The 115,343-nt window shown below is 42.3% G+C and carries 74 protein-coding genes, 1 tRNA gene, 1 rRNA gene and 2 pseudogenes (1 of these 78 running past the window's edge); 43 read left to right on the plus strand and 35 right to left on the minus strand.

All coding sequences use genetic code 11. From position 1 onward, the window contains the following. Together NBH14_RS01205 and NBH14_RS01210 are read right to left on the minus strand one after the other, a co-directional pair. A 16S ribosomal RNA gene (locus NBH14_RS01205) occupies positions 1–403 on the minus strand; the annotation flags it as partial. A gap of 751 nt (positions 404–1,154) precedes the next feature. Then, entirely contained in the window at positions 1,155–2,522 is a 1,368-nt protein-coding gene (locus NBH14_RS01210) for a Gfo/Idh/MocA family protein (protein WP_233567473.1), read from the minus strand. Between the two features lie 287 nt (positions 2,523–2,809). Between NBH14_RS01210 and NBH14_RS01215 the strand changes: the two genes are divergently transcribed. The 5 genes from NBH14_RS01215 to NBH14_RS01235 all read left to right on the plus strand — a co-directional run bounded on the left by NBH14_RS01215 (position 2,810) and on the right by NBH14_RS01235 (position 11,610). Next, the gene (locus NBH14_RS01215; RefSeq protein WP_186962046.1) at positions 2,810–4,864 is read left to right on the plus strand and encodes an alpha-L-fucosidase; all 2,055 of its coding nucleotides are present in this window, start codon (positions 2,810–2,812) and stop codon (positions 4,862–4,864) included. Between the two features lie 762 nt (positions 4,865–5,626). Continuing rightward, complete coding sequence (locus NBH14_RS01220) at positions 5,627–8,839, plus strand: SusC/RagA family TonB-linked outer membrane protein (RefSeq protein WP_186962045.1); 3,213 nt, start codon at positions 5,627–5,629, stop codon at positions 8,837–8,839. A 19-nt stretch (positions 8,840–8,858) separates the two neighbouring features. Beyond that, the gene (locus NBH14_RS01225; protein ID WP_186962044.1) at positions 8,859–10,370 is read left to right on the plus strand and encodes a SusD/RagB family nutrient-binding outer membrane lipoprotein; all 1,512 of its coding nucleotides are present in this window, start codon (positions 8,859–8,861) and stop codon (positions 10,368–10,370) included. 21 nt (positions 10,371–10,391) lie between these two features. Further along, positions 10,392–11,096, plus strand: a complete 705-nt coding sequence (locus tag NBH14_RS01230; protein WP_186962043.1) for a BT_2262 family domain-containing protein — start codon at positions 10,392–10,394, stop codon at positions 11,094–11,096. A 13-nt stretch (positions 11,097–11,109) separates the two neighbouring features. After that, positions 11,110–11,610 carry a lipid-binding protein gene (locus NBH14_RS01235; protein ID WP_186962042.1) on the plus strand — a complete coding sequence of 167 codons (501 nt, stop codon included), beginning with the start codon at positions 11,110–11,112 and terminating at the stop codon, positions 11,608–11,610. A gap of 163 nt (positions 11,611–11,773) precedes the next feature. On the opposite strand, the gene NBH14_RS01240 is transcribed toward NBH14_RS01235, so the two are convergent. Then, complete coding sequence (locus NBH14_RS01240) at positions 11,774–12,616, minus strand: LytR/AlgR family response regulator transcription factor (protein ID WP_128135199.1); 843 nt, start codon at positions 12,614–12,616, stop codon at positions 11,774–11,776. A gap of 160 nt (positions 12,617–12,776) precedes the next feature. Here NBH14_RS01240 and NBH14_RS01245 point away from each other — a divergent pair, with 160 nt between their 5' ends. Both NBH14_RS01245 and NBH14_RS01250 read left to right on the plus strand, forming a co-directional pair. Further along, positions 12,777–13,043, plus strand: coding sequence for a hypothetical protein (locus NBH14_RS01245; RefSeq protein ID WP_186962041.1), 267 nt, complete (start codon positions 12,777–12,779; stop codon positions 13,041–13,043). A 65-nt stretch (positions 13,044–13,108) separates the two neighbouring features. Then, positions 13,109–13,438: a hypothetical protein gene (locus tag NBH14_RS01250; RefSeq protein ID WP_250817065.1), complete on the plus strand. Its 330-nt coding sequence runs from the start codon at positions 13,109–13,111 to the stop codon at positions 13,436–13,438. Positions 13,439–13,512: 74 nt separating this feature from the next. Here NBH14_RS01250 and NBH14_RS01255 read toward each other — a convergent pair whose 3' ends face one another. The 6 genes from NBH14_RS01255 to NBH14_RS01280 form a co-directional block, all read right to left on the minus strand. Next, the gene (locus NBH14_RS01255) at positions 13,513–14,724 is read right to left on the minus strand and encodes a glycoside hydrolase family 88 protein (RefSeq protein WP_186962040.1); all 1,212 of its coding nucleotides are present in this window, start codon (positions 14,722–14,724) and stop codon (positions 13,513–13,515) included. Positions 14,725–14,757: 33 nt separating this feature from the next. Continuing rightward, on the minus strand, positions 14,758–16,578 hold the full coding sequence (locus NBH14_RS01260; protein ID WP_250817067.1) for a DUF4962 domain-containing protein: 1,821 nt from the start codon (positions 16,576–16,578) through the stop codon (positions 14,758–14,760). A gap of 34 nt (positions 16,579–16,612) precedes the next feature. Next, on the minus strand, positions 16,613–18,346 hold the full coding sequence (locus tag NBH14_RS01265; RefSeq protein WP_186962038.1) for a RagB/SusD family nutrient uptake outer membrane protein: 1,734 nt from the start codon (positions 18,344–18,346) through the stop codon (positions 16,613–16,615). A 12-nt stretch (positions 18,347–18,358) separates the two neighbouring features. After that, complete coding sequence (locus tag NBH14_RS01270) at positions 18,359–21,502, minus strand: SusC/RagA family TonB-linked outer membrane protein (RefSeq protein WP_186962037.1); 3,144 nt, start codon at positions 21,500–21,502, stop codon at positions 18,359–18,361. A gap of 151 nt (positions 21,503–21,653) precedes the next feature. Next, entirely contained in the window at positions 21,654–25,577 is a 3,924-nt protein-coding gene (locus NBH14_RS01275) for a hybrid sensor histidine kinase/response regulator transcription factor (RefSeq protein WP_250817071.1), read from the minus strand. 530 nt (positions 25,578–26,107) lie between these two features. Further along, positions 26,108–26,950 carry a LytR/AlgR family response regulator transcription factor gene (locus tag NBH14_RS01280; protein ID WP_128135199.1) on the minus strand — a complete coding sequence of 281 codons (843 nt, stop codon included), beginning with the start codon at positions 26,948–26,950 and terminating at the stop codon, positions 26,108–26,110. Between the two features lie 180 nt (positions 26,951–27,130). On the opposite strand from NBH14_RS01280, the gene NBH14_RS01285 reads away from it, so the two are divergent. After that, a complete protein-coding gene (locus tag NBH14_RS01285) occupies positions 27,131–28,276 on the plus strand; it encodes a DUF6051 family protein (RefSeq protein ID WP_186961284.1) in 1,146 nt (381 codons plus the stop codon). 9 nt (positions 28,277–28,285) lie between these two features. Here NBH14_RS01285 and NBH14_RS01290 read toward each other — a convergent pair whose 3' ends face one another. Further along, positions 28,286–29,725 (minus strand): MFS transporter, encoded by a 1,440-nt coding sequence (locus NBH14_RS01290; protein WP_186961283.1) that lies wholly within the window; start codon positions 29,723–29,725, stop codon positions 28,286–28,288. Positions 29,726–29,941: 216 nt separating this feature from the next. Here NBH14_RS01290 and NBH14_RS01295 point away from each other — a divergent pair, with 216 nt between their 5' ends. Further along, entirely contained in the window at positions 29,942–33,934 is a 3,993-nt protein-coding gene (locus NBH14_RS01295; RefSeq protein WP_186961282.1) for a two-component regulator propeller domain-containing protein, read from the plus strand. Here the strand turns inward: NBH14_RS01295 and NBH14_RS01300 are convergent. Beyond that, positions 33,900–34,940 carry a LacI family DNA-binding transcriptional regulator gene (locus tag NBH14_RS01300; protein ID WP_046145674.1) on the minus strand — a complete coding sequence of 347 codons (1,041 nt, stop codon included), beginning with the start codon at positions 34,938–34,940 and terminating at the stop codon, positions 33,900–33,902. The two genes, NBH14_RS01295 and NBH14_RS01300, sit on opposite strands and share 35 nt — an antisense overlap. A 212-nt stretch (positions 34,941–35,152) precedes the next feature. Here NBH14_RS01300 and NBH14_RS01305 point away from each other — a divergent pair, with 212 nt between their 5' ends. From NBH14_RS01305 to NBH14_RS01350, 10 genes are all read left to right on the plus strand, one after another. Continuing rightward, entirely contained in the window at positions 35,153–36,085 is a 933-nt protein-coding gene (locus NBH14_RS01305) for an aldo/keto reductase (RefSeq protein WP_186961281.1), read from the plus strand. 33 nt (positions 36,086–36,118) lie between these two features. Beyond that, positions 36,119–37,042, plus strand: coding sequence for an amidohydrolase family protein (locus NBH14_RS01310; RefSeq protein ID WP_186961280.1), 924 nt, complete (start codon positions 36,119–36,121; stop codon positions 37,040–37,042). 22 nt (positions 37,043–37,064) lie between these two features. Next, the gene (fucP, locus tag NBH14_RS01315) at positions 37,065–38,318 is read left to right on the plus strand and encodes an L-fucose:H+ symporter permease (protein ID WP_186961279.1); all 1,254 of its coding nucleotides are present in this window, start codon (positions 37,065–37,067) and stop codon (positions 38,316–38,318) included. Between the two features lie 21 nt (positions 38,319–38,339). Continuing rightward, positions 38,340–39,356, plus strand: a complete 1,017-nt coding sequence (locus NBH14_RS01320; protein ID WP_186961278.1) for a zinc-binding alcohol dehydrogenase family protein — start codon at positions 38,340–38,342, stop codon at positions 39,354–39,356. Between the two features lie 67 nt (positions 39,357–39,423). Then, positions 39,424–41,943 carry an alpha/beta fold hydrolase gene (locus tag NBH14_RS01325; protein WP_186961277.1) on the plus strand — a complete coding sequence of 840 codons (2,520 nt, stop codon included), beginning with the start codon at positions 39,424–39,426 and terminating at the stop codon, positions 41,941–41,943. 7 nt (positions 41,944–41,950) lie between these two features. Continuing rightward, the gene (locus NBH14_RS01330; protein WP_186961276.1) at positions 41,951–43,390 is read left to right on the plus strand and encodes a tagaturonate reductase; all 1,440 of its coding nucleotides are present in this window, start codon (positions 41,951–41,953) and stop codon (positions 43,388–43,390) included. Continuing rightward, a complete protein-coding gene (locus tag NBH14_RS01335) occupies positions 43,390–44,877 on the plus strand; it encodes a UxaA family hydrolase (protein ID WP_436277990.1) in 1,488 nt (495 codons plus the stop codon). Before NBH14_RS01330 ends, NBH14_RS01335 begins: the two co-directional genes overlap by 1 nt. A 233-nt stretch (positions 44,878–45,110) precedes the next feature. Next, complete coding sequence (locus tag NBH14_RS01340; RefSeq protein WP_128132787.1) at positions 45,111–45,605, plus strand: RNA polymerase sigma factor; 495 nt, start codon at positions 45,111–45,113, stop codon at positions 45,603–45,605. Positions 45,606–45,610: 5 nt separating this feature from the next. Next, entirely contained in the window at positions 45,611–46,210 is a 600-nt protein-coding gene (locus tag NBH14_RS01345; protein ID WP_186961275.1) for a hypothetical protein, read from the plus strand. A gap of 9 nt (positions 46,211–46,219) precedes the next feature. Beyond that, positions 46,220–47,329: an alpha/beta hydrolase family protein gene (locus NBH14_RS01350; RefSeq protein ID WP_186961274.1), complete on the plus strand. Its 1,110-nt coding sequence runs from the start codon at positions 46,220–46,222 to the stop codon at positions 47,327–47,329. Here NBH14_RS01350 and NBH14_RS01355 read toward each other — a convergent pair. From NBH14_RS01355 to NBH14_RS01390, 10 genes and pseudogenes are all read right to left on the minus strand, one after another. Further along, positions 47,326–48,039, minus strand: a complete 714-nt coding sequence (locus NBH14_RS01355; RefSeq protein WP_186961273.1) for a dihydrofolate reductase family protein — start codon at positions 48,037–48,039, stop codon at positions 47,326–47,328. The two genes, NBH14_RS01350 and NBH14_RS01355, sit on opposite strands and share 4 nt — an antisense overlap. Positions 48,040–48,149: 110 nt before the next feature. Continuing rightward, on the minus strand, positions 48,150–48,281 hold the full coding sequence (locus NBH14_RS28640; protein ID WP_255502363.1) for a hypothetical protein: 132 nt from the start codon (positions 48,279–48,281) through the stop codon (positions 48,150–48,152). 56 nt (positions 48,282–48,337) lie between these two features. Beyond that, entirely contained in the window at positions 48,338–49,507 is a 1,170-nt protein-coding gene (locus tag NBH14_RS01360; RefSeq protein WP_186961285.1) for a MalY/PatB family protein, read from the minus strand. Further along, positions 49,504–50,370: a DUF3737 family protein gene (locus tag NBH14_RS01365; RefSeq protein WP_128132784.1), complete on the minus strand. Its 867-nt coding sequence runs from the start codon at positions 50,368–50,370 to the stop codon at positions 49,504–49,506. The genes NBH14_RS01360 and NBH14_RS01365 overlap by 4 nt, the downstream gene beginning before the upstream one ends. A gap of 26 nt (positions 50,371–50,396) precedes the next feature. Beyond that, the gene (locus tag NBH14_RS01370; protein ID WP_186961272.1) at positions 50,397–51,095 is read right to left on the minus strand and encodes a flavodoxin family protein; all 699 of its coding nucleotides are present in this window, start codon (positions 51,093–51,095) and stop codon (positions 50,397–50,399) included. A 43-nt stretch (positions 51,096–51,138) separates the two neighbouring features. Next, the gene (locus NBH14_RS01375; protein ID WP_250817110.1) at positions 51,139–52,104 is read right to left on the minus strand and encodes an alpha/beta hydrolase; all 966 of its coding nucleotides are present in this window, start codon (positions 52,102–52,104) and stop codon (positions 51,139–51,141) included. Between the two features lie 158 nt (positions 52,105–52,262). Continuing rightward, positions 52,263–52,772 (minus strand): cyclophilin-like fold protein, encoded by a 510-nt coding sequence (locus tag NBH14_RS01380; protein WP_186961270.1) that lies wholly within the window; start codon positions 52,770–52,772, stop codon positions 52,263–52,265. 13 nt (positions 52,773–52,785) lie between these two features. Further along, a complete protein-coding gene (locus tag NBH14_RS01385) occupies positions 52,786–53,250 on the minus strand; it encodes a cyclophilin-like fold protein (RefSeq protein ID WP_186961269.1) in 465 nt (154 codons plus the stop codon). Between the two features lie 166 nt (positions 53,251–53,416). Next, positions 53,417–53,542, minus strand: a pseudogene (locus NBH14_RS28900) (DUF418 domain-containing protein); the annotation flags it as partial. A 10-nt stretch (positions 53,543–53,552) separates the two neighbouring features. Next, positions 53,553–54,743 carry an MFS transporter gene (locus tag NBH14_RS01390; RefSeq protein WP_186961268.1) on the minus strand — a complete coding sequence of 397 codons (1,191 nt, stop codon included), beginning with the start codon at positions 54,741–54,743 and terminating at the stop codon, positions 53,553–53,555. Between the two features lie 186 nt (positions 54,744–54,929). Between NBH14_RS01390 and NBH14_RS01395 the strand changes: the two genes are divergently transcribed. From NBH14_RS01395 to NBH14_RS01485, 19 genes and pseudogenes are all read left to right on the plus strand, one after another. Next, the gene (locus NBH14_RS01395) at positions 54,930–55,844 is read left to right on the plus strand and encodes a helix-turn-helix domain-containing protein (RefSeq protein ID WP_186961267.1); all 915 of its coding nucleotides are present in this window, start codon (positions 54,930–54,932) and stop codon (positions 55,842–55,844) included. A 259-nt stretch (positions 55,845–56,103) separates the two neighbouring features. Next, positions 56,104–56,463, plus strand: a pseudogene (locus NBH14_RS01400) (AraC family transcriptional regulator); the annotation flags it as partial. Positions 56,464–56,627: 164 nt separating this feature from the next. Further along, positions 56,628–57,719, plus strand: a complete 1,092-nt coding sequence (gene dinB / locus NBH14_RS01405; protein WP_297597985.1) for a DNA polymerase IV — start codon at positions 56,628–56,630, stop codon at positions 57,717–57,719. A gap of 39 nt (positions 57,720–57,758) precedes the next feature. Beyond that, positions 57,759–58,352 (plus strand): RNA polymerase sigma factor, encoded by a 594-nt coding sequence (locus NBH14_RS01410; RefSeq protein ID WP_009860761.1) that lies wholly within the window; start codon positions 57,759–57,761, stop codon positions 58,350–58,352. A gap of 70 nt (positions 58,353–58,422) precedes the next feature. Next, positions 58,423–59,412 carry a FecR family protein gene (locus tag NBH14_RS01415; RefSeq protein WP_186961265.1) on the plus strand — a complete coding sequence of 330 codons (990 nt, stop codon included), beginning with the start codon at positions 58,423–58,425 and terminating at the stop codon, positions 59,410–59,412. Positions 59,413–59,730: 318 nt separating this feature from the next. Next, positions 59,731–63,099 carry a TonB-dependent receptor gene (locus NBH14_RS01420; protein ID WP_186961264.1) on the plus strand — a complete coding sequence of 1,123 codons (3,369 nt, stop codon included), beginning with the start codon at positions 59,731–59,733 and terminating at the stop codon, positions 63,097–63,099. Positions 63,100–63,118: 19 nt separating this feature from the next. After that, entirely contained in the window at positions 63,119–64,831 is a 1,713-nt protein-coding gene (locus NBH14_RS01425; RefSeq protein WP_186961263.1) for a RagB/SusD family nutrient uptake outer membrane protein, read from the plus strand. A 106-nt stretch (positions 64,832–64,937) separates the two neighbouring features. Then, a complete protein-coding gene (locus NBH14_RS01430; RefSeq protein WP_186961262.1) occupies positions 64,938–66,287 on the plus strand; it encodes an alpha-L-fucosidase in 1,350 nt (449 codons plus the stop codon). Positions 66,288–66,304: 17 nt separating this feature from the next. After that, positions 66,305–69,370, plus strand: coding sequence for a beta-galactosidase, LacZ type (lacZ, locus tag NBH14_RS01435; protein ID WP_186961261.1), 3,066 nt, complete (start codon positions 66,305–66,307; stop codon positions 69,368–69,370). Positions 69,371–69,518: 148 nt separating this feature from the next. After that, positions 69,519–70,112: an RNA polymerase sigma-70 factor gene (locus NBH14_RS01440; RefSeq protein ID WP_186961260.1), complete on the plus strand. Its 594-nt coding sequence runs from the start codon at positions 69,519–69,521 to the stop codon at positions 70,110–70,112. Between the two features lie 70 nt (positions 70,113–70,182). Further along, complete coding sequence (locus NBH14_RS01445) at positions 70,183–71,205, plus strand: FecR family protein (RefSeq protein ID WP_186961259.1); 1,023 nt, start codon at positions 70,183–70,185, stop codon at positions 71,203–71,205. 237 nt (positions 71,206–71,442) lie between these two features. Beyond that, on the plus strand, positions 71,443–74,661 hold the full coding sequence (locus tag NBH14_RS01450) for a TonB-dependent receptor (protein WP_186961258.1): 3,219 nt from the start codon (positions 71,443–71,445) through the stop codon (positions 74,659–74,661). 29 nt (positions 74,662–74,690) lie between these two features. Then, on the plus strand, positions 74,691–76,220 hold the full coding sequence (locus NBH14_RS01455) for a RagB/SusD family nutrient uptake outer membrane protein (protein ID WP_186961257.1): 1,530 nt from the start codon (positions 74,691–74,693) through the stop codon (positions 76,218–76,220). Positions 76,221–76,330: 110 nt separating this feature from the next. After that, positions 76,331–78,703 carry a glycoside hydrolase family 31 protein gene (locus NBH14_RS01460; RefSeq protein ID WP_186961256.1) on the plus strand — a complete coding sequence of 791 codons (2,373 nt, stop codon included), beginning with the start codon at positions 76,331–76,333 and terminating at the stop codon, positions 78,701–78,703. A 758-nt stretch (positions 78,704–79,461) separates the two neighbouring features. Beyond that, positions 79,462–80,022, plus strand: a complete 561-nt coding sequence (locus NBH14_RS01465) for an RNA polymerase sigma-70 factor (protein WP_186961255.1) — start codon at positions 79,462–79,464, stop codon at positions 80,020–80,022. A 77-nt stretch (positions 80,023–80,099) separates the two neighbouring features. Beyond that, positions 80,100–81,038: a FecR family protein gene (locus NBH14_RS01470; RefSeq protein WP_186961254.1), complete on the plus strand. Its 939-nt coding sequence runs from the start codon at positions 80,100–80,102 to the stop codon at positions 81,036–81,038. Positions 81,039–81,239: 201 nt separating this feature from the next. Next, entirely contained in the window at positions 81,240–84,539 is a 3,300-nt protein-coding gene (locus NBH14_RS01475) for a TonB-dependent receptor (RefSeq protein ID WP_186961253.1), read from the plus strand. Positions 84,540–84,560: 21 nt separating this feature from the next. Next, complete coding sequence (locus NBH14_RS01480) at positions 84,561–86,399, plus strand: RagB/SusD family nutrient uptake outer membrane protein (protein WP_186961252.1); 1,839 nt, start codon at positions 84,561–84,563, stop codon at positions 86,397–86,399. 186 nt (positions 86,400–86,585) lie between these two features. Continuing rightward, positions 86,586–88,982: a hypothetical protein gene (locus NBH14_RS01485; RefSeq protein WP_186961251.1), complete on the plus strand. Its 2,397-nt coding sequence runs from the start codon at positions 86,586–86,588 to the stop codon at positions 88,980–88,982. Between the two features lie 47 nt (positions 88,983–89,029). Here the strand turns inward: NBH14_RS01485 and NBH14_RS01490 are convergent, their stop codons facing one another. The 10 genes from NBH14_RS01490 to NBH14_RS01535 form a co-directional block, all read right to left on the minus strand. Then, entirely contained in the window at positions 89,030–89,791 is a 762-nt protein-coding gene (locus NBH14_RS01490) for a Fic family protein (protein WP_186961250.1), read from the minus strand. Positions 89,792–89,877: 86 nt separating this feature from the next. After that, positions 89,878–89,951 (minus strand) — tRNA-Ile (locus NBH14_RS01495). 80 nt (positions 89,952–90,031) lie between these two features. After that, positions 90,032–91,157, minus strand: a protein-coding gene (gene prfB / locus NBH14_RS01500; protein ID WP_122326787.1) for a peptide chain release factor 2 whose coding sequence is annotated in 2 segments (ribosomal slippage) — positions 90,032–91,093 and positions 91,095–91,157 — 1,125 coding nt in all. Because the reading frame shifts where the segments join, the coding sequence is not laid out codon by codon here. Positions 91,158–91,209: 52 nt separating this feature from the next. Next, positions 91,210–93,018: an AMP-dependent synthetase/ligase gene (locus tag NBH14_RS01505; protein WP_186961249.1), complete on the minus strand. Its 1,809-nt coding sequence runs from the start codon at positions 93,016–93,018 to the stop codon at positions 91,210–91,212. Between the two features lie 207 nt (positions 93,019–93,225). Further along, complete coding sequence (locus tag NBH14_RS01510; RefSeq protein ID WP_186961248.1) at positions 93,226–96,036, minus strand: DUF8487 domain-containing protein; 2,811 nt, start codon at positions 96,034–96,036, stop codon at positions 93,226–93,228. A 37-nt stretch (positions 96,037–96,073) separates the two neighbouring features. After that, a complete protein-coding gene (locus NBH14_RS01515) occupies positions 96,074–97,423 on the minus strand; it encodes a DUF3863 domain-containing protein (RefSeq protein WP_250817073.1) in 1,350 nt (449 codons plus the stop codon). A gap of 93 nt (positions 97,424–97,516) precedes the next feature. After that, a complete protein-coding gene (locus NBH14_RS01520) occupies positions 97,517–99,178 on the minus strand; it encodes a RagB/SusD family nutrient uptake outer membrane protein (protein WP_186958135.1) in 1,662 nt (553 codons plus the stop codon). Positions 99,179–99,189: 11 nt separating this feature from the next. Beyond that, a complete protein-coding gene (locus tag NBH14_RS01525) occupies positions 99,190–102,459 on the minus strand; it encodes a TonB-dependent receptor (protein WP_250817075.1) in 3,270 nt (1,089 codons plus the stop codon). A 315-nt stretch (positions 102,460–102,774) separates the two neighbouring features. After that, entirely contained in the window at positions 102,775–103,728 is a 954-nt protein-coding gene (locus tag NBH14_RS01530; RefSeq protein ID WP_186958134.1) for a FecR family protein, read from the minus strand. Between the two features lie 66 nt (positions 103,729–103,794). After that, complete coding sequence (locus NBH14_RS01535; RefSeq protein ID WP_186958133.1) at positions 103,795–104,361, minus strand: RNA polymerase sigma-70 factor; 567 nt, start codon at positions 104,359–104,361, stop codon at positions 103,795–103,797. 316 nt (positions 104,362–104,677) lie between these two features. Here NBH14_RS01535 and NBH14_RS01540 point away from each other — a divergent pair, with 316 nt between their 5' ends. Together NBH14_RS01540 and NBH14_RS01545 are read left to right on the plus strand one after the other, a co-directional pair. Then, a complete protein-coding gene (locus tag NBH14_RS01540) occupies positions 104,678–105,004 on the plus strand; it encodes a PadR family transcriptional regulator (RefSeq protein ID WP_009860753.1) in 327 nt (108 codons plus the stop codon). Positions 105,005–105,016: 12 nt separating this feature from the next. Then, the gene (locus NBH14_RS01545) at positions 105,017–106,114 is read left to right on the plus strand and encodes a PspC domain-containing protein (protein ID WP_186958132.1); all 1,098 of its coding nucleotides are present in this window, start codon (positions 105,017–105,019) and stop codon (positions 106,112–106,114) included. A 210-nt stretch (positions 106,115–106,324) separates the two neighbouring features. Here NBH14_RS01545 and NBH14_RS01550 read toward each other — a convergent pair whose 3' ends face one another. The 3 genes from NBH14_RS01550 to NBH14_RS01560 form a co-directional block, all read right to left on the minus strand. Further along, positions 106,325–106,720 carry an HIT family protein gene (locus NBH14_RS01550; protein ID WP_186958131.1) on the minus strand — a complete coding sequence of 132 codons (396 nt, stop codon included), beginning with the start codon at positions 106,718–106,720 and terminating at the stop codon, positions 106,325–106,327. Positions 106,721–106,731: 11 nt separating this feature from the next. Beyond that, positions 106,732–107,202: a transcription elongation factor GreA gene (gene greA / locus NBH14_RS01555; RefSeq protein WP_009860750.1), complete on the minus strand. Its 471-nt coding sequence runs from the start codon at positions 107,200–107,202 to the stop codon at positions 106,732–106,734. A gap of 195 nt (positions 107,203–107,397) precedes the next feature. After that, positions 107,398–108,555, minus strand: a complete 1,158-nt coding sequence (locus NBH14_RS01560; RefSeq protein ID WP_044214987.1) for a TlpA disulfide reductase family protein — start codon at positions 108,553–108,555, stop codon at positions 107,398–107,400. 203 nt (positions 108,556–108,758) lie between these two features. Here NBH14_RS01560 and pnp point away from each other — a divergent pair, with 203 nt between their 5' ends. Together pnp and NBH14_RS01570 are read left to right on the plus strand one after the other, a co-directional pair. Then, positions 108,759–110,990 carry a polyribonucleotide nucleotidyltransferase gene (gene pnp / locus NBH14_RS01565; RefSeq protein ID WP_186958130.1) on the plus strand — a complete coding sequence of 744 codons (2,232 nt, stop codon included), beginning with the start codon at positions 108,759–108,761 and terminating at the stop codon, positions 110,988–110,990. A gap of 239 nt (positions 110,991–111,229) precedes the next feature. After that, the gene (locus tag NBH14_RS01570) at positions 111,230–113,170 is read left to right on the plus strand and encodes a sensor histidine kinase (protein WP_250817077.1); all 1,941 of its coding nucleotides are present in this window, start codon (positions 111,230–111,232) and stop codon (positions 113,168–113,170) included. A 316-nt stretch (positions 113,171–113,486) separates the two neighbouring features. On the opposite strand, the gene NBH14_RS01575 is transcribed toward NBH14_RS01570, so the two are convergent. Continuing rightward, on the minus strand, positions 113,487–115,127 hold the full coding sequence (locus tag NBH14_RS01575) for a fumarate hydratase (RefSeq protein WP_186958128.1): 1,641 nt from the start codon (positions 115,125–115,127) through the stop codon (positions 113,487–113,489). Positions 115,128–115,283: 156 nt separating this feature from the next. On the opposite strand from NBH14_RS01575, the gene NBH14_RS01580 reads away from it, so the two are divergent. After that, positions 115,284–115,343 carry the 5' portion of a trypsin-like peptidase domain-containing protein gene (locus NBH14_RS01580; RefSeq protein WP_186958127.1) on the plus strand. Its footprint extends 2,181 nt past the window's final position, so 60 of the gene's 2,241 nt are visible here — the first part of the coding sequence; it begins with the start codon at positions 115,284–115,286; its stop codon lies off the right edge, out of view.

Here is a 115,343-nt window from a genome sequence, read left to right on the forward strand (position 1 = left end):
GACTTGGCTGGTTCAGGCTCTCGCCCATTGACCAATATTCCTCACTGCTGCCTCCCGTAGGAGTCTGGTCCGTGTCTCAGTACCAGTGTGGGGGACCTTCCTCTCAGAACCCCTATCCATCGTAGACTTGGTGAGCCGTTACCTCACCAACTATCTAATGGAACGCATGCCCATCTATCAGCGATAAATCTTTAACAAATATTTCCATGTGGAACCCCTGTTTTATGCGGTATTAGTCCGACTTTCGCCGGGTTATTCCCCTCTGATAGGTAGGTTGCATACGCGTTACTCACCCGTGCGCCGGTCGCCACCAATGTATTGCTACACCGTGCTGCCCCTCGACTTGCATGTGTTAAGCCTGTCGCTAGCGTTCATCCTGAGCCAGGATCAAACTCTTCGTTGTTTAAATTGTTTTTATATCTCTATGCTCAGAATCCGTTATTTTATTTTCAAGTTTTTGACGGTATTAATTATAATACTTGTACTACTTGTTGATATGTAAATCTTTCAAAGAACTTTCGCTTTCTTTTCGATTGCGGCTGCAAAGGTAAGGACTTTTTTTTAACTGCCAAATTTTTCAGAAGAAAAATTGAAAAGTTTTTTTTGAGTCGCTGTGGCGGTTGGAATTTTGCTTAGAACTTCTAACCTCATCCCCTTTCCTCAGGTTACCTCTTTCATCATGTTGGTGCGCCGTTCTCTCTCGAATGCGGGTGCAAAAGTAGTCGATTACTATATACACTCCAAACTTTTTACAAACTATTTTTCATTTATTTTTTCACGGCAGGCACTGTAATATAATGTACGCACAAAGAAGGAGAAAATTATGCATCTGGCTTTTCGCTTATCTTAAATGAATGAAACCTCGCTTTGGAAAAGTTAGTTTCTCGCTTGGAATAATTAATCGTTTGATATTTATCCTCTATTCGTTCGACAGTTGTCGAATAAATAGAGAACGTCTGTTTAATGAATAGAGAATGATTGTTGAACGATTAATTATTCCATCAGAAAGAATAGTTATAACATTGGGAGATTTGCAGGGAGACCCGGGGAAAAAAGAGCCCTATGATATAAGAAGCGCATCTGTCCAAAACTGACAAACGCCCTGAATATCTTAAAAAAATATTCAGAGCGTTTTCACTAACATAAATTACTAATTACATTACAGGCGCATCCGGAGCTTTTCCCGGCTTCGGTGCTTCTCCTTCTTTATAGAAAGGTAACGGTCCCATTTTATATTCATCCGGACCATAACGAAGAGTGGAAGCCATAATCTCATCCCAGGAAATAGGTTTTCCGGTGTAAGCGGCCTCACGTCCCAGAATAGCAACCTGAGTAGAATAGGCCAATGCTTCTGCCTGATTTATTTTCTTATCCAGACGGATTGATTCAACAAAATGCACATGTTCCTGATCATATGGATTCTTTACAGGTTTATTCTGATAATCATATTCCCAAAGAGTGTTTCCATTATAATCCACAATTTTAATTTCACCCCGGTCATTCAGAGAGGCCATCCCCTTGGTTCCATATACCTGCTCGGATACATTTCCGTCACAACCGTCAATCTGGCGGGCAGTCGCCAACATGCGTTTGTTATTGTTATAATAATAATCTACACTGAAAAAGTCATAGATATCACCCGTCAGGCGCTGCGCACGACCACCGAAACCAACAGCACGGATAGGACGGTCTTCCATAAACCACGTTACCACATCAATATTATGAATAGCCTGATCCAACAGGTGATCTCCACTTAACCATTTAATGTTAAACCAGTTACGAATACAGTATTCCATATCGCTCCATTCCGGACGTTTGCGCTTATTCCACCATGCCCCCTGGTCCCAATGAGCGGAAGAAGATACGACATCACCGATCAATCCGTTTTTTACCTGCACATAAGCCTCCCAATAATCTCTACGATGACGGCGTTGATTACCTGTTACAACAGTCAACCCTTTAGATGTTGCAACTTTGGCTGCTGCAATTACTGTACGTATTCCGGTCGGATCGACAGCACAAGGCTTTTCCATAAAAATATGTTTACCTGCCTCAACCGCCGCTTTGAATTGCTCCGGTCGGAAATGTGTAGGGGTACATAACAGGACTACATCGATATCATTCATTGCCAACACCTTCTGATAAGCATCGAAGCCTAAGAAACAATTGGCATCAGGCACTTCATTTTTAAATTGTTCAGACAATACTTTCCGGCAGGTCGCCATTCTATCCGGGAACAAATCAGCCAAAGCAATAATAGACACATTCGGTCCTGATTTGAGGAATTGTGTAGCCGCCCCGGTTCCACGATCGCCACAACCCACCAAAGCTGCTTTTAAGGGTTTCCCATCAGGTGCCACCTCTACGAAAGAGAACATTCCCAATTCTTCCGGAGAATAACTCTTCGCAGCCGTTCCTGCACTTTGTTGTTGTGTACATGAAGTCATTACAGCCGACGACATACCCAGTGGTATTCCGGCACCCAGCAATGCTGTGTTTGTTAAGAAATCTCTTCTTTTCATGGTATTAATAATAAAAATATAGTTATTAGACGCTCAAATATATAAATTCATCTGGAATAAAACAAACATAAAAGATTTTTTATAGACCACATTATTAGAGACATATATGGATTTTAGATGTATTTTAGACAATAAGAAAAATGATATTGTATAAAATACGGCAAGTATTCTATAGAACCAGCACGGTTCTGTAATACAATAACTAAAAATAGCAAAACAGACAGAATATCCTTATACAAATCATATTTTTTGTACCTTTGAAGCATCAACAATAACATAATCAAACGATGAAAAGCGCAAATTATCTTTTCCTCCTCGGATTAGGACTTACTACTTTAATCTCCTGTAAAGAAGTAAACGCCCCTGATCCTGTTTATCCTGTTCCAACGCCTGAGCAGGTGGAATGGCACAAAATGGAGACATATGCCTTCGTTCATTTCGGTCTAAACACATTCAATGATCTGGAATGGGGATACGGGAACACGCCTGCTTCCACCTTCAATCCTACAGATTTAGATTGCGAACAATGGGTTCGTACGATCCAGGCTGCCGGATTAAAAGGGGTGATTCTCACCGCCAAACATCATGACGGTTTTTGCCTGTGGCAAACAACAACCACAGAATACAGCGTTAAAAATTCTCCCTGGGAAGACGGAAAAGGTGATATGGTAAAAGAGCTTTCCGACGCCTGCCACAAACACGGATTGAAATTCGGTATTTATCTCTCCCCTTGGGATCGTAACAGTGAGAATTACGGACAACCGGGATATGTAGAAAAGTTCCATGCCCAATTACATGAATTAGTCTGCAATTACGGTCCGTTGTTCGAATACTGGTTTGACGGAGCTAACGGCGGCAACGGTTGGTACGGTGGCGCAAATGAAACGCGTTCTATCGACCCGAATACCTATTATAAATATGAACAGGCTGTCGACACGATTAAAAAGTATAATCCTTCCGTCATGATTTTTGGAGGAACCGAACCGACCATCCGCTGGATCGGCAATGAAGAAGGCTGGGCGGGTGATACTCAATGGAGTATGTTCACTAAAAAAGATGGCATACATTATCGTCAGAGCCAGTGGGGACTGGAAGACGGTGAAGAATGGCTGGGTGGCGAATGCGACGTTTCCATTCGTCCGGGTTGGTTCTATCACGCACGTGAAGACCATCAGGTAAAATCATTATCACATTTAGTCGATCTGTATTACCGGAGTGTCGGACATAATGCAAACTTCCTGCTAAACTTTCCGGTTGCATTAAACGGAAAGATCAGTCCGACGGATTCTATCCGTGCAGTCGAATGGTATCAAACTATACAGAACGATTTAAAAACCAACTTATTAAAGGGAGCATCCGTAAAAGCCAGCAATTCCCGCGGCGGCCAGTTTAAGGCTGACAAAACGAATGACGGCAATTGGGATTCTTACTGGGCTACAGAAGACGGAGTTACAAACGCTACGCTTACTTTCACCTTCAGCAAACCGACGGATGTAAACCGCCTGATGATACAGGAATATATCCCATTGGGACAGCGTGTCAAAGCATTCACCATCGAAACAGAAAAAGACGGGCAATGGACACCGGTTGAAGCAGCCGATTCCACGACGACTGTCGGCTACAAACGTATCGTCCGTTTCCAGACTGTCAATGCAGACAAGATACGCATCAACTTCCTGGATGCACGCGGCCCGCTATGTATCAATAATGTAGAGGCTTTCTTGGCACCGGCCTTATTAACCGAACCGGAAATCAGACGTGACCGCAAAGATGTTGTTTCTATCCGGGTAGAAGATAAAAACTCAGAACTCCATTATACGACTGACGGCTCGGAACCGACAAAAGATTCCCCCCGTTATACCGAACCTTTTGCTTTTGCTCAAAAAGGAACAATCAAGGCTATCTCGTACGACCGTACCTTCGACAAGAGCAGTCCGGTTTCCGTAAAAGAGCTGGATATTCCGGTATCCAACTACACTGTCATTTATCCAAAAGACGAGAAAACAATAGCAATGTTCGACGGCAACGGATATACGACATTCTATTTACCGAAAGGAAAACAGGAAATCGAAATACAGTTGGCAAATGATATGCCGATTGCCGGCTTCCGCTATGTACCCAACCAGGGACGTGATGCCGGAGGACATATTTCAAATTACCAGCTGTTTGTAAATAACAAGAAAGTTGCAGAAGGCGAATTCTCGAATATCAAACATAATCCGATAGAACAGGAAATCCGTTTCCCGGCTGTAAAAGGAAACAAGATACGGTTTGTAGCAACCCGCATCGTCGATAATCAGCCCCAGGCAGGGATCGGTGAGTTTTCGGTAATTACAGAATAAAACCGGTATTACAAAATCAATACGATTCAAATAAAAAGGAGTGTTGGACATATACGTTTCGACACTCTTTTCTTATATACACCACAATGACATTTTATTCAGACTTGATCTTCCCCGACGGTTCAACCGGGAAGAATCATCAAAGTTTCATTTTAATGCCCTGTATGCGTTTTCTATATCAAAAGGAAACCTCGCTAATGCTTTTCTATGTTTCGTTGTTCAAAGTTTCCGCTGATAGCTTTTCTTTGACAAATACAATCTTATTTACTTAGTTCTAGGGGAACTCTGTCCATTTGGACTATCTTTATAGTTATAACAGAAACTGTTTTATAAAAATATTTTAGACTCAGGACGATAAACTTATTGGTGCTTGCTGTCGTTTTTTTAGTTATTGAAAAAAACGTTGGCAAGTTATACAAAAATATTACAACTGCAACTTTTTTTATCATAAAAAATTCGGCTCCATTAAACATTAAGCAGCAAGAACCACCGAAATCAAACTAATGAAAGCTATTTTTCACGCCTTTTAAACGATAATTAACATCGAATCCTCATGTTATAGCAAATTTCACTTTTCCCTACCCACAAAGCACCTGATACTCAACAGGCTAAAATTCAAGAAAAGAGCATGACGCCGAGATTCAGAACAAGCTCATTAAACCCTCCTTATGACTAATGGACAGAGTTCCCCTAGGACTCAGATATAGCTTATTTAACCTTAGTGAAAATTGTAGTTATATTATATAATTTAATGTGTGTGAAATGAAAAAGTTAACTTTTACTTTACTGTGCCTTGTGATCTGCATGTGTACAGTAGTAGCTCAAAATGTGAAGGTGACAGGTACTGTTACCGCCGCAGATGACGGTCTACCGATTATTGGAGCATCAGTTCTTGTTAAAGGAACAACGATTGGTACAGTAACGGATATCGAAGGTCGTTTCTCTTTGGATGTACCACCCGAGGGCAAAATTTTGCAAATCTCGTATGTCGGCATGAACATGCAGGAAGTGGCTGTAAAGCCTGTTATTAAAGTACTCCTGCAATCAGACACCCAGAATTTGGATGAAGTTGTCGTTACGGCAATGGGTATTACCCGCTCTGAAAAGACCCTGGGGTATTCAGCAACGACCGTTAAGGCCGATGAAATTATCAGCTCACGTACGACCAATGTTGCCGATGCCCTCTCCGGTAAGGTTGCCGGATTATCGGTTAGTTCCACCTCTTCTGACCCGGGTTCGGTTAGTAACATTGTAATCCGCGGTTTCAGTTCTATCAACGGAAGTAATCAACCACTTTATGTAGTTGACGGTGTACCTTTACAGAATAATATGGTTTCCGGTGATGGCAAAAACGTATCAACCGGAGGTATTTCAAGTGTGGCTTCTGAAGATATCGCTTCGATGACTGTATTAAAAGGAGCAGCCGCAACCGCCCTTTATGGTAGCCGTGCCGCTAACGGTGTGATCGTGATTACCACGAAATCAGGAAAGAAAGGCGACGGACGAAATTTCTCAATCAGCTACAGCGGTAATGTACAGGCTCGTATGGTCTCTTTTCTGCCAGAAATGCAGAACTCGTTCGGACAGGGATGGAACGGTGCACAGACATATATTGAGAATGGCTCCTGGGGCCCTCGCCTCGATGGATCAATGCAGGTGTATGGCCCGATCTGGAATAATCAGCAATTGATTCATGAATACAGTGCAAAAAAAGATAATGTAAAGGATTTCTTTGATCCGGGTTGGTCGCAGAACCATACGGTTTCCTTGAGTGGTGTTTCTGCCGACACAAAGATGGATTATTATCTGTCTTATTCTTTTACGAAAGATGACGGTATCATGCCGAAGGATTATGATACGTACGAACGTAATACGGTAGCTTTCCGTGGCGGCTATGAGGCGACAAACTGGCTGAAAGTGTCTTCTTCCCTTAATTTTGCACGCAGCCAGACGGATGCAGTCGGCAGTTTCCAAGGTACATCCGTGATCGACGGCGTGTTTGAGTTACCTCGCGACATCTCTATCGTAGACATGAAAGATACCAGTTCACCGTTCAATACACCGGAGGCGTACTTTACTCCTTACGGTATCACAAACCCCTACTGGGCATTGGAAAACAATTACAACCATACGGCTTCGAAGCAGATTTACGGTAAAGTACAGGTAGATGTCACCCCGATCAAAGAGTTGAAACTTTCCTATCGTATGGGCTTCGACTATACGGACTATGACCGTAAGGTAGGTACTCCACAAATTAACCTGGACGACGCGCTGATTGACGAAGACTATGGATATGCTCCTTCCAACATGAACCAAAGCGGACATGTATATACCCGATATGGCCGTCATTACGAATTGAATCACGATTTCTTGGCTAATTATTCTAAACGTTTCCTGGATAACAAGCTGGATGTCAACGTAAATGCCGGTGTAAACATGAACGAACGCGGATATACGCGCATGACCGGTCAAACCGACGACTTGTCTTTCTATTCCGGATTCTGGGATCTGAGCAACGGTTCTACAAAAACAACATTGTCGGAAAGTCAGAATAAACGCCGTTTGGTAGGTCTCTTCGGAGATGTAACCGTTGGTTGGGATGATATGATTTATCTGAACTTAACCGCTCGTAACGACTGGTCGTCTACATTACCTATCGACAACAACAGTTTCTTCTATCCGGGTGCCACATTGAGTTGGATCTTTACCCGTCTAATCCCGGAAAATGAAGTTCTTACTTTCGGAAAGGCTCGTTTAGCATATGGTAAGACCGGTAACGATGCAGATCCTTATCAGACAGGCCTGACTTATATACAAGGTACGGCAAATGGCTATTATGGCAGCGACATATCCAAGTTCCCGATGAACGGAGTGAATGCCTTTATAGCTTCTAATACTAAAGGTAGCAACACATTGCGTCCGGAAATGACATCTGAATTTGAAGTCGGCATGAACTTACAATTCTTCAACGGACGTTTTGGAATCGATGCAGCCTATTACAACCGCAAAACGAAAGACCAGATCTTCACTCTTCCGACCGATCCGTCAACAGGTTTCAGCTATATGGTAACCAACTTCGGTGAAGTCAGTAACAAAGGTATCGAATTAGTTATCAATACCACTCCGGTACAGATTAAAGATTTTCGTTGGGACTTGAGTTTCAACTTCTCAAAAAACAACAACAAAGTTCTTTCATTACCTGAAAGCCTGGAAGGCGGAAAAGTTTCCATCTATAACTTCTCTGCCGGTAACGATGCGATTTATATGTATGCCGAAGAAGGTAAGCCGATGGGGCAGTTCTATACTTACTTACCTAAGAAAACTGCAGATGGAAAGCCGATCGTAGACGCAAACGGTTATCCTGTTTTAGGTACATCGGTCGAAGATACCGGCAAAAACATGAATCATGACTGGACAGGCGGAATCAATACTGCTTTTACCTATAAAGACTTCACATTGAGCGCAGCTCTGGATATTCGTAGCGGTGGTTATATGTTCTCACGTACGAAAAACCTGATGCAATTTACAGGTAACGGTGTAGTTACAACTTACAATGACCGCCGTCCGTTCATTATCCCCAATTCAGTTGTTGATAATGGCGATGGCAATTATACCGAAAACACCACCCCGATTTATCTGGGCAACGGCAGCTATCAAACCTATTTCAATGATTACGGATATGGAGATGGTGGAGAAGCTTATTTGCTTGATCGTTCATTCGTTAAATTGCGTAACATCAGCCTGACCTGGAATGTCCCGAGACAGTGGGTGCGTAAGATGTCATTGAGTAATTTGGCCATTACGGCATTTTGTAATAATGTATTTACCTGGACCGCATCAGATAACCGCTACGTAGATCCGGAATCAACAACCGTATCACAGTCTTCTTATGGTGACCTGGCAACACAATTCGGTGAACTGTATACCAACCCGTCTTGCCGTATATTCGGATGCAACCTGAGTGTTAAATTCTAAAATGAGGAGAAAATAAAATATGAAAAAAATATTATTGGCATCTGCACTGCTTTTGGGTGTAAGCTTCACTTCTTGCAACAGCTATTTGGATATCAACACTGATCCCAATTCGCCAGCCGAGGAGAACGTTGAGACTTCCATGTTAATGCCTGCCATCGAAATGAACACGGCTTCAAGCTATGGTAATTTTTTGCGCATCGCCGGAGGTTTCCATGCCCAGCAATACGCGCACTTATTCGGAACAAGCAACTATTTGGACTATTCAAAGTTCAATATGTCGGCTACTCGCAGTAGCGGAACCTATACACAATTCAATCAAAAAGCATTACAGAACCTGAAGACATTACTAACCAAGGCCGCAGAACAGGAAGATTGGGGAACCTATTTGGCAGGAACGGTTTTGCGCGCGTTTGTTTACGAGGCTTTGGTTGATTGTTATGGCGAAGTGCCTTATACAGAAGCACTGGATTTAGAAAACTTCCCGACTCCTAAATATGATGAAGGACAGGTGGTTTATGAAGGAGTGATTGCAGAAATCAATGAGGCATTGGAAAAGGTTTCGGCATCGAATATTGTATGCACCAACTTCCTTTTCCCGTCTTCAACGGCCGACAAATGGATCCAGTTCGCCAATGCATTGAAGTTGAAGATGCTGATGCGTATGTCCGGTGTGAAAGACGTACAATCAGAAGTGGCTGCTTTATTAGCAGAAAACAACTTCCCTACCGCCGACGTTTCTTATAAAGGATGTTGGAAGAACGAACCTGGGCAGATGAACCCGTTCTATTCGGAAGAATTTGCTACGACCTGGGGATCTACGCAAACCAATATCGCTGCCAACCTGGCGATCATCGGTACGATGCAAGTAAAGAACAGCGAAGGCGCTGTCGAATATGAAGATCCTCGTTTGGCTGCTTTCTTTCAAAAAAACAAAAGCAGTGAATATATCGGTGGTATTTCAGGAACCAACTATCCGAAGTCTACCAGCAAATTGCAGGATTGGTGTCGTCCGGTGGCCACATTCGATATGCCGGTTTACCTGATCACCGTATCAGAAGTTGAATTCTTCAAAGCTGAATATTATGCACGATACGGATCTGCGGCCGATGCCGCCACTCATTATGCGGCCGCCATCGAGGCTTCTTTTGCTTCTGCTAACGTAAGTGGAGCTGCCGACTATGTAGCCCGTTATCCGTTCGATGCTTCCAATTATAAGAAGAGTATCGGTATCGCAAAATGGGTAGCCCTTTCCGGTGTCAACCCGTTCGAAGCCTGGTGTGAGATGCGTCGTTTGGATTACCCCACATTCGGTACAGCCAAAGGTAGCGACTTTTATACCGAAGGCGATCAGGAATCATACAATACATCCAAATATGTTCCCGGTACGCTGTACACGCCGATTCAGGTATTTGGCGAAGTGGGTACAAATAAATTGCTGGAACGTTATCCGTATGCAGAAAGTTCTTCTTCCCGTAATGAGAACACACCGGCATTCCCGGGATATACGTCACCGGTGTTTTGGGGTAAATAATTTAATTTAAAAGAGAGATTTATGAAAAAAGTAATTTATAGTTTATTGCTTTTTTGCGGTCTTTTCGGTTTATGGGGCTGCGAGAAAACAACAGAAGGTCTGACTAAAGTGACCCATTATGTGAACTTCGAACTGAATGGTGATGATCCCATGCTAGTACCGGTGGGCAGTACATTTTCTGATCCCGGTGTAATTGCCATGGAGGGAGAAGAAGACGTGACCGCTTCGGTAACTGTCAATAGTGATGTGAATGCAGATCAGATAGGTCTATATTCCGTGTCTTATTCTGCTGCGAATGCGGATGGATTCTCCAGTTCGGCAAAACGCTCGGTGATTGTCTATGATCCGGAGGTCACAACAGATGCTGCCGGTGATTATACGGTGGATTCAAGCGTCAGTTATCGAAAGGTGAATGGTGAACAAGTTCTATTCAAAGGAGATTTCAGTGTATCTGTCACTTTGGTAGCACCTGGCATATTTGCCGTATCCGATTTTCTGGGAGGTTGGTATGACCAAGGAGCCGCTTACGGTGCAGCTTATGCCATGAAAGGCTATTTCAAACTGAATGCAGACAATACGATCGAACCGCTCAGCAGTTTACTTGCTGGTTGGGGTGACTCTATAGACAACATGAAAGATGGGAAATATGACCCGGAAACAGGACAGATTTCCTGGTATATCGACTATGCAGGACAAATGACATTCTATGTAATAATGAACAAATAAACGGATAGAAATTATGAATAAACATATTATTTGGCTATTTACCCTGCTGGTATTCGTATTGGCAGGTTGCGAAAAAGACGAAATAGGCAACACAGCAACCGAAGCACTTGCCGGTGAATGGAAAGTGACGGTAGATGCGGTAGATGAAGGAGGTAATGTCATTGCCGAAGATTGCTATGGATTAGGGCATATCCTTATGAATACCTATAACACGGCAGCAAACACACCTACCGAAATGTATGTAGACGATATAGGCAACTTTTGGAAATATAAAATACGGGTTAAATCGGATGTCAATGCGTTGACATTTGCGACCAATGGTGCTGCTCCCAATGAAGCCGATGAATGTGATGTGACGATTGACGGCGGTAAAATCTTATTGGGAGCTGCTACGACACCTCATGGAACACCGGCGGACAGTATTGTCTATTATATCTCATTCAGCGACGATGAACCTGGCATGAGGTATAAAGTTTCCGGATATCGCTATACAGGACTTGCTGTTGATGATTAATAGATAAGAACTATTTATAAAACATATAAGTTAACCAAAAAATCTTACTAGACACACTTGACCGGAGTTAGTAGTGATACCAGCTCCGGTTTTTATTATACATAATACCAAATTAGTCCAATGCAATCACTTATACTTCGAGACCATACTTTATCCCTATAATTTACGACGAATATGTCATAAACCAATGTGTCACTTTTTCACTATATGTTTTTGATATTGGAATATCCGGGACTTTCTCGACTCCCAGTTCCAGATAAATGCCGTCTTTTTCACGGCGTATCACCTTTACCTGGTCGAAATTAACCATATATGAACGATGGCAACGTAGCACATTCGTTTCGGCCAGACTCTCTTCTATGGATTTCAAAGAGTTACGCAACATGAACTTTGTCAGTACTCCCTTATTGAGATACCAGATACACACATAATTATCCGCCGATTCTATATACAAAAGATTCGTCCGTTTCACCGACAGCCGCAATTCATGCTTTTCGTCATAAAAAGAGAAAACCGTAAGTTTGTTTGCCGCCTCTGCCCGATCCTCTTCCAGTAACCTCAACTGCCGTTCTTTCTCCTGATAGGAAAAATAGAAATGTAAGACCGAATAGGGCAACAACAGAACCAGGCTTGTGTTGATAGCCGACTCTTTGAAAACGCTTAAATACTCCCGCTCCGGATTCAGTACCAAAGTGTAGATCGTATAAAACAAAGACATGAAAAATATCTCCAGAATAATCCACACCGAATATGCACCTACGGAAATGGCATGTTTCCTGCCCCAATAATACATCACAATCCGGCTGATCACCACCACCAGCACACCGGTAAGAATAATCAGACTGGAAAAAACAAAAAACTTAAACTCTGAAACCCGATACCAGTTCGACGAACTGAACGGCTTATATATATTGATAAATACCAAAGCGAAAAACGCTGTCAGCAGGATCAGGCGAACGATGTTCGACTTTTCATAAATATAACCGGGTATTTTATGACCGAGCATTCCCATATCTTTTGCCTCCTATTTGGAGAACAAATGTACTAGTAAATCCCGAAACATTCACCCCGCCATTCCGGTTTATGTCCCAGTTGGAGTTCATTGGAACCATTTATTTGCAAGGATTGTTTTAATAATGTTTGTTTGCATCAAAAAATCGATTGTTATGGATATCTCACTTCGCACACAACAACTGAACAGCCTTTTCTCGTACGATAAAAAGGCGCATCTGAAAGAGAGCCGTCTGGAAATAATTCCCTTTCGCTTTACACAAACGATAGGTGCCAGCGAAATTAACGAATTCCAGAAAGAACTCGAAACCGATAAAAGATTCCCCCCCGTTATACCGAACCTTTTGTTTTTGCTCAAAAAGGAACAATCAAGGCTATCTCATACGACCGTACTTTCGACAAGAGCAGCCCGGTTTCCGTAAAAGAGCTGGATATTCCGGCATCCAACTACACTGTCATTTATCCAAAAGACGAAAAAACAATAGCGATGTTGGACGGCAACGGATATACGACATTCTATTTACCGAAAGGAAAACAGGAAATCGAAATACAGTTGGCAAATGATATGCCGATCGCCGGCTTCCGCTATGTACCCAACCAGGGACGTGATGCCGGAGGACATATTTCAAATTACCAGCTGTTTGTAAATAACAAGAAAGTTGCAGAAGGCGAATTCTCGAATATCAAACATAATCCGATAGAACAGGAAATCCGTTTCCCGGCTGTAAAAGGAAACAAGATACGGTTTGTAGCAACCCGCATCGTCGATAATCAGCCCCAGGCAGGGATCGGTGAGTTTTCGGTAATTACAGAATGAATTGTACAGGCACATAATCCTTTGAGCTAATTCAAAGATTATGTGCCATACAATACAAAAAGAGTCTTGTGCTGTTACGAATTATACAACTTCTCTATATCCCTTTTCCGTTTTAATGCCTCCAAGAAATAATAATCAGCATAATTGAGTGGAACATCTATTTCACCATTATGAGGTATACTTCCTACACAATGCATTAATAGAAAATTCCCATTCTTTCCCAATTCCGCACGATATGCCGAAGAAGCCAAGCTCTCCATAATACGGTCAGCATATGCCTTATATGTCTGCGGTTCAGAGACTCCCATCGTTGTTATCTCATATAAGGCAGAAGCGATACAAGCCGCAGCCGAAGCATCCCGATAGTCATTTGGTATGTTTGGAGCATCCATATCCCAGTAAAAAATAAAATCATCAGGAGTATTTTTATGAGTAAACATAAAATGGATTGATTTTAACGCCTGGTCCAGATATTTTCGGTCTCCCGTTTCACGATAACAAAGCGTTAAACCATAGATACCCCAGGCTTGCCCACGGCTCCATGCCGATTCATGTGCATATCCCTGTGCAGTATGACGGAAACGAACGGAACCATTCTCCATACTGTAATCTACCACATGATAACAGCTGCCATCCGGACGATACTGTTCCTTTATGGTACGATCCACATGGGAAACAGCAATTTTATAGAATGTCGAATCGCCGGACAATTTTGTTGCAGCAAATAATAACTCAAGGTTCATCATATTATCAATAATGACAGGACATTCCCAACCACGTTCGGAAATCCATCCTCTGTCAACATTCCAGGACTGAATGATACCCGCCACAGGCCGGAAACGAGTCGATAAAGACCGGGCTGCCTCAACAATCACATTTTTATACTCCTCATCTCCTGTTAAACGTAATCCATTGCCGAAACTGCAATAGATCATAAAACCGACGTCATGATTCCATGTAATGTTTTTGGCATCCTTAACTTCCTCTGTATACTTTCGGGCTATAGGTAACAACGTCTTATCTCCCGTCAATTCATACAAATACCATATAGAACCTGGAAAAAAACCGCTTCGCCAGTCGGTCAGATTACAGTAATAAACGGAGCCGTCTGAATTCAAGGTAGTTGGATTCATAAACTTACCGCTTGCTTCAATAAGTTTTATCTCATTACCTATCTGTTTATGGGCAAACTCAACATTTTCTTCAATAAACTCCTTCTTCACTTCACTACATGAAATCAACGCAGCACAGAAAGCCATACCCATTAAATACTTCATTTTTACCATATTTATATATTTATTTTTGATGTAATTACATGTCTAATCTCCTGATAATAAAACTTTGATTACCTGTATGGTGCTATCTGAGACCGAAGCCGATAAAACCGTATAACCTTCTATAGGTTTTTCATTTTCCGTCTCTCTTTTTGCCCTTTTTGTTGTAAACGAAGCGTTAACCGGCGATTCAATCTTCAAAAAGAATGATTTACCATCTTTTCGTAAAATTGCCGTATTTCCATTACACTCAACATCGGCAGAAGTAATCACAGACCATTGAACCGATTGCTCCGCATTTTTTAACCCTACGCTGTCCGTAATCATTATCCGGGTATCATCCAATAAACAGAAAGTCCGATAAACAAAGCGGCTCTGTTCCTGATAAACCGTACTCATATCCATTGTTACAAAAGGGTGGACAGCTTTATCGTCACAATCTTTGACCTCTCCTATCCCTGCTGAATTTTGCAATTGATTATCGATCGACAGAGTATTATGACTAAAATTGGAATTTCTGAAATAAGTCCACCTCCGGCCGTCCGGCTTATAATCCCAGAATCCGGGCAAACTGTAATTATCCGTTCCCAGATCGTCAGTCCACCTTATCCCGTTTGTTTCTACAATGAAAGTTCCGATATCCAACTGTTGATGTGCCATATCCGGATCGCCGGTTTTAGCGATCAGATAAATACTGTTGGATACATTCCTGTCTCCATTAAATACAACAATATCATTTATTCCTCTGTAGACGTTTAACTTCGGCAAGGTTTTTGAAGCAGAAAAAGCTGTATCATACCAGGGAATAGACAAAAAATAAAATCTGAAATAATTCTCGCTTTGTACTGTTTCCGAAAGGATCTTCCTATAAAACGCTGCAGCTTCCGGCTGATTGAATGCTTTACTGAAATAGAAATAAATAGGTTCTGCTGCCGGCGCCGTACTTCCGGAATTAGCAAAATTAAATATCTTGCCGGAAGGACTTGTGCTATGCATATAATACAAAACACTTTTATCCACACCCTGCATTTCAGAAAGTCCGAAATCCTGTCCGAGATTATCATTCAAAGCCTTTAATAAGAGCGAAAGATACATATTGGTATATCCCCAATAGGCAGGTCCTTCATAACAAACTCCATCCGGTGCCAGATGTTTCAGACAATTAGGAACATACTTTACAGCTTCACCGATAATATGTTGAGTAAGTTCAGGATAATACTCCTCAATGGCTAAAGCCCCTAATACCATCCCTGCATTACAAACCACATTCCAGTTCGTCTCTCGTTTGGCCCAAGAATCACTGTTACCGGTTTTATACTCTTCGACAACAAGATCCAGAGCCTTCGTTTTAATGGAACTGACAATCAATTGTTTTGTCACAGGAGACAGCACATCATATAACCAGTCGTATCCGATAGCAACCGCAGTCGTCATTTCTGCAACATCTAGATAATGAGCAGGATCCCAATCCTGATAATTACAAACATGAACCAATTCCTTTTCCGCCTTCTCAGCAAACCGTTTATCTCCACTGAGCCGGTAAGCCAGAGACAAGTTGACCATTCGGTATACCTGTTCACGACTGACCGGCAATATATCTTTCGTCTGTTTAACCTTCGTGCGCGGATCCTCCTGTAATGGAACACTCAATAACCGTTCCGCTTCCTTCATCAAACCGAAACGTAAGCTATCCAATAAAGGTTCTCTACCTGCTAAAGCCTGAACTCTTTGTTCTTCCTGCTTACTAAACAGTAACCTGGGATGCTGCTGCAACACCCTTTCAGGAAAAAGGGCCGATGCATCTTTGCTATTTACCACCGAAGAAAACAAAAAGAATGATAAGCTCACTAAACTAATAAATCTCATAAATTGATACATTGAAATTACATTTTGGACGGATTTACCATCCCGGATTCTGCTTCAACGCTTCGTTGCGCTCTATCTCTACACCAGGTATAGGCCAAAGCATATCCCGTTCGGAAAATTTATGAGTATAGATAAATTCACCATAAATATTGATTGCATCTACCTCACTCATAGCCTTGCTTGCTATTTCCCATCCCCAACGGCGCAAATCACTGAAACGTAATCCTTCTCCCGCAAACTCAACAGCACGTTCTTTTCGTATACGTTCAGCCATCTGCTCTTTGGATGTAACAAGCATCCATGCAGGACCGGAATTTAATCCGGGCATATCTACTCTGGCTCTTACCTTGTTGAATTCGGCAACAGCTTTATCCAGTTGGTTATTTTCATTATAGGCTTCCGCCAACATCAGCAATACATCCGCATAACGAATCAGAGGAAATTCAAAAGGAGTGTGCAAACGGTCACTGATAGCTCCGCCAAGATCATATTCAACTACAAATTTACGATACAAATAAGAGATCCAGCCTTTATTGTTCCGTATGGTTCCCTGATTTTCATTCCCTTGCACATTGTGGTCCATTGCAAACAACATATCCCGTGGGGTCGTCTTTCCGATACAACCTTTATAAATAGAATAAGGGACAATCAAAGTAGCCATCATGCGAGGGTCCCTGCTTTTATATACATTCAATATTTGTGCTGTATCTACATCTCGCAATCCAATAACAGCACCGGACGCATCCATCTCTACACTAAGCAATTCTTTACGCTGATCCGGAGTAGCTTCATTGTATCCGGGAAAAACATCATTCCAACTGAAAGGACGGCCATCTTTGAGCTCATACATATCAGCCAATTGAGTGGAAGGAACAGTATTGTTCCAACAACTACCAAACGCACTGCGTGTCCCCATCAATGCTTGCATAGCCATACCATACTCTGTTCCGACACCACTTTTATTCTGCACGGAAAAGATCATCTCTGAACTCTTATCTCCATTATAGAGTTTAAATATATGAGCATAATCAGCGTCAAGGCCATATCCATAGTTGTTAGACTTGTTATTGACAATCTCTTCAAAATCCGCAATAGCATTCTGCCATTCTTTATTGTAAAGATAGACTTTTCCACGCAAAGCATAGGCTGCCCCTTTCGTCGCACGACCATAATCAGAATCATTATGTCTGACCGGAAGATAAACGACAGCCTCATTCAAGTCACTGATGATATGTGCACGGATCTCTTCCGCGGAGCTTCTGGGTTTCTTCAAGCCAACGTATTCCACATTCAGATTCGTCGTTTCATCATAATAAGGAACACCGCCGTATAAGTCCAACAGAGTAAAATAAAACATTCCCCGCAAAAATCTGGCTTCAGCCATATACTCATTTTTTTGTTCCTCGGTAAGAACATCCATAGTCGGTATGACCCGAAGGTAGCTGTTAGCTCTCTGAATCCCATCATACATCGTTTGCCATTTGGATTGAATTTCTGCTGAACGATCAGAATAAGTACCCAAATACATCATATAATAGTCATATCCATAAGCAATATCAGCCAGGTGATCGAATAAAAACTGGTAACCGTAGGCGTGATTATCCCGCAACATACCATAAATCCCCATTAATCCTTGTTTCGCATGTTCTTCCGTTTTGTAGAAAAGGTTCTCATTTACTTTATCACCGGGATAAGTATTAAGATCATAACATCCGTTGAATGTGGCAGATGTCAATAAAATAGAAATATATATCAGTATTTTTTTCATGTTTCAAAATATTTAAAAGGTAAGATTCAGTCCAAATGTTGTTAATCTCATTGTAGGATACTTAGTACCAGATATTTCCGGGTCAAGCCCTTTATATCCCGTAAATGTCAATGCGTTATCTATACTGACATAGAAGCGAAGGTTATCCAGCAATAGTTTCTGGGAAAGCTGCTTCGGGATAGTATATCCTAATTGTATATTTTTTACCCTTACATAGGATCTGTTCTGGACCCAAAAGTCGCTGGCTACACTGTTACGTCCATCACTGTAATCCAACAAACGCGGATAAGTAGCATCTGTTCGCCCCGAATACCAGCGTCCGTCAGCAATTGTCTTATTAATCTGATTACCCCGGCGAACTAAAGGCCAAAAGCTAGCTCCATCCTGACCGCTCCAGTACTCTTTCAGTCCTGTTGCCCCCTGAAGGATACATGAGAAATCCAATCCTTTCCAACTTGCTCCGAAATTGAAGCCAAAAGTGACAGTAGGGTTGGTCCCATTACCAACCATGATACGATCTTTATCCGTAATACACCCGTCACCATCAATATCTTTATAAAGGAAATCGCCCATCTCCGGTTTTTTATACTGGGAAAAAGCATCCGGATTTTTCTCTTCCATGGCCCGGACCAATGCCAGATCCTCTTCTGTCTGAATAATACGATCTACGGAAAGGACATACTGAATATTGATTGGTTGTCCTTCCAATATCATATTGGTCCCGCTAATAGACGGTTCATCACCTTTAAATTTAGTTACTTCGTTTTTTACGTATGATACATTCCCTCCCACAAAGTAATCTACTTGCCCGATACGATCAGTCCACGTCAGATTCAATTCAAGACCTCTGTTACGGACCTGGGCAGCATTTGATTTAGGGACAGTTGCATTCCCGTGCACTAACGGAGCAGGTAAATCAATCAGGATTCCCTTGGTATTTTTTACGAAGAAATCAACATTACCACTCAATTTTGAAACACCGAAATCAATTCCCACATTTGTTAAATAGGTCGTCTCCCATGTCAAACCAGCATTAGACAAGGCTCTCTGCGCCATCCCAATCTGTACGGAATTATTCAATGTATAATTTGAGGCAGAATAAAACATCTGATAATCATAATCACCTACCGAATTGTTTCCCAATGAGCCATAAGAAGCACGTATTTTAAACTGGTTGACAAGATCTATATCTTTCATAAATCCTTCTTCACTCATACGCCAACCGGCAGAAAAAGAAGGGAAGAAACCTCTTCTGTTTTTTCCTGCAGCAAACCGGGAAGAATTATCCATACGAAGATTGGCTTCAAACAAATATTTCTCATCCCAGTTCAGGTTTACTCTTCCAAAGAAAGAATGCATAGCCCAGTTAGAGTAGTTTCCTGTCGCTGTAGCATTTGCCGTAGCAGCATTCAATTCCGTCATTTCCGGTGCGATCAAATCTTCCTTACTGGCCTGGAACCAATTATAACGATACGCTTCCTGGCTACCTCCGATTGTCGCCTGAATATTTAATCGGTCTATATCTGTTTCATAACGAATAATTCCATCCATATGATTCCGTACCCATTTTTCGTCGTGATTGGTCACTTTTGTCTTTCCTGTTCCGGCAGTCTGGACAGTATTACTATACAAATTCCATACATCATGAAACACAGGCTGTTCATAACGGTATCTATTTTGAAAATCATATGTATAAGATCCTTCTATGGTCAATCCTTTAAAAGGTCTGATCTGTGCATAAAAACGCGATACCATTTTATTTGTTGTCCGATTTCCCTTTGTACTGTTTAACTTACGCAATATATTATTGGTACCAGACTGGGCATCATCTTCCGGATTATTGACACCACCATACCGCCCGTCTGGTGCCTGGAAACACATCCCGGGAGTCGTCGCCTGCAAATGTGTATAAAATAAACTGCCTGTACCTTCCGTCTGGATCAATCCCAAATCTTCTTTTCCACGATAACCATAGGCATTAACTCCAATCGTAAACCATTCTTTAACTTCTGCATCCAGGTTCACACGGGCACTATAACGGTCATAACCGGAATTTTCCATAATTCCCGGATTCTTCAGATAATTTCCGGATATGAAATAATGAATTTTATCAGAACCTCCGGTAATGGATATGGTATGATTTTGCAACCATCCTGTTTTGAATGCAGCATCTTGCCAATCCGAATTCGGATATTTTACAGGATCACTATTCCCGGCAGCACGCCACTCGTCTATTTTTTCCTGGCTGAACGGTGCCGGCAGATTACTGTTTCTTTCTCCTTCATTAAACAATTCCATATAATCTGCATAGTTGGTCACAAGATCCATACGATGAGCGACTTGTTGCATAGTTACATAACCGTTATAAGAAATTCTGGAACCGCCTGTTTTACCTTTACGGGTTGTGATCAGGATAACACCATTAGCAGCACGTGAACCATAAATTGCAGACGAAGCAGCATCTTTCAGCACAGAAATACTTTCCACATCCTGCGGATTAATATCGTTCATACTTCCCGGAACCCCATCAATAACAACTAATGGATCAGAATTATTCAAAGTACCTTGTCCGCGTACTCGTATAGTTGCTCCATCATTGCCAGGCCGTCCTCCACTACCTTGTGTCACAGATACACCGGCAGCCATACCCGAAAGTCCTGCTGACAATGAAGTAATAGGACGGCTATCTACCATCTTACTCATATCAACAGATGATACAGCTCCTGTCATATTCACTTTTTTCTGTGTTCCATATCCCACAACCACAACTTCATCCAGGGCTTGTGAATCTTCTTTTAATTGGATCATAAAAGAGTTTTTTCCATTTACCGGTATACTTTGTTCTATATAACCGATATAAGAAACCGTCAATACTGCACCAGGAGACACCTGCAAAGAAAAACGTCCTTCCATATCAGTGACCGTTCCGTTAGTAGTTCCTTTTTCTACTACATTTGCTCCGATTACCGGTCCCTGTGCATCTTTTACTGTTCCCGTAACAGTCACTTTCGCTTGTTGGGATAATAGCAACTTTTCCGTTATACCTTCCCCGGCACTAACCGGATTGGCTTGGACTATTCCCACGGACAAGAATAGTGTGGCCATTCCTGCAAACATTGTTTTCCTAAAAGAAGGAATGTTCAAATCATTCGTCATAAATAGGTAGATTTAGATTAATAAATTCAGATAAACTCTGAGGCAAAAATAACCGGATACACAAAAAAAGACCTATACATAGCGTCCGTTTTTTATATACACACAGTCCAAATAGAAGATTTAACTATTTGATTATAAATGATTAGCTATTTCACTTTTCTTTTTTCCGAAATTGAGCCGGCGAAACCCCGAATTTTGTCTTAAAACAACGACTAAAATATATGGTAGAAACAAATCCCAGTTGATCCGATATTTCACTCACCAACATATCCGGCCGTTCCTGTAGCAGAACCGCTGCACGTTTAATACGCTGATTTTGTATAAATTCACTCGGCGTCATACCTGTAAGATTTTTCATTTTTGCAAAAAAGGAACTACGTCCCATATTCAATTCACGGGCAAGTATATTCACATCGAAATCCTGGTCACCCATATGTTCATCTATAATTTCTACAATACGATTCAGTAATTTCTGGTCCAGCGAAGTAGAAGCCAGCAACTGTACATCAAAATCACCTTGCTGAGTCAATCTGGATTTCAACAATAAACGATTACGAATTAAATTATTACAACGCATCAGTAAAACTCTTGCATGGAAAGGCTTACTCACATAATCATCCGCTCCCTGCTGGAATCCTTCAATATTATACTCAACAGAATCGAGGGCTGTCAACAAAACGACAGGAATATGGCAAAGATCAATATTATTCTTAATTTTCATACACATTTCCATGCCACTCATCAGAGGCATCATAACATCACTGACCACCAAATCCGGTTTTTCCTCAATAGTCTTTCGTAAACCTTCTTCTCCATTTCCAGCTAATATCACCTGATAAAAAGGAGTAAACAAGGTATTTAATATTTGTAGCAACTCCTCATTATCTTCCACTATCAATATCTTATAAGAACCGACCTTCAGATCCGGAAAAGTTGTGTCCATCTCTTTATATTCTTCCGGTAAAACGGAATCCGGCAACGATCCCCGTTTGATCATAGGCTCTTCCGGAACTTCCAGAAGAATGGCATTTTCATCATTCTCAAAATGGGCTTTACCTTTTAATAAAGTGATCGTAAAAATTGTACCATATCCCAACTGGCTTTGTACCGTAATCTCTCCATGATGAAGGTTGACAATGTTCTTACTCAATGCCAGCCCTAGTCCGGTTCCCGGATTGGCCTCAGACAGTTGTTTCCCGTTTTCCGCCTGATAAAAACGGTCAAAAATACGTGACACATCACCAGACGATAGTCCGATACCCGTATCAATCACTTTTATATGAACATTATTCTCATCCGGAGAAATATACAAATCTACCACACCTCCCGGTTTAGTATATTTGAAAGCATTGGACAAAAGATTATAAAAGACCTTTTGCAGTTGATTGGAATCAAACCACAGCAGAATATCATCTTCTTCATGATAAAGATTAAAGGTAATCGTTCGTTGGGCAGCCAATTCACAATACGAAAGATAAATATCCTTCAAAAAAGGAACCAGATTTTGTTCACAGACACGCAACGAAACATAATTCTGCTCGAGTTTTCTGAATTCCAACAATTCGGAAATCATATTCCTCATGCGGGTAGCATTCTTACTAATCTTAACAATCCTATTATATAAGGTAGGAGGAAGTGATGAACTCTGGAGCAACATATCCACCTGACTGAAAATAAGCGTCAGCGGAGTGCGGAACTCATGGCTGATGTTAGTAAAAAAACGTAATTTGGCCTGATTAAGTTCTTCATTCCGCTCTTTCTCTTCTCTTTCTTTCTCAAGAGAAAGAGCTAATCTTCTCCTGGCATTTATCGTACGAATTGTCAGATAAACAATTATAATGGTAGTCAGGGTATACAGAATCCATGCCCAGGCCGTATTATACCAAGGTTGTGCAATCTGGATGTTCAAAGAAATTTCACGTCGGTTCATCAAGTGCTGCGGTAAAATCTTTTCACGGACCAACAATTTATATTTCCCGGGATCCAGATTCGTATAATAAATACTGGAGGAAAAAGAGGATACCCAATCTTCATCAAAACCGACCAGTTTATATTGATATTCATTATTCTTCTGAATATCAATATAATTAGTAGTTGCAAAATTTATGATCAGATTGTTTTGTTTATTATTCAGGTGAATCGACTTATTAAAAGGAAAAGACTCTTTCAAAATCCCCCCCGAAACAGCCCCCGGATATATTCTTTTATTATGGATATACAACTCCGAGAAATATAAAGAATAATTCTTTTCCTTTTGATCCAAATCTTCCCGGAAGAAAGAGGCAAGCCCGTCATTTCCTCCGACAAACAGTTCATTATTCCTGCAAACCAAAATACCACATCCATCCGCAATTGAAGTGATAGGCAAATTTGCTCCCAATGTCACAAACCGGGTATTCTCATTGGAAGGATTCAAAAAAGTAATACCTTTATCACTGGTAACCAGTAATTCTCCCGAATTTGTTTCCGCAACATTATAACAGTAATTACTTAACAAATGCCCGCTTCCCTGTGAGTAATGAATAAAGGAGTCGGACGGCTTATCATACCGGTATAAACCTCCTCCCAAAACTACGAAATAAATATCTCCGTTATTGGTCGTAATAATCCGTTTAGGTTCAAATCGGATACCGTATTGAGGCAGAAAATATTTTTTCTGATTATCAGTATCAGTCAGTTTAATCCTGATAAGGGAAGTTCCGATCATAATCCATATATTTTCTTCCTTATCAATCGTAAAATTCTGTGCATTTCTACATAGCCATTTAAACTCACCCGTATCAAGATCCATAACAAAAGTCCCGTTCATTGCACTCACATATAACTTATCATTATGAATCATCGTGTGAAAGATAATACCATCCGGTTTCACATCTTCTTCCTCATAATCATCCAGGTAATTATGAAAAATACCGGTTTTTATATCAAACCGGGTCAGTCCTCCATGATGCGTACCAATATATAACTGATCCCGTTTTTCGTCATACGCAATACATTTCAGATTATTCTGTAAGACTGAATTAGAAGGTCCCGCAGTAAAATATTTGAATGTACGCGTTTTACGGTCCATAAAGTTCAACCCGCCTCCTTCGGTACATATCCAGATATTACCATTCTTATCCTCAGCCAAATGGCCGACAAAAGAATAATTCAAACATTCTTTCCGAAAAGGATTATCCGTATAATGAGCAAAAATTTCCTTCTCTGGATTAAAATAGTTCGCACCTCCATAATAGGTTCCTACCCATATTGTTGCCTGCGTATCTATATAAACAGAAAATACGGAAGAATGAGACAGACTACCCGGTAGATGGTCCTGTCGGTACACAGTAAATTTATCTGTATACGGATTATATTTATGTAATCCTAAAAAGGTTCCGAACCAGATGTTCCCAAATCTATCCTCTGCAAAACTCCGTATCTGATTGCTTTCTATATGGTAAGGTTCCGCATTAGAATCCGAATACCAAATGACCTTCTCATCCGGCATTATCCTATACAGTCCTCCGGTACGGCAACCGGCCCATACTTCACCTGAAGAACTTTCAAATAAACGGTAAAATTCCGGTCCGTCAACCAGACAACGTGCTTTTTCTCCTTTTTCAATCACATATAATCCTTCATACGTTCCAACCCAAATTTTATTTCCAGAGACCAGCAAACTGGAAATATCCGGTATATCTTCCTCTGTATAAAGCAATAAACTATCTCCTTTTTCATCATAACGGCAAATCATGCCATCATATCCCGTCCATATATCACCATTTGAGGACGTAACCGTTTTTGCCTTATATTTCCCAATCACATGGAACTTTTCTTCCCGGATATCATACCTCACCAAAGAATCACATGTTCTGAAAAAAATATCTCCCTGCCGGTTACCGACCAGATGGTCACATTCATGTCCTAACAAAACATTTATAGAACTCTCCTGGTCCGGATTCTCCCATCCCTTGTATACCCGCATTCGTTCTCCGTCATACACACTGAGCCCTTCACGCGTACCGAACCACATCCGTCCCAGTTGGTCCTGATAAATAGACATAACAGAGACCTGCGATAATCCGTCACTCATACCAAGATGCTTAAAATAAACTGGATAAATAACTTGGTGAATGAATAAAAAACACAACAATATCAGTAGCTTTTTCATCTTATTTACGAAACTAAATAAAAGAGTCTTCTTGTATCCCCGCTTATTCACAATTACATTATGAATTATACAAAGATAGAGATATTTTATTCACTGCAATATCAATTGCTCAGTCTTTCATTCGACAAAAAACACTACACTATTTCCAGCGGATCCTCTTCCGCTTATAAGAGAAAACTTATTGTTAATCTTTACTCTGATTTAATAACTTCCGCCGGGTTCAACCGTGAAATCAGCCAGATACGATATGCTACGGTAATAAACACGATTGTTGTTGTTAAGAATATTATACTTAGCCACAGAACTGGATTATTCAGCCATATCTATAATACACTGTCCTACTGACAGATAAAACCATTCACACAATAGCAAACCTGTGTATTTTCGCACGAATATTGTTCTTATCCGCACAAACGTAACACAATACTGAGACCAGACTTTATCCCTATAATTTACGACGAATATGTCATAAACCAATGTGTCACTTTTTCACTATATGTTTTTGATATTGGAATATCCGGGACTTTCTCGACTCCCAGTTCCAGATAAATGCCGTCTTTTTCACGGCGTATCACCTTTACCTGGTCGAAATTAACCATATATGAACGATGGCAACGCAGCACATTCGTTTCGGCCAGACTCTCTTCTATGGATTTCAAAGAGTTACGCAGCATGAACTTTGTCAGTACTCCCTTGTTGAGATACCAGATACACACATAATTATCCGCCGATTCTATATACAAAAGATTCGTCCGTTTCACCGACAACCGCAATTCATGCTTTTCGTCATAAAAAGAGAAAACCGTAAGTTTGTTTGCCGCCTCTGCCCGATCCTCTTCCAGCAATCTCAACTGCCGTTCTTTCTCCTGATAGGAAAAATAGAAATGTAAGACCGAATAGGGTAATAACAGAACCAGGCTTGTGTTGATAGCCGACTCTTTGAAAACGCTTAAATACTCCCGCTCCGGATTCAGTACCAAAGTGTAGATCGTATAAAACAAAGACATGAAAAATATCTCCAGAATAATCCACACCGAATATGCACCTACGGAAATGGCATGTTTCCTGCCCCAATAATACATCACAATCCGGCTGATCACCACCACCAGCACACCGGTAAGAATAATCAGACTGGAAAAAACAAAAAACTTAAACTCTGAAACCCGATACCAGTTCGACGAACTGAACGGCTTATATATATTGATAAATACCAAAGCGAAAAACGCTGTCAGCAGGATCAGGCGAACGATGTTCGACTTTTCATAAATATAACCGGGTATTTTATGACCGAGCATTCCCATATCTTTTGCCTCCTATTTGGAGAACAAATGTACTAGTAAATCCCGAAACATTCACCCCGCATATAAAAATTTCACCCCGCCATTCCGGTTTATGTCCCAGCCGGAGTTCGTCGGAACCATTTATTTGCAAGGATTGTTTTAATAATGTTTGTTTGCATCAAAAAATCGATTGTTATGGATATCTCACTTCGCACACAACAACTAAACAGCCTTTTCTCGTACGATAAAAAGGCACATCTGGAAGAGAGCCGTCTGGAAATAATTCCCTTTCGCTTTACACAAACGATAGGTGCCAGCGAAATTAACGAATTCCAGAAGGGACTTGCTGCAACTGAATTTTGCTCTGTCACGGACGACCATATTCAGGAAAACAAAACATTCAATTATACGATCTTCGCCCCTTCGGGTAAAGAGAAACGCGACAAAGCCATCATCCTGTTGCACGGACTGAACGAACGTACCTGGGAAAAATACCTGACCTGGGCCGAATATCTGGCCGGTTCAACCGAAAAGCCGGTCATCCTTTTCCCTATCGCATTCCATATGAACCGTACACCGGGTAGCTGGTGCAATCCACGGATGGTTTTACCCTGGGTGAACAGGAGGAAACAGGAAATAGACAACTTGGAAAACTCGACCTTTGCCAATGTCACATTAAGCAGCCGCCTGTCAGGAAATCCGTTGCGTTTCTATGCGTCCGGCCGCGAATCGGTTTATAACTTATGGCAATTGGTACATGAGATAAAGAGTGGAAAACATCCTTTATTCAAAGATGATACTTCCATCAACCTGTTTGCTTATTCGATCGGAGCCTTGTTGTCACAGGTCTTGTTATTGAGTAATCCGGAAAAGATGTTCAGCGACACCCGCCTGTTCATGTTCTGCGGCGGTTCCATTTTCAGCCAGATGAACGGAAACGCACGGGATATTATGGATCAGGAAGCATTCAACAGCCTGCAACGATTTTACCGCCACGATTTTCTGGAAGAACGTTCGCTGCCTACTTCCTTTAAGAATGATTTTCTGGAACAGGCGTTCAAAGCCATGATTCGCCCTGATATCTTACAGGAATACCGTGAGTCCTTTTTCCAAAAAGCCTGCAACCGCATCAAAGCTATCTCACTGAAGAAAGACATTGTCATGCCAACCAACGGAGTGATCAAAGCACTGGGCAAGGCCTCTGACAAGATACTGGAAGAAATGGATTTTCCCTTCCAATATTCCCATCAGATACCGTTCCCGTTCCGGTCAAAAACCGATCAGACACTTGTAAACCAGGCTTTCAATAATATATTCAGCCAGGCAGCCGCATTCTTGTAAAAGTCCCTACTAATTTAATGTGATCACCTTGTATTTTGGAACCAGCATCTTCATCACGATCCAGCCGATCAGGTAAGCGACAGCGCAAAAGATAAAGACAATAGCATAACCGGCCGGTTTGCCTTCGAAACCCATAAACTGCATGTTGGTATCGCCACTATATGTAAATAGCATGCCGGCCCCCTTCTGAATAAAGAACGAACCGATACCGCCTGCCATGCCGCCAATACCGGTAATCGTAGCGATTGCACTTTTGGGGAACATATCGCCTACTGTAGAGAATATATTTGCACTCCAAGCCTGATGAGCAGAAGCACCGACGGAGATCAGCAGGATAGGCACCCAATAGCTGATATAACCCAATGGCTGCGCGAATAAAACGACCAATGGGAAGAATGCAATGATCAACATCGCTCGCATACGCCCTGCATACGGATTCATCCCCCGGTTGATGAAGTAAGTCGGAAATTTACCGCCAAACACGGAACCGATCACCGTAATAGAATAAAGTATAGCAATTGGCCATGCGATCTGGGTTCCTTCCATATTATATTGTATCTTCAGATAAGCCGGAGTCCAGAAAAGAAAGAACCACCATACGCCATCCGTCATAAACTTACCAAAAGCAAACGCCCAAGTCTGTTTAAAGCCCAGACATTCAATGAAAGAAAGCTTCGATTCATTTTCAGGCTCAATTTCATCCAGAGTCAATTCAGCATCATCCTGCTGAATATAAGCACGTTCCGCATCATTTACCTTTGGGTTCTCCGCGATTGGTTTATAGATAAACAACCATATTCCCATCCAGATAAAGCCGATCAGACCAACAATAATAAAAGCCATTTCCCACCCCCATAGTTCAGCCATCAGAGGAACAGTCAATGGAGCCACAATAGCCCCGACATTAGCACCAGAGTTAAAAATACCCGTTGCAAAAGCGCGGTCTTTTTTCGGGAAATACTCTGCTGTCGCTTTAATAGCAGCTGGGAAGTTTCCAGCCTCACCAAGAGCCAGCACACAACGTGCTATAATAAAGAACGTGACACTTACCATACTGATCGTAGCCGCAAGGTCTGTTCCTGCAGCAACAGCCCGCAACGCATCTGCATCCGGTAATCCGACCCATTTTTCTGTTAATACACCACACAATGCATGAAGTGCCGCCCCTGCAGACCAGACAGCAATTGACCAGGCATATCCTTTTCTGGTTCCCATCCAGTCGATAAACCTTCCGGCAAATAACATGGAAATTGCATAAAACAAGGAGAAAATGGCAGTGATTGTTCCATAATCGTTGTCTGTCCAGTGAAATTCTTCTTCCAGCATCGGCTGTAGAAGTGAAAGTACCTGACGGTCTAGATAGTTTACCGTTGTTGCGAAAAACAACATCGCACAGATTACCCACCTGTACCGTGTCATTTGTTGATTGACATTCCCTAATGCGCTCATTTCTTAATAGTTTTTCATGATTTGCGGCAAATATATATCAATTTTTTTAAATACAAAGCATAACGTGTGTGCGAATACACGATTATTTACATTAATTCGGAAAGTTACAGTAAAACGGAGGTTATTTAGAAATGATTCCGTATAGAATTTGGTTCTACGTTTTTTTTCATCATCTTTGTATGAAGAAAACACACAACATATTTACAGGCTGTCTTTATGAGAAAATCTATACTATATCTTCTCCTGATGATTATCTGTCTGTCCGAGCTATATGCAGCAAACAGAAAGTCGTTCAATTACTATTTTTCGCATATTTCGAGTGCAGACGGTTTGTCGGAAAGCCAGGTAAAAGTAATACTACAGGATAGTTACGGTTTCATGTGGTTCGGCACTAAAAACGGACTGAACCGGTATGACGGTACTTCTATCCAAACGATCAATTGCGATGATTATATTGCAGGTACAGGCAATCACAATATCTCCGCCCTTTTTGAAGACGAGAACAGAAAACTATGGGTAGGTACAGACCGGGGAGTATATATCTATGACCCTGTATACGACCTGTTCACGTTTATAGACCAGAAAACCGAAAACGGGGAACAAATGGGTAACTGGGTTGCCAAAATCACCTCCGACCATTCCGGTAATATCTGGATACTGATCCCCGACCAGGGCGTCTTCCGTTATAAAGACGAGAAATTATATTATTATGCAATCACCAACAAAGATAATATCAAACGGGAAAGCCCCGGAGCTATCTGCGTGAGGGAAAACGGGGAAGTCTGGATCGGGACAGCCGGTGTCGGACTCTTCCTTTACAATCCGCAAACAGACTCCTTTCTTCAGCATCATACCGACAAGGATGGCAACACCCTGATGGGTGCCCATATCTTCTCTATGTGCGATTACGGCGATTGGATCGCACTGGCCATCCATGACGGAGAACTGAAAAAGTACAATCCCAAGACAAATACCCTGCAAACAGTCAACGCCCCGGGAGTGCATCACACCATCTTACGCGACGTGGTCTGTTACGATCAGAATAACCTTTGGGTCTGTACGCATGCCGGACTGTTCATCGTTGACGAACAATCCCAAAAAGTAACCCATCTCCAGGAAGACCTGATGCATTCGTACAGTCTTTCCGACAATATTATTTTCTGTATCTATAAAGACAGGGAAGGAGGCATCTGGCTCGGTACCAAATTCGGCGGAGTCAACCATTTACCGAATTACAAACTATTGTTTGAAAGGTTCGTCCCTTCCAGTTCGGAAAATTCGCTGAATACCCGCCGCATCCGCGAACTGGCGGAAGATCCCGAAGGCAATATCTGGGTTGGGACGGAAGATAACGGAATCAACATTCTGAATCCATCAACCGGAGAAGTGGCACAGATCAAATATCCTGAATCCGACAGGAAAAGCCATCTCATGACCCAGTCCATGAGTATGTACGACGGCAAAATATATTGCGGTCTGTTTAAATACGGGCTCGATATCATAGATATATCCAACCATTCGATCAAACATCTCAATCACCAGCAATTAAATCTTGATGAAGAAAGCGTATATTCCCAGTTGATCGATAGCCGGGGCCGTCTTTGGGTAGGAAATGCCTGGGGGTTATCCAGGGCAGAAGCCGGCTCGTTCGATTTTACCCGGATACCGGAGATCGGTCTCGATTGGATCGTTTGTATGCTGGAAGATAAAAAAGGACAGATATGGCTTGCCTCGATGGGGAGCGGTGTATGGAAATACAATCCGGAAGATGATTCTTATAAAAAATATGTCAATGACACTCAGGACCTGGCCAGCCTGAGTTCAAACTCCGTCAGTTCCATCATGGAAGACAGCAGAGGACAGATATGGTTCTCTACCGACCGGGGTGGCATCTGCCGGTACAACGAGGCGGATGACAACTTCACCACGTTCTCCAAAGAACAGGGCCTGCCTGACGACGTAGCTTATAAAATACTGGAAGATAAAAATCATTATTTCTGGTTCGGGACCAACCAGGGACTTGTCAAGTTCAAACCGGAAACCGGGGATATCCGTGTATTCACTACCCGCGACGGTTTAGTCGGCAACCAGTTCAATTATAATTCGGGACTCAAAGCAAGCAACGGCAAATTCTACTTTGGAACGATCGACGGACTGATCGCTTTCAATCCGGATGACGACCAGCGGACCGATTCCATTCCTCCGGTCTATATCACGAAGTTCAGCATATATAATAAGGAAGTAACCGTACATACCCCCAACTCTCCGTTGAGCAAGAGCATCCTGCATACCGACCGGATTACCTTGCCGTACGACCAGTCGAATATCAGTTTCGATATAGCACTGCCCTCTTATTCATCTGCCCGTAGCAAGGAATGTTACTACAAAATGGACCCGCTGGACAAAGATTGGGTAAAAACCAGTAATAACCAGAATATTTCGTATGCCAAACTGCCCCCGGGTAACTATACGCTCCTGGTAAAAGCCGAGATTGAAGACGATAACCAGCCGGTTACTTCACTCCGTATCGTCATCCTTCCTCCCTGGTGGCTATCCTCCTGGGCTTATGCCGTTTATGCGATCCTGATACTCTGCCTGATATACGGATGGTTCCGCTGGTACAAACGCCGTAAGGAACGGCAGATGGAAGAGAAACAGAAACTCTTCGAGATAGAAAAAGAAAAGGAACTCTATGAGGCTAAGGTAGAATTCTTTACGGAGATAGCCCATGAAGTGCGCACGCCGCTGACACTGATCAACGGTCCGCTGGAAACAATCCTCGACATGAATATCCAGGACAGCAAGATCACGCGTAACCTGACCGTAATCGCCCAGAACACCAAGCGCCTGCTCGAACTGACCGGCCAGCTACTCGACTTCCGGAAAATCGGGGCCAACAAATTCAAGATGGATTTTGCCTGGACCAATGTTACGACACTGCTGAAAGATACCATCCTGCGCTTCGAACCGACCATCGTCCAACAGGATAAGAAATTATCGGTCGATATTCCCGAAGAAGAAATCACAGCTGCTATCGACCGCGAAGCCGTTACCAAGATATTGAGCAACCTGTTGAACAATGCACTCAAATATTCGGCCCATACCATTTGTATCGAACTGAGGCATGAAGAGACCACCTTCAGTATCCGCGTCACCAGCGACGGAAACCGGATACCTACCGAACTCAGCCAACAGATATTCGAACCTTTTTATCAAATCAATAAGAAAGAAGGGGCAACGACAGGCGCCGGTATCGGCTTACCACTGGCACGTTCGCTGGCCATGCTTCATTCCGGCAAACTCTGGCTGGATACCGAAGATAGCAACAATTCGTTTGTCCTGTCCCTGCCTCTTGCCCAGGAGAAAGTGCGGCAACAGGAAAACTCCGTTATCCAGGAAGAATTCATATTTCCCGAAGAAGGGACAACCGTCAATGCGGAAGGCCGCAACTATACACTCCTGTTGGTAGAAGATAACGATACCATGCGTTCGTTCCTGGCAGAGAAACTGCAAGAGATGTTTGTTACGGAGACGGCCCCCGACGGAAAAGCGGCTTTGGAAATCCTGCGCAATCATCATATCGATATTGTCGTCAGCGACATCATGATGCCTGTGATGAACGGCCTCGAACTGTGTAAAGAGATGAAAGCCGATATCGAACTGAGCCATATCCCCGTCATCTTCCTGACCGCCAAGAACGACCTCGACAGCAAAATCAACGGTCTGCGCCTGGGTGCGGAAGCATACGTGGAGAAACCTTTCTCTTTCAATTACCTGACAACACAGATATTCTCCCTGCTGAACAACCGCCAGAAAGAACGCGAGGCTTTCTCCAAACGCCCGTTCTTCCCGGTCAACAACATGCAGATGAACAAGGCTGACAAGGAATTTATGGACAAGATTATAGCCATCATCCATGAAAATATCACCGATGAAAACTTCGGTGTGGAGAAACTGGCAGAGATACTCTTCCTGAGCCGTTCCAGCCTGTTACGCAAGATAAAAGTCCTCTCCGGCCTGTCGCCGAACGACTTCATCCGCCTCATCCGTCTGAAGAAAGCGGCAGAACTGATTCTGGACGGCAAACACCGGATTGGCGAAATATGTTATCTGGTAGGAATAAACTCCCCCTCTTATTTCAGCAAGATATTCCTGAAACAGTTCGGGGTAACGCCTAAGGATTTCGAGAAACAGAACCAGGCTTCTTAACCGAAGTCTCCCGTATCGATAAATGGGTGGGAACGACAATCTGCCGTGGTTTCTCACGTTTCTTGATTTGCTTGAGAAGCAGGTTGCAACATTCCTCTCCCATCTTATAGGTCTGATGGGTAACGGCGGTCAATGCCGGTTCCACGTAGTTGGAATGAAGTTCGTCGGTATAACCGATCAGGGCGATATCGGCCGGTATGCGGAGATGATGTTTCTTGATTTCTTTCATGGCGGCAAAAGCCAATGTGTCATTCATTGCCAGGATTGCATCAGGCGGTTCCGGCAATGAAAGCAATTGCCGGCATCCTTCACGTCCTTCCTCATAAGTCATTTTCTTACAAACGACCAGTTCTTCTTCAACAGGCAAGCCATGTTCTTTCAAAGCTTCTATATACCCGTCCCGACGTTGCCGCACAATAGCCAAATGGTCGGAACCACCCAAAAAGGCCACCCGCTTCGAACCGGATTCTAATAAATGGCTGGTAGCCACCCTTGCCGATTCCTGATTGTCGGCCACCACCGAAGGAATCGCATTCGTGAGGCAGACACGGTCGAAAAAGACCAGCGGGATATCCATATCTTCCAATGAAAGGAAATGGGCATAATCGGTCGTTTCCTGCGAAAGGCAGGCCAGCATACCCTCCACCCGCATATTCACCAGGTCTTCCACACAATGTTGCTCCTGCTCATATTGCTCATACGAAGAAGTGATGATGACCGAATACCCGTTCTTGCGCGCCACATCATTGATACCGCTGATTATGGACGAATAGAAATGCGTAACAATATCCGGCACGATAATACCGATAATACGGGGCGTATTCTTTAACAAACTAAGAGCAAACGGGTTCGGACGGTAATTCCATTCCTCGGCGAGCGCCTTCACACGTTCCCTCATCTCGGGACCAATCTCGTAACTGTCGTTCAACGCACGGGATACGGTAGAAACGGAAACACCCAGCTCCTTCGCCAGGTCTTTCAATGATATGTGTCTTTTCTTAGGCATCACAAATCCGATTAGGTCCGACAAATATATATTTTTTCCGGCAGATACAAGCATTACCTCCGAGATAGATACATGTATACCGACATCGAGCCGTTTATATCCGACAGGACATGCCACGCAAACCTTTGCGTAGATTTTTATGCACAAAGCGGTTATAATCAATACATAAAAGCTATACTTTTGGACTATTGCAAACTCAATCTATTTAAACCATGAAGTACTCATATTGCGGAAAAACCGGGATGAAAGTTCCCGTACTAAGTTTTGGAGCTTCCTCTCTGGGAAGCGTATTTCACGAAACCCGTGAAGCGGAAAGTATCAAAGCTGTATTCACTGCCATTGAAAATGGGATGAACTTTATCGACGTTTCCCCTTATTATGGGCATTACAAGGCGGAGACAGTATTAGGAAAAGCGCTGAAAGATATTCCGCGCGACCATTTCCTGCTGTCGACTAAAGTAGGCCGTTACGGTAAAGACGGCATGAACACCTGGGATTATTCTGCCCGGCGGGCCACCGAAAGCGTTTACGAAAGTATGAAACGCCTGCACTTGGACTACATAGACCTGATTAACGTTCACGACATCGAATTTGCCGACCTCAACCAGGTGGTGAACGAGACATTGCCGGCATTGGTCGAATTACGGGACAAAGGGATTGTAAAACATGTCGGCATCACCGACCTGCAACTGGAAAACCTGCAATGGGTAATCGACCGTGTGCCCGAAGGTACGGTCGAAACCGTCCTCAATTTCTGCCACTACTGCCTGAACGACGATAAGCTGGCTGATTATTTCGACTATTTCGAATCGAAACAGATTGGCATCATCAACGCTTCTCCCCTTTCGATGGGATTGCTGTCACAACGGGGCGCTCCAGACTGGCATCCGGCGCCGGCGGCATTGGTAGAAGCCTGCCGGAAAGCAGTACAACATTGCGCTTCAAAAGGTTATCCGATAGAAAAGCTGGCCATGCAATATTCCGTAAGCAGTCCGCGGATAGCGACCACCCTATTCAGTTCCGCCAATCCGGAAAATGTCAGGAAGAATATCCAATACATAGAAGAACCCATCGACTGGGAGCTGGTGCGCGAAGTACAGGAAATCATCGGCGACCAGAAACGGGTCAGCTGGTCCAATTCTTAAACCGGAAAAGAAATAACCTTTAAAGAAAATATCATGAACAGAAAAATTATAGATGCCCACTCACATCTCTGGCTCCGGCAGGACACGGTAGTCGACGGGATGTCGATACGGACGCTGACCAACGGACGTTCGCTCTTCATGGGCGAAATCCGGCAGATGGTTCCTCCGTTTATCACCGACGGCAGGAACACGGCTGAGATATTCCTGTCAAACATGGATTATGCCCAGGTCTCGGCTGCCGTCATCACGCAGGAGTATATCGACGGCCTGCAAAATGACTATCTGCTGGAAGTTGTTAAGCAGTACCCGGACCGCTTCTTCGTATGCGGCCTCTGTGAATTTCGCCGTCCCGGCTATTTGGCACAGGCACGTGAATTGGCGGCACGCGGATTCAGGGCAATCAAGATTCCCGCCCAACGCTTGTTGCTCGAAGAAGGGCGCGTCTGGCTGAACTGCAACGAGATGATGGAAATGTTCCATTTTATGGAAACCAATGATATGCTCCTCTCCGTCGATTTGGCCGATGGCGACGTCCAGACCGGTGAATTAGAAGAGGTGATACAGGAATACCCCGGATTACGAATTGCAATCGGACATTTCGGTATGGTTACCCGGCCGAACTGGTTGGCGCAGATTCGCCTGGCCCGTTACCCGAATGTACGTATTGAATCCGGAGGTATTACCTGGTTATTCAACGATGAGTTTTATCCTTTCCACGGGGCCGTCAAAGCGATACGCGAGGCAGCGGACCTGGTCGGCATGGATAAACTGATGTGGGGTTCGGATTATCCCCGAACGATTACGGCTATTACCTATAAAATGTCGTACGACTTTATCCTGAAAACCGGTGAACTGACGGAACGGGAGAAAGACCTTTTCCTGGGAGAAAATGCCGCCGCCTTCTACGGCTTCGAACGGCTAATAGAGTTACCTTATATTAAAAACATGTCCGAGTAAACACACCCTAACACTATATAGTATGAAACAAAAGAATTACGCCTTGCCACTGGCACTGATATTCAGCCTTTTCTTCCTGTGGGCAATCAGCAGCAACCTGCTGCCTACCATGATCAGGCAATTGATGAAAACCTGCGAACTGAATACGTTCGAAGCCTCTTTCACCGAAACGGCCTACTGGCTGGCTTACTTTATCTTCCCGATACCGATTGCCATGTTCATGAAGCGGTACAGCTACAAGGCCGGCATCATCTTCGGACTGTTGCTGGCCGCTTTCGGAGGATTACTGTTTTTCCCGGCAGCCATGCTGAAAGAATATTGGGCATACCTGACAATCTTCTTTATCATTGCAACCGGCATGTGTTTCCTTGAAACGGCTGCCAACCCTTATGTCACGGCTCTGGGGAATCCGGAGACTGCACCGCGCAGGCTAAACCTGGCCCAGTCGTTCAACGGGCTGGGCGCATTTATTGCCGCCATGTTTCTCAGTAAGCTGGTATTGAGCGGAGAACACTATACCCGGACCACGCTGCCCGTCGATTATCCTGGCGGCTGGGAAGCCTATATACAGTTTGAAACGGATTCGATGAAGCAACCGTATCTTATATTAGCACTTTTATTAATCATCATCGCGGTTGTATTCATCGTCTCCAAACTGCCCCGGATACAGGATGAGGAACACAGCGGAAAGGACAAAGACGGAAAGCTGATAGATTTCAGCGTATTAAAACGTTCGCATTTGCGCTGGGGAGTGATTGCACAATTCTTTTACAACGGGGGACAAACGGCCATCAACAGCCTGTTTCTGGTGTACTGTTGCAGTTATGCCGGCCTATCGGAATCCGTGGCAACGACTTTCTTCGGCCTGTACATGCTGGCCTTCCTTTTGGGGCGTTGGATAGGGACGTTGCTGATGGTTAAATTCCGTCCACAGGATATGCTGCTGGTCTATGCCCTGCTGAATGTCGTACTTTGTGGCGTGATTGCATTATGCGGCGGCACGGTCGGACTGTATGCCATGCTGGCTGTCTCGTTCTTCATGTCGATCATGTACCCGACACAGTTCTCGCTGGCGCTGAAAGACCTGGGAGACAACACCAAGAGCGGAGCGGCTTTCCTTGTCATGGCGATTGTAGGAAACGCCTGCCTGCCCCAGTTGACAGCCTACGTGATGCATCATTTCGAAGCTATCTATTATACCGCTTATCTCATTCCGCTGGTTTGCTTCCTCTTCTGTGCTTACTACGGCTGGAAAGGCTATAAAGTAGTCGATTAATTTATAATATATATAATGTATATGAAAGCAATACAAATTCCCGCTCCCTCAGCATTGCAGGTGGTCGATATAGCGAAACCGGAAGCAAAGAGCGGTGAAGTTCTTCTGAAAATCAAGTTTGTCGGATTCTGCGGTTCCGACCTGAACACATTCCTGGGACGTAACCCGATGGTAAAACTCCCAGTCATTCCCGGACATGAAGTCGGAGCCGTAATCGAAGCTGTCGGCCCAGACGTCCCCGCCGGATTCGAATCGGGCATGAGCGTAACCGTCAACCCTTACACCAACTGCGGTACATGTGCCGCCTGCCGCAACAGACGGGTAAATGCCTGCGAACATAATGAAACGTTCGGCGTACAACGCAACGGCGCCATGGGCGAATACCTGTCGCTCCCCTGGCAGAAGGTCATTCCGGCAGCCGGCATTTCTCCCCGCGACTGTGCCCTGATTGAACCGATGAGCGTCGGTTTCCATGCCGTCTCCCGCGGACAGGTAACCGATATCGACACAGTCCTGGTAATCGGCTGCGGAATGATTGGCTGCGGAGCAATCGTACGTGCCGCCTTGCGGGGAGCTACCGTCATCGCGATGGACCTGGATGATGATAAGCTGGAACTGGCCAAACGCATCGGTGCCCGTTACACCATCAATTCACGCACGGAGAATGTGCATGAACGTTTGCTGGAAATGACGGATGAGCTGGGACCGGACGTAGTTGTCGAAGCCGTTGGAAGTCCAGCCACATATGTAACGGCAGTGAATGAAGTCGCATTCACCGGCCGGGTGGTATGCATCGGCTATGCCAAAAGCGAAGTGACTTTCCAGACCAAATACTTCGTGCAGAAAGAACTGGATATACGAGGTTCGCGCAATGCACTGCCAGAAGATTTCAGGGCCGTAGTCCGTTATCTCCAACAGGGCAGTTGTCCGCGTGAAGACTTAATTTCCAGAATAGTAACACCCGAAGAGGCGCTGACAGCCATGCAGGAATGGAGTGCCGACCCGGGGAAAGTATTTCGTATTCTTGTAGAGTTCTGAGATATCAAAAAATTCATTACCTTCGCAAGGTTTCTCTAACAATAATCATGAATCGAGATAAGTTACCATGAAAAAGCTAATCAATCTAATTGTATTTATTTTAATCGCCGGCCTGAACGGCTGGGCGCAGGAGGCTGCCGAAGTGATTCGGGTGGCTTGTGTAGGAAACAGTATTACTTTCGGATCTGGTATTGCGAACCGCGACCGTGACAGTTACCCGTCGGTTCTCGGGCAAATGCTCGGACGGGGTTATGAAGTCCGCAACTTCGGGTTCAGTGCCCGTACCATGCTGATGAAAGGCGATCATCCGTACATGAAAGAGCAGATGTTTCAGGATGCCTTAAAGTACAATCCGGACATCGTCGTTATCAAATTGGGAACAAACGATTCCAAATCGTTCAACTGGAAATACAAGGCAGACCTGCCCAAGGATATTCAGACAATGGTCAGCGCCTTCAAGGCGATATCGTCCAAGCCGAAAATCTACCTGTGTTATCCACCCAAAGCCTACCAGGTACAGTACAGTATTAACGACAGTATTATCGAACATGGCGTTATCCCTGTAATCGACCAGGTTGCGAAAAGAAACAAATTACCGGTCATCGATTTACATACGGCTCTAAGCGGTATGAAAGAGCATTTTCCTGACAACGTGCATCCCGACCCTGTCGGAGCACATAAGATTGCAGAAACAGTGTACAAGGCAATCACCGGACAGGAATCATCCCACCGGATGCAGGCCTTTCCCGGTTTCAAAAGCGAGTGGAACGGATGCGACCGTTACGACTTTCAGTTCAAAGGACGCGACGCAATCGTCGTTGTACCGAAACAGGCAGCCAAAGGGAACCCATGGATTTGGCGTCCCGCCTTCTTCAACGCTTTCCCCAGCGTAGATAAGGCCCTGCTGGAAAAAGGATTCCATGTTGCCTATTATGATGTGACACACTGTTACGGCAACCCGCGTGCCGTTGCATGGGGTACGGACTTCTATAACTACATGAAAGACTATTACGGACTTTCACCGAAAGTAACCCTGGAAGGATTCAGCCGTGGCGGACTGTATGCTTTGAACTGGGCTGCCAAAAATACAGACAAAATAGCCTGTATCTATATCGACGCTCCCGTCTGCAACGTATTCAGCTGGCCGGGAAGAAAAAATGCAGCATTATGGAACGACCTGTTGAAGGAATGGAACCTGACGGACGAAGACATGAATTCATTCAAAGGCAACCCGATTGACAACCTGGAACCATTAGCTAAAGCTGGTATCCCTATCATCAGCGTTTGCGGAGATGCAGACAAGGTGGTTCCTTTCAAAGACAATATGGACGTAGTCCGTTCCCGTTACCTGGCACTGGGCGGACCGGTTGAAGTGATTATCAAACCGGGTGTGGACCACCATCCGCACAGCCTCGAAAACCCGGAACCTGTCGTGGACTTTATCCTCCGCCATCAGCCGGAATATGAAAAGTACCTGCATTACAATGTGCGCGGCAGCCTGCAAAACTCATTCGTCAAGTTTGAGAAAGAACGTAAAGGCCGCGTCGCCTTCTTGGGCGGTTCCATTACGGAGATGAACGGTTGGAAGAACAGGATTGAAAAGCAGTTGCAACAACGTTTCCCCTACACCACATTCGAGTTCGTGGAAGCCGGCATCGGTTCTACCGGTACGACACCGGGATCTTTCCGCCTGCAAAATGACGTGCTGTCGAAAGGAAAGATAGATTTGCTATTCGTTGAAGCAGCCGTAAACGACCATACAAACTATTTTACCCCACTGGAACAGGTGCGCGGCATGGAAGGCGAAGTACGTCATGCGTTACTGAGCAATCCTGAAATGGACATTATCATGTTGCATTTCATCTACGACCCGTTTATCCCGATGGTAGCGAAAAAGCAACAGCCGGACGTAGTCCTGAACCATGAACGGGTAGCCAACCATTACCTCATCCCGTCAGTCAACCTCGTGCAGGAAATAGGCGAACGGATGCAGGATGGCGAGTTCACCTGGGAACAGTTCGGTGGAACCCATCCGCTCCCGTTCGGACATACATTCTATGCCGCAGCCATCAACCACCTGTTCGACAGCATGTGGAAAGGAATAACTCCCGACAGCCCGGTGGTTGCCCATGAGATTCCGGAACAACCGCTCGACGAATACAGTTATTACAAAGGTGACTTCATCGACCTGAAAGAAGCGAAGCTGAATAGAGGCTGGAAATACGTTCCTTCCTGGCGGGCGGACAACAAATACGAAAAACGGAGAGGATTCGCAGACGTACCGATGCTCGAAGCAACCCGTCCCGGAGACAAACTGACACTCGACTTCACAGGAAAGGCAATCGGTATCTTCTGTACTCCCGGTCCGACAGCAGGCATCCTTGAATACAGTATCGACGGTGCCCCGTTCAAAAAGTTGGATACTTTCACTCAATGGAGCAAATATCTTTATATCCCCTGGGTATATATGTTTGAAACAGAATTAGATGACACAACCCATAAACTGGTACTTCGCATCTCGAAAGACAAGAATCCCGATTCACTCGGTACGGAATGCCAGATACGTAACTTCGTCGTAAATAGATAAAAGTAAAATGAAAGAATTAAATAAACAAAACGTTCCGGTCACCACCCGGCCGGAACGCATCATACAGTTTGGCGAGGGTAACTTCCTCCGGGCATTTGTAGACTGGATTATCTGGAATATGAATGCAAAAGCTGACTTCAACAGCAATGTCGTAGTCGTCCAGCCTATTGAAAAAGGAATGGTCGATATGTTGAACAAGCAGGACAACCTGTATCATGTCAACCTTCAGGGATTGGATAAAGGCGAAACCGTCAACAGTCTCGAACTGATCGACGTGATCAGCCGTTCACTGAATCCCTACACGGATTTCGAGGCATTCATCCGGCTGGCGGAACAACCGGAAATGCGTTTTGTCATCTCCAATACGACCGAAGCCGGAATCACTTTCGACCCGGTCTGCCGGTTGGAGGATGCTCCGGCAGCTTCCTATCCCGGCAAACTAACTCAATTATTATACCACCGCTTCAAAACGTTCAACGGAGATAAAAGCAAAGGCTTGATCATCTTTCCCTGCGAACTCATCTTCCTGAACGGACACAAACTGAAGGAAACGATTTACCAGTATATCGACTTATGGCAACTGGGTGAAGAGTTCAGGAATTGGTTTGAAGAAGCCTGCGACGTTTATGCCACTTTAGTCGACCGCATCGTCCCCGGCTTCCCCCGCAAAGACATCGACGCGATCAAAGAGAAACTGCAATACAACGATAACCTGGTGGTGCAGGCTGAGATATTCCATCTATGGGTTATCGAAGCGCCACAGGAGATTGCCAACGAATTTCCTGCCGACAAAGCGGGGCTGAATGTCCTGTTTGTCCCATCCGAAGCGCCGTATCATGAAAGGAAAGTGACGCTGCTGAACGGCCCGCACACTGTCCTGTCACCGGTTGCCTTCCTTTCAGGAATCGACATTGTGCGGGAAGCCTGTCAGGATGAAGTCATCGGAAAATACATCCGTAAGGTAATGTTCGAGGAACTAATGGAAACACTGAACCTACCTAAAGCGGAACTGGAAAAGTTCGCCAACGATGTATTGGAACGTTTCAACAACCCGTTTGTCGACCATCAGGTTACTTCCATCATGCTGAACTCTTTCCCAAAATTCCAGACACGCGACCTGCCGGGATTGAAAGAATATCTGAAACGGAAAGGAAAACTTCCGGAAGGGCTCGTCCTGGGACTGGCAGCCATTTTAACCTACTACAAAGGTGGCTACCGGACAGACGGAACTGCAATCGTTCCGAATGACGCCCCCAAAAACATCTCCCTGATGAAAACCCTCTGGGCGACAGGTTCCACGCGGGAAGTTGCCGGTAAAATCCTGGCAGCAGAAGAGATTTGGGGAGAAGACCTGAACGGAATACCCGGCCTGGCCGATAAAATAGTCTACTACCTGGATGCCATTCAGGAAAAAGGAATGCGCGAAGTCGTAAAAGAGATTCTCTGATGAAAAAACAGATCCAAATAAACCCTGCCGATAATGTGGTCGTAGCCGTCGATACGCTATCGGCAGGAGATAATATAACTGTCGGAACCACCACTGTCACTGTCCGCGAAGAAATTCCGGCCGGTCACAAAGTGGCGCTGCAAGACTTTAAAACAGGCGAGTCCATCATCAAATATGGTTTCCCTATCGGACATGCCCGGAAGGATATACCCACAGGCTCCCTGGTAAACGAGAAAAATATCAAAACAAATCTGGAAGGTTTGCAGGACTATACCTGGCAACCGCAGGACACGACTTTGGACATTCCCGACAAAGGTCTGACCTTTAACGGCTACCGCCGCAGGAACGGCGATGTGGGAATCCGTAACGAGATATGGATTATCCCTACGGTAGGCTGTGTGAATGGCATCGTAAACCAACTGGCAGAAACGCTCCGGCAGGAAACTTCAGGAAAAGACGTCGATGCCATCGTCGCCTTCCCCCATAATTACGGTTGTTCACAATTAGGCAACGACCACGAAAATACCCGTAAGATATTACGTGACATGGTGAAGCATCCGAATGCCGGCGCCGTGTTAATCGTCGGACTGGGGTGTGAAAACAATCAGCCGGATGCTTTCCGCGAATTTCTCGGAGAATACGATACCGAACGTATCCGTTTCATGGTTTGCCAACAGGTAAAGGATGAACACGAAGAAGGAATGAATATCCTGCGGGAATTATACACAATCGCCTCGGCCGATAAACGGACAGCCATTCCCATGAGCGAACTGCGCGTCGGACTGAAATGCGGTGGTTCGGACGGTTTCTCCGGCATCACGGCCAATCCGTTGCTAGGTGTCTTCTCCGACTTCCTGGTTGCACAGGGAGGAACAACCGTCCTGACGGAAGTCCCCGAAATGTTCGGTGCGGAAACATTGTTGATGAACCGTTGCGCGACAGAAGAGTTATTCAACAAAACCGTCCGTCTGATTAACGATTTCAAAGCCTACTTCCTGGAGAACAAGCAGCCGGTCTATGAGAATCCCTCGCCGGGAAATAAAGCCGGAGGAATCTCCACACTGGAAGAAAAGTCATTGGGATGCACGCAAAAGTCCGGTAAATCCGGAGTAAAAGATGTCCTCATGTACGGAGACCGGCTAACCACCCGCGGACTGAACCTGTTAAGCGCCCCGGGCAATGACCTGGTAGCCAGCACAGCTCTGGCGGCTTCCGGTTGCCATATGGTACTCTTCACCACCGGACGCGGAACACCTTTCGGCACGTTTATCCCCACTGTCAAGATATCGACAAACACCGCTCTATCGGAAAACAAACCCGGCTGGATTGACTTTAATGCCGGAACGTTGGTGGAAGGTGAATCGATGGAAACCCTCAGCGAGCAGTTTATCCGATTCATATTGGAGGTCGCCGGAGGCCGTTTCGTAAACAACGAAAAGAAAGGATACCGGGAAATTGCCATCTTCAAATCCGGAGTCACTCTCTAAGCGGCTAGCATATAAAAAGTGTTTCACCCTAATGAAACAAATGTTTCTTCATATAGAAACTACTGTTTCATTAGGGTGAAACACTTTTAACACTGTATGTTAACGTTTTTAGTTGTGTATGTTAACGTTTTTAGTTGACTACTTTCAGTCTTATATATAAAAGAAATACATTTTCTCCATCAACTTTGTTATAAAAACCTCTTTTCTCCGACTATATAATAAAGTTCAAACAAATGAAGTCAAACCAGAAAGAATTTCTAAAGATATTGTCTGCTTACCAAGGAATTATCCATAAGGTGAATCAGATATATTTTAAGTCGAAAATAGACAAAGAGGATAATTTCCAGGAAGTCGTCTATCAGCTTTGGCGTTCTTTCCCATCGTTACAAAACAAAGAGAAACCGGCTTCATGGATTTATGCAGTAGCTATAAACACTTCTATTTCAAAGATCAGACAGGATAGCCGGATCGAGTTTTGCGATGCTTCTGATTCTGCGCTCGATATGGAGATGGCCACTCCCAATGAGCAACAAGAACAGAACGAGAACTACCAAAGGCTTATAAACGCTCTGTATAAACTGAATGAAATAGATAAATCGATCATGTTGCTTTACATGGAAGATTATAGTTATGAGGAAATAGCTGAAATAGTCGGAATGAGCAGTTCCAACATCGGAATGAAAATTCACAGGCTAAAGAACCGATTACAAAAACAATTAAAGAAGTAAGCCCTATGGAAACAAATGACATTAAAGATATTTGGAAAACAGAAGCAGTAAAGGATATGAAACCATATTCCGAGGAAGAGCTAAGCGAAATGGTGGTTAAATCTGTAAGAAAATCAATCAAGGCAATATATCCCGGAACTATTTTTCGGCTCATTATCATTGCTGTAATTGTGTTTCTTATCATAACATTGTTTTTGAGAGAACAAAGTATAGGAAAGATGTTTATTGATATGATTGCATTTGTTATAACCTCTGTTTCTTATTTCTTTTGGGAACGATCAGCTTACAAAATGAGGAAACATACGAATGGTAAGCCTGTAAAAGCATGGTTGGAGTATAGAATAAAAGAAATTGAAAAAGATATAAAGTTTAGTACCAAATACAATTGGGTTATATACTGTTGCTCTTTTCTATGTGCCATAGGCTTTTATGTCTCATATCAAATAGTGGCAAATGTAACTCCACACATATTGACCGTCATCGTTATTCCGCTCGGAATCATTATTTATCTATTGATAATAGGACGTTCCCTAAACCGAAATTATCAAAAAACTCTTCATGAACTAAAAGATCTCTATAAACAATTGGAAGATTCAAACAAATAAAATATACGTATGAAACAAGTTATTATCAGCCTATTCCTATTTTTGCTAAGCAGCAGCACTTTTGCATTTATTCCGGAAATCAAGACAATCCCGTTAAATGACGGAGAAATAATTGAAGCTCGACTCTGCCTGCCAGAGAATGAAGTAAAAACAATTATATTTTGTATTTCTGGTACGGGACCTACTACTTATCTGACCAAAAGACCAACATTCAATTTTTTCGATGAGCTTGCAAATGGCTTTTGCAATGAAGGAATGGCGTTTTTTACTTATAACCGTCGAGGGTGTAAAACTGGCGAAATATCACCTTTATTTGTAGAAGTAGATTCTGCCCAATATGCGAAATATACGCCTGTTCAGGAAGCAGAAGATATAGAAGCTATGATTTCTTTTCTCCAAAAAGACCAACGCTTTACAGCATGCAAAATTATCCTTTATGGAATGAGTGAGGGTACTATTATTGCATCGCTCGTTGCAGAACGAAAAGTCGTGCATATAGACGCTCTGTTACTACATGGATATGCCCATGAAAATATGTATGATATCATCTTATGGCAAAATAAAGGACATGGGGTAATGACAATGGCAAACTCCGTTTTCGACAAAGATGGAGATAAAGCTATCAGTAAAGAAGAATATGAAGCAGAGGAGGAAACGGTTATCCGGCATAAAACCTATATATTCCAAAATATGCCATTTGATTCACTGGATATAGTAAAAAACGGTGTCATTGATATACATGACATTGAAAAAATGCGCATGCCGTTCCATGGAGAATTAATAAAAAGAGTAACCAACAATGATTGGCTGTGGATTAGAAGTAATTACTTTAATATAACTCCCCAATGGTTTAAAAGCCATTTTAAACTTGAACCGAACAAAACAAGATTGTTACGACTAAATATACCTATACATATTTTTCATGGTAAGGAAGATGCAAATGTGCCGGTAGAAGGTGTTTATGACTTACAGGAACGATTCGAAGTTTGTAATAAAACAAACCTGAACATACATGTTTTAGAAAAACACAATCACGATTTGAACTTTCAAGATTGGTTGATTCATAAAAAATGGTCCGAAGGATTTAGCCTACTATTTAGTGTGGCAAAAGAAATCTAGACTTTATATCTCAACCAGACAGAGCTTCCTTCCAGCGGCATAACTTCCAATAACTTAAAACCTTTAGCCAGGTCGGTCGTAAGATTATCTTTTGTCATAAACAAAGTTTGGGTTTCCCTTGAGCCGTCGGCAGCCGGAGCGATAACGATGCTTAACTCATCGCAAAAGCCAGCTTGAATAAAAGACCAGTTGAGTACGCCACCACCGCCAAGCATAAGCATTTCTATATTAAACAACTCTCTTAGTTTGCTCAACAAGATTTCATAATCCAACTTATCTTCACCGGCAATGATATAAGAAATGCCGAGCTTGCGCAAAAAGGCTTTATACGCATTACTTGTCTGTGATGTCAGGACTTCAATCACTTCTGCGACAGTATCTTCATAGGTCAGCATATGCGATTTCCAACCAAGTCTTCCGGACAGGTCGATGGAGACATAGTACATATCGCTTTTCCTTGCGACAAAGTCACCTTCGGGAACAATCGGTGCATCTTCATCAAGCAAAGGCTTTTCATAGAACGTAAAATTATCGTCTGTAGTAACTCGCCCGGACAACCATCCCTGATGTTTGTAATAAGGTTGTTTACCAAAAGCTATGTTATAAAACTCTCGGGCAGCTTGTTCTCCTTCGGGAATTTCCATATAATTCCCCATAATTTTCCCATCAAGGGATGTCAGCATGTGACAAAAAATATAAGGTCTATCCATATCTGATTTTATAATGTATCTAAGAAATTATTATTTTAAAATGAAACGTTTTTTATTCTTAAAGCCAACCTGCAAGTGATACACCACTAAGTGAAACATTTGCCAGGTCCTTATTGAAAAGAGAACAACTCTTTCAATGCTACACCTATAAAGAAATAGGTAGCCCCCCAAACAACATAGATCAGGAAATAGGCAATAATAATGCCTGCCAGGTTCCCGTCAACAACATCTTTTCTTTCCATCTTTGTCTTTTTTACTTGAGTTACGTTACGGTATAGTGTGTGCAAATTCAATGATATCAGATCATTGTCTCTTTAAGGCCCCTCTTTAATCGGTCCAGACCGTCTATCAGCACCTGACGGGGGCAAGCTATATTCAGACGGATAAAACCTTCACCCGCCTCACCGTACATGCTTCCTTCATTTACCCAAAGCTTTTCTTCTTTCAGAAGTATTTCCACTATCTCCTTCGAGCGCCGTTTCAGTATCGAGCAATCCACCCATACCAAATATGTGCCTTCCAGTATCACCACAGGGAATTCCGGGAGGTACTCATTGAAGTAGGCTTTCAGATAATTGTAATTCATCGCCAGATAATGTTTTAATTCTTCCAGCCATTCCTCCCCGTCGTTGTAAGCGGCCATCAGTGCTTCCACTCCGAACGGATTCACATCACAAACTTCGTTGATATTGATGGCTTTGTTTATTTTCATGCACATATATTCATCTGCCGAGATAATATTGGCGATCTGCAGTCCTGCCAGATTGAACGCCTTGCTTGGAGATGTGCATGTGACAGAATGCATCAGGAATTCTTTCGAGATAGAAGCGAAAGGAGTATAGGTATGTCCCGGATAAACCAGCTCGCAATGAATCTCATCTGCTATAACAATCACATCGTTGCGGAGACAGATCTCACCGATACGTGTCAGTTCCTGCCGGGTCCAGACTTTGCCTACCGGATTATGGGGGTTGCAAAGAAGTAACAGCTTTACTTTCGGATCAGAAGCTTTTTGCTCCAATCCGGCGAAATCAATCTGGTACGTTTCGTTTATATAAAGAAGGGGATTCTCCATTACTTCGCAACCGTTATTGCGGATGGAAGAAAAGAAACAATTATAAACCGGCGTCTGCACCAGGATACAGTCTCCCGGAACGGTGAGTGCTTTGATAACGGCTGACAATGCCGGTACGACGCCCGAAGTATAAATAATCCAGTCTTTTTCAATCTGCCAGCCGTGCCGCCGGGCAAACCAATCCGTTATTGCCTCATAATAAGCCGGAGGCACTTTTGTGTAACCGAAGATACCGTGTTCCACCCGTTTGCGCAGAGCCTCCACCACAGCGGGAGCCGTACGGAAATCCATATCGGCAACCCACATCGGCAGAACATCATCGTCGTGTGCCGTATCCCATTTGTAGGAGTTGGTAGCACGCCGGGGAGTTATTTTATCGAAAACATATTTCATGCGCTGAAGCAAGTTCTGTTGTCCCATAATTTCAGTTCGCAGTCGGCAGGAGCTTTGATATTTCTATCGATAATGATCTCACCGTAACTCTCTGCCAGAATAATACCGGCACGCGGATTCTTCACGCTATGAACAGGACTGTTGATAGTGGCATCCACACTGCTATATTCAAAACACAGGTCGGCATCATCACCCATTATGCAATCCTCCATAATGAGATTATGGGCATAACAGAGCGGTTGTGTGCCTGAAATCTTACAATTCACCAGCCGAAGATTGCGTGAATGCCAGCCTAGATACTCTCCATTCAGTTCTGAATCGTATACCGTTACATTTTCCGTGTTCCAGAATGCATCTTTCGAGTTGATAACAGCGTTGCGGATTTCCACATTTTTGCAGTACTGGAAAGAATAATTCCCATTCTGACTATAGTTCTCAATACGGATATCCTCACTGTGCATGAATAGATAATCGGCCTTGTCTATCTGTACATTTTTCAGTGCCACGTTGCGGCAATGCCATAGGGTTTCTAGGGCATTGGGAAGTTGTACATTTTCCAACCTGATTCCGTCCATTTCACGGAACATCTTCGGGGCCTCTACTACCGTATCCGTCATTTGGAGATTTTGGGAATACCACAGGGCAGCTCGTGCTCCCTCCGTAAAAAGACAGTTCTTTACAATAAAGCCATTAGTATGCCAGAAAGGATATTTACCTTCAAACCGGCAGTTCACGGCAATGATATTACTGCATTCTTTCAGTGCGGACTCGCCTGTATGAATGGTTACATTTTCCAGTTGCAAGTCGTGTGCAGCGAATAGAGGACGTTCGCCTCCGAATTCTTTGTTTTTAATTATTTCCATGATATTTAATTGTTTCGTTATTCATTTTATAATTCCAATCCCATTCTATAGGCATTGTCAAGATGTTCTTTACTTATCTCACGTGCTAATTTTTCACATCCGGTACAACCACCGGCGCAATATATTCCCTTCTTGTTTCCTCCCATCACCTGGCTAATGATGTGGAAATAGCGTAGAGGCTCATCAAAAGTGGTGGGTGTGTCATCACCGGCAGTCATGAGTAGGACGGTATCCTTCGAGGGATATTTGTCATCGACAGAGATGGCATAAAGCCTTTCAATGAAAGCCTTCAGACGTGATGTGATCGTCCAAAAATAAAGGGGAGATGCCATGACTACGGTGTCACATTCAGCAAAGAGAGGATAAATATCCTGCATTCCATCCTGCACCACACAACGATGGGCGGCTTTACGCTGGCAAACTCCACATCCCCTGTAACCTTCCAGTCGCATGCTCCCAAGATACACTTTTGTAATGGTGTGATCCCGTTCCACCAGCCCTTTGATATAAGCGTCCGTTAGACGATCCGTGTTGCCAAATCTTGTTCCCGCACTCATTAAAACAAGTACATTTTTACCATTTCCCCGGTGGATTTTTTCTACAGCAAGAGGGAGCGGACTATCTGCCGATTCTTTATCATTCAGAAACCGATGGATAGCTGCACCGCCCAATGACAGGCTTCCCGTCGTTATTAATGTATTCCTTATAAATTTTCGTCTCTCCATCTCTTTTCATTATCATAAATCATTCATAGACAAACCTGCAATTCTACTTCAGATATTCCTTATAAAACTGTTCGATCCTGTCAAAAGGAATGATGTCTATCTTGTCATAAAGGTCGGTATGGACTGCCCCGGGGACGATAAGCAAATGCTTGTTGTCGCCTTTCAGCTTTTTGAAAGCATCCTCACCCATATAGCGCGAATGTGCTTTCTCACCGTGAATGACCATTACAGCGCTGCGTATCTCATCACTATAAGCAAGGATGGGGGCATTAAGGAATGCCAAAGTCGATGTCATATTCCAGCCAAGACCCGAGTTGATGGAGCGGGGATGATAACCGCGTTCTGTTTTATAATAATCATAATAGTCTTTCATAAACTGCGGCGCATCATCGGCGGGTTGGGGGTTCATGACATTGCGCTGATAGGTGCCGTTTCTGGCATCGACGGTGCGCTGGGCATTCAGTTGCTCACGCATCTTGTATCGCTCATCGGCGGTCATCTTATCATTATAACCGTTGGCGGTGCATCGGCCGATGTCATACATCGTAGATGCTATGGTAGCCTTTATGCGTGTATCGTTGGCAGCTGCATTGATGGCAAAGCCGCCCCAACCGCAAATGCCAAGTATACCGATACGTTCGGCATCCACATCATTATGTGTTACAAGATAGTCCACTGCGGCACTGAAATCTTCCGTGTTGAGGTCGGGTGAGGCTATGTTGCGAGGCTGCCCTCCGCTTTCACCGGTAAACGAAGGATCAAAAGCAATGGTCAGGAAACCGCGTTCGGCAAGCGCCTGTGCATAAAGTCCTGACGACTGCTCTTTCACAGCACCGAATGGACCGCTTACGGCAATGGCTGCAAGTTTGCCCCCGACATTCCTGGGAACATACATATCTGCGGCAAGCGTGATACCATAACGGTTGCGGAAGGTTACCTTACTATGCAACACTTTGTCGCTTTGCGGGAATGTCTTGTCCCACTCCTGTGTCAATCCCAACTTTTCCATATTTACTTCTGTTGTTTTACTTGTTTGTGCAACGGTTGTTGTACCTATGACTAACAGTCCGATTGCAATAATTGTCTTTATACTCATAATATACTTTGTTTTCAGATGTTTCATTAAAATCGTTTTGAAGATGTTGCTTTCATCCTGTCATTCTTAATTTATTCTTTATCCTGTATTTCAAAAGTTATGCTTACATTACCTGTTCCGACAGCCTCTGATAATCCGGATGGGGTATCCACTTTACCTATTCGTGTATAGCTGTACGAGCTTGAAAAGGTTTCATAGAACAGCACCACACAACTTGAGCCGTAGAGCATCAGGTCGCCGGTATGAATAGTTCCCGGACTGGAAGAAGCCGTGGGCAGGCTGCCCGGCAGGTAGTAGTATTTTTCATTGCCGTTCATTTCGGACATATCTATTGTCATTGGGAGCAATGCCTTGAAAGCCGTAGCTGTTGCATTGTTTTCCAGCGTCACATTGAAGGATACTTCTCCGATTGATATTTTAAAATTGTTGTTCATAGGATTGTCTGTATTACCATTATTATCATCCGGTTCATTTGGAGTTTCCGGTTGCTTTGTTTCTCCGATGGGGTCATCCGGACTGCACGATGTCAGGTTTACTGATAAGGAGAATGCCATAAAGGCAACCATCAAATAGTATTTCATCTCACCTTATATTTTAGGGTTCAATACTTGTAAGTTCAAACCTTACATTTTGTATAGTTCCGGAAACATTTAAAGCATTAATCCCGTTTTCGATACGCCCGATGGGAATCAATGAACCGGAAGACGTTCCGTTCCTGTAATAGATGGCTATGTTTCCCCAGGGAGCAAACAATGCGATATCTCCGGCCTGAGGATTCATGCCAGCAGGGGAATTATAGGTTGTCAGTTCGGGGGAAGGCGTAAACACTTTTTCCATCCCTCCATAATCGTTCAAATCAACTGTCAGAGGAAGACGTGATATGAAATCCCTGCTCGTCGGGTTATCATACAGAGTAGCAGTGATAGTTTGTGAGCCTATCACGATTGCCAATCGATGGGTAGCATCTATTACTGGTTCCGTTGCATTCACATCATCCTTTCCACAAGATACCAGACTGAAAATAGTGATCAGTACACATAATGCCATCAAACGTCTCATTCTTTTTTGTTTTAGGGGTTATCAAACTATGTTGTTTCTACACTGCAAAATTACGGGAAGAAAAAGACTTCTTTTGTAGATGAATTACAGACTTCATTACCTCAATTACAGATATTACCATTCCCTTCACCTACAGGAGAAAAGCCATCACCGGAACATTATTATAGAAACCTATCAGCAACAACATCGCCATCCGCCGATAAAAGATAGAAAAGCCGTTGACATGTTTTCGCATCGCATTTGAAATAATAATAGAGAAACCGATGCCGAACAACAGCGAAAATAATGTATAGAGATACAACTTACAGTTTAACCTGCCTATGGGACTGTTTTGCCCGGACTCTCAATGCGACGAACACGACACTTGCCACAAGGAACAGCAGAGAACCAAAGACGGAATAGCGTGTGCCTGAATAGGTAATGAACAGACCACAAACGGCTGCACCTATCGTCGTGCCCAGATTAGCGGACAAAAGATACAGTCCATTTGCAAAATCTGGAGCTTCGGGAGCTGCATCGGTTATCATATATTGCATGGTATTCTGGGCATATCCGGCAAGTACGCCAAGCAGTAGGATGATAACTACCATAGCCGTTATCCATTCTCCCCAAAAGTAGAGGCATACATAAGAAGCGAACAGTACAAACGGAATAAGCACCATGCTCCGTACAAGATTCATGGCTAGCTGCTTTCCGGCTATGACATTTCCTGCAATATTGGCAAGGCCGTATATCAGTAACATACTGCTGATTACGTTGTAGGAAACTTCTGTAACCGTCTTTAGATAATCCGACATATAGCTAAAGAACCCGAACAGAGCTCCGTTAATCAGCATGACGGCAATAACGGAATACCACATAATCTTTTTCTTCAACACACCCAACTGTTCGCCATAGGATAACTTTTCCTTGACCGGCATAGAAGGCACGAAAAGAATAGTTGCGATGAATACCAACGCATTGACCATCGTAAAAAACGCCATTCCCATCGTGAAAGAAACTTCACTTGCAATATAGCTTGTCACAGGTACTCCCAGCACCATTCCAGCAGAGACACCTATGAAGACCTTAGCAACAGCCTTCGGCGCTTTTTCTTTGCTAACAGATGCAGCCGCAACGGTGAAAGCCATAGAGACATAGACGGGATGCAGAAAAGCCGGAAGTACCCGGGCTATCAGCAGCACCGTAAAGTTGGAGGTGAGCATTGAAATGATATTGCTCAATGTGAAGACTCCCAATGCCAACAACATCACTTTTTTCCGGTTTACACCTGAAAAAAGCAAAGGGGTGACAGGGGCGGACAAAGCCACCACCAACGCAAATATACTAACCGTCCAACCGGCTTCAGGGACAGTTACATGAAAAGTTTCGGCAATCAAGGGCAATATGCCTATTACGCCCATCTCGGTATTGATGATTCCGAATACACCCACTGTCAGGATAAAGACGAGCAATGCGCCCGAATTGGGTTTGAGTTTACTTGTTTCTTTCATTATCTATATTATCCTTTTGTTTCATATTGCAAAGTTACAGGCTTAAAATCAATCACTCTGTAGATAGATTACAGACATCATAACCCCAATTACAGATAGTATAACCCCAATTACAGATTTCAAGTACTTCGCAAAATCCATATCCTTTTTATTCGTATTTTTGCTGTAGTTCAAATATTTACGCTTATGGATCAGATACTAAAATTAGATAATGTAGACCAGTACAATAGTTTGTACGGCCTTGAAACATTACATCCCCTGGTTAGTGTTGTCAACCTTACCAAAGCAACCAATATGGTTAATCATATCCAGATGAATTACGGACTTTATGCGCTTTTCCTGAAACAGACCAAAAGTTGTAATATCAAATACGGACGTACCTCGTATGATTATGAAGAAGGAACTATCGTTTGTTTTGCTCCCGGCCAAACAGCCGGTGTTGACACGATAGAGGACGAAATCGCCCCGCAAGTTTATGGCATCGTCTTTCATCCTGACCTGATTCATGGGACTGCCCTGGGGAAAAGCATTAAAAATTATACTTTCTTTTCCTATGCCGTAAATGAGGCATTGCATCTTTCGGAACAGGAAAGAGGAATAGTAATGGATTGTCTGGAAAAAATCAGTATCGAGCTGGAGCACGCCATAGACAAACACAGTAAGCCCCTGATTGCGATGAATATAGAATTGCTTCTTAACTATTGCATGCGTTTTTATGAACGTCAGTTCATTAGCCGGAGTAATGCGAACAGGGATGCTCTGACTAAATTCGAGCAACTATTAGGTGACTATTTCCAAAGCAAGTTACCGATGCACGACGGGTTGCCTTCCGTTAAATACTTTGCAGACAAGATATGTCTTTCATCCAACTATTTCGGGGATATGGTTAAGAAAGAAACAGGAAAGACACCGCAAGAGTGCATCCAGGAGAAAGTAATTGAACTGGCAAAAGAACATATTGTCAATACGGATGAGACGGTGAGCGAGATTGCTTATACATTGGGATTCCAATATCCGCAACATCTCTGCCGGCTGTTCAAAAAACGTATCGGTTGCACACCTAATGAATACAGATTGCAACAAAGACAGGTTATCCGGTAACCGATAGTATTACCTCCTTAAATATACCGCTATCAATGGAACAATAAAAGTTGATACTATAAACAAGTACAGCAAAACACAGTACTCGAAGAAGCAACTTCACCTACCACATAGGGACGGTTGCTTCTTCTTTTCTAAAGCGGGCTACGAATTATGTATACAGGTTACAGATATCATAACCCCAATTACAGATATGCAAAGAAGACGTGAGGCAGTATGGTTGGCGCCTATTATCTTTGTCTTCAAATAAGCAATAAAAATGAAAGAGAATATCTTAAATATAGAAACCGTACATGAGTGTAACTGTTGTCTGGGATACAAGACACTTCATCCTCTTGTCAGCGTCATTGACTTGTCACAAGCCAACTTGGAGCAATGTACCATCAAGTTTGACTTCTATACCGTCATTATGATGGAAGGGGATGTCGAAGACTTTTTGTACGGGCGTAAATACTATGATTATTCCAATGCGTCACTCTTGTTCTTTACTCCGGGCGAGTCCATAAAAATAGACCATAGCAAACTACTTCTTCGGAAAGGCTGGTTGTTGGCATTCCATCCCGATTTGTTTTACCGCACATCATTGGGCGAACATATAAAAAACTATTCCTTCTTCTACAAAACGGATATATGTTTCAAGAAAAGAACTCAACTAATACGAATTCTTAACTAAAACAGACACTCGAAAATCTGTAATTTAGCCAAAAGAGGACTGTCCCCCTACGGTATCTCCTCCCTTTTACGTATCTTTGTTTAGGAAAAGGAGGTTATACGGAACGTAAAATCATACATATAGATATGGATGCATTCTATGCATCGGTCGAACAGCGGGATAATCCGGAGCTGCGGGGAAAAGCGCTGGCTGTCGGTTATTCGGAAGAGCGTGGCGTGGTTGCTGCGGCCAGTTATGAGGCACGTAAATATGGCGTCCGTTCCGCCATGTCGTCACAAAAAGCCAAGCGCTTATGCCCTCACCTGATTTTTGTGCCGGGCAGAATGAGCGTATATAAAGAAGTATCTTCACAAATCCACGAGATTTTCCATGAGTATACGGATATCATCGAACCGCTTTCGCTGGATGAAGCCTTCCTCGATGTGACGGAAAATAAAAAGCAAATCCTCCTGGCGGTCGACATTGCGAAAGAAATCAAGCAACGGATAAGGCAAGAACTGCATCTGGTCGCCTCCGCCGGCATTTCATATAATAAATTCCTGGCTAAAATCGCCTCCGATTACCGTAAGCCGGACGGCCTTTGCACCATCCATCCGGCCCAGGCACTCGACTTTATCGCCCGGCTACCCATTGAGTCATTCTGGGGCGTGGGCCCGGTCACTGCCAAGAAGATGCACACATTAGGCATTCATAACGGTGCCGAATTACGGGACTGTTCGCTGGAAATGCTGAGCCGCCAGTTCGGTAAAGCAGGCAGTCTGTATTACGAATGTGCCCGAGGAATAGACCTTCGCCCGGTCGAAGCCGTCCGTATCCGTAAATCCGTCGGGTGTGAACATACATTGGAAAAGGATATTTCCCGTACCTCTTCCGTCATCATCGAGCTTTATCATGCTGCCACCGAATTAATCGGCCGCCTGCAACGGACAGGCTTCAAAGGGAACACACTGACATTAAAGATTAAATTTCACGATTTCACCCTGAAAACGAAAAGTATCACGCAGCCCCGTGAACTCACCACCCTAAATGATATTCTTCCTCTGGCCAAACAACTGCTCAGGGAAGTGGATTACGCAACCAACCCCATCCGGCTAATCGGCCTTTCCGTTTCAAATCCTTTGGAAGAACGCGAGGAAACAGAAAGAAAAGAACGGTGGGAACAGTTAAGTTTGGAGTTCAGCGATTGGAAAGTTTCATATTAAAGCTATATTTGCACAGAAATCTAAAAGGGATACTATTATATGCACAAGCGGTTCCTCTCCATATCCGGGCAAACCGATGACGAGTTACTTATTCTTTTGCAAAAAGGAAATGAGAGGGCTTTTACTGCTATTTATGAACGCTACCACAAACTGCTCTATGTGTTGGCATACAAATATTTAAAAGACAATGACACCGCAAAAGACGCTGTCCAGCAGATATTCCTGAAACTCTGGGAATCGCGTTCCCTGTTCAGCATCCATATCAACCTGAGAAACTACCTGTACACCATGTTGAAAAACCATCTCCTGAACGAGATACGCAACAACTACACCGCTCTGGAGAAGAATTACGAACTGGCACAGGAAACAATCGAATATGAAAACGAAATATTATCGAAACTGGAAGAGAAGGAAATGACCGAGCAACTGTACCGGGCCATCGACGGCCTGCCGGAACAAAAGAAAGCAGTCTGCCTGTACAAACTGAAAGACAGTTTATCCAATCAGGAAATCGCAGAAAAAATGCAGATATCCATACCGACTGTCAAAACTCATTACTCGCAGGCTATCAAGCTGCTCCGTGAACATTTCGATAAGTTACTAATCCTATTGCTCTCCTCTCTTTTCTCCTGAAAAGAAAAAAGAGTAACAAACACTCATACTATCCGCCCAGTTATGTGTCAATTAAGAAAACAGGAATAAAATGAAAGCACCAGATAAACATATCATCGACAGGACCCTCAACAACACGGCCACCCCGGAGGAAGCCCGCCAGGTAATTCGCTGGTTCTCCACTCCCGAGGGCACAAAATATCTGTCCTCCTTGATGGATGAGGACGCAGAAAAGATACAGCCGGGCAGCGAAGAACTGTATGCAGAACGCAGCATCCCTTCCGATGAGATGTATCAGTATATTATGAAGAGAATCCAACTCCGGAAAAGAAAACAGATGCTTTTCCGGGCAGCCGCCATTCTCATTCCATTACTATTATTCCTCGGTCAATTCTGGTATATAGATAAACGTATCGACCTGTTTGCCGATTCCGGCTACGAAGAGATATATGTTCCCAAAGGTGAACGTATGCAACTGATTTTCCAGGATGGTTCCAAGGCCATGCTCAATGCCGAGACACGTATCAAATACCCGCGGAAGTTCGGTTTCAACGAGCGTAAAGTCGAATTGGAAGGAGAAGCCTTCTTCGAAGTATCTCCCAACAAAGACCGCCCGTTCATTGTCGACTTGAAAGAAGTCAATGTGAAAGTACTGGGTACAACATTCGACGTAAAAGCATACGCAACCGATCCGGATATCTTCGTTTCGCTGGAAACCGGAAAAGTAGCCTTAGCCAATAATACCCGCCCGCTTGCTCATTTACAACCGGGTGAGAAAGCCACCTACAACCGCAAAACCGGTGTCTGCAAAATATCCCGGCCTGAAGACATCGGGCATAACTCTGCCTGGAAAAAAAATCAGATCGTATTCAATAATACACCTTTATCCGATGTCATCACGACCTTGTCCCGCTGGTACAACGTAGAGTTCGAAATGCAGGATTCCTCGCTGCTCTATTATAACTATACACTAACGTCCACAGATCAGAAGCTGGAACAGATACTGAAAGATCTTGAAAAAATAACGCCTATACAATTCTCTGAAGAAGAGGGCATTATAAAGATAAGAAGAAAAAAATAAATAATTTCACATTCTCCACTCATACTTTTTTGTCCCTTGTGTGTCTACTATATAAAGACGAACAGGGGCCAGTCGCCCCGTAAAGGATCGAGAAACTATCATATTGTTTAACCTATAAAAATAAAGACAAGCATGAACGACACGACATAACAGACTCAAAAAAAATAACCGGAAATGTCCCCACATCCCCGGTTATTCGACGTACCGAAATTCAAATTAATTTCTAATACATAAATTCATTTCAAAAATATGAAAAAAAATAATCTGTGCCTTATCCCCAGGCACCTTTTAATATTAATTGAGAAAATCCCGAATGCAATGAAACTGACATTCTTATTTCTTGTCATCTCTTTGTTAACTTTTACTGCGAAGGCTTCCGCCCAAAGGGTATCCATCTCCCTCAATAACGTAAAAGTGGAAAAGATACTGTCTACTATTACCAAGCAGACAGGACTAAGCGTAGCATACAGCAAACAGATCGTCAACCTGGACAGAAGAATGAGTATTCAGGTGGAAGATGCCGATGTAGCCCAGGTATTGGAAAAACTCGTTGCCGATACCAATTTGAGTTATGAAATCAGAAATAACAAAATATACTTGTTTGAGAAACGTTCTGAAACATCAGCTCCGGCAGTATTACAGCAAAAGAAGCAGATTTCCGGAACTGTTACAGACACCAAAGGCGAACCGATCATTGGTGCTAATGTTGTCATCAAAGGTACCACAACAGGTACGATCACGGATATCGACGGTCATTTTAACTTCGAAGTACCCAACGGTGCCGTATTACAGGTTTCATACATCGGATATAAATCATCTGAAGTTCCTGTCAACAACCAGAATTTACTTGCCATTCAGTTGAGAGAAGACCAGCAGGCACTTGAAGAGATCGTTGTGGTTGGATATGGTGTACAGAAGAAAGTCAACCTGACGGGAGCCGTGACACAGGTCACTTCCAAAACGCTGGATAGCCGTCCGATCACAAGTGTAGGCCAGGGATTACAAGGCGTTGTCCCCAACCTGAATGTAGACCTGGGAGACGGTAGTCCAGGTAAAGCTGCTACATTCAACATTCGCGGTAAAGTTTCATTGAATGACTCCAATCCGCTTTGCCTGGTCGACGGTGTACCGATGGATATCAACTTGTTGAATCCGGAAGATATCGAATCATTATCTGTTTTGAAAGATGCCGCTTCTGCCGCTATCTACGGTGCGCGTGCCTCTGCCGGTGTTATTCTTGTTACTACCAAAAGCGGTAAAAGCAATAAAGACGGAAAAGTCCGTGTTTCATATACCAACAATATCCAATGGAGCAAGCCGACTCGTATTCCTGACATGGTAAACACATTGGAATACATGGATGCTAATAACGAATCATCCGAAAGAACGAATGGTGTCGGCTCAAGACCGTATCAGGACTTCTGGATAGAGGCTGTACGTAAAAGAATGGAAGATCCGGCCAATAATCCGTTGACACTGAATATAGACGGTCTGCTTTATTACTGTGACAATGAAAATTACTATGACACAGTATTAAGAAATGCTTCTCCCAGACAAAAACATACTTTAAGCGTTTCAAGAGGAACGGAGAAAACCAATTTCTATCTGTCCGCCGGATATATGAATGAGAACGGATTAATCAAACTGAATCCGGACGATTATAAACAATACAATATCAATATGAGCATCAACACCGAAATCAATAAATACTTATCAGTCGGTGGTTCATACAAACTGAATAAAGGGAATATCGACGAACCGCATGTCAGAGACAATATCGGTTCTATCTGGTATTCGTTGCCGGGTACTCCTCCTTACCGTCCGATACAGCGCGAAGACGGTCATTACATGGGACAGGTGACAGCCTATCTCGCACAAGCCGGACGTCGTCTGACTGATAAAATGGACAACTGGATTTCATTCAATGCCACTTTGAATCTTATGCCGGGATGGTTTGTAAAATCGGACTTCTCCTATAACCGCTATTCGGAACTGAAAAAGTCACACCTGACAAAAGTGACGGAAGCTGCTGAAAGGGAAGATCAGTACTGGATCAAGGATGATACAGGCATCGACATGGAATCCAGACATAATGATCAATACATATTCAATGTATTTACTCAATATGATAAGTCAATCCGTGACCATAACTTCACAGCGTTATTAGGTTTCAACCAGGAATGGAAAGAAGACCAATACCACAAATCGACAAGAAAAGACCTGATCAGTGAAAATATCCCGGAGATCAATTTAGGTACCGGAAGCGAATATGCAACCGGCGAACATAGCCATGAAGCGATAAGAGGTGCATTCTTCCGTTTGGGATACAACTGGAAACAACGTTATCTGTTCGAAGTAAACGGACGTTACGACGGTTCATCCAAATTCCCGAAAGATTACCGGTATAAATTCTTCCCCTCTTTCTCCGGCGCATGGAGAATTTCAGAAGAAGCATTTATGATGAATACTAAAAACGTCATTGATGACATGAAAATCAGACTTTCTTACGGTACACTCGGAAACCAGCAGGTTAGCAATACTTTATTCTACTCTTTGCTGAACAGTGAAAAGATCGACTGGTTATTTGGCTCGGGACAGAACATAGACCGTCCTACAGGTGTCAAAGTGGGTGACTTGGTAAACTTCACACCGACCTGGGAAAAAACGACAACGATCAATGTCGGCTTAGATGTCGCCCTCTTCTCTAAATTGAGCGGAACTTTCGATGTCTACAACCGTAAAACAACCGATATGTTGACAGCCGGTCTGTCATTGCCGGATATCCTCGGGGCTACACCTCCTAAAACAAATGCAGCCGATCTTGAAACAAAAGGATGGGAATTATCTCTTACCTGGAGAGACGAACTCAAAAACGGATTACGTTACGATATCAGCTTCAACCTGGCGGATAACTTCTCTAAGATCACCAAATTTTCCTCTAATGAGAAAAAACTGTTTGGCAAAGATAATGCCGGTAACGAACGGTATTACGTAGGACAGACATTGGGTGAAATCTGGGGCTTCGATACCGACGGTATCTACCAGTCGGAAGAAGAAGTAAAAGCCGGTCCCGATCAAAGTGCTTTATACACTGGAAAATGGGAGCCGGGAGACGTCAGATATAAAGACCTGGACGGAGACGGCAAAATCACTTACGGAGAAGGAACCGCCACTAATCCCGGCGACCAGAAAGTAATCGGTAACAGAAACCCCAGATTTATGTACGGTATCAACGGTAATCTGGAATATAAAGGATTCGACCTGAACATTTTCTTCCAGGGCGTAGGAAAACGTGATATGGAATTTACGAACTTCCTGTTCTGGGGACCTATCAAACAAGGATATACCCAGATCACCAGAGAATTGTATGAAAACACCTGGAAAGAAGACAGACGGGACGCTTATTATCCTTCTATCAAAAACGCCAGTTACAATTCGCTGGTACAAAGCCGTTATATCCAGAATGCAGCCTATATCCGGTTGAAAAACCTGACTGTTGGTTATACATTGCCCGCACAACTGACTAAAAAGATCTTATTCGACAAGATACGTCTTTACGTCAGCGGACAAAACCTGTTCGAATGCACACCGATGGTAAAAACATTCGACCCGGAAACGACAAAGTCTGCCGGCGATGCATATCCGTTCTACAGAAGTTTCTCTTTCGGTATTCAAGTTAATTTGTAATTTTAGGAGATCACTATATATGAAAAAAAATATTCTGACATCAGTACTCAGTCTGTTACTGATCACAAGTTGTAACGATAACTTTTTAGATAAAAGTCCTTTGGACAAATTAAGCGAGGATAAGTATTTCCAGACGGAAAACGACTTAAATACTTATAGTTTATCTTTCTATCCTTTACTGGAAGGATACGGAAAAAACTTTGAAAAGGCGGAAATGCTCTCCCGTGATGAAATGTCCGACAATATGGCTCCCAGCACAGCGAATAATGTTGCTGCCGGATTACATCTGGTCCCCAACTCCAATTCGGACGGTGATATAGGAAAAATCTGGCAGTGGGAAACACTCAGAAACGTAAACTATTTCCTGGCAAGATGCTCCAGAGCGGATGTCAGCCCGGAAGTCCTTGCCCAGTATCAGGCTGAAGCCCGTTTTTTCAGAGCTTATATTTACTTCCCTAAAATTAAGGCTTACGGCAATGTTCCTTGGATCAATAAGGATTTAACGGTCAATGACGAAGAATTGTTATACAGCAGCCAGATGCCGCGATTCGAAGTAGTCGACTCAGTGCTTGCCGATATCAATTTCGCCGTACAACACCTTCCGGAGAAAGGAAAAGAAGCTACTGCCAAAATAAACAAAGATGTTGCATTGGCATTTAAAGCCCGCTTTTGCCTGTACGAAGGTTCTTTCAGGAAATATCATGGTCTGGGACAGGAAGAAGAAATGTTGCGTGAAGCACTTGCCGCAGCCAAAGAACTGGAGGAATCTAAACATTATACGTTATACACTACCGGTAATCCGCAAAAAGATTATCAGGATCTCTTTATCCAGGATGATCTGAACGGTAATCCCGAAATGATATTCCACCGCCATTATGTATTGGATAAACTGACTCACAACATGGTTTGTGCCACGGCCGGAAGTATGACGAAAAGTCTTATTGAAAGTTTCTTGTGTGCAGACGGAACACCTGTCGCTTTGAATAAAGACTATTCGGACGAAACGATGCAGGAAGAACTGAAAGACCGTGACCCTCGTTTACAACAGATATGTATCTATCCGGGTACCACACATCATCAGGTGAATATCGGAAAACCGGGTATTCCGGGTACTGCCAGCAACAATACTTCCACAGGTTATCAGTTGCTGAAATACTACCGCGAAGATCAGGTATTAATGAATGCGCGTAACTACACGGATGCCCCTGTATTCCGTTATGCGGAAACCTTACTGATCTACGCTGAAGCCGCAGCAGAACTGGGACAATGCGACCAGAATGTACTGGATAAAACAATCAACGTATTAAGAGACCGTGCCGGAATGCCGCATCTCTCCGTAAACGTAGGATTTGAAGACCCAACGATCAAAGAACTGTATCCGAACGTATCCAACCTGATCCGCGAAATCCGCCGCGAACGCCGTGTCGAACTGGCTTGCGAAGGATATCGCTATGACGACCTGATGCGTTGGAAATGCGGAAAACTGCTGGAAAAACCTTTCTTGGGAATGCATTTCGTACAAAGCCAATATCCGGAAGTAAAGGCACGGAAATACGGCGACACATCAACGACCGATTTCAGTATTACACTGGACAAGAATGGTTATATAGATGTTTATCAGTCTAAATACCCGCAAGGATTTACTTTCAATGAAAATAAACATTATTATATGCCGTTACCACTGGATCAGATAACGATGAATACCAACCTGAAACAAAGTCCGGGATGGTAATTATAAAATCATAACAGATTATGTTCGGGAGTATTTGGTTTCCTTATAAAAGAAAGATAAATACTCCCGATCTTTTTTAATAAAAGGCAAAGATTTAAAAGGTCATATGAAAATAAAACATTTACTGGCACTTCTATTATGCTGTGCCGGATTACCGGCATTTGCCCAGAATGACGATGTTGCCGCTGCACAACACACGATCCTGGGACAAAATTCAGCCCAGGCCGGTGTATCGGTATCGACCCTAAATACGCATCCGGATGCACAATGGTTTCCGAAAGACGGCTTCGGATTATTTATACATTTCGGTCTGGCAGCAGTTCACGGAGGAATCGACCTCTCCTGGGGCATGTATGCTAATAAACCCTGGGAAGACGGGGAAATCACTCCCGCTGATTACTGGAAACTGGCTGACCGATGGAACCCGGAACACTTCAATGCAGAAGAGATCGTTTCAAAAGCAAAAAAAGCAGGTTTTAAATATATCGTATTTACAACCAAACATCACGACGGATATACTTTATGGCCCAGCAAATACAGTGATCTTGGCGTAAAACAAAAAATGAAAGGAAGAGATCTGGTGAAAGAATTTACTGATGCCTGCCATAGACATGGAATAAAAGTCGGCTTATACTACTCGCCGCCCGATTGGCATTTCGACGCCAAATACATAAATTGGGATTATTCCGGTAAAACAGTTATGGATATCAACCATCAGGTAATTGCCGGATTGCCGGATAAACCTGCCGGACACGACCAAAAAAGGAGAACGATGGTCGCCAACCAGATGAGAGAGTTGCTGACCCAATACGGCAGGATCGATTTATTCTGGTTCGACGGAGGAAGCGGCGAGATCTCAAACGATGAAATACGGAAATTACAACCCGGCATCGTTATCAACCGGCGAAACGGAGAACCCGGAGATTACGGAGATTCGGAAGGGGCTCTTCCCAATAAACGGTTTACCGGTTGGTTCGAGACAAACGATCCCTGTTGGCCCAGCCGTTGGTGGAGTTACTCGACCAGCGACAGGATGGATACCGGAGCCGACGTAATAGAAAAACTGATCATTCTGCGTGCTTGGGGAGGCAATTTCCTGGCCAACATAGGCCCTTGTGCAGACGGTTCCATCCCCCCGGAAGCCTTAGATGCGTGGGAAGAAATTGGGAATTGGATGAAACACTCCGGAGAATCCGTCTATAATGTAACAGCCGGATCTTTTCCTGAAAAAGATAATCAACCGACTACCGTTAAAAAAGATGTGATATACGTACACGCATTTCCTAATTTCCACAAGAAAATTATCCTGAAAGAAATAAAATCCTCTCCCCGTCAAGCCATCTTATTACGTACGGGAGCATCTGTTCCTTTCTCTTACTCTAACGGAGAAATAAGCATACAGATTCCTGCCGGTATGCGTTCACGCATGGTAGATACAGTCAAACTTATCTGGTAACTTATTAATTATTCAACATGAAGCAAATACTTTTTTTTATCATAGCCCTCCTCTGCCCGTTCACTAGCTACGGACAAAATTTTACCGAATGGAAAGACCCGTCGGTAAACAGTATAAACCGCGAACCGATGCATGCCTCTTTTTTCCCCTATGAAAACAAAGAGAAAGCGGTTGAAGGAATCAAGGAGAAATCGAACAAATATCTTTCACTAAACGGCATGTGGCGTTTCCAATGGGTTCCTGACCTGACCGACCGACCTGCTGATTTTTTCAAAACAAATTACGACGACAAGGCATGGGATCTAATTGAAGTTCCTGGCATCTGGGAGATGCATGGTTATGGTGACCCTGTATATGTAAACCAACGTTACGAATGGGATTATCTGATGAAGCCCGAACCGCCTGTTACTCCTGAGAAAAATAATCATGTGGGTTCCTATCGCCGCAGTATAACAATTCCGGATGACTGGTCCGGACAAGAAGTCATCCTGCACCTGGGAGCCGTATCCCCCAATGTGTATATCTGGATAAACGGAAAATTTGCCGGTTACAGTGAAGACAGCAAACTAGAAGCCGAATTCAATATTACTTCTTATCTCAAAAAAGGAGAAAACCTGATCGCGCTCCAGATTTTCCGCTGGTGTGACGGGAAATACGTTGAATGCCTGGATTTCTGGCGTTTTACAGGTATCTCCCGCGATGTTTATCTATATGCAAAAAACAAAGAACATATTACAGATTATCAGGTTACGGCAACTTTGGCTGAAAATAACAAAGCTGGCACTCTGTCTGTAAAAGCACTATTATCAGCTCCTTCCAATAAATCCAGAATCCTTTTTGAACTGAAGAACGACAAGAACGATCTTTTATGGAAAGAAGAAAAAGCCGGCGGGAAAGCACTCTCAGTCGAAACAAGTTTTGAGGAAATTGATCCCTGGAGTGCCGAGCAGCCGAACTTATATACATTATATATATCCTTATTCGATTCAAAAGGGACACTTCTCGAATGTATTCCCCAGCGCGTCGGTTTCAAACGGGTTGAAATTAAGAACGGACAGCTATTAGTCAACGGGAAAGCGATTCTGATCAAAGGGGTGAACCGCCATGAAATGGATCCGGACGGAGGATACCATGTATCCCGCCAACGGATGGAAGAGGATGTGAGATTACTGAAAGAGAGCAATATCAACGCCGTAAGAACATCCCACTACCCGAATGACCCTTATTGGTATGAACTTTGTGATAAATATGGCATCTACGTCTTGGATGAAGCGAACATAGAAGCGCACGGATACGAGAAAATCGCAGACATGAAAGAATGGATGACAACCCATATCGAACGGACAACCCGCATGGTAGAACGGGACAAAAATGTACCATCCGTTATCATCTGGTCCATGGGAAATGAATCCGGCGACGGAATGAACTTCATCGAAAGCTACAAAGAAATGAAGAAAATCGACAGTTCACGTCCTGTCCAGTATCAAAGAGCCGGAAAGAAAAGCCATACGGATATCTATTGTCCTTTCTATGTGGATTACCAGACGCTGGAAAACTATGGCAAATCTAAAGAGCCCCTGCCCCTGATCCAATGCGAGTATGCCCATGCCATGGGAAATTCCATGGGAGGATTCAAAGAATACTGGGATTTATATCGCCAATATGATAATCTTCAGGGAGGTTTCATCTGGGATTTCGCAGACCAGGGAATCCACGAATTCCGTAACGGAAAAATGATCTATGCATATGGAGGCGACTTCGGAAAAGATTTGCCTTCAGACAATAATTTTAACTGTAACGGGCTATTTAATCCGGACCGGAAACCCAATCCCCACCTGGACGAAGTCAGAATGGTTCACCAATCGATCTGGACTACTCCGGTAAATATCAAAGAGGGAAAAATCAGTATCTTTAATGAAAACTTCTTCTCCGACCTGAGCAATGTATATTTGGAATGGCAGATACAGGAAGAAGGCGTTATTACCAGGCAAGGGGTTATTTCCTCTTTAAATATACAGCCACAGGAAAGACAGACATTATCTTTAGATTATCAAATCACAGATAATGGCAAAGAAACATTCCTGAATCTTTTCTATAAGTTAAAAGATTCAGAGTCTTTGCTGGAAGCCGGCCACATTGTTGCCAGACAGCAACTGGATATAACAACATACAACTGGAATGTCGGTTCCTCTATCACGACAGAGGATCAGCCTGAGATATATGATACCAGATATGCATTAGAAGTCTCAACACCCACCGCCCTGATCTGTTTCAACAAAAAGAACGGACTATTAAGCGGATATTCCTATAAAGGGAATGAATTCATGGAAGAAGGTTCTTTCCTGAAACCTAATTTCTGGAGAGCTCCGACCGATAACGATTTCGGAGCAAGACTGCCTGCAAAACTCGGCATGTGGTGTGAGCCGCTAATGGAACTAAATTCATTCACTTCAGAAATGAAGAATAACACCGTTGAGGTCAAAGCTGATTATCATTTACCCGAATGTCAGGCAGACTTAATGCTGATTTACCGGATCAATGCTGCCGGCGAAATTGCTATCACGCAATCTCTTTCTATTAAGGATACCGATAAAGAATCCTTCCTGCCCCGTTTCGGCATGCAAATAACGTTATGTCCCGGATTCAATGATATTGAATTCTATGGTCGTGGCCCTATAGAAAACTATGCGGACAGAAAACTGAGTGCATTTATCGGCAAATACAATCAGAAAGTCAATGACCAGTATTATCCTTACATCCGCCCTCAGGAGACCGGTAATAAAAGTGACCTAAGATGGTTCAGACTGAAACACCAGAATAACAATGGATTTTGTCTTGTTTCTTCCAAACCATTCAATGCCAGCGCACTACACTTCAGCACCAAAGACCTGGATGACAGTCCGGCAAAAAAACAACGGCACGGTCTGGAAGTTCCTTCACGTCCGACAACGATCCTGTCTGTTGATTTAGTTCAAATGGGATTGGGATGTATTGATACATGGGGTTCGCTGCCTATGGAAAAATATCTGCTGAAAGATAACCGATATGAATTCAGCTTCACTATAAAGCCCGTCAACCCATAAATTCAATATCTTATATCAATAAAAAGCTCCCTGCTAAACTGAATAGAATCATCGGTTTAACAGGGAACCTTTTTATATAAATTGGATAATTATTAAAAGTTATCATGTATATTTGCCATTAGCTTAACCTGTAAGGTAGAATGCTAATATGGGAACGGGAGAAGAACTGCAATTAATACGATCATTGAAACGAGGTGATAATCATGCATACAAATACATATATGATCATCATTATACTTTGTTATGTAAGATTGCCTACGAATTTCTGAAGGATGACTTTCTTTCAGAGACCATTGTGGATGATGCCATTTTCCATCTTTGGGAAATCAGGGAAACAGTAAATATAACCACCTCCCTTCGTAGCTACCTGGTCCAGGCTGTGCGTAACCGCTGCATAAATTACCTAAATCTGGAAAGAGAAAAAAGGGAAGTCCGCTTTTCCGTTATTGACCAGCAAAACGAATGGATCAATTCTGTTTTCTCATCGGATGATTACCCGCTGGCAAGACTTCTGGAAAACGAACTCGAACAGGAAATAAAAAATGCTATCGAAAGATTACCGGATGAATGCAGGACCGTTTTTCAAAAAAGCCGGTTCGAAGAGAAACGTTATGAAGAAATAGCCGAAGAATTAGGTATTTCCATCAATACCGTCAAGTACCATATTAAAAACGCAATATCCCGCCTGAATGCCGATTTAAACAGGTATTTGCTTATACTCCTCTGCTGTTTCTGTATTTAAAATAAAAAATTTGTCCGCCCACACTACCCTCCCATTCTTTTCAACTGTCATATAAGTAAGAACATAACAAATGAAGCCCACAAATACACATATCGAGATAGATGAACTGATCGCAACATATCTTTCGCAAGGTCTGGAAGCGGAAAAACTAGCAGAACTGGAGAATTGGCTCAAAGCATCCCCGGAAAATCAGAAACATTTCCAACAGATGCGTGAGATCTGGTTCTCAACAATCAGTGCAAGCGAAGAAGAACGATATAATAAAGAAGAAGCATACAGCCGGTTCCTCAGCAGAACCCGCCAAACACATCAAGAAGAGAAAACCGTCAAAAAGCTATCTTTACATAAATTCTTTTATGGGGCAGCTGCCGTCGCACTTCTCTGTCTTATTTCCTTCGCTTCCTACCGGACCGGTACCGAACAGGTAAAGAAACAATTTGCCGAAATGGTCGTCGAAGCTCCGTTAGGGTCAAAAACCAGATTATATCTTCCGGACGGAACCTTGGTATGGCTGAATGCCGGTTCGACAATCACCTATTCACAAGGCTTCGGTGTAGAAGAACGAAAACTGAAATTAAGTGGTGAAGGATATTTCGAAGTGACACGCAATAAACAATTACCTTTTGAAATTACGACAAAAGAATTGCAATTAAAAGTGTTGGGAACAAAATTCAATTTCAGGAATTATCCGGAAGACGAAGAAGTGTCCGTCAGCCTGCTGGAAGGCAAAGTATGCTTAAGAAACTATCTGAAAAACGATGCACTTTGTTATCTGGAACCCGATCAAAAAGCGATCTTGAACAAGAAGAACGGCAAACTGATGGTTTCCGCCTCAGAAGCACGGTATACGGCGGAATGGACCAACGGATTCCTGTTCTTCGACGAAGAATTGCTGCCGGATATTATCAAAGAACTGGAAAGAAGTTATAACGTAAAAATACATATTGAAGATGAATCGCTGAAGACATTCCGGTTCTATGGTAATTTCGTGCGCAAGGAACAAACCATTCAGGAGATACTGGAAATGTTAGCCTCTACCGGTAAACTGGAATATAGGATAGAAGGAAAAACAGTCCGCTTATCTTCCAGATAAAAGCTTTTATTCAACCTCGTATTATTAATTTAAAAATGAATTTGTATGAAAAGAAAGAGCCCGGATTAAAGTTAACTCTGAGGACGGTATAAAAAAAGAACCGGAAGATCTGCACAATCTCCCGATTCAAATTTCCGGCCTCCATCACTGCGAGTTTCCGAAAGTACTGACAAATATAGCAAAACTTTACTTTCGGTTTTAAGATTTCTTGTTTAAAACAATTAATTCTAATTACTTATGAAAATCAGAAAAAAGGCCATATTGATGGCCCTGGTCGTGTTTTGCCTTAATTTTACCGCTTTCTCGCAAAACATAAACCTGAATTTAAACAATGTGACAGTAAAGAAAGCCATGGAAACATTGAAGGAAGAAAACGGTTACTCCTTTGTTTTTGCTTCCGGAGATATAAACACACAGAAAGTCATTCGTGTAAAAGTAAATAATGGAACAATCGATCAGGTTGTAAAACAGATTCTTCAGGATCAAAAAGTTTCATATGAGATCAAGAATAAAAATATCATTGTTCAGAAAAATGAAGCATCCAACCAGACGGACAGTAATAAGAAAAAAGTAACTGGTACGGTCATTGATGTGAATGGTCTGCCTATTATCGGAGCAAACATCGTAGAAAAAGGAACGACAAACGGTATCATTACGGATATGGACGGTAATTTCCAACTGGAAACAGCCGGAAATGCGACTTTACAAATATCTTATATAGGATACGTCGCTCAATCCATCCCCGTAGGAAAACAAACCAACCTGACGATCACCCTGAAAGAAGATTTTCAGAATATCGATGAAGTAGTGGTAGTCGGTTACGGTTCTGTTAAAAAGTCGGACCTGACAGGTTCCATTTCGTCTATCTCCGCCAAAGACTTCAACAAAGGCATCTCCCGCAGTCCGGATCAGTTGCTGGCAGGAAAAGTTCCGGGATTAATGGTAAACCGCAGTAGTGGCGATCCCAACAGTAGCGTAACCATGCAGTTACGCGGTCCTTCTTCATTGACGGCCTCCACTGCACCTTTTTATGTGATCGATGGAATACCGGGAGCATCCATCAATTTGGTATCCCCGGATGATATTGAGTCAATGAACGTTTTGAAGGATGCCTCTGCAACAGCAATTTACGGTTCACGGGCTGCCAACGGGGTAATCATGGTCACCACCCGTAAAGGGCGTACCGGCAAACCACAAGTGACTTACAGCGGATATGCCGCCCTCGAAAGTGTTTCCGGTCGGGTAAATGTTTTAAATGCCGATGAACACCGGGCTTTTTTAGCCGAACACGACATGTCCCTTGCCGCCAGTGACGAAGGTAATGGCGCTGGTACCGACTGGCAAAAAGAATTGCTACGAGGTGTAGGTTTCTCCCACAGTCACAACCTAAGCCTGGTCGGAGGCAGTGAAAATACAAAATATAATGCTTCAGTCAATTACCTGTCCAACGAAGGAATTGTAAAACACAGCAACTACGACCGCCTGGTAGCACGTATCGGCGTCGATCAAGATGCTTTGAACAACCGACTGCATATCGGACTGTCTGTCTCCGGCAGCTTTATCGGTTCAGATCATGTGGATTATAGTATTTTCAACTATGCCGCTCGCTGGTTGCCCGAATCACCGGTAATGTCTGACGATCCTGCCAACCAACAGTATGGAGGCTATTTCCAGGTTCCCGGACGTATGACTTATTACAATCCTGTCGCCATACTGGAACAACGGAGCGACCACCGTTCACGTAACATATTGCAGGGGACAGGAAAGATCGGACTGGATATTATCGACGGTTTACGGTTCGACATGCTGACTTCCATACAAACGGAAACATACGATCAGGCTTATTATCAGAAAACAACGGATATAGCCGTACTGGGGAAAGGCAATGCCATCCGCGAATTCCTGAAAAACACGGATAAACTGATCGAAACGACCCTCAATTATTCCAAAACATTTGCCCGGCAACATGAGCTGAAACTTATGGCAGGTTATTCCTATCAGAAGATCATCAACAACGACGGAATACGGGGTACTAATAATTACTTTACCTCAGATGCCACCGGAGCCGATAACCTGTCTGTCGGCAATGGAGATAAAGCCATTCATTTCCAAAATTATCCCAATAAAAGACAGTCAGTATTGGTGTCATTTTTCGGCAGAGTAAATTACGGATTTGACAACCGGTATTTATTAACGGCTACTTTACGCCGGGACGGTTCCTCCAAATTCGGAGCAAACAATAAGTGGGCAATGTTCCCGTCGGTTTCCGTAGCATGGAAGATCACAGGCGAAAAATTCATGGAAAACCAATCGTTCTTCCAGGATTTAAAACTGAGAGTGGGATACGGTAAATCCGGTAACCAAAATATCGACCCGTATACATCGCTTACCCTTTACGGCCCACAATCCAGCCAGTTCATTTACAATGATGAATGGATCAACAGTTATGGCGTGACACAAAACCCGAATCCGGATTTGAAATGGGAAAGTACTTCCATGACAAACATCGGGATCGATTATTCTATCTTCGGCGGACGGGTTTCCGGTAGTCTGGAAGTGTATAATAAGGAAACAAAGGATATGTTGTACAAATATAATGTGCCGTCTCCTCCTTACCAATACAACCAGCTACTTGCCAACGGAGCCAGCATGACCAATAAAGGTATTGAATTTATGGCAAATGTCGTGGCCGTAGACAACCGGGACTTCAGCTGGATCAGCACCTTCAATATTGCTTCCAACAAGAACAAGATCGGTTCACTGGCAAGTAATATAGAAAACCTGTCTATCGCCGAACGTTATGAGGGAACCATGACGTTGGAAGGCTGGACCGCCCAAACTGTCTCCCTTGTTAAGCCGGGATTACCCATCGGTACATTCTATACATTCAAATATGTAGGATATGACGAGGAACAACAAAAGACATTATATGAAAATGCCGCTGGCGAGACAGTCACGATCGACAAACTGAAATCACCGGATGATTATAAGGAAGTAGGAAAAGCGTTACCTAAAGTTACTTTCGGATGGAACAATACCTTCCGTTACAAACAATGGGACCTGAACTTCTTCCTGCGGGGAATGGCTGGCAATAAAATCTTCAACGCCAGTCGTGCCGATCTGTCCAGACTGAATCAGGCTGCGACCTGCAACATCTCGCATGAAGCTGTCAAAGATGGCATTATGGAAGCCCCTCAACCATCGAGCCGCTGGTTGGAGAATGGTTCTTTCCTGAAACTGGATAACCTGACATTAGGATATCAGTTCAATATGGAAAAAGTCAAAGAAATCGGCCAATTGCGTCTTTATGTAACGGGACAGAACCTGTTTACGATCACCAAATACACAGGTGTAGACCCTGAAGTAAGCCTGAGTGGTCTGGCCCCGGGTATCGACAATCGTAATTATTATCCGAAGACACGTTCCTTCCTGTTGGGTGTGAACATCAGTTTTTAATATTGTCTAACCATATGAAATCGTTCATTATGAAACTAAATTGCCTATATATTGCCGGAGCACTGGCATTCGCTTTAAATTTTACAGGATGTACTAATCTGGACGAAAAGGTCTACTCATCTTATACAGATGAGAACTTTCCTTCTTCACCCGAACAATACGCATCTATGACAGGCCCGATTTATGTGGCTGCACAGAAACTTTTCGATAATAACCTCTACGAATTGCAGGAGATGGGAACGGACGAAATCTTTGTCCCTACCCGTGGCGGAGACTGGTATGACGGCGGACGTTATGTAGATATGCACTATCATATCTGGACTCCTTCACACATCCTGATAAAGAACGCATGGGATTCCGGTTTCAGCGGAATAGGAACCTGTAACCAGGTACTGAGCCAATTTGAAGCGCTGCCGGATAATGATGGGAAAGCACAAACGATCGCAGAGATTAAAATAATGAGAGCCTGGTTCTATTTTTATATGATGGATACTTTCGGCGGAGTCCCCATCGTAACAAAATTCGACCAAAGCGTAGAAGCACCGTCTGCCAATACCCGTCAGGAAGTATTCGATTTCATCGCAAAAGACCTGGAAGAGAATACCGAATATCTGAGTAATGAGGCCAACAATAAAACATACGGTCGTCCCACACAGGGAATGGCGTATACCCTGGCTGCCAAATTATACCTGAATGCCGAGGTATATACCGGCAAGCCGCAATGGGAAAAAGCCGAATATTATTGTGACAAAGTAATTGCATTGAACCAATATCAACTCGGCGATTACTTCGATATGTTCAAACCGGATAACGGAGCCAAAGATAAAGAGCCTATCTTCTCCGTTCCTTTCGATGCTAATAAAGCGAAAGGAAACCGTTGGTTCCTCCGTACGTTACATTTCAGTCACCAGAAAACATTCTCGCTGTCACAGGCTCCTTACAATGGCTGGTGTGTTGCTCCGGATTTCTTCGACTTTTATACGGATGACGATATCCGGAAAAAGATATTCCTGTACGGGCAGCAATATGATGCATCCGGAAATCCGATGATCTACAATGGGGTGAATGTTGTTCTGGATCCTTATGGTTTCGACGCCTTCGATGTGGGTGGAGCTGATGATAAAGGTCGTCTGGTCGGAGCACGTTGTATCAAATACTATCCGGATAAAGATGCTATCGGAGGTTGGGCTAATAATGACTTTGTCGTGTTCCGTTATGCAGATGTACTGATGATGAAAGCCGAAGCATTGCTCCGTCAGGGAAAAGACATAGCTACAGCTGTCGAATTAATGAACCAGATCAGAAGCAGGGCATTCCCGAATAACCCGGAAATGCTGTTTACCACCTCAACTTTAAACCTGGAATCCTTATACGAAGAACGGGGGCGTGAACTGATTTGGGAAATGCATCGTCGTGTCGACATGATCCGTTTCGGGAAGTTTGAAGATCCTATGCTCTTTAAACCATCTACAAAAGGAGAAGAATACAGGAGGATATTCCCTATCCCTACTTCTGTACTGGCCTCCAATCCGAATCTGGACCAGAATACAGGATACTAATATGAGACTGTGACAAAAACCAGAAATGGCACACAGATAACACTGATCAATTCATGTTATCTGCGTGCCATCTATCACTTTTACTACCCATTTTATACATAAATAAAAATATGAACAAAGCACTCATCATAGCAATCAGCCTGCTACATATTACTTTATCCCAGGCCGGAAATATTGATAAAGGATTCAGCATTGTGGATGATTCCTTAAAAATATCCGTTTCAGCTCCGCAGGATAAAGTTATCCATGTGCAAGTAGTACCTGTAGGTTCGCAGCCGGGTAAATCGTTGATAATACCGGAAACATCGGACCCCATTTCTGACTGTCAGGTTCAGAAAGGAGACGATTTCATCGCACTGAAAACATCTTCCGTCACAGCAACTTATTCCTATTCTGATAAAAACATCTATTTCACGGATTCGAAAAGCGGGAAAAAAATCCTTCAGGAGCAGGCACGTTCTTTCGAACAAAAGAATATAGCCGGTGAAACGGTATGGCAAGTGAAACAAACATTCAGGTTGCAGGCAGATGAAGCCTTATATGGCTTAGGTCAATACCAGGAAGGTATCATGAACTACCGGGGAAAGAAAGCCAAACTGGTACAGGCCAACATGGAGATTGTTAACCCATTTCTGCTGTCCACACAGCCATACGGCATTTTATGGGATAATTATTCCAAAACATTATTTGAAGATAATGAAAAGGGAGCCTCTTTCTGGTCGGAAGTGGCCGATGGCATCGACTACTATTTTATCTACGGTAACGACATGCATGAGGTAGTTGCCGGCTATCATCAACTGACGGGAAAAGTTCCAATGTTCCCTAAATCGGCTTTCGGATACTGGCAGTCCAAAGAACGCTACAAATCGTTCGATGAGTTAACTGATGTCGTAAAAGAATACCGTAAACGGCAGATACCGCTCGATAATATCGTACAAGACTGGGAATACTGGGGTGACCGCGAACATTGGAACAGCCTGAAATTTGATACAACCCACTTCAACCATCCCACCGAAATGATCCGCCAGCTGCATGACCGATACAATGTGAGCCTGATGCTTTCCGTATGGCCGGGATTCGGGAAAAAGACTGATATATACAAAGATCTGGAAAAGATCGGGGCATTGTTCGATGAACCGACCTGGGCGGACTATAAAGTCATGGATATATACAATCCGCAAGCCCGGCAACTTTTCTGGGATCATCTTTATAAAGGATTGTATCGCACAGGCGTCGACTCCTGGTGGATGGATGCGACCGAACCTTCTTTCCGCGAAGGTTTCACACAAGACAAACAGGAAGAGAAAACGAAATCGGCCGGTCAGACTCACATCGGTTCATTCGACCGCTATCTGAATGTTTACTCCCTCTTCTTATCGAAAGTCATGTACGAAAACCTGCGTAAACAAAGTGATAAGCGCGTTACCATATTAACCCGTTCCGCATTTGCCGGGCAACAGCAATATGCAACTGCCGTCTGGTCCGGAGACATCACCGCTTCATGGGAAGTATTCCGGAAACAGCTTCCGGCCGGATTAAACCTGTGTATGAGCGGAATACCTTACTGGACTACCGACATCGGCGGCTTTTTCGTTACGACAAGAGGCAGCCAGTTCACCAAAGGTCTTGCCGATCCTTCTTATAAAGAACTCTATCTAAGATGGTTCCAGCAGGGAGTATTCTCTCCTATTTTCCGTGCCCATGGCAGTAACGTACCCCGTGAAGTATGGCAGTTCGGTGAACTGGGCGATCCTTTTTATGAAGGATTATTAAAGATGATCAACCTGAGATACAACCTGCTCTCTTACATCTATTCATCAGCTTGGCAGGTAACGGCAGATTCCAGATTGATGATGCGAGGGCTGGTCATGGACTTCCCCAATGATCAGAAAGTACACAATATGGCAGATGCCTATATGTTCGGCCCTTCATTACTGGTCAAACCCATAACGAAACCGATGTACTACACGCCAGAGGGAATCATCAACAATCCTGACACCGAAGAATCTGTTTATTTACCCGGCCACGCAGGAAAATACTGGTTCGACTTCTATAATCAGCAAGTCTATAAAGGAGAGCAAACTATTTCATATCAAACTCCATTGGATATCATCCCCGTATTTGTAAAGTCCGGCTCCATCCTTCCGATAAACAAAGTAGTTCAATATGTCGGCGAACAAAAAGAGGAAGAACTGGAAATAAGGATTTACGGCGGAGCAGATGCCGATTTTGAACTTTACGAAGATGACAACAAGACATATGCTTATGAAAACGGCGTTTATTCCCTGATCCGGTTCCAATGGGACGATCAAAACAGGCAATTAAATATCTATGACAAAGAAGGTAACTTTATCGAATACCCCCAAAGAAGTTTCCGGGTAAGACTTTATATGCCAACAGATAACGGACAGAATATCTCCGTTCAGGAAAAACTGATCCATTATGAAAACAAGCATGTAAGTATTAATTTCAACGAAAACTAAATATATTCATAAAAAGACCGAATTCCGGATTTCTTCTGACAAAACTCAAGCACGTGATATTTAATGAATTGAGGAAAGATTCAAACATTCGTATCAGAAGAAATTCAGAATTCCGGTCATATCTACTCCAACCAACAGCTTTTATTATCAAAGTTACATAAATAACAAAAAGATCGGTTTTATAAATATACTCAAACTTTTTGACAAAAATAAGCGCCGAATAATAACAAACATATATAACAATTGATCGCTTCCAGAGAAATACAGAATACATATTTTAACATAACACTCAAACAAAAGAACTTCGACAACTCATTTTAAACAAATTTGCAACTCGTTTAAAACGAGAAAAAATTCCTTTTAAATGAATTAGAGTTTTATTACAGCGGAAAAAGCGTGTTAATAAGAGTGAATTTCTCAAGAGAGGCACCTTTAAACAAGTTATTTTATATGTTAAGCAGCATATTTGCACCTCTGCAAATAGTAAAAAAGTAATCAAGATTAAAGTATCATAATACATGAATACATATACTTTTTCAAGACAAACAACTCTATTCACTATATATCCGTTTCAGTTTAATCTCAAAAAAGCGCATCAACATATCAGCATGTAAATTAATAATTCACTTAGAATGGCTTTTACAAGAATTATTCCCATCCTATCCCATACAGCCTCGGCAAATCTATGATAAATTATCATTTTGATAAATATTGTTATCTCCGATTTTTATTTATCTTTACCCTATCAATTATTCGATATGGAGAATCTTTCAGAGATAAAGGAATTTAACAAACTGTTTTCGAACTATCAGGGAATTTTCATCCGTTTTGCTAATACTTACATTCAGGATGAAGATACTGCCGAAGATATAGTCATTGACAGCCTGATATACTATTGGGAAAACAGGAATTCTCTTACCTCCAATTCGAATATCCCGGCTTATATCATGGAAGTCGTCAAACATAAAAGCCTCAACTATCTACGTAACCAACGAATCCGGGAAGATATCGAACAAAATCTATGGACCCACATGGACAGAGTCAGGAGACTAAAAATCACGACATTGGAAGCCTGCGATCCGGAAGAGTTATTCAGTTCGGAAGCACAACGCCTGATAGACGAGACATTGGAAAGCCTCCCCGAAAAGACACGTACTATCTTTATTATGAGCCGGTATGAAAATAAAACTCATAAAGAAATTGCCGAACATCTCGGTTTATCGACTAAAAGCATTGAATTCCATATATCCAAAGCCCTCGGCGTATTAAGAAAAAGATTAAAAGATTATCTCCCGTTCTTTCTTATCTTCCTGAATTAATTAACAACGACCTTGTTTTTATTGAAAAAAGTAAGTTTTTCCATTAGGGATACATTTTAGTTATGTGCTTACTATATATGGAAAGAAAAATACTATATCGTTTTTTCGAAGGAAAAGCATCTCTTGAAGAAGAAAAAGAGGTTTGCGACTGGACGGAAGCATCTGAAGAAAACATGCAGGAATACATAAAAGAACGTAAGTACTTTGACCTGCTGCTTGTTCAGAACAAGAGAAACAGTACGCCGCATTCTTCTTCCGGAAAAGTGTTCCAACTGAACAGTCTAATCAAATATGCAGCAGTTGTCGCCCTGTTCATCATATGTGGCTTACAAGCCTACCGGATAACAAAAACGGAGACAGACCAGGAAATGAACACGATCACAGTGCCAACGGGACAAAGAGTTAATCTTTTATTGTCGGACGGAACAAATGTATGGCTTAATTCCGGAACTAAAATGAGATACCCAGCCTCTTTTACAAAAGGGAAAAGCAAGCGAAAAGTGACATTGGATGGGGAAGGTTATTTTGAAGTTGCCCAAGATGCCAAACGCCCGTTCGTTGTTCAAACCGGTAAATATGATATAGAAGTATTAGGTACTAAATTTAATGTGAATGCCTATAATAAAACCTCCTTTTTTTCTGCCGCATTAATGGAAGGTTCCATACAAATTTCAGATAAAACCGAGCCATCCAATAAAATAGTGTTGCGTCCACTGCAAAAAGCAGATTATATAGATGGTCAACTGAATGTTGTACAGATACAGAACTATGATATTTATCGCTGGAAAGAAGGTCTGCTCTGTTTTGAGAATATAGCGTTCAACGATTTGATGAAAGAGTTCGAAAAGACCTACGATATACAGATCATCAATAAAAACAAAAAACTGGAAAGTTATATTTGTAGTGGGAAATTCCGTATTTCGGATGGGTTAGACTTTATACTACATGTCCTCCAACGAGATGTCAGATTTAGTTTTACCAGGAATGAGAACAATACGATCATCTATATAAAATAACATGTCGAATCTTTAAATCATATCGCCCATGAAATAGCACATAAAGAAAAAGCGATAAATGCGGGAACATCTATCGCTTCATGACTAACACAATTATCAACAACTGTATTAATCTCTAATAATTACAAAGTTATGAATAAAGTATCTTTGTCGGGACCTTATTATCAAAAAAAATCACGACATAAACATTTTTTCAGAATCATGAGAATAACCTCATTCCTTTTGTTTGTACTGATATTTTCATTACATGCAATCAATTTGAACTCGCAGAATACGAGGGTGACCGTCCGGGCCAGCAATACTTCTTTAAAAGAAGTATTGAATACTATAGAAAAACAAACGGATTATCTATTTGTATATAATAATAATGTAAATACAAACTTAAAAGTCGCAGTAAATGCTACAAATCAGCCTGTAAAACAAATTCTCGATACCCTTTTACCATCAATCGGACTTAGTTATGTACAGGAGGGGTCCTACATTGTCGTTTCCTCTTCCCTTAAAGACGATGTGAAACAACAAAAAGTAACGATCAAAGGTATTGTTACGGATACAAAGGGAGAACCGATCATTGGCGCAAATATCGTGGAAAAAGGTACAACAAACGGTACTATAACGGATATAGATGGTAAATATAGTATAGAAGCCACATTATCTTCTATACTGCAAATTACTTATATCGGATATAATTCACTGGATATTCCGATTAATAACCGAAAAGCAATCAATATCCAACTAAAAGAAGATACACAGACCATCGATGAGGTAATTGTTGTCGGATACGGGGTTCAGAGGAAAGGGAATCTCACAGGATCAGTCTCCGCCATCAAGACAGAAAAGTTGACCACTGCCCCTATTGCTAATGTAACCAACGCATTAGCCGGACAGCTACCCGGTCTGTTAGCCAAGCAGAACAGTGGTAAGCCCGGTTCAGACGATGCATCGTTAAGCATTCGCGGTTTCGGTAACCCGCTGGTTATTGTTGACGGAGTAGAATCCAGTTTCAATAATATTGATCCGAACCAGATAGAGTCTATTTCAATCTTAAAAGATGGGGCTGCCTCCATTTATGGTGCCCGCGCAGGAAATGGGGTCATACTGGTTACTACTAAACGCGGACAAGATCAAAAACCGACAATTACATATAACGGCTCCTTTACTCTGCAAGGGGTTACCGATATGGTCAAACCGGCCAGTTCCGGACAAAGAACTCAAATGGAACGCGAAGCTTATCTACAAAGCGGCCAGCCTGAAGCCGGTGCACCCTGGACTGCAGAAGCTGTGGAGAAATTCTTTGCAGGAAATGATCCTGCATATCCTAATACCGATTGGTTTGATTATGTATTCCGTAAATGGGCTCCTCAGCAAAATCACAACTTATCTGTCAGAGGCGGTAGCAACAAAATAAAATATATGGGATACTTCGGATACACAGACCAGCAAACAATGATCAAAAAAAACGGAGGGGATTATAAGCGTTACAACATTCAATCGAATATGGATGCAGCAATTACTGATCGTATTAATCTGTCTATTGACTTGACTCTAACATACGAAGATCGTAATTTTCCGGTCAGAGGAATGGAAAACGATGGATATTTATGGCAGGATCTTTACAATACCAAACCCTGGTATCCTTCCCAGCTTCCTGACCCTACTAAATTGGCATGGGGAGGTATCGATGTGGGCAGTGTTGCTGCTACCTCCAACTCTGATCTGACGGGCTACAATCAAAACAAGCAGCGTGATTTGAGAGGAAGTGTTTCATTATCTTACGACTTCAAATACATCAAAGGATTGCAGGCCAAAGCTTTTATTAATTATATCGACAACGAACAGTATGTTAAGGAATTTACCAAACCGATAAAATACTATACTTATAATACTGCTACGGATACATATAATTATGCCGGTAATTTTAAAGAGAAAGCAGAACTCAGAGAAAGAATGTATCGCGGAAGTATATTAACTCAACAATACTCTTTCATTTACAATAATCTTTTCAACGATACACACCGTGTCTCCGGCCTGGCTTTATTTGAAAGCATTGATTATTCCAATAACAATTTCATGGCTTACCGAAAAGATTTCCTAACCCCTTCCATAGAGCAATTGTATGCAGGTAGCACATCAGGGATGAGCAACGATGGTTCCGCCAGTGAAATGGGAAGAGCAAGCTTTGTTATGAGAATTAACTATGCGTTCAAAGACCGTTATTTAATAGAAACCATTCTGCGTGCGGATGCATCCGCCAAATTTCCTAAAGATAGCCGATGGGGATATTTTCCCGGAGTATCTCTGGGATGGGTCGCTTCACAGGAAAGTTTCTTCAAACAACTGACATTCATTGACAACCTGAAATTAAGAGTCAGTTACGGTCAATCAGGAAATGATGCAGTAGGAAATTTTCAATATTTATCCGGATATGCGATGAGAGGAACCTATTTACTAGGAGATACGCCTGTTTCAGGACTTTATTCTACCGGTCTGGCCAACCCGTTACTCACCTGGGAGAAAATGTCTATCTATAACGGAGGTGTCGACTTTTCATTCTTTAACCGCAAAATACATGGATCGATCGAAGGTTTCTACCGGCAACGGGAAGGCATACCGGCAACTCGTATTCAATCGCTGCCTTCCACATTTGGCTCCGCTCTTCCCCAAGAAAACCTAAATAGCCTGAATGACCGCGGATTTGAATTAAATCTTGGAACAGCCGGGGAAACGGGGTATTTATCTTACGATGTCAGTGCAAACATATCCTGGTCACGTTCGAAATGGGATCATTATGAAGAACCGAACTACGAAGATCCGGATCAGAAACGGGTTTATCAACAGTCTGGACAATGGACGGATCGTGTTTTCGGATATGTCTCTGAAAAGTTATTTACCAGCCAAGAAGAAATCGATGCTTTGGATTACACCTACAGTGCATTAGGCGGTAATCATTCACTCCGACCGGGAGATATCAAATACAAAGACCTAAACGATGACGGCGTATTAGACTGGAAAGACCAAAAAGACATCGGTATGGGAACAATGCCGCATTGGATGTATGGGTTCTCCACAGAATTGAGATATCGTGACTTTGATTTTTCAGCATTGTTCCAGGGTGCATTCGGATACTATACCAACGCTTCCTTAGGCTTCGAAACAGAAGTAAAATACAATGAACGATGGACACAGGAGAATAATAATCCGAATGCACTGATTCCTCGTCTCGGTGGTTCAACATCCAACGGATGGACTTCTGATTATTACTACAAATCAACCTCTTATCTTAGACTGAAAAATGCATCTTTAGGATACAATATCCCCAAAAGAATACTGGATAAAGTAGGAGTCAATCAAGCACGTGTCTATGTTGCCGGAACAAATTTGTTCACCATTAGCAACATACGAAAATACGGTATCGACCCGGAAGCTCCTAATATTGGAAATAAACTAATGTATTATCCGCAACAGCGAACATTCAGTTTTGGATTAAACTTATCATTCTAACAGAAATAAAGTATCAATAATATGAAAAAGTCATTATTTATATTTTTAATCGGATTATGCAGTCTTACTTCCTGTCTGGACGACATCCTGGATAAAAAACCGCTGGATATCATTTCAGACGATGTTGTATGGAATGATCCCGTGATGATCGATGCTTATCTGGCACAACAATACATGTTAACAACAGTTTTCACCAATGAGGCCAGCGACTACATAGAAAGTTGGTCGGCAGGTTCTCCTGTCGATGGAAAGTGGGAAATCCATACAAGTGAACATGGCTATGGACCTTTAATCATCAACAATATTGCAGACGAAGGAAAAGGAGGATGGGAAATTTCCGGTAATGCAGGTAGTTACAAAACCGGAAAATTAAACATTAACGGAGGGTTTCTTGAATGGTGGGAATATCCGTACTATATCATTCGGAACTTGAATCAGTTTATTGAACGGGTCCCCGATTCACCGATTGAAAGTGAAGTAAAAACTCTACGGGTTGCAGAAGCACGTTTTATCAGGGCTTTCAATTATTTCTCAATGGTAAAACGTTATGGTGGAGTTCCCCTAATAATAAAAGCAGCCTCTCTGGATGATTCTGAAGAAGTTCTTTACCCTAAACGAAATTCAGAAAAGGAACTTTATGATTTCATTATATCGGAGATGGATGCGATAGCAGAAGACCTGATTGGAACAACTGATTTCGGACGCCCTACAAAATGGGCGGCACTCGCATTAAAAAGCCGGGCGGCTTTGTATGCCGGGAGTATAGCACAATTCGGTTCTATGCAATTAAATGATTTGCTGGGTATTCCGCAAAGCCAGGCTTCGGACTATTACCAGAAAGCGTTTGATGCTTCCCAGGCAATCATCAACAGTGGAGTTTTCCAGTTATATGATCAGGATAGCGATAAATCTCTTAACTTCAGAAATATCTTTATAAAGAAAAGGAATAGTGAAGTTATATTTGCCAAACAACACAATTATGTAGATGCTTTAGCCGGAGGAGGAAACACCTGGGGATACGATTTTTGTCAACGTCCCAAACCACATGGATGGAATCTGGGTATGGGAAATACTCCTTATCTGGAAATGGCAGAAGAATTTGAATATATCGACGGAAAATCAGGTAAACTAGACAGAAAAGCCATTCAGGAAGGATTATGGAGTATGGAGGAACTATGGGGCAATAAAGATCCCAGGTTTCTTGCTACCATATATACGATGGGAAGTAGCTGGAGAGGTGGCATTGTTGACTTCCACAAAGGTCTCATTGGCGGAGATGGAAAATTATATGAAAATGATGGAGAAGGCTACGAAGGTATAAATGCCCTGGGAGATCAAAACATCAATGCCGGTAACTTCGGTACAGGTTTCGGAGTCATGAAATACTTGGATGAGAATGTTGATATTGGCAGTACATGGTCTAATTCTGGTACGGATTTCATCGTATTCCGCTTTGGGGAGATCTTACTGAACTATGCAGAAGCAGCTTTCGAATTAGGAAAAACAGGAGAAGCTCTTAACGCAGTCAATCAGATACGAACAAGAGCCGGTATCTCAACTAAAACATCAGTCGACCGTCAGTCAATACGTCATGAACGAAAAGTTGAACTTTCTTTTGAAGGGCACAGATATTGGGATCTACGTCGTTGGAGGGAAGCAGAAACAACTTTGTCCCAATCGTTTTCAGGGTTAAGGTATATACTTGATTTTAATACAAGAAAGTATAAACTTATCGTATTGGAGGATATTGACGGAGTAAATACGCCTCCACGTTTTTACAAACAAAATTACTATTTCCCTATTACATTGAAAAGAACCGGAGCTAATGCTAACCTCTTAGAAAATCCTGGCTATAATTAATTTAAAAAGATCTTTCCGCATATAGTGGAAAGATCTTTTTATTCTCTTTTACAACACCTATCTATCAAAATGAAAAAAATACTTTTGTTTTTAGCTATAATACATCTTTCATGTATTAATTGCATACAAGCTCAATTGAGCGAAGTCGAAGATTTATGTAGAAAATCCTCGATCCAACAGTCGAATATGTGGTGGAAGAACTCTATCAGAACCGAATCGCCTTTGATTTTTGCGGTACGGACAAACAAATATGCATTTGAGTTCGATTACGAAAAGCTCACTTTCAATAGCTTTTCTATTGCCAATACTAATACAGGAGTTACCAATGAGCCACCTCGGATATCTTTCGGTATTGAAACGTATGGCAAACTTTATCCATGCACGCACTCTTCCTTACGAACCGAAGATTGCCAGCTTATCCATACCGGACGGTTCCTGCAACATCGTTTCATCAACTGGATACCGGAGTTAACCGGTTGCGATCCTTATAACAGTGGTCTGGAAATCATATCCTGGAACGACCGCTTAACTCTTTCTTTACGCATTATTCCAACAGTGATACAACGTTCCAACGCTATTGTTATCAAATATTCCATCCCTTCTACTTATATAAAACAAACTTCACCTGAAGGATGGGCAGTATATAAACATATGGCAGGAACAGACGGATATATAATAACCGGATCGACCGATAACACGTTTCTTTCATTTTCCGGAAACAATATAGAAGCACGTTTACATTCTGATCAAAAACTGCAACCAGGACAACTCTATCAGACCGGACTAATCATCTATCCGGTAGAGAATCTGGAGAAAGAATTAGTGGGTATTATCAATCAGGAAACAAATCCGCTAAAAGTGACTGCAATACAAACAGACCCTGTTAGTTCTTCTCTAGAGACTCAATACGATCCGGTCATTGGGTGGCATTCGATTCAACTTCGCAATGATATCTCAGGAAATATAACAAAGGATAATGACCGGATGGAACGAATCAAATTTACAATCGAAAATGATAATCCCAAGGAGGCTACCATCAGATTGAATTTTTCAAAAGAGAAAGAAGTCTATGCCGTTCCCGGCATATCCGGAATAATAAGGGATAAAGAAGGTTTTCCTACTGGCATCCCTATTCAGTTATCAAAAAACTGGCATACTACCGACTTTAACAATTATGACTCTCATCTTTATAAAGGTCCGTGGTTTCATGGCCTCAGCGTTCTTCAAATACCAGCAAAAAGTAAAATTACACTTGAGTATTCTAGTGTTAATGCACATTGGGGAGGTATACCTGCAGCATCTCATGCCCAGCTTTGTCTTGTTGGTTGGGGAAGCAATCAACAATGGGATCAATCAGCCATCGGAGCATGGGGAGAAAGTATATGTTATGAACCGGACCTGGATCAAGCTTCAGCAGCAGTTTTAGATATTCGTCCATTATTAGTTATCGATCCAAAAGGAAAACAATGGAATTGGACAGGCAATGTAGGGGGGGCCGATATTCTTTATCTCAAACAGAACAAAGGTGGCAGGGCGTGGCATACAGAAATGAAAACAGATTACAAACGTTATTGCCCGAATCTGACTGAAGTCATATATTCTGGTAATATGTTAGATAATAAGATTGAATTCCAGTATTCGACATCCATTACCCGATCCGATGATATCAACAGAGGAATCTACAAAATCCAAATGAAAGTAAATGAAGATGTAGAATTCGAAAAGTTAGATATATTCCAGTTAGGAGCCACAACCTATCATTATGGTTTTTCCAAAGAAATAGCCTTAGGAAACGAAAATGGCTTAATAAAAAAGTGGAAAGCCAATAACAATACAAATTCCGTATATGACAAAAGTATAAAGCCTTTTAACGGGAATACCCCCTGGGTGTTTCTATACGACTCACCCATCAGCAAAGATCAGGAAGGACGTTTTATTTCAGGCAACCGTGGTTTTATAGTCCGAAGTTGGAAATCAGTGATTAAAGGAAAAAATAATATACGTCCTCATTGGCATGAATACAATACGACCGAAGGAAATCACGGAGATCCTTGCTCTATTATCACAGTAACTCTTCCAGAAACATGCCGTTCTTTATCTGCCGGAGACTACATAGAGGCAGAAATAGAACTGATCGTTACACCTTTAGAAAGTAGTGATTACTATGGGCCAAATGTCAATTTCAAAAAAGCTTTGTCAAAGTTTACAAGCAAATGGGCGCTTGCTTACAGAGAAGCAAAAGGGAATAACATTATTATAACTCCACTAACAGGAATAGTTAAAGCAAGTTATCCTATTGTTATATCGGCTGTAAATAATGTTGTTCATTTTAAAACGAAAGGGGGAATCGGCTATGTTCCTATCACGATCCAAGAATTATCTACTTACAAAAATCCTGTCTTATATATCAAAGAAGGAAAACAATGGGTACAAATGGATCAGTCTAAATACGGTAACGATTACTGGCAAACAGACTTCAATCCTATATCCGGCACTTGGGAAATCACCTATAATATCAACATGGATTCACCGGGAGATAAAGCGATGGAAAGAGAATATAAATTTGAAATAAAAGACAATTAAATAGACTATTAGAATATGTTCGTTTAGCACGAACATATTCTAATACTTCACTTTACAATCTTAATATACCGCAACAATGCTTCTTTTTCAGCCTCGGCAACTAACATGTAAAAAGCATCTGGTTCTTGCTCTGTATGCGATTTCTCCAAAGCTTTATAATATTGTAGCTTCTTCTCATTTTCCCCTTTCAGGGTAACAATAATATAACCATGCTGCAAAAGATAAAGGTTCATCAAAAGACGGCATGTACGTCCGTTCCCGTCAATAAACGGATGAATCCGTACAAGTTCATCATGCAGGTAAGCTGCAATTATTACCGGATGGACTTTATCTTTTTCCATTTGCCTGAACTTCAATATAAAATCCTCCATCAGATTTTCAATCAAATAAGGTTGAGGTGGCATGTGCATACTACCGGAAATCATTACAGGAACAGTACGATATCGGCCAGCATTCTCCCGATTGATTCCATGCAAAACAATAGCATGTATATCTTTAATTGTTCGTTCACTAATATCTACATCCTGTCGGGCAATATCTTTAATAAAATCAATAGCTTGCGCATGGTTGATAGCTTCTAAATGCTCACGCATAGACTTGCCTGATATAGTTATACCCTCATTTACAACCAAAGCTGTTTCCTGCAATGTAAGTGTATTTCCTTCAATCCGGTTACTCTCATAAGTATACTCCATATCAAGAGCATCCTCTATCTTTTTAAGGGCTTCCGAAGGCAATGGACGCAATGTCGACAATTCAGATTTAAGAATATCTATTTCCTGCAATATGGTATTCACATTCTCGTTCATAACTATCCTACTTTGAGGTTGATATACCTTAAACGACAAGAATCGCTTAAACGTCTTATTTTCAACATTTAAGCGATTCTTATATGTGGTCCCACTTGGGCTTGAACCAAGGACTCCCTGATTATGAGTCAGGTGCTCTAACCAACTGAGCTATAGGACCGGTGTTTCAGAGGCTTGCTCTGAAATCGGGTGCAATATTACGACTTTTAATCGGATTCTGCAAGTATTCTTGTAAAAACTTTACTTTTCAGCTGCTTCCTCACCGCCAAATTCCATCAGGTAAGCCTTGATAAATTCATCGATCTTGCCGTCCATGACACCATTTACGTCGGAAGTCTGGTAGTTTGTACGATGGTCTTTGACGCGACGGTCATCAAAAACGTAACTGCGGATCTGTGATCCCCACTCAATTTTCTTCTTACCGGCCTCAATCTTAGCCTGTTCAGCCAAACGATGTTTCAATTCCTTATCGTACAGGATAGAACGCAACTGGCGCATCGCATTTTCACGGTTCTTCGGCTGGTCGCGCGTTTCAGTGTTTTCAATCAGAATCTCTTCCTCCTCACCTGTGTAAGGATCTTTAAATTGGTAACGCAAGCGTACCCCTGATTCTACCTTGTTCACATTCTGTCCACCGGCACCGCCTGAACGGAAAGTATCCCATGAAATAGCCGCTGTTTCAATCTTTACCTCGATCGTATCATCAACTAGCGGAGTAACGAATACAGATGCAAAAGATGTCATTCGCTTTCCCTGTGCATTGTAGGGAGAAACACGAACCAGGCGATGCACACCATTCTCACTTTTCAGATACCCGAAAGCATAATCGCCTTCAATATTGATCGTGACAGTCTTGATACCCGCCTCATCACCTTCCTGCAAGTTTGCAATGGATACTTTATAATTATGGGATTCCGCATAACGCAAATACATACGCATCAGCATGGAAGCCCAGTCCTGACTTTCCGTACCACCGGCACCGGAATTGATCTTGAGTACGCAACTCATCTGGTCTGCCTCGTCACGAAGCATATTCCGGAACTCCAGATTCTCTACCAGATCTAAAGCCTTGGCATAAGCCGCATCGACTTCATCTTCGGTGATAATCTCTTCTTTTACATATTCATAAGCCAACTGCAACTCCTCTGCTGCCGCATTTACCTCGTTGTAAAGTTCGATCCACTTCTTCAGTTCTCTTACTTTCTTCATCTGAGCCTCTGCCCGTTTGGCATCTTCCCAGAAGCCGGGGTCCTGTGTACGCAGTTCTTCTTCTTCTAACTGGATGGTCTTACCATCTATGTCAAAGATACCCCCTCAGCGCGTTCTCGCGCTCCAACACATTCTGTAGTTGGTCTGATGTTATCATAATCTTCTTCTTATTTTAAATTTTGTGCAAAGATAGGAAATTAATTGTCAGTTTACTCTGCATACATCGCTTCAATCTCATTCGCATATTTTTGCAAAACAACCGGACGACGTAACTTTAATGTATCCGTTAACTCACGCCCCTCCATCGTAAAAGGCTGAGGAAGTAGGGTGAACCGCTTGATCTTCTCGTAAGAAGCCAGATTTTTCTGATGTTCCTCAATATGCGACTCTATCAGGCGGATGATTTCATTACTGGCCAAAAGTTCTTCACGACTACTATACGCGATACCCTTCTTTTCCGCATATTCTTCCAACAAAGTATAAGCCGGCACAATCAAAGCACTGACAAACTTACGTTGGTCGCCGATAACAGCAATCTGCTCGATATATTTATCGCTGCCCATCTCTATTTCAATCGCTTGCGGAGCTATATATTTACCATTCGATGTCTTGTAGAGGTCCTTGATACGTTCTGTAAAGAACAATACGTTTCCTTCCAGACGTCCGGCATCTCCGGTACGGAAAAAGCCGTCCTCTGTGAATGCGCGTGCATTTTCTTCCGGTTTATTATAATAACCGGTAGTCACTGTTTTACCTTTGACAAGGATTTCTCCGTTGCTCTCGTCTATTTTAACTTCTACTCCCGGCATTATTTCACCGATCGAACCGAATTGAAAACCTATTTCCGGATAGAAACAAACTGTCGCCGTCGTTTCACTCAATCCGTACCCATAGACGATAGGGATATTAACGGACTGAAGGAATTCATTCACCGTATCAGACAACGGAGCCCCTGCAACCGGGAATAAACGTCCTCTTTCAATACCCAGTACCTTTTTCAGTAGGGTAAAGACAGTCTTATCATAAAACTTAAATTTGGTTTTCAGGCAGAAAGGAGCTTTGATACCTTTATTCTTATATTCCAGATTATACAGACGTCCAGTTTCTATCGCATCCATAAAAATCTTCTTCATGAAAGGCGCCGAGGAGTTGATTTTCTCATGTACTCCTACATATACTTTTTCCCAGAAACGCGGCACATTACACATCAGCGTCGGATGAACTTCCGGCAATGTTTTCTGGATCATCTTCGGATCCTGGTTAATCGCGATCTTCACCCCTTTATGCAGACAATAGCAAGTCCATGCCTTCTCAAAGATATGGGTCAGCGGAAGGAAACACATAGATGTATCCTTGTCATTAACCATCGGCAAGCGGATATCATGGATACGCATCGCTTCCAGATAATTAAAATGATGAAGAACGACACCCTTTGATTCACCAGTCGTGCCCGAAGTATACATAATAGTAGCCACATCATCAGCACTAGCCTCATTCATACGGATCTTTACAGTAGTCTCGGCATGTGCATTGTCACCCAGACGCAGAAAGTCATCAAAATAAATAGAAGTCTTATCTTCCGGATTCAACTTAACGGCCGGATCAAAAATAATCAGACGTTTTAAGACGGCAGATTCTTTTTGTACCTTAAAGGCATTGTTATATTGCAACTGTTCACCCACAAATAGCGTGTGTATCTCCGCATCATTAATAATATATTCTATCTGAGCAGGAGAGTTAGTTGCATACATCGGGATAGAAATCACCCGGTTTCCGTATGCACCGAAATCTGTGAATAAACATTGCGGCATATTTTGAGAATAGATACCGATCTTTTCCTGTACTTCTATTCCAAACTCAGCCATAGCCTCTGCTGTAAGCATTACTTTCTCTGAGAATTCTCTCCATGAGATCTTTAACCATTTCCCGCTTTCATTATCACGGTATTTTAAAGCTGTACGTGAACCATACTTTTCAGCCTGTCTATGAATTAACTCGGCATAGTGGTAATAAACCATAATTCTTCTTTTTGAATTGATACAACAAAAGTACGGGTTTCCTACTGAATAGCAACACTTTCGCTCCTTTTTTTACACACAATTGTACTTTTTGTGCAAAAATGGATTCACAAGACAAGATACCGAAAGACACTTTTAATAGCTAAATACTTTCCCTATAGAGGGAAGAAGCTGAGTCCATCAAGACCAGCTTCTTCTCCCTTTCATTTATTTAATCAATTCTTTTAGAACGCCCGATTCTATTTCACAAGCAGGATTAAACTCTGGTGAAATCATATATTTTTCGATACTGTATCTGAATTGTCGGGCAGAGATCCGCTTATCCAGATCGTGTATAATATCGGCACCACATACCATCATTTTCCCATTTCCTACTCTGACTTCAAAAAGTAAGCCTAATTTCCGGTTGGTAAACCAATCATCTATATGGTATATTAACGGTCTGTAATCTACAGGAAAATCATCCATCACTATCGCCGCACTTCCCGTAACGATATCCCACCATTGATAATCGCTATATCCGTCATTAGGAAAAGCATTAAAAATGGGATGTCCCGGATCACAATAGATTCCAAGCGTATGCGGAGCTTGTTTTCCTGACCATGCCGTATTCCAGAATATAGGAGAAAAACCGACTTTAATAGTCCCTCCTTTATCATCTTTCAGGATCGTTTTCGACAAACAATACAATACGTTTCCTCCAGCCTTCGCATGTGCCACAGCATCATTGAAATCGGAAGTCACATAAGGTCTTTCCTGTGGCTTATCCAATAAGGTAGGATACACCCAAAAGTTCCACCGGTTACATGCATCTGTTCCTCCAACCCTCACAGTAAGGGTTAGCTTTGAAGGTTCTTTGATATCAGACAACTTGAATTCGATAGATGAAACAGAAATACAATTATCTTGTCGAAGATCTTTAATACTTTTGCCTGAGGCCAGTATCTTTTGGGAAGTATCAGTGATCTCCCATTCAACAGATGCATTTTTTAACGGTTGTTTATCGAAATATGATATTTCCAGAGAAGTTTTGAATACTTCATTATTGCTCCAAATCATTTTACTCATTCGCGCCAACGGAACAATACGATTACAAAACATACTGTATTCTTTACCATCGACATATCCTTTTAGATCCCAAAATGCGTCAAGAACACCAACCAACGCCGATCCTTGTCCCGGAAAATCATGCAGATCGAGTAGCTGAAATCCACCGAAACCGGGTGTCCGCAATGCAGCTTCAATCTCTTCCTTATAACAAAGAGTCTGCAAACGCCCGGAAGCATGTAAGAACTTCTCCGCCAGATCCCCCAGATGATGCTCTTCCAAAGTTTCCCGGAAAATTTCAAAGTTCTTAGCTTTTAATAGTCCCGTATATTTGGATATCTCTTTAAAATTCGGATACACACACCATTGTCCGATCTCATGACTTACACTCGGCATAGGCGCTACACGGGCTGTAGCCTCCCTGTAATCAAAATCCGACCTCGGTGATTCTCTGTTGATAATACTATTCAGTTGACCTCCGAAAATACCAAAATTAAGACGTGGATCATAAGCACTCCAAAAATCAGAATTGGTTGTATACGGCCATCCGGCTCCTGCTATATAAAGTCGACGCTTATCCTTAGCTTTCCAATGATCTACAAAGTTCGACAGATATTCGACCTGACGCCCTCCTGCAGGTTCGTTTCCATATGTAAGTACACAGAAAGAAGGATGATTTCCAAATTCTTTAACAATTCGTTCGCTTTCCTCCATGAACCACTTGTCAGCAGGACCTCCGTCGCCAACCAATCCCCAGCCACCAGCTTCTACCTGCAGATAAATACCTTCGCGATCAGCCACTTCAAAAGCAACCCGAGGCGGACACCAGGAGTGGAAACGTACATGGTTCAACCCAAATTCCTTACAGCGTCTGTATATTTTTTCCCAGTAAGCAGCATCCATGGATGCGTAACCTGTTAATGGAAATATACCACACTCAAGTGTCCCCCTGAGAAAAACAGGAGTTCCGTTAATACTAAAACGCGTTCCGTCCACTTTAAAATCACGCATTCCGAAAGTAGTACTTCTCATCTCTTTTCCTTCTTCTGTATCTATCTCCACTTGCAGTTGATACAAGTTAGGCTCAAATTCAGACCACGTAAGCATCTCCTCTCCCATATCCAATGTACAATTAAATTGTGAACTTTTACAATCCACCGAAGCATTAACAGGAGTCAGTTCTTTTATTACATTGCTGTTGAAACTTTTTCCTTTAATTTTAACTTGTACAAATTTCCCAGCAGAGGACCCGGCAAATGAAACAACGACCTCCGCCTTTTTATTTTTTACATCGGGGTATACTTGTATATTATCAATATGCAATGTTGGACGTGCTGTAAGGGTGATATTCCCCACAATACCATTCCAGTTAGTCTGAGTATGGTCTGAAACACTATGGGCATTAATTCCGATAGGAATATTCAATCTGTTGTCAACACGAATGGTTAACAACAACTTCCCTGTTCTATTTATCATATAACGATGCGGTGTCTGCAATGCATTATTATCACCTATCTTTTCACCGTTTACAAACAAGGAGGTTTCCCAGTGTGTACGTTCTAGCTCCAGTTCGATGTACTTCTTGTTCCATGAGGAAGGTACCTGAACTTCGCACTGATACCAAGCTACTCCAACGTAATGTTTGTCAGGTTGCAGCCAGAACGGAATTTTAATGTTGCCTGGCTGACGATATTTTTCATATACGTCACTCGTATACCATGACCTGTCCGCGATTTGTCCTGTCCACGGCGTGTTAATGTCAACATCATTACCAAATCCCTGTTCCTGTAACGATCCAGGAAGTTTTATCTTCTCTGCCAAAGGCTGATCATACCATTTTTCAGTAATGCCAACATCATTTGAATCCAAAGCAAAATACCATTCACCGGAAAGATCGATCTGCTGCGTTGATTTATTATTGCACGAGCAAAAAATAACACAGATCATTAATAATAAAAATTTGTTGTTCATGTGATTCTTTTTTTCATAAATGAAAATCAATATTTTATCATTTCTTGTCCAGTAAATAAGGATAATGTTTTTTTATCAAAGAAATAGCTACAGGAGAAAGTTCATTAATCGGCTTGGGTTTATCCTGAGGTCGACTTTGTTTCTGATTAATTTCGCCAAGCAAGCTCCATTTACGAGTCATATTCGCAGGTTCTTCAGCTTTCTGTGTGTAATTGGTGAAATCGATCACATTTTCCCTTCCGTTCCTTTGCCAGTCCTTCGTTATTGCTAGCCGGAAATCTTTGTTCATAAACCAACTTATCTTTAAGTTATAATCAGATCCTCCGATACCCGAACCTTTCTGCTCAAAACGATAATTGAAAGAGTTATCCTTATAGTGCTCCCTCCATAACAGACCGAATTCACCCTGAGTGATAAACTTCACATCCGGCCAGTTTCTTTTTATTTCATTCAGCCAGTCTTTTAATCCGGAAACATCTATAGGAAGTGACAGTTCCCAACAATTAGTAACCCACGCAAAACCATTCAATTCGAATCCTCTGTCATAATGTACAGCTGTCGTATGCATCATTTGGGTAAGTCCGACAAGTTTCCCATACGCATGCAGAGTTTCTATCGGACCGACTCCCATACGACTATTAAAACCATCAGCAAATCCATCCCTGCGGGCAGCAAGGAAATCCATTGTCCAACCATCCAGATTCACACAGTCAATAAAATCATCTTTACCTTGTGCCGGTTTACAGAAATGCTCTTTTGATGGATAAAAAGGGTAAGAGACAGCTCCGTCACCATCCTGATTATCGATAGAGAACTGACTCCATATATTACCCTGACAAACATGTATCCCTTCCTTCTCTGCCAAATATTGCTGGTTTTCAGCGGCCATAAATCCTGCAAGAACACTTTTAGGGCGGAATCCATTACCGACTATTTCACTCACTTTAGCCAAACCTTCATGCAAGTCTTTATTCACCTGTTCTCTGGTATTATACGCATTCGCAAAATAGGCTCCTGGAATAAATGTTACATCATCACCGTATTTATAATGATATTCAGTAACCAACTCCCTGATCTTTTTATAATTGTCCGACATATCGTGCAATGCGAGCCAGCTGAAAGCCCAAGTAATTCTGGCTTCCGGAAATTCTGACGAAATGGCTTCTCGAAAAGCAATAACTCTTTCCGGAGTATGCATAGAACGCTCATCCACTCCTTCATTTTTATTACGGGTAACTTCTATCTGGTTAACGCGAATAATAGTATTGAACGTTAAAAAACGATTACCCATTAGTTTGTCTGGGGCTGGCGTCCATTTAGACTGCCCATGTACAGGGAGAGAAAAACTTATACTAATCAAAAGAATAATTACAAGAATTCGTTTCATTTTTTTTACATTTAAGTGATTCATATTTATGTATATAACCGTGGGTAGTTAACCCACGGTTGCATATAGCTAATTCTTAACCGGTTTCATTTATTACCAACCAGGATTGTTTGGTTTCAAATTAGGGTTTATATTAAGTTGTGATAATGGTAGTGGATAATAATAATGTTTTGGATCTTCGAACCTTCTGTTCGCTTGTTGTTCCACAATCAAAAATCCGTCAGCATCTACCAATCCCAAATTACCAGAGTTCAAAGCTTCCAACTCTTCATACTCAGTTCCCCGATAATTAATACCCTTAATGGGTTGATCCAACTCATCTTTAGCTGTTTTCCAACGACGGATATCATCCCGGCGAAAACCTTCGAATGCTAATTCTATAGTTCGTTCACGACGGATTTCAGTTTGCATATTCAAACCGTTAGCCGTAACAAACTCATTTGTGAGCGGGGGCATTTCCACACCTTTACGGCTACGCACTACATTGATGGTTTTATTTAACAGGTCATTGCTGATTCTCCCGTCTTTTTCAAATGTTGCCTCAGCCAATATAAGCAATACCTCGGCATAACGGAAAATGTGGTAGTCGTATTCCGCCTTATCTGATCCGGCTATTATTTCACCCATAAATTTCCATAATTTATAACCGGTACGTGTTTCCGGGCGTACGGTAAAGACAGGTGAACAAGTAAGCCCATGTTGTTCATTATTATCATAAATACGCCCGGGTACAAGAAATGTTTGTGTCATTCGCGGATCGCGATCAATAAATTCGTCTTCAATCTTTTTATATCCTTTGAAACCTGAGTTCGAATTATTTATAGGTAATCCGGTCTTTTTGCACAGATACATTTCTGCCAGTTTTTTAGTAGGTGTTCCCCACCATCCCCAAGCGATTTGGCTGGCTGTTCCATGAGTACGGATATCTTTATAATAGCGATTCGACAATATAGTTTCCTGTGAATTATCACCGGCATCAATGAATAGATATCGGTAACTATCATTTCCTGAGCCTTCATACAAGGCATACTGTCCACTTGTTCTTATTTGTTCCGCTGCTGTGATCGCCTGATCAAGCAGTTGTAGATAATCCTGACGATGCTGGTGATATTTTGCCCAAGTTCCGGCGAATAATGCCACGCGTGCTTTCAATGCTAATGCAGCTCCTTGTGTTATCCTGCCGTTTTCTTCTGCCTTCAGTTCTTTTTGAAGTGGAAGTTGCTTGTATATAGCATCTAGTTCTGACAAGATAAAATCTTCAACCTCGACCTGTAAGTTTCTTTTGGCCATTAGTTCCTCGGAATCTACAGTTAGCACCCTTTTAATAATAGGAACCGAATTAAATTTTTTCAATAACAACCAGTGATGATAAGCTCGAAAAAAACGGGCTTCTGCAACATAACGTTCTATCTCTTTAGGATCTCCGGGATAAGATTCCGCTTTTTCAATAATCATATTACTTTGACGCAAATATGCATAACAATTATTCCAATCGTTATCATTTTCAGGCGCAATCCAGGATCCATTACTTACATCGTTGTATCCCAGTCCAAAAGCAATATCACTGTCACAATCCATTTTTCCCGATGAAAAAGTTTCCATTGAAGAATCGTAGAGATTATTCAGTTCCAACACAAAATCATCTGGAGTTTTCCAGAATAAGGGGTCAGACAGATCGTCTTTCGGTGTCAGATCCATATCCTGACAACTTGAAAAAACACAAAAAATGGAAAATATAATAATTAAATATTTCATGATTTTCTCCTTTAAAAAATAACATTGATACCAAATGATAAATTACGGGTAAAAGGATAGGAATTGGAACCTCCGTCACTCTCTGGATCCCATCCTCCCGGAACATTATGAATTTCAAACAAATCTTCACCACTAAAATAGAATCTAACCTTCTCTATTTTCATCTTTTCGGTTATTTTACTAGGGATAGTGTAACCAATCTGCAAGTTTTTCATCCTCATGTACGCTGCATTATGCCTAGTATTCGAAGAGTATTGATAATTATAATTTCGCTTATCCTGAAGCGTAATAGCTGGATATTTGGCATCGGTTCGTTCCGGTGTCCATGTTTTACCATACCAATATTCAAGAGGATCCCAGAACCATTCCTGAAATGGCATCCGCGCCGCGCCCTCTAAAAAAGTAGTACGTTTAGCAACCCCTTGCAAGAAGAAAGCTAAGTCAAAACCTTTATATGAAGCATTAAAATTAAATCCAAAACTATAGCGAGGATTTCTGTCACCCAAATAAACAGCATCACCCGCCCCAGGAGTTCCATCTCCCGAAACAGATAAAACACCATCTCCATCCAAATCTTTATACATAGCATCACCTACAGCAATATTACCGGGAATACCTCCTTTAGGGAAACGAGCTTTGTACTCAGCCAGTTGCGTCTCATTCTGGATAATACCGTCAAACATGTAACCCAGATACGAATCCAACGGATAACCATTAAGATAGCCATTATCCTTATAGTTCAAGCCTAAAACAGGATTATCTTTTCCTCCTTTTTCTACTATTTCATTTTTTGCATCACTCAAACTAGCCCTTACTGAATATTCAAAGTCTCCTATTTTATCTCTCCAACCCAATACGACTTCCCAACCTTTAATCTCAAGACGGCCGTTATTCGTGGCTGGGGCATCAGTCCCCAACACAGTCGGATAAGTGATTGGGATCAGCATATTTTTATTTGTTTTCCAAAAATAGTCGAATGAACCATACAGTCGATTCTGTAATACACCGAAATCCATACCAATGTCTGTGGATGCAATCGTCTCCCATGTTCGTGTAGTTGATACCATATTACCGGGTCTGGCTAATTGTCCTTTCGTACCATCTCCGAAAGGATAGTTTTTAGCTCCTTCGATTTTAACAAGTTGAATATAATCATAATAACCGATGCCCGACTGATTCCCCATCTCACCATAGGAACCTCGCAGTTTCAGGTCATCGAATATGCCCGCTTCTTTTATAAATTTTTCTTCACTCAAACGCCATGCAGCTGAAACTCCCGGAAAATATCCCCAACGATAATCTTTTGCAAAGCGGGAACTAGCATCCGCACGTAGTACACCGTCGATAATATATTTATCGGCAAACGTGTAACTCAATCTTGAAAACACAGAATTAATTGTCCACGCATAACCTTCACTTAACGCTAATTGGTTTTCTGTACTTCCCAAAGGTAATGACATTATCTCCTGCTGTGTAAAGTTGACACGCTGGGCTGAGAATTTATCATAATCTGCCGATTCGTTAGCAGCTCCCACCATTACCCCGATATCATGTAATTCACGAAACTTTTTTTTGTATTCGGCATATAATGTAAAATTCTTATATAATGTTTTTTGATACCGGCGCTGGTTCCAGTTTGGGAAATACGTTCCCCGCATTATCTCATTGTCCCAGTCTCGTACATATACAACCTTATTTTCTTCATTTTCATCCCCGTCATTTTTACTTACGATAGCCCGTCCAATAAGATTCAAACCACTGAGAATTTCCCACTTCAGACTATTATTAAAAGTAAAATTACCTGTAGTCTTAGTCGTATTACCGTGTTCTTCAACTGCTTGTGCGGGATTAGTATAACCTTGAAAAGTATAATATCCACCTGCCGGATTATACATAGGTTGCCAACAACGAGCTTTATACATTAACTCCCACAAATTGTCAGTTCCCTGGTTAATACCACTTGAGACCAATCTGTCACTTGCTCCGTAAGAAAGATTTAACTCATAATCAAGCCCTTTTACAATCTGAATATTCGATTTAGCTCGTATGAAGTACCGATCTTCTTTGTCCACTCCAAATTTAGGTAACCCTTTTTCGTTCTGATAGGCCAACGAAATCATATAAGAATATTTATCGCCACCTCCTGTAAGATTTAAGTTGTAATTCTGGAGATGACCGTTACCAACGGTCAGATCACGCCAGTTCTGAGACTTATACCATTTAGGATATTCTCCCCAGATACCATTGAGAATGACTTGGTCACTACCTGCAGCAATCAAAGGAAGATCTTCTGCGGAATACTCCGGCGTCCAGGAACCATCGGCAATCTCTAGTCCCATTGAGGCATACTGATACAGATTGACAGTCTTTTTCATCAAAGCTGGTGTTTTCACAGAATAAAATGCATCTAACGTTACTTTCAATGGTTGATTTTTCTTTCCACTTTTAGTTGTAATGAGTATTACACCATCTGCAGCACGTGCACCATAAATAGCAGCGGTACCATCCTTCAACACTGATACAGATTCAATATCGGCTGGATTGATCAAATCCAAATCTCCTTCCGCACCGTCAATCAGTATTAACGGTCTTCCATCATTAATCGAAGATATATCGCGAATGCGTATTTTAGCCGTACTACCAGGAGCCCCGCTGCTTCGGGTAATAGTCAAACCGGGAACCTGACCTTGCAAAGCTGTCGTCGCATTTTGTACGGGACGAGATTGGAAAGTTGTCGCGTCGGCAGTGGAAACCCCTCCTGTCAGATTTGCTCTTTTGGTCGTACCGTAGCCTACTACCACAACTTCATTCAATTGCAGCATATCCTCCTGTAGAGTTACATCAATTATTCTTTTGTTGCCTACATTTATCTCCTGAGGAATAAATCCCAGAAAGACGAACCGCAAGATCGCTTTGTTATCAGGCACTTTTAATGAATAATTACCATCCAGGTCTGTAATTGTACCCAGGTTAGTCCCTTTTACGGAAATAGCGACTCCAGACAAAGGATCTCCTCTATCATCAATTATTTTCCCTTTTACGATCTTCTCGTTTTGCTCTACACCACTTGGATTCACAGATGAAGTTTTGTTGGTCGATAAAACAATATAAGAACCTTCTACTTCATATTTCAAGTCTGTACCATTCAATAGCCTGTGTAAAGTTTCTACTATAGATTTTTCTTTTACATCTATTGAAACCTTTTTATTCACATTGATATTCTTGTTGTAGACAAACAGGAAATCAGACTGTCTTTCTATTTCACTAAAGACTTGTTCCAATTGAACGTTGTTCTTTTTAATTGTAAAAAGTACATTTTGGGAATGAATTTTTTCTGCAAAAAGACAGAAAACGGGTACGAATAATAACAATGTAGTAATTCGCATAATATTAAAAAAGTGTTTACTGCGTGGCCATTTTTGGAAATGAGCCTCCGACAAAGAATTTTTATTCATATCTTTGTAATTCTTGAGATTAATACAGTTAATAATAAGTGTGTTAGTCGATGCCGATAAGTGTTGCCCCACTTGTCGGCATTTTTCTTAAGGTCAATAAAGCTGTTCTTATACCATAGGCATCTTGTTTTTAAGTTATTACTATTTTATATAAATCACTGAATCGTCTGCGCTCTTTCTGAAAGAATACGGAGCTTCTTTCTGTAATATTTTAAGAGCATTATCTATTCCATCCGAAACCCTAAATTTGCCGGTAAAACCATATTCCAACCATTTATCATTTTCAATAACGATCTTAACCCCGTAACATTTTTCAAAACGATGCATCAATTGCTCGAACCCTACATCTTTAAAGCAGACTAAACCTTCCCGCCACCGATAATAATCATAATCTGTAATATCTTTAGCAATAAGTTTTCCACCTTTAAGAATTACCAACTGGTCGGGGGATAATATAAGCGTATTTTTATCCTGCCTATTATCCGATACTTTCACAGAACCTTCCATCAAAGCAGTAGAAAAGTCTTTGGAGTCAGCATAGTCTTCAACATTAAATTTGGTACCCAATACTTCTATTGAACATTTATTTGTATGGACAATGAAAGGATGTTTGGCATTATGACTCACTTCGAAATAAGCTTCACCATTTAATTTGATTTCCCTTTTTGATTTTGAAAACACACCTGGATATTGTATTTCAGTTCTTGCATTCATCCACACTTTCGTACCATCAGGTAAAGTCAGGTTGGCCCGCTGTCCTGAGGGGACAGTAACAGTATGCATAGCGTCTCCTCCGTTTTGTTGCAAGAAAAACAATCCAATGGAAACTGTTATGGCAATAACAGCGGCTATCTTACATAGTTCGCGAAGTACAGCCCTAGACTGAAATGTTATTTTTCTTTGCTTCCTGCCGTTCTCTACAACTAGATCTTTTTCCCGGAGTTTTCCCGACAGAATCATAGCCGCAAAGAATTCGCGTTCGGCAAAAAGCTTTTCTCTGTTTTCCTGAGATTCCTCCAGCCATTGTTCGATTTCCTTTTTTTCAGACGCAGTAGCCTGCCTGTCAAAAAATTTATATAGAATTTCTTTATCCATTGCTTTTCATGTGTATATAATAAGAACAGATAAAGTCGGGACATCCCTAACGAGAAAATAAACTTTTTAGAAAAGTTTCAACAGAAGAAGAAACCCCGGAAAATAATCTTTCAAAGCTATCCGAAGAACCTTCAACGCTTTTGTTATATGAAACTCAATACTTTTGGTAGACAATCCCATTTGTTCGGCTATTTCTTTATGACTTAGATTGTCATAACGGCTTTTCATAAAAATTATACGGGTTTGCTCAGGGAGAGTAATTAAAGCTTCGTCCACAATTTTCTGAATTTCATCAGAGAATATTTTTCCCGGATTTATTGCTTCCAATGTTGATATATGCAGATTTAACTCCCACATATCACTTGCCTGAATATAAGATTCAGCTTCTTCCCGTGTTCGTTGGTGTTGTAAGTAATTCAAACATTTATTTTTTATTACAGTGAGTATATATGCACGAATATTAGAATCCGGTGCTAGTTTATATCTGTTTTCCCAGTAATTCATCAGACTCTCTAACACAATATCTTCAGCAGCCATTTGATCCCCGATAAAGGAATAGGCAAAATAAATAAATCCTTTCTGATAATTGGTAAACAGGTTAGCCAACTCTTGTATTTCTGATTTATCGTTCATGGTTTTCTCCTAAGAAACTGTTCTAATTTATATTACTCCATTATAACACACTAAATATCATTTGATTTATTGTCTGATTTTTATTTCTTTATGAATTAACGTATAAAGAAACGACAAATAACCATCCAAGAACCTGGCAGATAAACAATACATTGCAATATTAAAAATAATTGGCGACAATCACAAACGAAATCAATGTTATTCCAAATGTCTCATTTTGTATGGACACAGCAGATGTTAAAATAGAATAATTACAGTAGCATGCATTGCATAGTACACAGGCAATGCATATATTTGCAGCATAAAACTATAAGCGATGAATGCAGAGAACGTAAAATCACAGATGAGAAAGGGGACACTGGAATATTGTATCCTGTTGCTTCTCAAAAAAGAGCCGGCTTACACCTCTGACATTATTCAGAAGTTACAAGAAGCAAAATTGATTGTAGTAGAAGGTACTTTATATCCGCTCTTGACCCGTTTAAAGAACAGTGAACTGTTAAGTTATCAGTGGATAGAGTCTACGCAGGGACCGCCCCGTAAGTATTACCAACTCACTTCGAAAGGGGAAGAATTCCTCGGTGAACTGGAAAACTCCTGGCAGGAACTAAATGATACGATAAACCACATCAGAAACAATTAAAATTAGAAAACAATGAAGAAGACACTTACAGTTAATTTGGGAGGAACTGTTTTCCACATTGACGAAGATGCATACCAGTTACTGGATAAATATCTTTCTAATTTACGCATACATTTCCGTAAAGAAGAAGGTTCCGAGGAGATCATGAATGATTTCGAAATGCGTATTTCGGAGTTGTTCGGTGAACGGGTACGCCTGGGACATGAGGTGATCACGATCGAACATGTAGAAGAGGTGATCAACCGTATGGGTAAACCGGAAGAGATATTTGAGGAAGAGGCTGAAGAAGAAAAAGAGAACGCTAAGAAGCGGACTTATCAGGAACAGGTCATTACCGGCAAGAAGAAGCTGATGCGTGACCCGGATAACCGGGTAATCGGTGGTGTTGCAGCCGGTATTGCGGCCTATATGGGATGGGATGCTACCGCCGTCAGACTGGCGATGATCCTGCTGTTATTCATTCCGGTCGTACATTGGATGGCTATACTATATATTGTTTTATGGATGGTCATGCCGTTGGCCAGAACTGCCGCAGACAGATTGATCATGAGGGGTAAAAGCGTAACGCTTGAAACCATCGGACAAACCGTCACCGACGGATTTGAAAAAGTCAGCAATAACGTAAACGATTATATAAGTTCAGATAAACCAAGAAGTTTTTTTCAGAAAATAGCTGATCTGTTTGTCACGGTATTCGGCTTTCTCTTAAAATTCGGAGCAGTCCTGGCAGGTATCATTTTGCTCCCTCCTCTTTTGCTGGTTGTATTTATACTGTTTGTTGTAACGGTAGCCCTGATTGGAGGAGGTGCAGGAATGCTATACCAACTTTCTCCTTTCGGAATGGATCTCTACAGCGGAGTCCCCGTTTATATGGCGGTTTTAGGTTGTATCGGCATCATCTTACTGATCGGAATACCTGCAATAGCATTGCTTTTTGCCATATTCGGACAATTATTCAATTTAAAACCGCTGCCTAATCCGGCAAAATGGACTTTGTTCGTCATTTGGATACTTGCTCTTATTGGAAGCATTATTTACTTTGTAAATCTAGGTTTACCGGCGCTTAGCCCGTACCTATGGCATAACTCTAATTTTTCAATACATATATAGGGAGATAAAAAGATTTGTTTATAATTTGTGTGTTTAAAAAAAGAAGGCCGCTCTGTCTCAGAGGGGCCTTTCTTCTAAGGTTAACAAATTTATGAGTAAAAACCACTAATGAATCATTTAAAAAACCACTATTTCTGCCGTTTTAAAACTAAGCAGAAATAGTGGTTACAAATATACGTATTATTTCCAATAAAAAAAGCCTTTAGTCAATTATTTGTACGCTTTTCTTATCAAGGCAGCTACCACCGCCAACTCATCCTGAGTTATTGTCATTTTTTCACCTCCAAAATACATATCCGATTCCTTTGTTATAGGGATTAAATGGATATGTGCATGAGGCACTTCCAATCCCATTACAGCTATCCCTACACGCTTGCAGGGAATAGCCGCTTCCTGAGCACGGGCCACACGCTTGGCAAAAGCCATCATTCGCCCTAACAATGCGTCTTCCAGATCAAAAACATAGTCAATTTCTTTCTTCGGAATCACTAAAGTATGCCCTTTTGCAACCGGATTAATATCCAGGAAGGCAAAGAATTCTTCGTCTTCCGCAACCTTATGGCAGGGTATCTCGCCAGCCACTATTCTACTGAATATTGTTGCCATATCTTATTGTATTAAATTGATATATCCATTATTTCAAAAGTCATCAATCCGGACGGAACTTTGATTTCCACCACGTCTCCGACTTTCTTTCCCATCAGTCCTTTTGCAATCGGTGTGCTCACGGCAATCTTTCCTTCTTTCAGGTTTGCTTCCGAATCGGAGACCAATGTATATGTCATTACCATATTATTCTTCGTATTTTTGATCTTCACCTTATTCAGAATCTGAACTTCGTCAGTCTGAACACGTGATTCATCTATCAGACGTGCATTAGATATCAGCCCCTTCAACTGGGCCAGTTTTGCTTCCATAATGCCTTGAGCCTCCTTTGCAGCGTCATATTCTGCATTTTCAGACAAGTCACCTTTATCCCTGGCTTCAGCAATCTGGGCAGAAATTTCAGGACGCTTCACGGTTTCCAAATAGTTGATTTCAGCTAAAATCTTATTGTAGCCGTCTTCTGTCATATAACTAACAGCCATACTAAATCCTCCTAATTATTGATTTAAAAATTAATATTTATTACTACATAATAAAAAAAGAATCCCGACCAACAACCTGGCCGGAACTCCTTTTTCTCTTTATTTTAGACATTGCAAAGATAAGACATCTTTTCAAAATGCACAAACCCTCACAAGTGCTTTACAACATATAAATCTGATTGTTAGCGTACTATATTAAAGTACAGCTTTTACATCTGCTGCCAGATTTTTCACGTCATCCACCCGTTTAACCAGATTACCTTTGCGGTCAAGGATGAAGATCGCCGGGAGTTGTTTCACATTATACAATCCGGCTATCTGAGAGTAGACAGACTGCGGATCACGAACAGCTACCCAAGGTAGGTTTGAAGCCGCATTCTTCCAGAAGTGAGCATCAGAGTCCAGAGACACCTGATAAATATCCAAGCCCTGACTATGATACTGCGTATATAATTCACCCAAAGCCATATTCAATGCCGGGGACCATTCAGCCTGATAAGCTGTAAAATTAATAATAACCGGCTTTCCTTCTGCCACAGAAGATAGCTTAACCACTTCCCCTTTCAGATTCGGCAATTCGATATCCAGAAAACTCACTTCAGTCGTTTTCACATCATCCAGATTTACCGGACGCTGTGCACGAAGCACCTTCATAGACTGCAAAGTCAGGTTGTAAAGATGTTTTGAACGGGGACTTCCCGGATAGAAATGATCGTAACTGGTAGCCACTGCTCCGTAAGCCTTTACATCATTTCTGTCATAGAGGTCAAAGAACAATAGTCCGTCGATCTGCTGAAACAAAGCAAAATAAGCTGCTGTCGACATCGGGGCTGCATAAATATATTTACGGGCCACATCCTTATAAGCCTCTGCTGTTTCCAGGATTCTTGCACGGTATGTCGTATCTGCAATATGCTTATCCTCATATTCTTTACGTAAACGACCGATCGCCTGGTTCGCATCCAACTGTGCCAGGGTGATCGCTTTGATCGCTTTACTGTTTTCAGATCCTTCAACGGAATAAGAAGTGGCAAACGTTCCGGCATCAGCAGCAAAAGTAACCGTTTCAACTGAGTCGATCGCAAAATTTATCAATTGATTATTCAGACGCAAACGATAAAAATCCGGAAATTCCGGACGTTTATGGGTAAACTTGAATTTACCGGCAGCAGTCAGTTTCACCGAATCCAACAATTCGATATTTGATATGCCCACATTCTCCAGATACATTGTCTGGCCGTCGGCTCCGGATACAACTCCCTTCACTGTAAAATCCGATGCCTTGTTACATGCAGTAAACAACAGCATACAAATTCCGAAAATAACCAGTAATTGCGCAGATATTTGTTTCATCCTTTTTTCTTTACAATGTTCGTAATTCCGATGCAAATATACATTATTTTACAATTGTGGCACTATTATTCTCAAAATCTTCCTTTTATTTTTATAAAAAAGGGCTTTTCTGATGTTTTTTATTTTCATTTTCATGTGTTTACAGGTAAACTTTCATTACATTTGCACCAATTTTTACAGATAGAAAAATAAGAAAGAAGATTATGCTTAATCCAATTAACAAGACGATCGAGTTGGCTGATGGAAGAACCATCACCATCGAGACCGGGAAATTGGCAAAACAGGCGGACGGTGCGGTTACCGTACGTATGGGTAACACTGTGTTGCTGGCTACTGTTTGTGCCGCTAAAGATGCAAATCCCGGTGTTGACTTTATGCCGCTGCAAGTTGAATACAAAGAAAAGTACTCCGCATTTGGCCGTTTTCCCGGAGGTTTCACAAAAAGAGAAGGAAAAGCTTCCGATTATGAAATCCTGACATCGCGCCTCGTTGACCGCGCTTTGCGTCCGTTATTTCCGGACAATTACCACGCTGAAGTATATGTAAACGTTATATTGTTCTCTGCTGACGGTGAAGACATGCCGGATGCATTGGCAGGCTTAGCAGCTTCTGCTGCCCTGGCTGTTTCAGATATACCTTTCAACGGACCGATTTCTGAAGTACGTGTAGCCCGTGTTGATGGTAAATTTATTATCAACCCGACATTCTCTGAATTGGATAAAGCAGACATCGATATGATGGTTGCTGCAACAATCGACAACATCATGATGGTTGAAGGCGAAATGTCTGAAGTACAGGAATCAGACATGTTGGATGCAATCAAGGTTGCACACGAAGCTATCAAAGTACAGTGCCAGGCTCAGCTTGAACTGTCGGAAGCTTGCGGCAAACTCGTTAAACGCGAATACTGCCACGAAGAAAACGACGAAGAACTGCGTAAAGACGTACACGACAAATGTTTTGCAAAAGCATATGCCGTTGCAACATCGGGTACGGACAAACACCAGCGTTTCGATGCTTTCCAGGCAATCATAGAAGAATATAAAGCTAATTTCTCTGAAGAAGAACTGGAAGCTAAAGCCGAAATGATCGGCCGTTACTACCACGATGTAGAGAAAGAAGCCATGCGCCGCGCTATCCTTGACGAAGGAAAACGTCTGGACGGCCGTAAAACAACGGAGATCCGCCCGATCTGGATCGAAACGGATTATCTTCCGGGACCTCACGGATCAGCAGTTTTCACACGTGGCGAAACCCAGTCGCTGACAACTGTTACACTCGGTACCAAAGCCGACGAAAAGATGGTTGACGACGTACTGAACCACAGCAAAGAACGTTTCTTATTACATTATAACTTCCCTCCGTTCTCAACCGGTGAAGCAAAAGCATCACGTGGCGTAGGACGTCGTGAAGTCGGCCACGGGAATCTGGCCCACCGCGCTTTGAAGCGTATGATCCCGGAAAACTATCCATATGTAATACGCGTAATCTCCGATATCCTCGAATCAAACGGTTCTTCTTCTATGGCAACTGTTTGTGCAGGTACACTGGCTCTGAGAGACGCCGGCGTCCCAATGAAGAAACCGGTTTCAGGTATCGCAATGGGTCTTATCTCTGAAAACAAAGGTCAGAACTATGCTATCCTGTCGGATATCTTAGGCGACGAAGACCACCTGGGAGATATGGACTTCAAGGTAACAGGTACAGCAGACGGTATCACAGCTACCCAGATGGATATCAAGGTAGACGGTCTGTCATACGAAATCCTTGAAAACGCATTGGCTCAGGCAAGAGAAGGCCGTATGCACATTTTGGGTAAAATCATGGAAGCTCAGCCGGAAACACGTGCTGAACTGAAACCGCACGCTCCGCGCATCGAATCAATGACGATCGGTAAAGAATTTATCGGCGCAGTGATCGGCCCGGGTGGAAAGATTATCCAGGGTATCCAGGAAAAGACCGGTGCTGTTATCACAATTGAAGAAGTTGACGGTGTAGGTAAAATCGAAATCTCCGGAACAAACAAAGATACGATCGATGCTGCTATCAGAGCGATCAAAGGTATCGTTGCCGTTCCTGAAATCGGCGAAGTATACGAAGGAAAGATTTCTTCTATCATGCCTTACGGTGCATTCGTTGAATTCATGCCGGGCAAAGACGGTCTGCTTCATATCTCCGAAATCGACTGGGCTCGTCTGGAAACAGTTGAACAAGCAGGTTTGAAAGAAGGTGATACAATCCAGGTAAAACTGGTAGACATCGACGCTAAAACAGGTAAGTTCAAACTTTCACGTAAAGTGTTGCTTCCGAAGCCGGAAGGTTACGAAGAACGTCCGCCAAGACCGGAAAGAGGTCCGAGACCGGAACGTGGAGATCGCGGAGACCGTGGTCCTCGCCAAGATCGTGGAGACCGTAACTACCGTAACGATCGTTAATAGACAACTTTCTTATACATTATATATAAAGAGCTATCCTGCGAAGGCTAGCTCTTTTTTTGTACTATCCGGAAATAAAAATACCTCTATTAGAGATAAGCCATGTTTTTCAATTTGTTTTAACGAATAATCATTATATTTGCGACCAGATAATCAAGTAGCAAATGTACAAACGGAAAAGGAGTATCTTCCTTATTTTAATCACTCTTCCCCTACTGCTGTTCGTTTACAGCTGTAAAATGCCTACGAAGGAAAGAAAGAGGATTGTACTTATTCATTCATTTGAAGAAGGAAGGGAAAATTATGCCGTTTTCAATGAAGAATTAATCAAAGAACTGGATAAGCAACAAATAAATGCTGACATACATACCTTCTATCTGAATTGCGAACGATACCTCGATAAGGACGAACGCGAACGAATGTATAACTACATTGACTCGATACAAGATATAAAACCGGACATTATTCTGGTAAACGACGACCAGGCCACTTACAGTTTACTGGGCTGCGAACATCCGCTCATAAAAAAGATTCCGATCGTTTTCGCCGGCGTCAATTATCCAAACTGGAATTTGATAAAGCAGCACCCCAACGTGACCGGCTGGTATGATAAGCAGGATTTTGTGAAAAACATAGAATTTATCCATGCTCTTTTCGGTCAGTTGACGGTACGTATAGCATATGACCGTACAGTCCTCGGCAAACAGTCGTTTGTCGATGTAATGAAACAAATAAAGCCACATAAAGAGATTGTAATAATACGTTCAAAACTGAATAGCGAAAGAAACAAGGGTTATAGTGAAAAAGACCAGGAAGCAATTCAGATACTTACGGACTCAACAAAGGACGGCTCGGATTTTACAATCCCCCTGAAACCGGACCAATTAGCCTGGGTGCAATTCACTTCATTCCGGCTATTACCAGGAGTCAGTATTCTGACTAATCTATCCGGAATGGAAACCCAATCCACTTATTTGGATATTAAATACGATTATACATCAGAATCCATGTCCGCCCTCGTTCATTATCCTAGTTTTTCGGCCCATAACGAACCTATACAATACAGTCCGGGGAGCAAGAGCAGATATATCGGCGGCTATATGACTTCTATTGAAATACAAGCCAGAGAGCAGGCACAATCTGCCGCAAGAATATTGACCGGAACAGCCGTCAGCCAAATAACTGTAAAGGAAAGCACAAAAGAACATATTATATTATGGAGAACCGCAAAAGCATGGGGAATGACGATAGATGAAATCCCCGCTTATGCACGTATTATAGGTATGCCGTTCAAAGATCACCACAAAACGGCTATAACCTGGTTCACCTGGATAGCATTTGCCACCATTATCGTAATCGCATCTTTGCTGGGCAAAATGTACATACGGGAAGAGAAATATAAAAAGAAGGCACAACACGACCTGATAAAACAGAATAAGATACTGGAAGTCGCACTCGAAAAAGCCAAAGAGTCCGATCAGATGAAATCGGCATTCCTTGCCAATATGAGTCATGAGATACGTACGCCGCTAAATGCTATCGTCGGGTTCTCCAATTTGCTTAACACAGATATAGATCTTGAGAAGGAAGAGCGGACACAATTCCTGGAGTTGATTAATACGAACAGCGATTTGCTTCTTAAACTGATCAACGATATTCTGGATCTCTCGCGCATCGAGTCGGGACGCATGGCTTTCAGTTTCGACAATTATGATCTGAGCGAGTTAGTACATAATATATATAGCACTTATCAGATGATGATGCCTTCGGGAGTAAAATTACTCATAGACATTCCGAAAAACCCTGTAACTATCTACACAGACAAACATCGCCTAATGCAGGTTATCACAAACTTCCTCAATAACGCTATTAAATTTACTTGTGAAGGATACATAAAGGTTGGTTATTCATCTAATCCCGAAAGCCGGCTGGTACATATCTTTGTGGAAGATACGGGTAAAGGCATAGCGAAAGAAAAACAAGCCGCCGTATTTGAGCGTTTTACCAAACTGGACGAGTTTGCCAAAGGTACCGGGCTAGGCCTCTCTATCTGTAAAGTAATAACCGAACGTTTCAGCGGAAAAATCACCGTCAGCTCAGAAGAGGGTACAGGCAGCCACTTCACCGTTATTCTACCGCTCAAACCGGAAAATATTGTTACGGATATCGAAACCGTTTGACAAAAAGGACACACCTGTTAGTATCTCATTATCATAGCGAACAGGTATAAAAAAGATGCTGAATAAAGCATACACGAGTCTCATTCAATTTTGCTACCGACAATTATGCGCAGGCCTGCTGATAATTATCGACAGGCTAGCCCACAATTGTCGACAGGCCTGCGCATAATTGTCGGCAGCAAAATACATAAGGAACTCAATCGGAAAAGATCACTATGAATAGGCAACAACAAGGCAGGGAAAAGGAGAAAACAGAAAGAAAAAGCCTGCCCCGAATAAACGGAACAGGCCTTTCACCTCTTATAATAAGTTGTTCTTATTTGCTACAAGAGCAACGCGGCTTCAATTGTTTGAAGAAATCGTTGCCTTTATCGTCTACCAGAATGAAAGCAGGGAAATTTTCTACTTCGATCTTCCAGATTGCTTCCATACCCAGTTCCGGATATTCCAGACATTCTACTTTCTTGATGCTTTCCTGTGCCAGGATAGCAGCCGGACCACCGATACTTCCCAGATAGAAACCGCCATGCTTCTTACAAGCATCCGTTACCTGTTGGCTACGGTTACCTTTGGCAATCATAATCATGCTACCGCCATTGTCCTGGAACAGGTCGACATAAGAATCCATACGGCCGGCTGTTGTCGGACCGAATGAACCGGAAGCCATTCCGGCCGGAGTCTTGGCAGGACCTGCATAATAAATAGGATGATCCTTGATATACTGAGGCAGACCTTCGCCTTTATCAATACGTTCTTTCAGTTTTGCATGGGCGATATCACGACCAACTACGATCGTTCCGCTCAGAGAAAGACGGGTGGATACCGGATATTTAGTCAGTTCTTTCAGAATATCGGCCATTGGCTGGTTCAGGTTGATCTTTACGGCATCACCTTCACCGGCATTACGCAACTCTTCAGGAATCAGGCGACCTGGATTAGAATCCATCTTTTCAATCCAGATACCTTCCTTATTGATCTTGCATTTGATATTACGGTCAGCAGAGCAGGAAACACCCATTCCTACCGGACAGGAAGCACCGTGACGCGGCAGACGAACGATACGTACGTCGTGTGCATAATATTTACCACCGAACTGAGCACCCAAACCAATGTTATGAGCCGCTTCCAAAACTTCTTTTTCCAGTTCGACATCACGGAAAGCACGGCCATACTCGTTACCGCTTGTAGGCAGGTTGTCATAATAATGAGTAGAAGCCAGCTTCACGGTCAGCAGGTTCTTTTCTGCTGAAGTACCGCCGATAACGAATGCAATATGATAAGGAGGACAGGCAGCTGTACCTAATGTTTTCATTTTTTCAACCAGGAACGGAACCAATGTTGTGGGGTTCAGGATGGCTTTTGTTTCCTGGAACAAATAAGTCTTGTTGGCAGAACCACCACCTTTCGCTACACAAAGGAATTTATATTCCATACCTTCGGTTGCTTCGATATCGATCTGTGCAGGCAGGTTACATTTTGTATTCACCTCGTCGTACATATTCAACGGTGCATTCTGTGAATAACGCAGATTTTCTTCCGTATATGTTTTGTAAACACCCAGAGAAAGCGCTTCTTCATCACAATAGCCGGTCCATATATGCTGGCCTTTTTCACCGTGGATGATAGCCGTACCTGTATCCTGGCAGAAAGGAAGCTGGCCTTTAGCTGAAACTTCGGCGTTACGAAGGAAAGTCAATGCAACGAATTTATCATTGTCGCTTGCTTCCGGATCGCTCAGGATTTTAGCAACCTGTTCGTTGTGGGCCGGACGAAGCATAAAAGCCACATCGCGGAAAGCAGCATTAGCCATCGCTGTTAATCCTTCTTTTGCAATCTTCAGAATCGGTTGTCCTTCAAACTCGGATACCGACACATAATCTTTTGTAAGCAGATAATACTCTGTTGTATCCGGTCCCAGTGGAAACGGTTCCTGATACTTGAAAGGAGGTGTTGCCATATCTTTATTATTTAATTATGTAATATTGGTTTTACAATTTCAGAATCATTCTTTTTCGCTTGGCAAACTTAGACAAAAATCACGAAATACGGGAGCGGTTTCACAAATTTGTTCGTAGTACAGGAAGAATTAATTAAAAGAAAAACATATATTTGCATGAATATGAAAAAGCTAGTCACTCTTTTTTTCCTCTGCCTGTTGGTATCCGCCCATTTA

This window comes from Parabacteroides caecihominis, assembly GCF_023656785.1.
Classification (GTDB): domain Bacteria; phylum Bacteroidota; class Bacteroidia; order Bacteroidales; family Tannerellaceae; genus Parabacteroides; species Parabacteroides segnis.

Excerpts from the sequence above, each read along its gene's own strand:
- NBH14_RS01210 (WP_233567473.1), bottom strand. The coding sequence starts at position 2,522 with ATGAAAAGAAGAGATTTCTTAACAAACACAGCATTGCTGGGTGCCGGA.
- NBH14_RS01215 (WP_186962046.1), top strand. The coding sequence starts at position 2,810 with ATGAAAAGCGCAAATTATCTTTTCCTCCTCGGATTAGGACTTACTACT.
- NBH14_RS01220 (WP_186962045.1), top strand. The coding sequence starts at position 5,627 with ATGAAAAAGTTAACTTTTACTTTACTGTGCCTTGTGATCTGCATGTGT.
- NBH14_RS01225 (WP_186962044.1), top strand. The coding sequence starts at position 8,859 with ATGAAAAAAATATTATTGGCATCTGCACTGCTTTTGGGTGTAAGCTTC.
- NBH14_RS01230 (WP_186962043.1), top strand. The coding sequence starts at position 10,392 with ATGAAAAAAGTAATTTATAGTTTATTGCTTTTTTGCGGTCTTTTCGGT.
- NBH14_RS01235 (WP_186962042.1), top strand. The coding sequence starts at position 11,110 with ATGAATAAACATATTATTTGGCTATTTACCCTGCTGGTATTCGTATTG.
- NBH14_RS01240 (WP_128135199.1), bottom strand. The coding sequence starts at position 12,616 with ATGCTCGGTCATAAAATACCCGGTTATATTTATGAAAAGTCGAACATC.
- NBH14_RS01245 (WP_186962041.1), top strand. The coding sequence starts at position 12,777 with ATGGATATCTCACTTCGCACACAACAACTGAACAGCCTTTTCTCGTAC.
- NBH14_RS01250 (WP_250817065.1), top strand. The coding sequence starts at position 13,109 with ATGTTGGACGGCAACGGATATACGACATTCTATTTACCGAAAGGAAAA.
- NBH14_RS01255 (WP_186962040.1), bottom strand. The coding sequence starts at position 14,724 with ATGGTAAAAATGAAGTATTTAATGGGTATGGCTTTCTGTGCTGCGTTG.
- NBH14_RS01260 (WP_250817067.1), bottom strand. The coding sequence starts at position 16,578 with ATGAGATTTATTAGTTTAGTGAGCTTATCATTCTTTTTGTTTTCTTCG.
- NBH14_RS01265 (WP_186962038.1), bottom strand. The coding sequence starts at position 18,346 with ATGAAAAAAATACTGATATATATTTCTATTTTATTGACATCTGCCACA.
- NBH14_RS01270 (WP_186962037.1), bottom strand. The coding sequence starts at position 21,502 with ATGACGAATGATTTGAACATTCCTTCTTTTAGGAAAACAATGTTTGCA.
- NBH14_RS01275 (WP_250817071.1), bottom strand. The coding sequence starts at position 25,577 with ATGAGTGACGGATTATCGCAGGTCTCTGTTATGTCTATTTATCAGGAC.
- NBH14_RS01280 (WP_128135199.1), bottom strand. The coding sequence starts at position 26,950 with ATGCTCGGTCATAAAATACCCGGTTATATTTATGAAAAGTCGAACATC.
- NBH14_RS01285 (WP_186961284.1), top strand. The coding sequence starts at position 27,131 with ATGGATATCTCACTTCGCACACAACAACTAAACAGCCTTTTCTCGTAC.
- NBH14_RS01290 (WP_186961283.1), bottom strand. The coding sequence starts at position 29,725 with ATGAGCGCATTAGGGAATGTCAATCAACAAATGACACGGTACAGGTGG.
- NBH14_RS01295 (WP_186961282.1), top strand. The coding sequence starts at position 29,942 with ATGAGAAAATCTATACTATATCTTCTCCTGATGATTATCTGTCTGTCC.
- NBH14_RS01300 (WP_046145674.1), bottom strand. The coding sequence starts at position 34,940 with ATGCCTAAGAAAAGACACATATCATTGAAAGACCTGGCGAAGGAGCTG.
- NBH14_RS01305 (WP_186961281.1), top strand. The coding sequence starts at position 35,153 with ATGAAGTACTCATATTGCGGAAAAACCGGGATGAAAGTTCCCGTACTA.
- NBH14_RS01310 (WP_186961280.1), top strand. The coding sequence starts at position 36,119 with ATGAACAGAAAAATTATAGATGCCCACTCACATCTCTGGCTCCGGCAG.
- fucP (WP_186961279.1), top strand. The coding sequence starts at position 37,065 with ATGAAACAAAAGAATTACGCCTTGCCACTGGCACTGATATTCAGCCTT.
- NBH14_RS01320 (WP_186961278.1), top strand. The coding sequence starts at position 38,340 with ATGAAAGCAATACAAATTCCCGCTCCCTCAGCATTGCAGGTGGTCGAT.
- NBH14_RS01325 (WP_186961277.1), top strand. The coding sequence starts at position 39,424 with ATGAAAAAGCTAATCAATCTAATTGTATTTATTTTAATCGCCGGCCTG.
- NBH14_RS01330 (WP_186961276.1), top strand. The coding sequence starts at position 41,951 with ATGAAAGAATTAAATAAACAAAACGTTCCGGTCACCACCCGGCCGGAA.
- NBH14_RS01335 (WP_436277990.1), top strand. The coding sequence starts at position 43,390 with ATGAAAAAACAGATCCAAATAAACCCTGCCGATAATGTGGTCGTAGCC.
- NBH14_RS01340 (WP_128132787.1), top strand. The coding sequence starts at position 45,111 with ATGAAGTCAAACCAGAAAGAATTTCTAAAGATATTGTCTGCTTACCAA.
- NBH14_RS01345 (WP_186961275.1), top strand. The coding sequence starts at position 45,611 with ATGGAAACAAATGACATTAAAGATATTTGGAAAACAGAAGCAGTAAAG.
- NBH14_RS01350 (WP_186961274.1), top strand. The coding sequence starts at position 46,220 with ATGAAACAAGTTATTATCAGCCTATTCCTATTTTTGCTAAGCAGCAGC.
- NBH14_RS01355 (WP_186961273.1), bottom strand. The coding sequence starts at position 48,039 with ATGGATAGACCTTATATTTTTTGTCACATGCTGACATCCCTTGATGGG.
- NBH14_RS28640 (WP_255502363.1), bottom strand. The coding sequence starts at position 48,281 with ATGGAAAGAAAAGATGTTGTTGACGGGAACCTGGCAGGCATTATTATT.
- NBH14_RS01360 (WP_186961285.1), bottom strand. The coding sequence starts at position 49,507 with ATGAAATATGTTTTCGATAAAATAACTCCCCGGCGTGCTACCAACTCC.
- NBH14_RS01365 (WP_128132784.1), bottom strand. The coding sequence starts at position 50,370 with ATGGAAATAATTAAAAACAAAGAATTCGGAGGCGAACGTCCTCTATTC.
- NBH14_RS01370 (WP_186961272.1), bottom strand. The coding sequence starts at position 51,095 with ATGGAGAGACGAAAATTTATAAGGAATACATTAATAACGACGGGAAGC.
- NBH14_RS01375 (WP_250817110.1), bottom strand. The coding sequence starts at position 52,104 with ATGGAAAAGTTGGGATTGACACAGGAGTGGGACAAGACATTCCCGCAA.
- NBH14_RS01380 (WP_186961270.1), bottom strand. The coding sequence starts at position 52,772 with ATGAAATACTATTTGATGGTTGCCTTTATGGCATTCTCCTTATCAGTA.
- NBH14_RS01385 (WP_186961269.1), bottom strand. The coding sequence starts at position 53,250 with ATGAGACGTTTGATGGCATTATGTGTACTGATCACTATTTTCAGTCTG.
- NBH14_RS01390 (WP_186961268.1), bottom strand. The coding sequence starts at position 54,743 with ATGAAAGAAACAAGTAAACTCAAACCCAATTCGGGCGCATTGCTCGTC.
- NBH14_RS01395 (WP_186961267.1), top strand. The coding sequence starts at position 54,930 with ATGGATCAGATACTAAAATTAGATAATGTAGACCAGTACAATAGTTTG.
- NBH14_RS01410 (WP_009860761.1), top strand. The coding sequence starts at position 57,759 with ATGCACAAGCGGTTCCTCTCCATATCCGGGCAAACCGATGACGAGTTA.
- NBH14_RS01415 (WP_186961265.1), top strand. The coding sequence starts at position 58,423 with ATGAAAGCACCAGATAAACATATCATCGACAGGACCCTCAACAACACG.
- NBH14_RS01420 (WP_186961264.1), top strand. The coding sequence starts at position 59,731 with ATGAAACTGACATTCTTATTTCTTGTCATCTCTTTGTTAACTTTTACT.
- NBH14_RS01425 (WP_186961263.1), top strand. The coding sequence starts at position 63,119 with ATGAAAAAAAATATTCTGACATCAGTACTCAGTCTGTTACTGATCACA.
- NBH14_RS01430 (WP_186961262.1), top strand. The coding sequence starts at position 64,938 with ATGAAAATAAAACATTTACTGGCACTTCTATTATGCTGTGCCGGATTA.
- lacZ (WP_186961261.1), top strand. The coding sequence starts at position 66,305 with ATGAAGCAAATACTTTTTTTTATCATAGCCCTCCTCTGCCCGTTCACT.
- NBH14_RS01440 (WP_186961260.1), top strand. The coding sequence starts at position 69,519 with ATGGGAACGGGAGAAGAACTGCAATTAATACGATCATTGAAACGAGGT.
- NBH14_RS01445 (WP_186961259.1), top strand. The coding sequence starts at position 70,183 with ATGAAGCCCACAAATACACATATCGAGATAGATGAACTGATCGCAACA.
- NBH14_RS01450 (WP_186961258.1), top strand. The coding sequence starts at position 71,443 with ATGAAAATCAGAAAAAAGGCCATATTGATGGCCCTGGTCGTGTTTTGC.
- NBH14_RS01455 (WP_186961257.1), top strand. The coding sequence starts at position 74,691 with ATGAAACTAAATTGCCTATATATTGCCGGAGCACTGGCATTCGCTTTA.
- NBH14_RS01460 (WP_186961256.1), top strand. The coding sequence starts at position 76,331 with ATGAACAAAGCACTCATCATAGCAATCAGCCTGCTACATATTACTTTA.
- NBH14_RS01465 (WP_186961255.1), top strand. The coding sequence starts at position 79,462 with ATGGAGAATCTTTCAGAGATAAAGGAATTTAACAAACTGTTTTCGAAC.
- NBH14_RS01470 (WP_186961254.1), top strand. The coding sequence starts at position 80,100 with ATGGAAAGAAAAATACTATATCGTTTTTTCGAAGGAAAAGCATCTCTT.
- NBH14_RS01475 (WP_186961253.1), top strand. The coding sequence starts at position 81,240 with ATGAGAATAACCTCATTCCTTTTGTTTGTACTGATATTTTCATTACAT.
- NBH14_RS01480 (WP_186961252.1), top strand. The coding sequence starts at position 84,561 with ATGAAAAAGTCATTATTTATATTTTTAATCGGATTATGCAGTCTTACT.
- NBH14_RS01485 (WP_186961251.1), top strand. The coding sequence starts at position 86,586 with ATGTGGTGGAAGAACTCTATCAGAACCGAATCGCCTTTGATTTTTGCG.
- NBH14_RS01490 (WP_186961250.1), bottom strand. The coding sequence starts at position 89,791 with ATGAACGAGAATGTGAATACCATATTGCAGGAAATAGATATTCTTAAA.
- NBH14_RS01505 (WP_186961249.1), bottom strand. The coding sequence starts at position 93,018 with ATGGTTTATTACCACTATGCCGAGTTAATTCATAGACAGGCTGAAAAG.
- NBH14_RS01510 (WP_186961248.1), bottom strand. The coding sequence starts at position 96,036 with ATGAACAACAAATTTTTATTATTAATGATCTGTGTTATTTTTTGCTCG.
- NBH14_RS01515 (WP_250817073.1), bottom strand. The coding sequence starts at position 97,423 with ATGAAACGAATTCTTGTAATTATTCTTTTGATTAGTATAAGTTTTTCT.
- NBH14_RS01520 (WP_186958135.1), bottom strand. The coding sequence starts at position 99,178 with ATGAAATATTTAATTATTATATTTTCCATTTTTTGTGTTTTTTCAAGT.
- NBH14_RS01530 (WP_186958134.1), bottom strand. The coding sequence starts at position 103,728 with ATGGATAAAGAAATTCTATATAAATTTTTTGACAGGCAGGCTACTGCG.
- NBH14_RS01535 (WP_186958133.1), bottom strand. The coding sequence starts at position 104,361 with ATGAACGATAAATCAGAAATACAAGAGTTGGCTAACCTGTTTACCAAT.
- NBH14_RS01540 (WP_009860753.1), top strand. The coding sequence starts at position 104,678 with ATGAATGCAGAGAACGTAAAATCACAGATGAGAAAGGGGACACTGGAA.
- NBH14_RS01545 (WP_186958132.1), top strand. The coding sequence starts at position 105,017 with ATGAAGAAGACACTTACAGTTAATTTGGGAGGAACTGTTTTCCACATT.
- NBH14_RS01550 (WP_186958131.1), bottom strand. The coding sequence starts at position 106,720 with ATGGCAACAATATTCAGTAGAATAGTGGCTGGCGAGATACCCTGCCAT.
- greA (WP_009860750.1), bottom strand. The coding sequence starts at position 107,202 with ATGGCTGTTAGTTATATGACAGAAGACGGCTACAATAAGATTTTAGCT.
- NBH14_RS01560 (WP_044214987.1), bottom strand. The coding sequence starts at position 108,555 with ATGAAACAAATATCTGCGCAATTACTGGTTATTTTCGGAATTTGTATG.
- pnp (WP_186958130.1), top strand. The coding sequence starts at position 108,759 with ATGCTTAATCCAATTAACAAGACGATCGAGTTGGCTGATGGAAGAACC.
- NBH14_RS01570 (WP_250817077.1), top strand. The coding sequence starts at position 111,230 with ATGCCTACGAAGGAAAGAAAGAGGATTGTACTTATTCATTCATTTGAA.
- NBH14_RS01575 (WP_186958128.1), bottom strand. The coding sequence starts at position 115,127 with ATGGCAACACCTCCTTTCAAGTATCAGGAACCGTTTCCACTGGGACCG.